This window comes from Cryobacterium sp. Y50, from assembly GCF_002929805.1.
Classification (GTDB): Bacteria; Actinomycetota; Actinomycetes; order Actinomycetales; family Microbacteriaceae; genus Cryobacterium.
Window position 1 is genome coordinate 167806 of record NZ_PJJM01000105.1, and the last position, 84139, is coordinate 251944.

82 protein-coding genes and 2 pseudogenes (1 of these 84 cut by a window edge) are annotated in these 84139 nt (G+C 64.9%); 46 read left to right on the forward strand and 38 right to left on the reverse strand.

Annotated features, from left to right (window positions below):
* Both CXY73_RS20840 and CXY73_RS20845 read left to right on the forward strand, forming a co-directional pair.
* Positions 1-452 carry the final stretch of an aspartate aminotransferase family protein gene (locus CXY73_RS20840; protein ID WP_104178772.1) on the forward strand. The gene continues 904 nt to the left of window position 1, outside the view, so the window shows 452 of its 1356 coding nt (coding positions 905-1356); its start codon lies off the left edge, out of view; its stop codon occupies positions 450-452.
* 136 nt (positions 453-588) lie between these two features.
* Positions 589-2088, forward strand: coding sequence for a CoA-acylating methylmalonate-semialdehyde dehydrogenase (locus tag CXY73_RS20845; protein WP_104178773.1), 1500 nt, complete (start codon positions 589-591; stop codon positions 2086-2088).
* Positions 2089-2102: 14 nt separating this feature from the next.
* On the opposite strand, the gene CXY73_RS20850 is transcribed toward CXY73_RS20845, so the two are convergent.
* Positions 2103-3017 (reverse strand): LysR family transcriptional regulator, encoded by a 915-nt coding sequence (locus tag CXY73_RS20850; RefSeq protein ID WP_104178774.1) that lies wholly within the window; start codon positions 3015-3017, stop codon positions 2103-2105.
* Positions 3018-3080: 63 nt separating this feature from the next.
* Here CXY73_RS20850 and CXY73_RS20855 point away from each other — a divergent pair, with 63 nt between their 5' ends.
* The 3 genes from CXY73_RS20855 to CXY73_RS22160 all read left to right on the forward strand — a co-directional run bounded on the left by CXY73_RS20855 (position 3081) and on the right by CXY73_RS22160 (position 5056).
* Positions 3081-3269 carry a hypothetical protein gene (locus CXY73_RS20855; protein WP_104178775.1) on the forward strand — a complete coding sequence of 63 codons (189 nt, stop codon included), beginning with the start codon at positions 3081-3083 and terminating at the stop codon, positions 3267-3269.
* A 93-nt stretch (positions 3270-3362) separates the two neighbouring features.
* Complete coding sequence (pyrE, locus tag CXY73_RS20860; RefSeq protein WP_104178776.1) at positions 3363-3911, forward strand: orotate phosphoribosyltransferase; 549 nt, start codon at positions 3363-3365, stop codon at positions 3909-3911.
* On the forward strand, positions 3911-5056 hold the full coding sequence (locus CXY73_RS22160; protein WP_158254176.1) for a hypothetical protein: 1146 nt from the start codon (positions 3911-3913) through the stop codon (positions 5054-5056). The genes pyrE and CXY73_RS22160 overlap by 1 nt, the downstream gene beginning before the upstream one ends.
* Positions 5057-5061: 5 nt before the next feature.
* On the opposite strand, the gene CXY73_RS20875 is transcribed toward CXY73_RS22160, so the two are convergent.
* The gene (locus CXY73_RS20875; RefSeq protein ID WP_104135901.1) at positions 5062-5862 is read right to left on the reverse strand and encodes an HAD-IIA family hydrolase; all 801 of its coding nucleotides are present in this window, start codon (positions 5860-5862) and stop codon (positions 5062-5064) included.
* A gap of 178 nt (positions 5863-6040) precedes the next feature.
* Positions 6041-6685: a metal-dependent transcriptional regulator gene (locus CXY73_RS20880; RefSeq protein ID WP_104135900.1), complete on the reverse strand. Its 645-nt coding sequence runs from the start codon at positions 6683-6685 to the stop codon at positions 6041-6043.
* 291 nt (positions 6686-6976) lie between these two features.
* On the opposite strand from CXY73_RS20880, the gene CXY73_RS20885 reads away from it, so the two are divergent.
* Positions 6977-8719 carry a leucine-rich repeat protein gene (locus CXY73_RS20885; RefSeq protein ID WP_158254177.1) on the forward strand — a complete coding sequence of 581 codons (1743 nt, stop codon included), beginning with the start codon at positions 6977-6979 and terminating at the stop codon, positions 8717-8719.
* A gap of 107 nt (positions 8720-8826) precedes the next feature.
* Here CXY73_RS20885 and CXY73_RS20890 read toward each other — a convergent pair whose 3' ends face one another.
* Complete coding sequence (locus CXY73_RS20890; RefSeq protein ID WP_104135898.1) at positions 8827-10098, reverse strand: Nramp family divalent metal transporter; 1272 nt, start codon at positions 10096-10098, stop codon at positions 8827-8829.
* A gap of 75 nt (positions 10099-10173) precedes the next feature.
* Between CXY73_RS20890 and CXY73_RS20895 the strand changes: the two genes are divergently transcribed.
* The 8 genes and pseudogenes from CXY73_RS20895 to CXY73_RS20925 all read left to right on the forward strand — a co-directional run bounded on the left by CXY73_RS20895 (position 10174) and on the right by CXY73_RS20925 (position 16397).
* A complete protein-coding gene (locus CXY73_RS20895) occupies positions 10174-10824 on the forward strand; it encodes a TrmH family RNA methyltransferase (RefSeq protein ID WP_369831268.1) in 651 nt (216 codons plus the stop codon).
* Positions 10825-10866: 42 nt separating this feature from the next.
* Positions 10867-11235 carry a nuclear transport factor 2 family protein gene (locus CXY73_RS20900; protein WP_104135897.1) on the forward strand — a complete coding sequence of 123 codons (369 nt, stop codon included), beginning with the start codon at positions 10867-10869 and terminating at the stop codon, positions 11233-11235.
* Positions 11236-11388: 153 nt separating this feature from the next.
* Positions 11389-11874, forward strand: coding sequence for a DUF3151 domain-containing protein (locus CXY73_RS20905; protein ID WP_104135896.1), 486 nt, complete (start codon positions 11389-11391; stop codon positions 11872-11874).
* A complete protein-coding gene (locus CXY73_RS20910) occupies positions 11875-13161 on the forward strand; it encodes an adenylosuccinate synthase (protein ID WP_104135895.1) in 1287 nt (428 codons plus the stop codon).
* Between the two features lie 50 nt (positions 13162-13211).
* Complete coding sequence (locus tag CXY73_RS21695; RefSeq protein ID WP_146071837.1) at positions 13212-13391, forward strand: hypothetical protein; 180 nt, start codon at positions 13212-13214, stop codon at positions 13389-13391.
* 575 nt (positions 13392-13966) lie between these two features.
* On the forward strand, positions 13967-14872 hold the full coding sequence (locus CXY73_RS20915; RefSeq protein WP_104135933.1) for a DMT family transporter: 906 nt from the start codon (positions 13967-13969) through the stop codon (positions 14870-14872).
* A 28-nt stretch (positions 14873-14900) separates the two neighbouring features.
* A pseudogene (locus tag CXY73_RS20920) lies at positions 14901-15218 on the forward strand (chorismate mutase); the annotation flags it as partial.
* Between the two features lie 255 nt (positions 15219-15473).
* On the forward strand, positions 15474-16397 hold the full coding sequence (locus CXY73_RS20925) for an SDR family NAD(P)-dependent oxidoreductase (protein WP_104135932.1): 924 nt from the start codon (positions 15474-15476) through the stop codon (positions 16395-16397).
* Between the two features lie 31 nt (positions 16398-16428).
* Here the strand turns inward: CXY73_RS20925 and CXY73_RS20930 are convergent, their stop codons facing one another.
* Both CXY73_RS20930 and purL read right to left on the reverse strand, forming a co-directional pair.
* Positions 16429-16650, reverse strand: a complete 222-nt coding sequence (locus CXY73_RS20930; RefSeq protein ID WP_104178781.1) for a hypothetical protein — start codon at positions 16648-16650, stop codon at positions 16429-16431.
* A gap of 188 nt (positions 16651-16838) precedes the next feature.
* A complete protein-coding gene (gene purL / locus CXY73_RS20935; protein WP_104178782.1) occupies positions 16839-19145 on the reverse strand; it encodes a phosphoribosylformylglycinamidine synthase subunit PurL in 2307 nt (768 codons plus the stop codon).
* Between the two features lie 208 nt (positions 19146-19353).
* On the opposite strand from purL, the gene CXY73_RS20940 reads away from it, so the two are divergent.
* Together CXY73_RS20940 and CXY73_RS20945 are read left to right on the forward strand one after the other, a co-directional pair.
* The gene (locus CXY73_RS20940; RefSeq protein WP_104135891.1) at positions 19354-19938 is read left to right on the forward strand and encodes a GNAT family N-acetyltransferase; all 585 of its coding nucleotides are present in this window, start codon (positions 19354-19356) and stop codon (positions 19936-19938) included.
* Between the two features lie 101 nt (positions 19939-20039).
* Positions 20040-20750 (forward strand): GNAT family N-acetyltransferase, encoded by a 711-nt coding sequence (locus tag CXY73_RS20945; protein ID WP_233198509.1) that lies wholly within the window; start codon positions 20040-20042, stop codon positions 20748-20750.
* Between the two features lie 732 nt (positions 20751-21482).
* On the opposite strand, the gene CXY73_RS23695 is transcribed toward CXY73_RS20945, so the two are convergent.
* The 5 genes from CXY73_RS23695 to CXY73_RS23095 form a co-directional block, all read right to left on the reverse strand.
* Positions 21483-21848 (reverse strand): NAD(P)H-dependent oxidoreductase, encoded by a 366-nt coding sequence (locus tag CXY73_RS23695; protein ID WP_199184295.1) that lies wholly within the window; start codon positions 21846-21848, stop codon positions 21483-21485.
* Between the two features lie 9 nt (positions 21849-21857).
* Positions 21858-23153 (reverse strand): MFS transporter, encoded by a 1296-nt coding sequence (locus CXY73_RS20965; protein WP_104178784.1) that lies wholly within the window; start codon positions 23151-23153, stop codon positions 21858-21860.
* Between the two features lie 12 nt (positions 23154-23165).
* Complete coding sequence (locus CXY73_RS20970) at positions 23166-23753, reverse strand: helix-turn-helix domain-containing protein (RefSeq protein ID WP_104178785.1); 588 nt, start codon at positions 23751-23753, stop codon at positions 23166-23168.
* Between the two features lie 84 nt (positions 23754-23837).
* Positions 23838-24230, reverse strand: coding sequence for a GNAT family N-acetyltransferase (locus tag CXY73_RS20975; protein ID WP_369831269.1), 393 nt, complete (start codon positions 24228-24230; stop codon positions 23838-23840).
* A gap of 126 nt (positions 24231-24356) precedes the next feature.
* A complete protein-coding gene (locus tag CXY73_RS23095) occupies positions 24357-24557 on the reverse strand; it encodes a hypothetical protein (RefSeq protein ID WP_233198510.1) in 201 nt (66 codons plus the stop codon).
* Between the two features lie 375 nt (positions 24558-24932).
* Here CXY73_RS23095 and CXY73_RS20985 point away from each other — a divergent pair, with 375 nt between their 5' ends.
* The 4 genes from CXY73_RS20985 (at position 24933) to CXY73_RS21005 (ending at position 28752) form a co-directional block, all read left to right on the forward strand.
* Complete coding sequence (locus tag CXY73_RS20985) at positions 24933-25397, forward strand: cytidine deaminase (protein ID WP_199184294.1); 465 nt, start codon at positions 24933-24935, stop codon at positions 25395-25397.
* 52 nt (positions 25398-25449) lie between these two features.
* The gene (locus CXY73_RS20990) at positions 25450-26307 is read left to right on the forward strand and encodes an alpha/beta fold hydrolase (RefSeq protein ID WP_104178787.1); all 858 of its coding nucleotides are present in this window, start codon (positions 25450-25452) and stop codon (positions 26305-26307) included.
* 90 nt (positions 26308-26397) lie between these two features.
* On the forward strand, positions 26398-26823 hold the full coding sequence (locus CXY73_RS20995; protein WP_233198511.1) for a hypothetical protein: 426 nt from the start codon (positions 26398-26400) through the stop codon (positions 26821-26823).
* A gap of 561 nt (positions 26824-27384) precedes the next feature.
* The gene (locus CXY73_RS21005) at positions 27385-28752 is read left to right on the forward strand and encodes an NAD-dependent succinate-semialdehyde dehydrogenase (RefSeq protein ID WP_104178788.1); all 1368 of its coding nucleotides are present in this window, start codon (positions 27385-27387) and stop codon (positions 28750-28752) included.
* Positions 28753-28877: 125 nt separating this feature from the next.
* On the opposite strand, the gene CXY73_RS21010 is transcribed toward CXY73_RS21005, so the two are convergent.
* The gene (locus CXY73_RS21010; protein ID WP_199185443.1) at positions 28878-30470 is read right to left on the reverse strand and encodes an AMP-binding protein; all 1593 of its coding nucleotides are present in this window, start codon (positions 30468-30470) and stop codon (positions 28878-28880) included.
* A gap of 340 nt (positions 30471-30810) precedes the next feature.
* Between CXY73_RS21010 and CXY73_RS21015 the strand changes: the two genes are divergently transcribed.
* Complete coding sequence (locus CXY73_RS21015) at positions 30811-31569, forward strand: phosphonatase-like hydrolase (RefSeq protein ID WP_104178790.1); 759 nt, start codon at positions 30811-30813, stop codon at positions 31567-31569.
* A 2-nt stretch (positions 31570-31571) separates the two neighbouring features.
* The gene (locus tag CXY73_RS21020; protein WP_233198512.1) at positions 31572-32810 is read left to right on the forward strand and encodes an alcohol dehydrogenase catalytic domain-containing protein; all 1239 of its coding nucleotides are present in this window, start codon (positions 31572-31574) and stop codon (positions 32808-32810) included.
* Between the two features lie 50 nt (positions 32811-32860).
* Here CXY73_RS21020 and CXY73_RS21025 read toward each other — a convergent pair whose 3' ends face one another.
* Positions 32861-33322 (reverse strand): DUF3817 domain-containing protein, encoded by a 462-nt coding sequence (locus tag CXY73_RS21025; RefSeq protein WP_104178792.1) that lies wholly within the window; start codon positions 33320-33322, stop codon positions 32861-32863.
* A 91-nt stretch (positions 33323-33413) separates the two neighbouring features.
* Between CXY73_RS21025 and CXY73_RS21030 the strand changes: the two genes are divergently transcribed.
* Together CXY73_RS21030 and CXY73_RS21035 are read left to right on the forward strand one after the other, a co-directional pair.
* Positions 33414-33821: a hypothetical protein gene (locus CXY73_RS21030; protein ID WP_104135879.1), complete on the forward strand. Its 408-nt coding sequence runs from the start codon at positions 33414-33416 to the stop codon at positions 33819-33821.
* A 253-nt stretch (positions 33822-34074) separates the two neighbouring features.
* Positions 34075-34941 (forward strand): EamA family transporter, encoded by an 867-nt coding sequence (locus CXY73_RS21035; RefSeq protein ID WP_199184292.1) that lies wholly within the window; start codon positions 34075-34077, stop codon positions 34939-34941.
* Between the two features lie 14 nt (positions 34942-34955).
* Here CXY73_RS21035 and purQ read toward each other — a convergent pair whose 3' ends face one another.
* The 5 genes from purQ to kynA form a co-directional block, all read right to left on the reverse strand.
* The gene (purQ, locus tag CXY73_RS21040; protein WP_104135878.1) at positions 34956-35651 is read right to left on the reverse strand and encodes a phosphoribosylformylglycinamidine synthase subunit PurQ; all 696 of its coding nucleotides are present in this window, start codon (positions 35649-35651) and stop codon (positions 34956-34958) included.
* A complete protein-coding gene (locus CXY73_RS21045; RefSeq protein WP_104135877.1) occupies positions 35651-35935 on the reverse strand; it encodes a phosphoribosylformylglycinamidine synthase subunit PurS in 285 nt (94 codons plus the stop codon). The genes purQ and CXY73_RS21045 overlap by 1 nt, the downstream gene beginning before the upstream one ends.
* Before the next feature lie 84 nt (positions 35936-36019).
* Positions 36020-37312 carry a kynureninase gene (locus CXY73_RS21050; RefSeq protein ID WP_104135876.1) on the reverse strand — a complete coding sequence of 431 codons (1293 nt, stop codon included), beginning with the start codon at positions 37310-37312 and terminating at the stop codon, positions 36020-36022.
* Entirely contained in the window at positions 37309-38208 is a 900-nt protein-coding gene (locus tag CXY73_RS21055) for a hypothetical protein (RefSeq protein ID WP_104178793.1), read from the reverse strand. Before CXY73_RS21055 ends, CXY73_RS21050 begins: the two co-directional genes overlap by 4 nt.
* Positions 38205-39059: a tryptophan 2,3-dioxygenase gene (gene kynA, locus CXY73_RS21060; protein ID WP_104178794.1), complete on the reverse strand. Its 855-nt coding sequence runs from the start codon at positions 39057-39059 to the stop codon at positions 38205-38207. The genes CXY73_RS21055 and kynA overlap by 4 nt, the downstream gene beginning before the upstream one ends.
* A gap of 96 nt (positions 39060-39155) precedes the next feature.
* On the opposite strand from kynA, the gene CXY73_RS21065 reads away from it, so the two are divergent.
* Complete coding sequence (locus CXY73_RS21065; protein ID WP_158253080.1) at positions 39156-39872, forward strand: TetR/AcrR family transcriptional regulator; 717 nt, start codon at positions 39156-39158, stop codon at positions 39870-39872.
* A 42-nt stretch (positions 39873-39914) separates the two neighbouring features.
* On the opposite strand, the pseudogene CXY73_RS21070 reads toward CXY73_RS21065, so the two are convergent.
* From CXY73_RS21070 to CXY73_RS21080, 3 genes and pseudogenes are all read right to left on the reverse strand, one after another.
* Positions 39915-40831 (reverse strand): annotated as a pseudogene (locus CXY73_RS21070) (VOC family protein).
* A gap of 154 nt (positions 40832-40985) precedes the next feature.
* Entirely contained in the window at positions 40986-41942 is a 957-nt protein-coding gene (locus CXY73_RS21075; protein ID WP_104135872.1) for a phosphoribosylaminoimidazolesuccinocarboxamide synthase, read from the reverse strand.
* Between the two features lie 14 nt (positions 41943-41956).
* Positions 41957-42658 carry a FadR/GntR family transcriptional regulator gene (locus CXY73_RS21080; RefSeq protein WP_104135871.1) on the reverse strand — a complete coding sequence of 234 codons (702 nt, stop codon included), beginning with the start codon at positions 42656-42658 and terminating at the stop codon, positions 41957-41959.
* Between the two features lie 126 nt (positions 42659-42784).
* Between CXY73_RS21080 and CXY73_RS21085 the strand changes: the two genes are divergently transcribed.
* From CXY73_RS21085 to CXY73_RS21095, 3 genes are read left to right on the forward strand one after another with little or no spacing between them, the layout of a single operon-like run.
* Positions 42785-44152, forward strand: a complete 1368-nt coding sequence (locus CXY73_RS21085) for an SLC13 family permease (protein WP_104135870.1) — start codon at positions 42785-42787, stop codon at positions 44150-44152.
* A 38-nt stretch (positions 44153-44190) separates the two neighbouring features.
* Entirely contained in the window at positions 44191-45399 is a 1209-nt protein-coding gene (locus CXY73_RS21090; protein ID WP_104135869.1) for a CaiB/BaiF CoA-transferase family protein, read from the forward strand.
* Entirely contained in the window at positions 45396-46913 is a 1518-nt protein-coding gene (locus CXY73_RS21095; RefSeq protein WP_104135868.1) for a carboxyl transferase domain-containing protein, read from the forward strand. Before CXY73_RS21090 ends, CXY73_RS21095 begins: the two co-directional genes overlap by 4 nt.
* 112 nt (positions 46914-47025) lie before the next feature.
* On the opposite strand, the gene purD is transcribed toward CXY73_RS21095, so the two are convergent.
* Positions 47026-48291, reverse strand: coding sequence for a phosphoribosylamine--glycine ligase (gene purD, locus CXY73_RS21100; protein ID WP_104135867.1), 1266 nt, complete (start codon positions 48289-48291; stop codon positions 47026-47028).
* Positions 48292-48342: 51 nt separating this feature from the next.
* On the opposite strand from purD, the gene CXY73_RS22165 reads away from it, so the two are divergent.
* The 4 genes from CXY73_RS22165 to CXY73_RS21115 all read left to right on the forward strand — a co-directional run bounded on the left by CXY73_RS22165 (position 48343) and on the right by CXY73_RS21115 (position 53664).
* Entirely contained in the window at positions 48343-48483 is a 141-nt protein-coding gene (locus CXY73_RS22165) for a hypothetical protein (protein ID WP_158253079.1), read from the forward strand.
* Positions 48484-48563: 80 nt separating this feature from the next.
* On the forward strand, positions 48564-48923 hold the full coding sequence (locus tag CXY73_RS21105; protein ID WP_104135866.1) for a sterol carrier family protein: 360 nt from the start codon (positions 48564-48566) through the stop codon (positions 48921-48923).
* 188 nt (positions 48924-49111) lie between these two features.
* Complete coding sequence (locus tag CXY73_RS21110) at positions 49112-51334, forward strand: lamin tail domain-containing protein (RefSeq protein WP_104178795.1); 2223 nt, start codon at positions 49112-49114, stop codon at positions 51332-51334.
* A 23-nt stretch (positions 51335-51357) separates the two neighbouring features.
* A complete protein-coding gene (locus CXY73_RS21115; protein WP_158254178.1) occupies positions 51358-53664 on the forward strand; it encodes a metallophosphoesterase in 2307 nt (768 codons plus the stop codon).
* A gap of 21 nt (positions 53665-53685) precedes the next feature.
* Here the strand turns inward: CXY73_RS21115 and CXY73_RS21120 are convergent, their stop codons facing one another.
* A complete protein-coding gene (locus CXY73_RS21120; protein WP_104135864.1) occupies positions 53686-54603 on the reverse strand; it encodes a ribokinase in 918 nt (305 codons plus the stop codon).
* Positions 54604-54641: 38 nt separating this feature from the next.
* Between CXY73_RS21120 and CXY73_RS21125 the strand changes: the two genes are divergently transcribed.
* The 3 genes from CXY73_RS21125 to purM are packed head-to-tail and all read left to right on the forward strand — an operon-like array spanning position 54642 to position 57805.
* A complete protein-coding gene (locus tag CXY73_RS21125) occupies positions 54642-55085 on the forward strand; it encodes a hypothetical protein (RefSeq protein ID WP_104178797.1) in 444 nt (147 codons plus the stop codon).
* 12 nt (positions 55086-55097) lie between these two features.
* Entirely contained in the window at positions 55098-56687 is a 1590-nt protein-coding gene (purF, locus tag CXY73_RS21130) for an amidophosphoribosyltransferase (RefSeq protein ID WP_104178798.1), read from the forward strand.
* On the forward strand, positions 56684-57805 hold the full coding sequence (gene purM / locus CXY73_RS21135; protein WP_104178799.1) for a phosphoribosylformylglycinamidine cyclo-ligase: 1122 nt from the start codon (positions 56684-56686) through the stop codon (positions 57803-57805). The genes purF and purM overlap by 4 nt, the downstream gene beginning before the upstream one ends.
* Before the next feature lie 280 nt (positions 57806-58085).
* Here the strand turns inward: purM and CXY73_RS21140 are convergent, their stop codons facing one another.
* From CXY73_RS21140 to CXY73_RS21155, 6 genes are all read right to left on the reverse strand, one after another.
* A complete protein-coding gene (locus CXY73_RS21140) occupies positions 58086-58367 on the reverse strand; it encodes a DUF3073 domain-containing protein (RefSeq protein ID WP_104135860.1) in 282 nt (93 codons plus the stop codon).
* A gap of 243 nt (positions 58368-58610) precedes the next feature.
* Complete coding sequence (locus CXY73_RS21145) at positions 58611-60746, reverse strand: APC family permease (RefSeq protein ID WP_233198513.1); 2136 nt, start codon at positions 60744-60746, stop codon at positions 58611-58613.
* A 115-nt stretch (positions 60747-60861) separates the two neighbouring features.
* Positions 60862-61080 (reverse strand): hypothetical protein, encoded by a 219-nt coding sequence (locus tag CXY73_RS23100; protein WP_233198514.1) that lies wholly within the window; start codon positions 61078-61080, stop codon positions 60862-60864.
* A 48-nt stretch (positions 61081-61128) separates the two neighbouring features.
* Positions 61129-61533: a hypothetical protein gene (locus CXY73_RS23105; RefSeq protein ID WP_233198515.1), complete on the reverse strand. Its 405-nt coding sequence runs from the start codon at positions 61531-61533 to the stop codon at positions 61129-61131.
* Between the two features lie 15 nt (positions 61534-61548).
* Positions 61549-61767: a hypothetical protein gene (locus tag CXY73_RS23110; RefSeq protein ID WP_233198516.1), complete on the reverse strand. Its 219-nt coding sequence runs from the start codon at positions 61765-61767 to the stop codon at positions 61549-61551.
* Between the two features lie 57 nt (positions 61768-61824).
* The gene (locus tag CXY73_RS21155; RefSeq protein ID WP_104178800.1) at positions 61825-62619 is read right to left on the reverse strand and encodes a CPBP family intramembrane glutamic endopeptidase; all 795 of its coding nucleotides are present in this window, start codon (positions 62617-62619) and stop codon (positions 61825-61827) included.
* Positions 62620-62731: 112 nt separating this feature from the next.
* Here CXY73_RS21155 and CXY73_RS21160 point away from each other — a divergent pair, with 112 nt between their 5' ends.
* Positions 62732-63892, forward strand: coding sequence for a M20/M25/M40 family metallo-hydrolase (locus CXY73_RS21160; protein ID WP_104178801.1), 1161 nt, complete (start codon positions 62732-62734; stop codon positions 63890-63892).
* Between the two features lie 187 nt (positions 63893-64079).
* Here the strand turns inward: CXY73_RS21160 and CXY73_RS21165 are convergent, their stop codons facing one another.
* The 3 genes from CXY73_RS21165 to hutH all read right to left on the reverse strand — a co-directional run bounded on the left by CXY73_RS21165 (position 64080) and on the right by hutH (position 68096).
* Entirely contained in the window at positions 64080-64685 is a 606-nt protein-coding gene (locus CXY73_RS21165) for a YitT family protein (protein ID WP_104178802.1), read from the reverse strand.
* Between the two features lie 57 nt (positions 64686-64742).
* The gene (locus CXY73_RS21170) at positions 64743-66272 is read right to left on the reverse strand and encodes a M23 family metallopeptidase (protein ID WP_104178803.1); all 1530 of its coding nucleotides are present in this window, start codon (positions 66270-66272) and stop codon (positions 64743-64745) included.
* A 219-nt stretch (positions 66273-66491) separates the two neighbouring features.
* Positions 66492-68096, reverse strand: a complete 1605-nt coding sequence (gene hutH / locus CXY73_RS21175) for a histidine ammonia-lyase (RefSeq protein ID WP_104178804.1) — start codon at positions 68094-68096, stop codon at positions 66492-66494.
* 152 nt (positions 68097-68248) lie between these two features.
* On the opposite strand from hutH, the gene CXY73_RS21180 reads away from it, so the two are divergent.
* Positions 68249-69022, forward strand: coding sequence for an IclR family transcriptional regulator (locus CXY73_RS21180; RefSeq protein ID WP_104178805.1), 774 nt, complete (start codon positions 68249-68251; stop codon positions 69020-69022).
* An 18-nt stretch (positions 69023-69040) separates the two neighbouring features.
* Here the strand turns inward: CXY73_RS21180 and CXY73_RS21185 are convergent, their stop codons facing one another.
* Together CXY73_RS21185 and ykgO are read right to left on the reverse strand one after the other, a co-directional pair.
* Positions 69041-69604, reverse strand: a complete 564-nt coding sequence (locus CXY73_RS21185; protein ID WP_146071838.1) for an alpha/beta hydrolase — start codon at positions 69602-69604, stop codon at positions 69041-69043.
* Between the two features lie 202 nt (positions 69605-69806).
* The gene (ykgO, locus tag CXY73_RS21190; protein WP_104135854.1) at positions 69807-69929 is read right to left on the reverse strand and encodes a type B 50S ribosomal protein L36; all 123 of its coding nucleotides are present in this window, start codon (positions 69927-69929) and stop codon (positions 69807-69809) included.
* A gap of 49 nt (positions 69930-69978) precedes the next feature.
* Between ykgO and CXY73_RS21195 the strand changes: the two genes are divergently transcribed.
* On the forward strand, positions 69979-71055 hold the full coding sequence (locus tag CXY73_RS21195; protein ID WP_158254179.1) for a GTP-binding protein: 1077 nt from the start codon (positions 69979-69981) through the stop codon (positions 71053-71055).
* Position 71056: 1 nt separating this feature from the next.
* Here CXY73_RS21195 and CXY73_RS21200 read toward each other — a convergent pair whose 3' ends face one another.
* The gene (locus CXY73_RS21200; protein ID WP_104178825.1) at positions 71057-71518 is read right to left on the reverse strand and encodes a GNAT family N-acetyltransferase; all 462 of its coding nucleotides are present in this window, start codon (positions 71516-71518) and stop codon (positions 71057-71059) included.
* Positions 71519-71778: 260 nt separating this feature from the next.
* Here CXY73_RS21200 and CXY73_RS21205 point away from each other — a divergent pair, with 260 nt between their 5' ends.
* Entirely contained in the window at positions 71779-73725 is a 1947-nt protein-coding gene (locus CXY73_RS21205; protein ID WP_104178807.1) for a DEAD/DEAH box helicase, read from the forward strand.
* Positions 73726-74237: 512 nt separating this feature from the next.
* Here the strand turns inward: CXY73_RS21205 and CXY73_RS21210 are convergent.
* Positions 74238-74528 (reverse strand): hypothetical protein, encoded by a 291-nt coding sequence (locus CXY73_RS21210; RefSeq protein WP_104178808.1) that lies wholly within the window; start codon positions 74526-74528, stop codon positions 74238-74240.
* A gap of 152 nt (positions 74529-74680) precedes the next feature.
* Here CXY73_RS21210 and CXY73_RS21215 point away from each other — a divergent pair, with 152 nt between their 5' ends.
* The 7 genes from CXY73_RS21215 (at position 74681) to CXY73_RS21245 (ending at position 81966) form a co-directional block, all read left to right on the forward strand.
* Positions 74681-75865: a thiolase family protein gene (locus CXY73_RS21215; protein WP_104135849.1), complete on the forward strand. Its 1185-nt coding sequence runs from the start codon at positions 74681-74683 to the stop codon at positions 75863-75865.
* Between the two features lie 46 nt (positions 75866-75911).
* Positions 75912-76805: a 3-hydroxyacyl-CoA dehydrogenase family protein gene (locus CXY73_RS21220; RefSeq protein WP_104178809.1), complete on the forward strand. Its 894-nt coding sequence runs from the start codon at positions 75912-75914 to the stop codon at positions 76803-76805.
* Between the two features lie 50 nt (positions 76806-76855).
* Complete coding sequence (gene paaZ / locus CXY73_RS21225; RefSeq protein ID WP_104178826.1) at positions 76856-78913, forward strand: phenylacetic acid degradation bifunctional protein PaaZ; 2058 nt, start codon at positions 76856-76858, stop codon at positions 78911-78913.
* A gap of 568 nt (positions 78914-79481) precedes the next feature.
* Entirely contained in the window at positions 79482-79988 is a 507-nt protein-coding gene (locus CXY73_RS22170; protein WP_158254180.1) for a hypothetical protein, read from the forward strand.
* Between the two features lie 58 nt (positions 79989-80046).
* Complete coding sequence (locus tag CXY73_RS21235; protein WP_146071839.1) at positions 80047-80265, forward strand: hypothetical protein; 219 nt, start codon at positions 80047-80049, stop codon at positions 80263-80265.
* 6 nt (positions 80266-80271) lie between these two features.
* Positions 80272-81060: an O-antigen ligase gene (locus tag CXY73_RS21240; protein ID WP_104178812.1), complete on the forward strand. Its 789-nt coding sequence runs from the start codon at positions 80272-80274 to the stop codon at positions 81058-81060.
* Positions 81061-81966, forward strand: a complete 906-nt coding sequence (locus CXY73_RS21245) for a tetratricopeptide repeat protein (protein ID WP_104178813.1) — start codon at positions 81061-81063, stop codon at positions 81964-81966.
* A 31-nt stretch (positions 81967-81997) separates the two neighbouring features.
* On the opposite strand, the gene CXY73_RS21250 is transcribed toward CXY73_RS21245, so the two are convergent.
* Positions 81998-82375 carry an ATP-dependent DNA ligase gene (locus CXY73_RS21250; protein WP_233198517.1) on the reverse strand — a complete coding sequence of 126 codons (378 nt, stop codon included), beginning with the start codon at positions 82373-82375 and terminating at the stop codon, positions 81998-82000.
* Between the two features lie 176 nt (positions 82376-82551).
* Positions 82552-83802: a low temperature requirement protein A gene (locus CXY73_RS21255; RefSeq protein ID WP_158254181.1), complete on the reverse strand. Its 1251-nt coding sequence runs from the start codon at positions 83800-83802 to the stop codon at positions 82552-82554.
* Positions 83803-84139: the final 337 nt, after the last annotated feature.

Below are 84139 nucleotides of genomic sequence, written 5' to 3' on the forward strand. Positions count from 1 at the left end.
TGATCATCTCCGACGCCATCGCGGCGACCTTTGACGAGACGGTCTTTCCCGGCGGACTGACCTATAGCGGGCATCCGCTCGCCATGGCGTCGATCGTAGGTGCGCTCGATGCGATGAAAGCCGAGGGCATCGTCGAGAACGCCGCCCGCATCGGCCACGACGTGCTCGAGCCGGGGCTGCAGGCGCTGCAGGCCCGGCATTCGATCATCGGCGAAGTGCGCGGTGTCGGCGTGTTCTGGGTACTCGAACTCGTCGCCGACCCGCAGACTCGCGAGCCGGTGAGCGGCGCCGTCATGGCTCGGGTCAAGGCCGAGCTGCTCGGGCGCGGCCTGCTGCCGTTTTTGGTGGAGAACCGCATCCACGTCGTGCCGCCGTGCGTCGTCACCGACGCCGAGGTCGCCGAGGCACTCGCCATCTACGACGAGGTACTCAGCCTCGACCTGCTCTCTTAACCCCACTCCGGTAGTCGGGTCCCCCATTGGCCTCGATCACCAAAACGCGCGTTGGTCTAGCCGGTCGAGACCGCCATGCGAAAACCGATGGCGATTTCGAAAAGCCAGCCCAGCGCATCCACTGAAAGGATCACCCATGACCGACACTCCCACCATTCAGCACTACATTGACGGCGCCGCTGCCACCGGAACCTCGACCCGTACCGCTCCCGTTTTCAACCCGGCCACCGGCAAAGTCGCCAAGAACGTGCTGCTTGCGAGCACCGCCGACCTCGACGCGGCCGTCGCCGTTGCCCAGGCGGCCTACCCCGCCTGGCGCGACCTGAGCCAGGCTCGCCGCCAGACCATCATGTTCAACTTTCGCGAACTGCTGAACGCGCGCAAGGGCGACCTAGCCGAGATTCTCACGGCCGAACACGGCAAGGTCACCTCCGATGCGCTCGGTGAGATCGTTCGAGGCCTCGAGGTTGTCGAATTCGCGCTCGGTATGCCGCACCTTTCCAAGGGTGACTACTCCGAGAACGTCTCGACCGGCGTCGACGTGTACACGCTGCGCCAGCCGCTCGGCGTCGTCGGTATCATCAGCCCGTTCAACTTTCCGGCGATGGTGCCGCTGTGGTACTTCCCGATCGCGATCGCGGCCGGCAACACTGTTGTGCTCAAGCCGAGCGAGAAGGACCCGTCCTCGTCGAATTGGCTGGCCGAGTTGTTCACCGAAGCCGGCCTGCCCGCCGGGGTGTTCAACGTCGTGCACGGCGACAAGGAAGCTGTCGATGCGTTACTCGTGCACCCCAACGTGCAGGCGATCTCCTTCGTAGGCTCCACCCCGATCGCTCGCTACATCTACGAGGAGGCCGCCAAGCACGGCAAGCGCGTGCAGTCACTCGGCGGCGCCAAGAATCACATGCTCGTGCTGCCCGATGCCGACCTCGACCTGGCAGCGGATGCCGCCGTCAACGCCGGTTTCGGATCCGCCGGTGAGCGCTGCATGGCCATCAGCGTCATCGTCGCCGTTGAGCCCGTCGCCGACGAGCTCATCGCAAAGATCGCCGAACGGGTCAAGAGCCTCACCGTCGGCGACGGCATGCGCGGCTGCAACATGGGCCCGCTGATCACAAAGGTGCACCGCGACAAGGTTGCCGGGTACATCGACATTGCCCAGGCCGACGGGGCCGACGTCGTCATCGACGGGCGCGACATCACGGTGGACGGCGACCCGGACGGCTTCTGGCTCGGCCCGACATTATTCGACAAGGTCAGTGTCGACTCGGCCGTGTACCTCGACGAGATCTTCGGACCGGTGTTGTCGATCGTGCGCGTGGCAAGCTACCAGGAAGGCCTCGACCTCATCAACGCGAGCCAGTACGGCAACGGCACCGCGATCTTCACCAACGACGGCGGGGCCGCTCGTCGGTTCCAGAACGAGGTGCAGGTCGGCATGGTCGGCATCAACGTGCCGATTCCGGTGCCGGTCGCGTACCACTCCTTCGGTGGTTGGAAGAACTCGCTGTTCGGCGACGCGAAGGCCTACGGTCCCGCCGGTGTCAACTTCTTCACCCGCGAGAAGGCGGTAACGAGTCGGTGGCTAGACCCGAGCCACGGAGGTATCAACCTGGGTTTCCCGCAGAACCACTAGGTTCTCTCGCGAAGCTATTTGGCGGTCTGGGATTGTTGCACCCTCGACGCCTCGCGGCGCAGGGACTCTATTACGGTGCGCACGGCCAGGCGTTCGGCACGGTCTGGGCGCATGAGCGCCACAATTTGACGCTCGGATTCGATGCCGCGCAGGGGTTTCAGCACGAGGCGGCCCGGCTGTCCGCCGCCGGAGGTGTAGCGCGGCACGAGCGCGATACCGAGCCCGGCGATCACGAACGATTCGATCAGCGCGAGGTCGGCGAACCGCTGCGACATCGACAGCCGTGCGCCGGCCTCCTGCTCGATCGCGTGCAGAATGCGCTCGAACGGGTACCCTTCGGTCACGCCGATCCAGGTCTCGCCGATCAGGTCGCTCGGGCGCACCCAGGTGCGATCAGCAAGCGGATGCCCCACCGGCAGTCCCACATCCAGCGGCTCGGTCATCAACGGCACCACTTTCAGGCCGCGGCCCGCCCAGGACAGCTGCCCGCTCATCGAGTGCGCCAGCACGATGTCGTACTCGGCTGTGAACGCGGGAAAGTCGCTCAGCTCGGGGTCCTCGTCGGCGCAATTGAGTACGAGGTCGGGCCTGAGGTGCTTGATCACGCCGGGCAGCAGCATCTGGCCGGCGGTGGGAAAGGTCACGAGGCTCACTTCGCCGGTGGCGAGGTTTCGAAATTCGTCCCAGAGGGCGGTCGCCTTCGCGAGTGACACCGCGACATCCGTTGCGCTCCGGGCGAGGGCGCGGCCGGCGTCGGTGAGTACGAGGCCGCGACCCTGACGCTGGGTGAGTGGCAGACCGGCTTCGCGTTCGAGCACTTTCAGCTGTTGGGAGACGGCTGAGGGGGTGCGGTGGGTGGCCAGGGCGACCGCCGTGACGCTGCCTCGGTCGGCGAGTTCGCGGAGTAGTTCAAGTCGTTGCACGTCCATGTAGTTAGCCTAAACAGTTCGTGCAGTATAAAACGATTGTGCTGCACGGTTACTGGTGGTGTAGTGAAAGAGTCGTTTACGAGCAGTGTCGCCTCCGTGCCGGGCTACTTCTTCTCCTCTGAAAGGCACCTCGTGTTCATCCTCATCGCACTCCTGCTCGTTGCCGTTGTCTCTATCGCCGCCCTCGTTGTCGAGGTTCGCCGTGATGGCTACCGTCAGGTCGAGCGTCGCAACCTGGTGCGCGTCTTCTAGCTCGCACTTCTCTTCCCTTCTCTCCACCCTGCTGGAATCCCCACCGCTGCCTCGACTGCAGTCGGCTGTGAGCCATGCCCTAAGCTGGCGAGCGTGACTGATACGCGGCAGAGACTCATCGACTTCATCTCGGCCGAGGCCGTCTTTCACGGCGACTTCGTTCTCACGAGCGGCAAGAAGGCCACGTATTACGTGGACATGCGCCGGGTGAGCCTCGACCATCGAGTCGCCCCGCTCATCGGGCAGGTCATGCTCGACCTCATTCAGGACGTTCCCGACGTCGTCGCCGTCGGCGGCATGACCATGGGCGCCGACCCGATCGCCGCCGCCGTCATGCACCAGGGCGTGGCCCGCGGCGCGAGCTACGACGCGTTCGTGGTGCGTAAAGAGCCGAAGGACCACGGCCGCGGCCGCCAGGTCGAGGGCCCCGAACTCGCTGGCAAGCGCGTGATCGTGCTCGAAGACACTTCGACGACTGGGGGTTCGCCACTCGCCGCCATCGAAGCCCTGCAGAAGATCGGGGCTGAGATCGCCGGCGTCGCCGTGGTGGTAGACCGCGACACCGGTGCCCGCGAAGTGATCGAAGCCGCCGGCTACCCCTACCTCGCTGCGATCTCCCTTGAGGACCTGGGGCTGAGCTAGTGGCACCAGACGACGACGAGCGCGGAATCGACTGGCTCGCGTCGCAGCTCGGCCAGCCCGTCGGTCAGTCGGGTGTGGAATCCGGTGCGGATTCGACGGTGGCATCCGGTCCTGACGAAGCTGATGCCACCGCTTCTGTTGTTCCTGTCACGCTTGCTTCGGCCAAGCTCGGGCGAAGGGCCCGACGCGTCGCTGAGGCAACGGCCGAGCCGGTTGCCGCTGTCGAGCCGGCACCCGTCACTCCTACAGCCCCGGCGGAGACCGTCACCGTGCCCATCTCTGAAACGGATGCTGTCGCGCAGGGCCCGGCGGCGAGCATCCGCTCTCAGGCCGGTGAGGACGTCGTCGATCAGCCGACCGAACTGCTGGCGGTACCGGGTGCTTTCGATCAGCCGACCGAGTTGCTGCCTACCCCGGGCACGTTCGGTGCCGCGCAGTCTGGGGCCAGCGGCGCTACGGCCGCCACGACCGTCATCGCCGGAGCCGCGACCCCGATCGAGGCGCCGACAGCCACCGAGCCGCCGAGCCGCCACCGCTCCCGGCGTGGCACCGGCGGTGCCCGCCAGGCCGGCCTAGTCTGGACAGCCGTCGGATTGCTTGCGGCCATCGTGCTTGCTGCACTGTTTTATCTGGGCCAACGGCTCGTCGCGAGCCCGGTTCCGATGTCCGCGCCCACCCAATCCGCTTCGCCCACACCAACACCAACACCAACTCCCACGCCGACCCCGACCCCGACGCCGGAGATCACCGCGATGCAGCCGGCTGGCGTGCACGAGTGGAACACCCTGTTCGGCGGGGAATGCCTTGAACCCTACGTCTCGCCGTGGGAAGAAGATTTCACGGTCGTCGATTGCGCGGCCTCGCATGCGGCTCAGCTGGTGTTTCGCGGCGACTTTGGCGGCGACCAGACCACGGTCTTTCCGGGCGAGGCTGCATTGGCTGCGCAGATCAACCTGCTCTGCACGAGCCCCGGAATTCTGGACCTGAACGCGGCCAGTGCCTACCCGAACCTGCAGATGCAGGGCAGCTACCCGATCACCGAAGAACAGTGGACAGACGAGCCGCGCAACTTCTACTGCTTCGCCAGCCGTGCCTCGGCCGAGCCGCTCAGCATGAGCATCATGGGAGCCGGCCCCGGAGTCTGAACGGCCTAGAGTTCGTCGCTCTCGATCAGCTCGGTGGCGAGTAGTTCGTGCACGCCAGCCACGATTTCATCTGGCCGAAATGGGTACCGGTTGATCTCGGCCTCGTCACTGATGCCGGTCATCACGAGAATCGTGTGCAACCCCGCCTCGATACCGGCGACAATGTCAGTGTCCATCCGGTCACCGATCATGCCGGTGTTCTCCGAGTGCGCGCCGATCTTGTTCATCGCCGAGCGAAACATCATCGGGTTGGGCTTGCCGACAACATAGGGTTCCATGCCGGTGGCCTTGGTGATGAGCGCTGCAATTGCCCCGGTCGCCGGCATCGGGCCGTCCTTGCTCGGTCCGGTCGCATCCGGATTCGTCGCGATGAACCGCGCCCCGCCCAGAATCAGCCGAATCGCCTTGGTGATGGCCTCGAACGAATAGTTGCGCGTCTCGCCAACCACGACATAGTCCGGAGAGGTTTCGGTCATGATGAACCCGGCTTCGTGCAGCGCGGTCGTGATGCCGACCTCGCCGATCACAAACGCGGTGCCGCCGGAGACCTGCGACTTAAGAAAGTCCGCCGTCGCGAGCGCCGAGGTCCAGATGCGGTCCTCCGGCACGTTCAGCCCGCTCGAACGCAGCCGGGCGCTCAGGTCACGCGGCGTGAAAATGGAGTTATTGGTGAGCACCAGAAACGGCGTTCCGGAGTCGGTCCACTGCTGCAGCAGCTCGGCTGCACCGGGCAGGGCCTGGTTCTCGTGCACGAGCACACCGTCCATGTCGGTGAGCCAGCATTCGATTTCGTCGCGTCGTGCCATCAGGCCCTCCTTCTCGTCGACTCTCAGCCTAGCCGCGCGAGGTTGTGCCTCGGTTACATCTCAGGCAATGAAGCGGAGGCCGCGGTCTCACCCGAAATCGCCCGCCCGCTACTAACCGTGAACTTTCTGGGTTGCATCTTAGACTTCTGAGCTGGGGTCCACACGGCTGGCCTGCACCTCAGGCGGTGACCCAGATCGACGCGGCAGCAGCGGGCGTGACCAGCCGGCTCTGGCCATCCGCTAACACGATGGTCAGCGGCGCCGCGAGCGTGAACGTGGTACCGGGGCCGATCAGGTCGGCGGCGAGCTCGCGCAGCACGAGTGGGTCGCGGTCGCTGATGCGCAGCACGACTCCGGCGTGCCCGACCGAGGCGTCGGCGAACAGCACGGCGGGCTCCCGTAAGACAGTACCGTCGGCGGCGGGAATGGGGTCACCGTGCGGATCGTGCGTCGGAAATCCGAGCCGGGCGCTGATCGCCTCGAGCAGACGATCCGAGATGGAGTGCTCGAGAATCTCGGCCTCGTCGTGCACCTGATCCCAGTCATAGCCCATCTCGCCGACCAGCCAGGTTTCGATCAGGCGATGCCGGCGCACAACGGCGGTCGCGCGCAGCCGGCCGGCATCCGTTAGCGCGAGCGGACCATAGGGAACGTGGGTGATCAGCCCGCCGGCAGCGAGCTTCTTCACCATTTCGGTAACGGATGACGGCGCCACCCCCAGCCGCACCGCCAGCGCCGACGGGGTGATCAGGTCGCTCTGCCACTCGGTATGGGAGTAGATGGTCTTGAGGTAGTCCTCGGCGGCGCCGGTCGTGTAGGTCATTTCCCTTTCAGAGTAGCAAGTTGGCTGACGGGGCAGCCAATGCCAGGCGAGTCGATACCGTCGGCCAACACTCGAGAGCTACCGAAGCTGCCGGGGGGCACGTTGTTGGGCGGAATTTGGGCGATCTCGGTACTGGGATTTCGGCACTGGTTTTCTGCACAAATTGACCCAGATGGGGGGTAAATGGGCAATTCACACCATACGATCAGAATTCGGCGTCTCGCCGAGAAATTGCTGTGCACGACGGGCTCTGCCGGCGTGACAGGGATGGGTTAGCTAATGGAGGTCGCAGTGCGCAGGTTTTTTTCGGTTTCGCGAGGTAATTCGTCGCGGGTAGTGGCGGCATCCGTTGCAGGAGCGCTGATTCTAGGCTCGGCGCTGGTCGCGGCTCCCGCGCAGGCAGCGATGACCGACCTGACCATAGATGACGTCGTTTACGCATTCGACGATGCAACGATGAGCGCAACAGCGACAATATATGAAGGCTCCGCGACGACGCTCGCGTTTCCCGAGAGTTTCCCGGGTGTGTACGCGCCCTATACCCTCACCGCTATTGGCGAGGAAGCCTTCCAATTTGCCTCGTTGACCTCGGTAACCCTCCCCGAGGGGCTGCGCACCATTGGTGCGGCAGCCTTCCAATATGCCTCGTTGGCCTCGGTAACCCTCCCCGAGGGGCTGCGCACCATTGGTGACAACGCGTTTTCCGGCACAATCTTGGGTGCGTCTGTTGCCATTCCGGCGTCGGTGACCAGTATCGGCAACTCCGCTTTCTCCGGAAATAATATGACCGCGGTCACCTTTCAGGACGCGGGGGCTCTCGCCACTATTGGCAACACTGCCTTCTCGTATAACGAATTCACCTCCATTAACATTCCGGGGTCCGTGACCGAAATTGGCAACGATGCATTCGACCACAACCTATTCCTGACCGAGGTGACCCTGAATGAGGGGCTGGAGACGCTCGGCAACTGGGTCTTTGCCCACGCCAATATCCCGTCAGTCGTCATTCCTTCGACGGTTACGAGCCTGGGGCAGGGTGTCTTCTATAACAACACGTCGCTGGCGTCGGTGACGTTTGCCGGCCGTGCGCCCACGTCTTGGGCAGCTCCCGGAAGCAGCGCGTCGCTGGGCGAATCCAACGCGTTGGTCGTTAGCTACCTGGCGGAGTGGGGCTTCGAAATCGTCGGAGACGGCGGGTTCACCTACCCGACTTGGAAGGGCCACAACACTGCGCTCTACGTGGCCGAAGTGCTTGACCCGACCGTGACGTTTGAGCTGAACGGGCACGGCACCGCCGTGAACGCCCAGTCGGTGAGTGCTGGGGATTCAGCAGTTCGTCCAGATGCTCCGTCGGAATCGGGCTGGTTGTTCAGCGGCTGGTACAGCGATGCAGAAGTTCTCCAGGTTCCGTTCGACTTCAGCGCGCCAATGACCGCCGATGTGACCGCGTATGCGAAATGGACGGCAGTGGCCGATGCCCCGACCGATACCCCGACCGATGCCCCGACCGATACCCCGACCGATAACCCGACCGATAACCCGACCGATAACCCGACCGATAACCCTGTTGCCGCAGCGCTGACCCTTGACCTCGACCTGGCTATCGGCGATGTCGTGGCCGGCTCCACGGTCACAGTCTCGGCAGTGGGGTTGCTGGCAGAGTCCGCCTACACGGTGGTCGTGCGTTCGACCCCGGTCACGATCGCGTTTGGATCCGCCAGCCTCGACGGTACGGTCACCGGCACGGGCGTCATACCCGCCGGGCTGGAAGTCGGCGCGCACACCGTCACGTTCAGCGGAACGGCTGCCGACGGCAGCGCTCTCAGCAGCGTCGTGTACTTCACTGTTGGCGCCGGGGGCATTGTGACCTATCTGTCATCCGTTGAAGCGGATGCTGCCTCCGCGGTTACGGCTGCTGCCGCGGCTTCCCTGGCTTCCACTGGCTTCGCTGGTGCGCCGCTCGGCGTCGCTGCGCTGCTGCTGCTGGTGGCCGGAGCCGCGCTCGTCGTTCGGCGTCGTCGGGTCGCCGCGTAGGGCATCCGCTTGTTGCGGCCGTCACCTCGCCAATTGGGCGGGTGGCGGCCGTTTTATTGCGGTCGGCGAACTCGAGCAGCGGGAGGCGCCGACACGTTGGCCGGCCGTTACGCCCCGGTGAAAACGAGCACGAGCAGCACGACGTTCAGCGCTACCAGCGCGAGGGCGCACACTACGCCGGCGGCCGTCGTGAACCAGCGGTTGGTGAAAGTGCCGAGCAGTCCGCGCTGCGCGGTGAGCCAGACCAGCGGAATCAGCGCGAACGGAATGCCGAACGAGAGCACCACCTGGCTGAGCACGAGCGCCTGGGTGGGATCGAACCCGACCCCCAGAATAAGCAGCGCCGGAATCAGCGTCACGAGTCTTCTGAGCAACAGGGGAATACGCACGTGCAGCAGCCCCTGCATAATCTCTGCCCCGGCATAGGCGCCGACCGACGTCGACGCGAGCCCCGATGCGAGCAGTCCCACCGCGAACAGTGTCGCGACGATCGGTCCGAGCGTGTCTTTCAGCGCCGCGTACGCTCCCTCAAGCGTGTCGGTTCCGTCTACACCCTGCAAAGCGGATGCCGCCAGCAGCAGAATCGCGAGGTTCACGGTGCCTGCAATTGCCATGGCGATCGTGACGTCCCATTTTGTTGCCCAGATCAGGCGGCGGGTCGCCTGAACGCCCTGCCATTCCGGGAATCGGTCGCGAGTGAGCGAGGAGTGCGCGTAGATCGCGTGCGGCATGATCGTGGCGCCGAGAATCGAGGCGGCGAGCAGTACCGAGTTGGAGCCCTCGAATCGGGGCACCATTCCGGCGAGCACCCCACCGCCGTCGGGCGGTGAGATGAAAACACCGGCCGTGAACCCCACGGTGATGATGAGCATGAGCATGATGATGACGCGTTCGAAAATGCGCGGTCCCCGCCGCGAGTGCACCATGAGCACGATCATCGAAATGGTTCCGGTGATCACGCCACCCCAGATCAGCGGCAGGTTGAACAGCAGATTGAGGGCGACGGCGCCGCCGATGATCTCGGCGAGGTCGGTGGCCATGGCGACCAGTTCGGCCTGCACCCAGTACAACCGACGGGCGGTGGGCCGTTTCATGCGCACCCCGAGAATCTCGGGGAGGCTCTGCCCGGTGACGATACCGAGCTTGGCCGAGAGGTATTGAATGAGCCAGGCCATCACGTTGCCGGCCACGACCACCCAGACCAGCAGGTAGCCGTAGCGGGCTCCGGCGGTCATATTGCTCGCGACATTACCCGGGTCGAGGTAGGCGACCCCAGCGACGAGGGCGGGCCCGAGTAGCCACAGCAGGCGGCTGGAGGCGACCGTGGTGGGAGCTTGGGCGAGCACACGATCGGCAGCGGGGGCATCCGTTTTAGTCATGCCGAAACCCTAGTCGGAATTTAGGCAGACCGAAAGTCCGAATCTGGGTGCGCGCTGGCGGGTTACGGTTAATCAGTGATCGAACCAGCCGCCCCCACCTTCGCCGCCGACAGCTCCTCACCCGAACGCTCTACCTACGGGGTCGGTCCATGGTCAGGGGAGTGGCCGAGCGAAGATCGTTACGACGCCGAGCTGCTCGAACACGGCGACACCCGAAACGTGATCGACCGGTATCGCTACTGGAATATGGCCGCGATCGTGGCTGACCTGGATGAGCACCGGCATCCGTTTCACGTGGCCATTGAGAACTGGCAGCACGACATGAACATCGGTTCGATCGTGCGCAGCGCCAACGCGTTCGGTGCCGACACCGTGCACATCATTGGACGCCGCCGATGGAACAAGCGCGGCGCCATGGTCACCGACCGCTACCAGCACGTGCTGCACCACGGTGATGTCGCCGCGTTCGTTCAATGGTGTGCCGCAGAGGCGCTGCCGGTGATCGCGATCGACAACGTGCCCGGAAGCGTCATCATCGAGACCTTCAGCTTTCCAGAGCGCTGCGTGCTGCTGTTCGGCCAGGAGGGCCCCGGCCTGTCCGAGCAGGCCATCGCCGCCGCTGAATCCGTCGTCGAAATCAGCCAGTTCGGGTCGACCCGGTCGATCAACGCTTCCGCGGCTGCGGCCGTCACCATGCATTCCTGGGTGGTTCAGCACCGGTTCTGATTTTTCCTTCATACGGTGACCGTTTGGGGCTAGCGTGACGGTATGACTGCGATCACTGACGATCTACCCGCCCGCTTGCTCCACGAAGAAAACGCGGGATGGGAGGCCATTCTGGGCGGTACGGGCGGAGCCTACTACCAGCGCGAAATGACCGACGACGGGTTGATGATCGTGCCCGGCGCTGTCATCACGCGCGACCAGGTCACCGCCTACTTTGACCAAGCGGCGCCGTGGGAGAGCTACGGCATCCACGAGCCCGCCATCATCCGCCTGGGCGAGCACGCCGGCGTCGTCGTCTACAAGGCAATCGCCCGGCGCGGTGAGGTGGTGGCCGAACTGAATATGTCCACTACGTATCTCTTCGTCAACGGCGGCTGGCGCGTCGCGGCCCGGCAGCAGAGTCCGGCGTAGCCTCCGTTCAGCAGCCTGGCGACGGTGAACGCGCCCGATGTGGGTAGTCGCTACGGTGACCCGGTGTAGCGCCCACTGGTATCGAGCGCGGTTACGAGACATGGGGCGGCAGCGCACCGAAAGCGACCGGCCCGGGTCTTGGTAGGATTCAGTGTGACCGGCGACAATTTGATTTCAGAGCCCGAGACCCTTCTTCCCGCGGAACCGGAGGTGCTCGAGGCTCTTCGCCGAACCGCGAGGAGCGAGATTGCTGCCGTGGTGCAGGTTCATCCGACCTCCCCGTTGGCCTGGGCTGAACTGGCCGATGTCACCCACTCCGAGGGCCGCATGCTCGAGTCGTACGCCTATGCCCGGGTTGGTTATCACCGCGGACTCGACGCTCTGCGCAAGGCCGGCTGGCGCGGCCACGGCCCCATTCCGTGGCGCCACGAACCCAACCGCGGGGTGCTTCGCACCCTGTTCGCGCTGCGGCGCGGTGCCGAAGAGATCGGCGAGACCGACGAGGTCGCCCGTCTCACTGCTTTTCTGACCGATGCCGATGCGAGCGCCATCTCGATCATCGCTACCCTGCACACCGGCAGCCCCGGCTTCGATCCGGCGCCGCCGACCGAAGCCTTTGTTATTCGAGGAGAAGACTAGATGCCCGCGATCGTACTCATCGGAGCCCAGTGGGGCGACGAGGGCAAGGGCAAAGCCACCGACCTGCTCGGCAGTCGGGTCGACTATGTCGTCAAGTTCAACGGCGGGAACAACGCCGGGCACACAGTGGTCATCGGTGATGAGAAGTACGCGCTGCACCTGCTGCCCTCCGGCATCCTGAGCCCCGGCGTCACCCCGGTCATCGCAAACGGCGTCGTCGTCGACGTCGAGGTGCTGTTCGAAGAGCTCGACGCGCTGATCGAGCGCGGTGTCGACGTCTCCCGGCTCAAGGTCAGCCTCAACGCGCACGTCATCACCGCGTATCACCGCACCCTTGACAAGGTCACCGAGCGTTTTCTTGGAAAACGCCAGATCGGCACGACCGGGCGTGGCATCGGACCGGCTTACGCCGACAAGATCAACCGCGTCGGCATTCGCGTGCAGGACCTGTTCGACGAGAATATTCTGCGCCAGAAAGTCGAGGGCGCCCTCGACCAGAAGAACCACATGCTGGTCAAGGTCTACAACCGTCGCGCCATCGAGACTGAGGAGATCGTCACCGAGCTGCTCGGTTATGCCGAACGCCTGCGCCCGATGGTCACCGACACCGCGTTGCTGCTGCACCAGGCGCTGACGGCGGGCAAAACCGTGCTGTTCGAGGGCGGCCAGGCTACCATGCTCGACGTCGACCACGGTACCTACCCCTTCGTGACCTCGTCGAACGCGACGTCGGGCGGCGCGGTCACCGGTTCCGGTATCGCCCCGAATCGCATCGACCGAGTTATCGCCGTGGTCAAGGCGTACACCACCCGGGTCGGCAGCGGACCATTCCCGACCGAGCTGTTCGACGATTCCGGCGAATACCTGCGCGTCAACGGCTTCGAGTTCGGCACTACCACCGGTCGCCCGCGTCGCTGCGGCTGGTATGACGCCCCGATCGCCCGCTACACTGCGCGCATCAACGGTGTCACCGACTTCGTGCTCACCAAGCTCGACGTGCTCACCGGCCTGGCCGAGATTCCGGTCTGCGTGGCCTACTCGGTCGACGGCGTGCGCGTCGACGAGGTGCCCGTCTCGCAGAGCGACTTTCACCACGCCGTGCCGATCTACGAGAACTACCCCGGTTGGACCGAGGACATAACCGGTGTGCGCACGTTCGAGGAGCTGCCGCAGGCCGCGCAGGATTACGTGCTCGCCCTCGAAGCCATGAGCGGATCGCGCATGTCGGCGATCGGCGTCGGCCCGGGCCGTGAAGCCATCGTGGTGCGGCACGACCTGATCGACTAAAGCCGCAGGCTCGTCTACCCGGTTCGGGGTTGACCTGCCACACTGGGCGGGTGACCGCCCTGAGACCCCATTCCCTGACCCTGACCGGTCGTTTTGTGCAGCTGCAACCGCTCGGCAGCGCGGTGCTGCCCAACTTGCACCGCGCCATCGCTCGTCCCGAGGTGTTCGCGGCCGGCTATGGCGGTGGCCCGGCAGCGCTACGCCGTGACCGGCGGTGGTCCGCAGGGTAGCTTCCGCCCGGCAACCGGACGCGCGCCGGACGTGCCGGACGTGCCCGGGAGTCCCCCGCAGCCGACTGGTGCGGTGCCCGGTTTCGACGCCGAGCAGAACGCCGAGGCCGACACCTCGCAGTAGGCGAGCCATTCGTCTTCGTGAGGGGGCCGCTGGGTGGCTAATTCAGGACGAGCGGGTCGAGCGGGCGTAGCTGCCCTGGAACCATGCGGGTTCCAGGGCGGCTGGTGTGCCCGTTTTCCTGAATTAGCCACCGAGGGGGTGCCGGTCGGCCGGCAGCCGCCTGGCGCGTCCAGGTGGCGAGGTCCCGCGGCGCTGGTGGCTAATTCAGGATGAGCGGGTCGGGCGGGCGTGGGCGCCCCCGGAACCATGCGGGTTCCTAGTAGCAAGTGGGCCGGATTTCCTGAATTAGCCACAGAGGGCGCGTGCTGGTCCGGCATCAGCTGCCATTGTTCGGCGCATTTCAGACGTTGCGCTCAGACGGCCGCGCGGCCGGTTGGGCCCGCTATAGGCTCGAACCGTGCCCCCAACGCCTGCCGCCAGCAAGACCCTCATCACCGTGCAATTTCTCGGGATGGGACTGATCTGGGGCTCCAGTTTTCTGTTCATGAAGGTCGCGCTCGACGGCGTCAGTTTCGGGCAGGTCGCTTGGTCCAGGCTCGTACTCGGCGGACTCACCCTCGGCCTGATCGTGCTTGTGAACCGGCCGCGCGTGGGCAATGGGCCGGTGCTGCCGCGCGAGCCCGTGGTCTGGCTGCACTTCTTGGTGATTGCGATCAGCGGATGTGTGATTCCCCACCTGCTGTTCGCCTGGGCCGAACAGTACGTGTCGTCGAGCCTCGCGAGCATCTACAACGCGGTCACCCCGATCATGACGGCGCTGATGGCGACCCTGGTGTTTCGAGTGGAGAAACTCGTGCGGGCGCAGGTCGCCGGAATCGTGGTCGGCATCAGCGGCGTCGTGGTGATCATCGGTCCGTGGCAGTATTCCTCCCTCACCGGCGATCTCTGGGGCCAGCTCGCCTGTCTCGGCGCCGCCATCTGCTACGGCTTCACCTTCAGCTATACCCGCCGCTTTTTGAGCGGTCGGCCAATTGCCGGCAGCACCTTCGCCTTTCTCAACATCGGCATTGCCGGGTTCATCATGCTGCTGCTCACCCCTGTGATCGCGTGGATCCCGGTGGCGCTCACCGTGCCGATCGTGCTGTGCCTGCTCGCGCTGGGCGCGCTCGGCACCGGCGTCGCCTACATCTGGAACATCAACGTGTTGCGTGCCTGGGGCCCGACCAACGCGTCCACGGTGACCTACGTGACGCCGGTCGTCGGCGTGATTCTGGGGGTGCTCGTGCTCTCCGAAACGTTCTCCTGGCACGAACCGAGCGGTGCGTTGCTGGTGCTCGTGGGCATCCTGCTGACGCAGAAACGGTTGCGGCTCGGGTGGTTCGGGGCGCGCGGTAGGGAGGCGGCGGCATCCGTGTGACGCGTGCAGCATGCATTATCGTGAAACCATGGCCGTACACGAGGAGTTACCCGCCGGCGCCGGCGCGGACGCGATTGACCAGCTGCACAGCATCCGCGAAAGTATCGACAATATTGACGCGGCGCTGATCCATCTGCTGGCCGAGCGGTTTAAATTCACCCAGCAAGTCGGCCGCCTGAAGGCTACCCACGGGCTGCCCGCCGCCGACCCGGCCCGCGAGCTGATGCAGATCGACCGCCTGCGCGGCCTCGCCGAAGAGGCCCACCTCGACCCGGCGTTCGCCGAGAAGTTCCTCAATTTCATCATCGCCGAGGTGATCCACCACCACGTAAAAATCGCCGGCGGAGACCCGGTCGTGCTGGGGCGCGCCGCTGGGGCTGCGGCCGGAGTTCCGGCTGGGTCGGTGACTGTGCCCGCTGCGACGCAACCGGTGCCGCACCCGCCGACCGCGCATGCACCGAGCCCGGCGTCGTGATCGTGTGGCGGCCTGATCTCTTCTGTGAGAAGCGGCACCGGCGAAACTCGACCTGGCCAGGCTGGGCGCCGCGCCCTGGGCGCAACGCCGTGGGCGCCGCGCTGTGGGCACAGTGTGGTCAGTAGCGTGAGCTGGGATCCGCGCTCCCTGCCCGACCAGAGCGGCAAGACCTTTGTAGTCACCGGCGCCAACGCGGGCCTTGGCTACTTCACCAGTGAGCAACTCGCTGGGGCTGGCGCACACGTCATTCTGGCCTGCCGCAACCTGATGAAAGCGGATGCCGCGGCGGCGGCCATCCGCGATCGCACGCCCGGGGCATCCGTTTCTGTGCTGCAGCTGGATGTATCAGACCTGCAGTCGGTGCGTGAGGTCAGCGAGACCATGCGGGCTCTGCCGCGTCTTGACGGTCTGATTCTGAACGCCGGAATCGTGCACCCGTCTGCGGACCGGCAGGTCAGCCTCGATGGCAACGAGCTCATCTTCGCGACGAACTTTCTGGGGCATTTTGCCCTCACCGCGGGCACCCTTATGGCGCTGCGCCGCACGCCCGGCAGCCGTGTGGTGTCGCTCGGGTCGCTGATTTCCCGGCTGATGGATTCCCCCCTCGACGATCTGCAGCTCGCCACGACCTACAACGGGTGGAAGGCGTACGCGCAGTCCAAGATTGCCATGCAGGTGTTCGGATTCGAGCTTGACCGGCGGTTACGCGCGAACGGTGCCGGAATGGTGCAATCGCTCGTGGCGCAGCCGGGATATTCCATCTCGGGGCTGACTCCGACCATTCCCGGTGTTAATAGGGTCTCGCCAATCAAGCGGGTGATTGACGGTGCGCAAACCGTGGTCGGCGCGCAGGGAAAGCACCACGGCGCCTGGTCGACCGTGCGAGCCGCTATCGACCCGGATGCCCACGGCGGCGACTACTTCGGCCCGCGCCTGCTGACCCGCGGCCGCCCCGTGCGCCAGCCCGCCACCCGCACCTCCCGCGACCGCGCCGTGGCCGCCAAACTCTGGGAGCGAGCCGAGACGCTCATCGGTGAGCCCTTCCTCTAATATGCCCCGCGAAAGCGGGTGAAGTGTTGCTTCAGCCACCTCGAAGCACCACTTCACCCGCTTCCGCGAGACGGGGCGGAGCGAGGAGCTCAGAGACCGGGCGCCAGTCGGCAGCACGGAGCACCGTTTCCACCTTGCGGATTGCCGTCGGTGCACGGCTGCGCAGGTCTGCCATCGTGGCGAGCGGATGCTGCCGGCACACGAGCGCATCCCCGATTTGGATCAGGTCATCGAGTCCGAGAATAGTAGACAACGGGCACCAAGTGTCGACCGTACACGCGACGCGCAACCCTCACGAAACGCTAATCCTCGACTCGCGAGTTGTGGGGAAAGCCCAGTGGCACGTTTCATATCGCAGAGCATGCCCCCGATTCGTGGTGCGTGCCGGGTTATTCACAGGTCGACTGCGCAACCCATTTCGCGCGCAGTTGGGGAGAGAAGCTACGCGAAGGCGGCGGGGAGAGCAGACTGGTGACGATTACGCATGCCAGACAGGGAGGCTGAGAAGACGTCCTGCACCTCCAGGGCGTGCAGGGTAGCGTCGGTCACGCCGATGCGCAGCACCGGAATGTACCGGCCGGCACACAGACCGAGAAACTTCACGTCGTCTTCGCGCGGCACGCTTACGATGACTCGACCGGCCGACTCAGAGAACAGGGCAGTGGATGCGTCTACCTCGTCCCGATCCAGAATGTCACCCAGCCAGACCCGCGCGCCCACCCCGAATCGCATCACGGCTTCGGCGAGGGCCTGGGCGAGCCCGCCCTCGCTGAGGTCGTGCGCACTGTCGATGAGCGCTTCCTTCGCCGCGGCGTGCAGCAGTCCGGCGAGGGCCTTCTCGCGGCCGAGATCCACAACCGGCGGACGACCACCGAGGTGGTTGTGCACCACACCGGCCCAGGCCGACCCGTCGAGCTCAAGCCGGGTCTCGCCGAGCAGGTAGATGTTGTGTCCGTCGTCCTGCCAGCCGCTCGGGATGCGGCGGGCGACGTCGTCGATCACGCCGAGCACGGCCACGACCGGGGTCGGGTGAATCGGCTGGTCACCGGTCTGGTTGTAGAACGAGACGTTGCCGCCGGTGACCGGGATCTCAAGCTCGAGGCATCCGTCGGCGAGGGCTGTGACGGCCTCACGGAACTGCCACATGACCTCGGGGTTCTCGGGGGAGCCAAAGTTGAGGCAGTCGCTGACGCCGGCTGGAACCGCGCCGGTCGCGGCGACGTTGCGATAGGCCTCGGCCAGGGCGAGCTGCGCGCCGCGGTACGGGTCGAGCTGGCAGTAGCGGCCGTTCGCATCCGTGGCGATCGCGAAGCCGAGGCCGCTCTCCTCGTCGACGCGGATCATGCCACCGTCGTCGGGAAAAGCCAGAGCAGTGTTGCCCTGTACGTAATGGTCGTACTGGTCGGTGATCCAGCTCGGGTCGGCGAGGTTCGGCGAGCCGAGCAGGTCGAGGAACTGCTCGCGCAGGGTCTCGCCGTCGAGCGCGCGCGGCAGCACGGCGGCGGTGTCGGCCTGCAGGGCGTCGATCCAGGTCGGGTAGGCGAGCGGACGCTCGTAGACCGGGCCATCGACGGCGACGGTGCGTGGCAGTACGTTGACGATTTCTTCGCCGTGCCAGTTGATGATCAACCGGCCGGTATCGGTGACCTCGCCGAGCACGCTGGTCTCGACATCCCACTTCTTCGTGACGGCGAGAAAGCCCTCGAGCTTTTCGGGTGTGACGATCGCCATCATGCGCTCCTGGCTCTCGCTCATGAGAATCTCTTCGGCGGTGAGCGTGGGGTCGCGCAGCAGCACCTTCTCGAGTTCGATGAACATGCCGCCGTCGCCGTTGGAGGCGAGCTCCGACGTCGCGCAGCTGATTCCGGCGGCTCCGAGGTCTTGAATGCCCTCGACGAGCTTGCCCGCGAACAGCTCGAGACAGCACTCGATCAGCACCTTCTCGGCGAACGGGTCGCCGACCTGCACCGCTGGTCGCTTGGTGGGCCCGCCGGCACTGAAGGTATCCGAGGCGAGAATGGATGCCCCACCGATGCCGTCGCCACCGGTGCGGGCTCCAAACAACACGACCTGGTTGCCGACGCCGCGGGCGTTGGCAAGGTGCAGGTCTTCGTGCCGCAGCACGCCGACCGACAGAGCGTTGACCAGCGGGTTGCCCTGGTAGACCCGGTCGAACACGGTTTCGCCGCCGATGTTGGGCAGGCCGAGACAATTGCCGTAGAAGCTGATGCCCGAGACCACGCCGTGCACGACGCGGGCGGTGTCGGGGTCGTTAATGTCCCCGAAGCGCAGGGCGTCCATGACAGCGACCGGGCGGGCACCCATCGAGATGATGTCGCGCACGATTCCGCCGACGCCGGTCGCGGCGCCCTGGAACGGTTCGATGTACGAGGGATGGTTATGCGATTCGATTTTGAAGGTGACGGCCCAGCCCTCGCCGACGTCGAGCACACCGGCGTTTTCGCCCATGCCGACCATGAGGTTTTTCTTCATGGCGGGGGTGACCTTCTCGCCGAACTGGCGCAGATACATCTTGGAGCTCTTGTAGGAGCAGTGCTCGCTCCACATGACGGAGTACATGGCCAGCTCGCCCGATGTTGGGCGGCGACCTAGAATTTCGCGAATCTTCGCGTACTCGTCGGCCTTGAGCCCGAGCGCCCCGTAGGGCTGCTCCTTCTCCGGCGTCGCAATGGCGTTGGAAACGGTGTCGGCGACGCCGCGGGAAGAGGTTTTGGAAACAGCGGTCACGTGTGGAATTCTCCCCGAGATAGCGGATGCTTGACCCGGCAAGTCTACCGGTCGCCTCGACCCCGTCCGCAGGCAGCGAACGGGCGATGGTGGGACGGCATTGAAACTCTGCGAATCACCTATGGCGCCGCGTGCGTGTTCGGGTGCCCTGGTCACTGTCCTCTTTGCGGGTTCGGATGATTTGAGTACCGTGTGGGAGCATTCATGAATGTCTGCGACTACTCGTCTCATATCCGTCAACGATGTAGAGCGACTTGCCGACCTTCAGCTAGCTGACCGGCCCTTCTTTGCTCCGTGGGACCCAGTCCGCGCGGATCCCTACTTCACGGTTGCCGGTCAGCAGGCGGAAGTCGAAAAAGCGCTCGCTCGGCAGAGCCGGGGCGAGGCCTTGCCACACGTGATTCTCGACGAGGATGCGCAGGTTGTAGGTCAGATCACGTTCAGTGGCATCACTTACGGCGCCTTTCAGTCGTGCAACATGGGTTACTGGGTCGCCCAAGAGAGCAACGGACGTGGCTATGCCACCGATGCAGTTCGAGCAATGACCGCGTTGGCATTCAAAGAGTTGGGCCTGCACAGGGTTCAGGCTGAGACACTGATCCCGAACGCGCGTTCTCAACGAGTCCTCGAACGCGTGGGCTTCGTGCGTTATGGAACGGCACCCGAATACCTGAAAATAGCGGGTCGGTGGCAAGACCACCTCATGTATCAGCTACTCACCGCACCCAGATCGCAGCGAACGGCGGTCGAGGGAACGATCTGCAACGCGGCCCACTTAGGCTCATCACGATGACAACGAAGACTCGGCTTCTGGCCCTGTACGACGCCCAGCTTCGACTGCAGGTGCCGGAGCACCCGCCGGCAGGACAGGAATTCCACAGCGACGGACGCCTTTTGCGCGTTGCAGGGCAGAACCGCGGCTTCATCGAGACCGCACAGACGCTGCACGTCGGCGGCGTGGCATTGGACCGCCTCATCATGGAAAATCGGGACTTCTTCGCCCGCCGGGGTGAAGCTGTGGAGTGGAAGACCAGGGGTCATGATCACCCGCCGGACATCCCTGAGCACCTCAAGAAAGCTGGCTTCATTCCAGAGGAAGTCGAGACCATCATGGTCGGCGACGCGGAGCTCATGGCCGTCGCTACGGTACTGCCCGAGGGGGTTGTGTTGCGAACGGTTCACGCGAGAAGCGACCTCGAGCGAATCTCACAGATGGAATCGGCAGTCTGGAACGAGGATTTCACCTGGCTTGCGGACGACCTTTTCAAGCAGATAGAAGCTTCGCCGGACAACATTGTCGTTTTCTTCGCTGAAGCCGGCGACCACGTCGTTTCTGCCGCGTGGCTCATCGTCAAGGAGGGTACGGATTTTGCTGGGTTGTGGGGCGGTTCAACCCTTCCTGCGTGGAGAGGAAAAGGAATCTACAAAGCGCTCGTCGCGCGGCGAGCTCAAATCGCACATGATCGAGGTGTGAAGTACCTCCAGGTGGACGCATCCGACGACAGCGAACCCATCCTCAGGCGGCTCGGATTCAGTACTCTCACGACCACGACACCCTACGTGTGGACCCCGCATCGGCACGAAGCTGCCTCTCTGGCGCGCTGAGCCAGATCCCGACCGCCGTCCCCGTCGGAGGCGGGACAATGAGGGCATACGCCTTTACCTCTCGTCCTACGAGCTTGGTGAGAATCCTTGGGAGTTCACGGCCATGGTCCGCGGCAGTGGACACGGCCGGCTCATCATGAACGCTCTAGACGGGGCTGATCCTTGAGGTGTTGCATCGGGAGACAGCCCGTCAGATTTCCTACCTCGCGGGCCCTGGGCTCGCAGGGAGTGAGCTCATTAGTTTGTGTGGCTCCGAAAACGGCACGTATCCCGCTTGCTTGTAAAGGCCGTGCGGATCCAGCGTGGAGAGAAGCATCCGCTGAGCTGACCAGTGTTGTCGTAGACCTCAAAATTCAGAGAGCCGTCGGCTGCACGCTGAACGGTCTCTAGGGAGCGACCAGGGGCCCAGAACTCATCCGTAGACAGCCAGTCGTGGACCTTGAGTAGATCGATCCAGCTCAGGATGGTGTCGACAGAGGTTCGGCCTACGGGCCAGTGTGAGCCAGCGTCGCAAAGCATTCGGCGCCCATGACGCTCCAAGCACACGACTGTGTGTTACTGCCCTCGGCCACCCGGATCAGCTCGTTGAAATCGAAGTCGTGGCGGTAGTGATCGACTGACCAGGCAGCACCAGAGAGGGTTCCTCCAAGGTCGTTGCGAGAGTGGGGAGGGCGCAATGCACGCCGCTACTTGCGGATTCCGGAGCGGAAAGTGAGCGCTCTTGCTAGAGCGCTAAATCTCGGACGGGCGTATCGAGCGGTAAGGCGGCTCGTGTCGCGATGTGTTCGAACGCGTCATGAACCGTTGAGAGTGCGGCCGTGCGATTGCAGACGTCCAGGTGTGCTGGTCCGTGCGTGACGATCGGTTCCAGAACGTCGTCGCCGACGAAGCGGGGCATTCCAAGATGTATGTGGAATAGGTGCGTGGTGAGGCGCCGAATTGGCGGTCTTGACCAAACGAGTCCGGTGATCCTCCGGTAGTGATGAGCAGAACTGCTTTGCGGCCGACCAGGACCGCTTGGTCGAAGAGGCCGTGATCGCCGCCAAAAACAGCTCCCATGACAAAGACTCGGTCGATCCACCCCTTGAGGATGGCCATGAGAGACCGTCATCCTTTTCTGATGGCCCCGACCCCCACGGCCGGGTGCCGTTCCATTTGTCGCCAAGCTCCTCCGGACAATGGACTCAGCGTGACGAGCGTGTAGACGATCGCGACGATGCCGAAGGCGACTGTTAGGCCGATCGTGTCAGCGGCGATGCCGCCGAGCAGGGCGCCGAATGGCACACCCGCCCACGCACCGGCGTTGATCAGGCCGAACACCCGGCCGCGCATGTGTTCGGGAACGCGTTCGAGTTCCACCGCGCCGAGGATCGGGTTGATCGCTCCAGCCGCCAGACCCGAGAGCGCGGTCATTGCGACGAGCACGGGCAGCGGCGCACCGACGGCGAAGGCGGCGCTCGATGGGCCGCCAGCCAAGGCGAAGCAGGCCGAGAGGGTCACGCGCCGGGGCATCCGGTGAGCGACGAAGCCGAAGGCCACGTTGCCCACCAGGGCGCAACCGCCCAGGACCGCGACCAGCAGGCCGAGCGCGGCGGCGCCGCCTAAATGATCGTTCGCGTACAGGGGCATCAGGGTCGATCCGCGTGCGGCGTCGAGCAGGTTTGTGACCAGCACGAGGCCAACGACCAACCGCATCAGCGGGTCGTGGAGGACGAAGCGGAAGCCTTCGGCCAAGTCGGCCCAATAGGAGGTGTGGGATGCGTCAGCACTTTCGTTGCTGAGCCTGGCGGCGGCGGGCGCGGCTGCCACGAACGCCCAGGTCAACAGCGCCGAGACGGCGAATGTTGCCGCGTTGACGAAGAGGGCCACGACCGGTCCCAAAAGCGCGACGAGAAGCCCGGCGATTGTGGCGCCGATCAGCTTGGCTAAACGCTCAGAACCGTCGAGGAGCCCGACACTCTGCTCGATTCGCACGCCCGCCCGCATCGTCAGCCCGGGCAGCATGACGCGTCGGGCGGTCTGGCCCGGGGTGTCGAGAAGTCCGCCCGCGAACACCAGGATGAGAAGCGCCCAAAATGGCAGCCCTACTGTCAGCGCCAGCACCGGCATGGCCAGAACGGTGGCGCCACTCACGAGGTCCGCAACGATCGCCGCTTGTCGGTGACCCACTCGGTCGACGACGACCCCGCCGAGCGCCCCGCCTGCCACGACCGGGGCGGTGGCGAAGAATGCCGCGATTCCCACCTCGACGCCCGACCCGCCGAGTCCGAGAACGTAGAAGGGGATGGCGAAGGCCGTGATCACGTTGCCCGTTTGTGAGATCGCGTGGGCGGCCAGCAACGCCGAGAGGGCGCCGGTTTCGCGACGGTCGCGAGGCCGCGCATCCTTGACATTCCTCCTCATCGGCGGTCTTAGTCAGGGACGGCGATAGGCCTGGTAGACGAGCACCACGTGCTCGGCGCCATCGGCCGTGGCGGAGTTGTGGGCGACGCTCGCGTCGACCCAACGGTCGACGAAGGCTTCGAGCTCGGCCCGCATAGTGCCCAGCTCGTCGACGGTGAGACGAAGACTCCGGTCACCGCTGGCGCCGGCGGCGACCCAATCACGCGGCAGGGTAGGTGTCGCGTCGATGTAATCGGTGAAACGGGCGGCGTAGGCCTGGGCAATGGACTTCTGCAGAACAGAGGACGCCGCCAGCTTGTCGGGGTCGTCGAGCAGATCGGCGGGCTCCCAGCTAGTCAGAAGGGTCATGGCCTTCCACCAACGTTCGCGGTGGTCGGCTCTCTGAGCCTCAGCGGGCTCGATCAGGGCGATAGAAGCAAGCTTTCCGAGGTGGTAACTGATTGTGCCGGGGGCCTCAGCGACGATGTCACCGAGCTGGGTGGCCGTCTGCGGGCCGCGCTCGCGAAGCAGACCGAGCAGACGTAGCCGGGTCGGATGCGCGAGAACCCGCATGGAGGCAGCCGAGCTGAGCGTGGTGCGTGAAGCGTCGCGGGGGGTCATACCGATAAAGCTATAAGAGCAACAGTTATTGCGCAATAGTCGTTGCGCAATAACTGTTGCTTACTTTTCCCCCCGCTCCGGCAGTCAACGTCGTTCGAGGAGTCGACTCCAGGCGACCTCGCGTTGGAGCTGTCCGGTTTCAGAGAAGAAGAGGCGCACCTGATGCGTTGACGCGAGCGCAACCGCGAGCTCGTCGCTATCTGCTGAAACAAATCCGACTTTCTGCCAGAACGGGCCAGAACGTCGACTAAAAAGCCAGGCTCGACCTGCTCCTGCTCCTGCTCCTGCTCCTGCTTCGGCTTCGGCTGCGCGATCAAGAGCAAAGCGTGCCAATGTGAGGCCCACGCCCTGACCACGAAAGGCCGGATCCACGGCCACGCTGCGGTCACTTTCTGTGTCACGGGCGGTCCACAACTGTACAGAGGGCGAATCGAGCCCGCTGAGAGTGAGATCAGCGACGCGGAGGGACTCGGTCACGGCCTTCAGATCTTGGGGAGTCGAAGGGGTCAGTGGGAGTATTTTTCCACGATATCGGTTGCGAAAAGCGGAGCCAGCCCAACTGTCAAGAGGGCCTCATGCGTTCACCAGATAGTCTTTTGTAAGCTACACGCCGGGGTCGACGATGCGCTCCATCCACGTCTTCGGGGTGTTCAAAGCGGTGAACCCGAGATTAAAATACAAGCCGTGTGCATCGTTGGTCGAGAGGGCGATGCGCCTCAGGCCCAGAGGATCGCATTCCTCGAGGATCCCCGCAATGGGCCTTGCCAATGCCGTGACCGCGAACTGCTGGGTCAACGGAGACATGGCAGAGCCAGGCAAGCATGACACCGTCGGTGATGACGCGCGCGTAGGCGACCTGCCTGTTGGACACGGTCTCGTACACCCCGAAGTTGCGTGAGCTTTCAATCGCTGCGTCCTGCCGTGCGCGTGATCGCATGGGCGCCCAATAGGTTTGCGCGCTGATCCAGCGCTGATCCAGCGGTGAACCTAGTCACGATCGATCTCCGAAACGTCGGATGAGGACCGATAGTTTACATTCATCATCCCGTCTAATCGTGTTGACACAGGTTGTGCTGCGACCGGTCATCCGCCCGCCCGCCCGCCGAAGCTAGTGCGCTGGTCCGGTAAACCGATGCGGGTCCGTCGTTGCGATTCGCCTTGATCCGTAGGATTGCCCTCATGTACGCCGCTGCTGAACTTGAAGTTCCGACCGCCGAAGACATTGAGCTCATCGAGCTCGCCCGGCGGGCGATCGACGCGAACACGGATGCTGGCCCTTATGAAGACGGCGCGCACACGATGGGCGCGGCCGTTCGTGACGCGGACGGGCGCATGTTCGCCGGGGTCAATCTGTTTCACTTCACGGGTGGACCGTGCGCCGAACTGGTCGCGCTCGGCGCCGCTCGCGCGAACGGGGGGCGAGGCATCACGACAATCGTGGCCGTTGGCAATCACGGGCGCGGTGTTGTCGGCCCGTGCGGGCGGGACCGGCAGGTTCTATTTGACTACTACCCCGGTATCCGGGTGCTGCTCCCGACCGCCGCGGGAGTGCGCGTCGTCGCCATCGAGACCCTGATGCCGTTTGCCGCCGCGTGGAGCATGGACAGTGGCGTTCAACAATTCGATGAGGAGCGTTTTCGTTGACGTTGGCTGCGAACAAAAAGAGGTGGCTCCAGGGTGCCTGTAGCGTCGAGCCATGCCCCGCTACGAAAGCTCCGACGGTTTCGCGCTTCACTACGATGACATTGCGCGTGCCGATGCCGCATTTCCAATCATCCTCCTAGCCGGAGGCGCGGCCCGCCACCCCAGCTACCTGGGCGACCTGGCCGGACTCAGCGATAAGCACCGGCTGATCGTGCCTCACCTGCGCGGCGTCGGTCTGACCACAGCGCCCAGTTCGGCGGAGCGCGGGTCGTGGTGGGGGCAAGCTGACGACGTGGAGCAGCTCCGTGTTCATCTGTGCCTGGAGCGCGTTGTGCTCGTCGCCCACTCGGCCGGAACAAGGCTGGCCATCGCGTACGCCGCGCAATTTCCGCACCTCGTTGCCGCCTTGGTGCTGATCACCCCGCCGGCAGAATACTTGGTTGAAGAGCCGCCGGACGCTGACACTCTCATCGAGAAACGGCGCGGAGACTCTGCTTTCGACGCGGCACTGTTGGCCTTGCACGCCGGGCCGCAAACATCCGATGACGATGCTTTCAACGCCTGGCAGCAGAACTCAGCAGCCGTTGGTTACGCCAATTGGGATGACGCGGAACAATTGCACGCCAAAATCGGACGCTGGAGCTTTGCCGCCGCGACGGCATTTTTTGACGTCGTTCCACCACACGACATCGCGGCACGGCTAGGCGAGATGACGGCCCCTGTGCTGGTGATTTCTGGGACAGAGGACTGCCTCGTGGGCCTTGCACCAGTGCGGGCGCTGGCACATTTGTTTCCCGCGGGAGCCTCCGCGACGGTCGAAGCGTGCGGACACTATCCGTGGGTTGAGCAGCCAGCAGCATTCCGGCGCATTATCGATACGTTCCTTGATCGGGCGGACAAGTCCACTTAGCAGCTCCAAACTATTGACGTGGCTTCCGTCGCGGAGATCCCGTCTTACGCTTATTTTATTCGTCCCCTAAGCGGCCGCTAAGGTTGCGGAATGGATACAACTCAGCGACGGCAGTATCGGTGGGCGGCCGGGTTGCTCCTTGTTCAGGGTGTGCTTATGGAAGGGGTCGTTTTCATTGGAGTTCTTGTTCTCCTCGTTCTCAAAATCCCGCAGGCATCTATTGCCGAACATGCCTATGTTTTCGCCCTTCCTTATTTGCAAGACAATCTCTATCTCATAATGGCTATGAGCGGGATTTTCGCGGTCCTACGAGTCCTCGGGGCGGTCGGGCTGCTGCGGAACCAGCTGTGGGGACTAGGGCTTTCCCTCGTCAATTGCATCGTGACGCTAATATTGATGGTCTTTTTGTTGCCCGCCGGCCTCTTAGATGGGGTGTTGTCGGGTACCGCGCTTGTGCTGATACTCTTCGCCTGGCTCGGTCATGCTCCAGACGGACAACCACGGCCCATTTTTTAAGTGCAATATCTAGCCAGCGCATTCAATAGCGCGCCGCCATCTGTAGCGGACATAACGATAATGACATCAACAAGCCGCAACTCGATCCTCACCGTGATCCGCCGGAGCGAACGTTGCATCGTCAGTCGAAAATTTTAGGGCTGGATCGACAACAGCTCCGACCTCGACGTCCCACCGCTGGTACTGCGCAGTTTTGGCGACCTCTCCGTTCCGATCGCCCTGTCGCGGGAGTTCGTGGATGCCCACACTGGCCTGGTCGAGCTCGTCATGCCACCCCCAGCGCCGCACACACTTGCCTGGAACAGGAGCCCCAGTTTGTGGGACTCGGCTCTCTTCGATTGGCTGCATCGCGTACAGGTTTCGAGAAGTCTCTGGCGCAGCTCGGAATAAGGTCCAGAGCCAACGCTTGGTCTGCAGCTGCCCGTCATTAGAAGACAGCACGCGCTGAAACTAGCGCCTCAACTCCACTGGCCTCCTTAGCCTTGACAATTTCCGCGAACATGATTGGCTCGTATTACGTGATTTCCTCCGGACCAGTAGCCCCGTGAAAGGAGGTGGCTCGTGAGCCACCACGCCGTTATCAACCCCGCCACAGGCGAGACCATCAAGACGTACCCCCAGATTTCGAGTGATGAACTCGAGCAGGTCATCGCATCGGCGGACGGGGCGCACGTCAACTGGTCACGGAATTCCTCGACAGACGAGCGGGCCGCACTCCTGCGCAGGGTTGGTGATTTACATGAGGAGCGCCGCGACGAGCTTGCGGCCATGATCGTGCGCGAGATGGGTAAGCCTGTCGATCAAGCGCTCGGCGAGGTCGACTATGCCGCCGACATTTACCGTTACTACGCCGACAACGCGCAGGAGTTTCTGAAGGATGAACCAATCACCCTTCTCAGTGGCGAGGGTTCCGCGTTCATGCGCTCCAAATCGCTCGGTGTGCTTATCGGTGTCATGCCGTGGAATTTTCCGTATTACCAGGTTGCACGCTTCGCCGCACCGAACCTCATGACGGGCAACACGATCATCCTCAAGCATGCGTCGCAGTGCCCGGAGTCGGCCGCGGCGATTGAGCAAATCTTTCACGACGCAGGTTTCCCGGCTGGCGCCTATACCAATGTGTACGCGGACAGCGAGCAGGTCGCCACGATCATCGCCGACCCGCGGGTGCAGGGCGTCTCCCTCACCGGTTCGGAGGGCGCCGGCGCGGCCGTTGCCGAGGTGGCCGGTCGCCACCTCAAGAAGGTCGTGCTGGAGCTGGGCGGATCAGACCCGTTCATTCTGCTCAGCACCGACGACATGGCCGCCGCCGTGGATGCCGCCGTTGCCGGTCGCCTCCGCAATGGCGGGCAGGCTTGCGACGCCGCCAAGCGATTTATCGTGATCGATGGACTTTACGATGAGTTCACGGAGAAGTTCACCGCCGCCATCTTGGCAAGCTCTCCCAGCGACCCGACCGTCGAGGGTGCAGACTACGGACCCCTTTCGTCCCTCGGCGCGGCCGAGCATCTCGAGGAGCAGGTCGAGCGCGCAGTCGCGCAGGGAGCGACGCTGGCGCGCACGGGCAAACGGTCTGGCACCTTCTACCCATCGGCCGTGCTCACCGACGTCACACCAGACAACGACACGTACCATGAGGAGTTCTTCGGCCCCGTCGCATTCGTCTACCGGGCAGTCTCAGAAGATGACGCCGTCACCCTCGCAAACGACACTCCCTTCGGTCTGGGCTCTTACCTGTTCACGACCAATCCCGAGCAGGCACTGCGAGTTGCTGACCGCATCGAGGCCGGCATGGTCTACGTCAACCTCGTTGACGCCGGCAGCGCAGAGCTGCCGTTCGGCGGGGTGAAAAGAAGTGGCTTCGGGCGCGAACTCGGACGCTTCGGTGCCAGCGAGTTTGTGAACAAGAAACTCATCCGCATCGGCTGACCCATCGCCGACCTCGGCGGCCGACGCGGTGATTGCGGTTGGCCGCCGATTTTGGGGCGGCAGTGCACCACACCTCAGGCTGACTGGTAGGAGCCCGCCACCGGCGCTCGTCGGGGGCGTGGCGGCTAAACCGCCACTGCACGCTCCTGTGTGCGCAGGTCCTTACGCAGAATCTTGCCGGAGGCCGACTTCGGAATTACCTCGATGAACTCGACTGCGCGCACCTTTTTATGTGGGGCGACCCGCTCGGTCACGTACGCCATGACCTCCTCGGCCGTGACAGCAGACTCAGCCACAGTGACGACGAAGGCTTTCGGTATCTCCTGGCCGTCGGCATCCGCTGCCCCGATCACTGCCGCATCAGCGATCTGCGGGTGGGTGAGCAGCAGCGCCTCGAGTTCGGCGGGCGCGATCTGGTAGCCCTTGTACTTGATCAGCTCCTTGCTGCGGTCGACGATGGTCACCTCGCCGAGGGCGCTCACCGTGGCGATGTCGCCGGTGTGCAGAAACCCGTCGGAGTCGATGGTCTCGCGGGTGGCCTGCTCGTTGTTCAGGTAGCCAAGCATCACGTTGGGGCCGCGCACGAGCAGTTCTCCGGGCTCGCTCACCCCCTCTGAGGGCATCTCGATCTCCTCGCCGGTTGCGGTCGAAATGAGCTTGCAGTCCATGTTCGGCACGGTCACCCCGACCGAGGCTCGCGAGAGGTGCGACGCGTCGATCGGAATCAGGTGGCTCACGGGGCTGACCTCGGTCATGCCGTAGCCCTGCAGAATGCGGCAGTCCAGTCGCGTGGCGACGGCCGCGGCGAGGCTGCCGTCGAGCGGCGCTGCACCCGAGAGCATGGTGTGCACGCTCGACAGGTCGTAGCTTTCGACGAGTGGATGCTTCGCCACGGCGACCGCAATCGGCGGCGCGATGAAAACATAGCTGCAGCGGTGATCTTGAATCATTCGTAGAAATTCGACGAAGTCGAACTTCGCCATCGTTACGAGGGCGGCCCGCTGTTTGAAGGCGAGGTTGAGCAGAACCGTCATTCCATAGATGTGGTAAAACGGCAGCAGTGCGAGCACCTTGTCCTCGGCCACGACGCCGATCAGGTCCCGCGCTTGCTGCACGTTCGCGACCAGGTTGCGGTGGCTGAGCATGACGCCCTTGGGCGCCGCCGTGGTGCCCGACGAGTACGGTAGAACCGCCACGTGCGTGGCTGGGTCGATGCTCAGAGCGGGCGGGGCTGCATCCGCTCGTAAGAGATCAGCCAGCGACAAATGCCCGGGCTCGCCATCGATCACCACGATCGACTCCGTCGCCAGGCCGGCAGCGTGCGCTGCCGAGAGAGCGCCGGGCAGCAAAAGAGAGACGGTCACGAGCCAGGTTGCGCCGGAATCGACTAGCTGGCGCGCAATATCCTCGGGCGTATAGAGCGAGTTGATGGTGGTGACCGTGGCGCCGGCGCGCAGAATGCCATGGAAGACGGGGGTGAACTCCGGTGTGTTGGGGCAGAGCAGGCCGATGACCGTGCCGGGGCCGACGTCTTGGGCCGAGAGAGCGCCAGCCACTCGGCTGATCTGGTCGACCAGGGTGCGATAGCTAAGTGCCGCGCCCGTGACTCCGTCAATCACCGCGGTGCGCTCGAGCTCGGCTTCGGTCAAATCGTCGAACAGAAAATCGAAAATGCTGAGGTCGGGAATCTCGACTGGAGCGTAGGGGCTCGTGAACACGGTGATCTCCTTTGATCGGGTGCGGCGATTTACGATACCGCTCGGGGTTGGCGCGAAACTGTGCATGTCACGAAAGTGTCGGTCGAGGCGTCAGGTGTAGCTGGCGCGTTCACCGGCAGGTGGCGCGGTGACCGAGTGCCACGGAGCCCAATTGCCATGGCGCGTTCACCTGCCGGTTACCCGGGTTGCCTTGGCTGTTGGCGTGGTCTGTCTACCGTTGCAGAACGACCTGGCCGCGCCTGGCGTCGGCCACCACCGGAATCGGGATGACAACCGGCCTCGACGAGCACGTCATTTCTACTGTCAGCGACTCACCGATCACCTCCCTGAAAGGCACTTCATGAGTACTGCACCGCTCTCTTTCGACCTGGACTCAAACCTGGACCTCGATGATTTCGACCCGGACTACGTCGAGGTTGAACTCGTCGTCTTTGACATGGCCGGCACGACCGTGAGCGATGACGGCCTCGTCGAGCGGGCCTTCGTGCTGGCAGCGCAACGCAGCGGCATCGCCGACACCGCCGACGCCTTGGACGAGGCCGTCGCCTTCGTGCGGGAAACTATGGGCCAGTCCAAGCTTGATGTCTTTCGCGAACTCACAGACACCGAAGAGGCGGCCGTAGCAGCCACCAATGTTTTTGAAACCGCCTATGGCGAACTTGTCGAGCGGGTCGGGGTGACGGCGGTCGACGGCGCGGCCGACCTGTTTCAGGAGCTGCGCGACAACGGCCTGAAAGTTGCCCTGGTTACCGGTTTTTCCCGTGCAACCCAGGACATGCTGATTAACGCGCTCGGCTGGAGCGATCTGATCGACGTGAGCCTGTGCCCGGCCGAAGCCGGTCGCGGCCGCCCCTATCCTGACTTGCCGCTCACCGCCCTGTTGCGCACCGGAACGTCCAGCGTCGCCGCGATGGTCGTCGTGGGAGACACTGCCAGCGACATGCTGTCCGGGCTGAGCGCGGGTGCTGGCCTCGTGGTCGGCGTGCGCACGGGCACCCATGACACCGAGATCCTTGAGGTTGCCGGGGCTGACGTGGTCATTGACAGTGTGGCCGACCTTGCCGAGTTGCTCGGCCTGCGTGAGGAAACGATCGAGTAGTCATGTTGCAATCCGACCCGCCCTCAAGGCCACCGTCGACGGACGGGATGCTGTCGACCGCTCCTGGGAATGCACTGCCGCTGAGCGGCTACCGGCTCGGCCGCGAGATCGTGCTGCCGCGCGCTGCCGAGGCGATGGTCTGGTCGGGAGTCGGCCTGCCGCTGGAGTGCGTGGCGGTGCCAGGAGTGCTACTGCGTCCCGGTGACGTGCTGGTCGAGGTCGAGTTGGTGACGGTTTGCAGATCCGACGTGCATGCGGCGTTGGGTCACCGCCCGGCCGCGAAGCCGCTAGTGCTCGGCCACGAGCAGGTCGGCCGCATCGTCGCGACCGGCGACCAGGCATATGCCGCAAATGGAATACCTCTGCGGGTGGGGCAGCGCGTGGTGTGGTCGGTCATCGTGAGCTGTGGAACGTGCCCGCGTTGCCGTCGCGGAGTCCCGCAAAATTGCCGCGAGCTGGCGAAATACGGTCACGAACGGATGCAGCGGGGCTGGGAACTCAGCGGCAGCTTCGCCACCCACGTGCAGGTGCGTGCCGGCACGGCGATTGTGGTGGTGGACGAGCAGGTTCCGGCGTCGGTTCTAGCACCGGCCTCCTGCGCGACCGCGACGGTCGTCGCCGCGCTGGCAGCGGCGTCCGCTCTGGTGCCGCTGGCCGGAGCCACGGTGCTGCTGACCGGTGCGGGGATGCTCGGGCTGACGGCCTGCTCCATGGCGACGGACGCCGGTGCCCTCGTGGTCGTGACCGACCCGGATGCTGCGCGCCGACAGCTTGCACTGGCCTTCGGTGCTGCCGCCGTTGCTGACCCGAGTGCACCCTGCGAGTCGCCGACCGGGGTGGCGAGCGTGCTCGCGGCGCTGCAGGATGCCGGTGCGGCCGAGCCGACGATTGCCCTGGAACTGAGCGGTGCCGGAACGGCGGTACAGACCGTCATTGACCTGATCGGCATCGGCGGAGTTGTCGTGCTGGTCGGGAGCGTTTCGCCGGGCGAGCCGGTGCTGCTCGACCCGGAGTCGATGGTGTGCCGCCTGATCACGCTGCGGGGTGTGCATAACTACACGCCGGCCGATCTGCAGCAGGCGGTGACCTATCTCAGCGGCGGCTGGCATCGGCATCCGTTTTCGGCGCTGGTGGGTACGACGTTCCCTCTCGAGAAAGCGGATGCTGCTCTCGCGCTGGCCGCAACCACCCACCACCCCCGCGTCGGCATCACGCCGCAGCAGCCGGCGATGCTCGGCTGACCTCGCTGCGAAAGCACCCCTCAGTCGACCGGGCGCTGCCCCGAAAGAGGCTAGCTGGCGCCGCCGGTTGGGCCAAGTGTGAGCAGCGTGGCCATGATCGACACCAGGGCGACCGCCATGGCAGTCACGAGCAGCACCGGGCGGGCCAGTGCCCAGCGCAACAGAGCGCTCACCCGGGTCTGGTCACGGGGATCGTCGGTGCGAGTACGGCGCCAATCGCCGTCGAGCAGGCCATTCTTCTCTAGCCCGCGGTCAAGAAAGATCGTGACAAACGGAACAATCGCGGTGACCATGGCGATCGCGGTGAGCTTCGGGCCCCAGTGCTGGTTGGCGCCGACGAACCCGGCCGTCAGCCCGAAGGCGATGAAGACGAGGCCGTGCAGGAACCCGCCGATCTGCACCCCGAGCTCACCGACCTGCAGCACATATTTCATGAGCATTCCGGCGATGAGCAGCGTCCACGTGATGGCTTCGGCAATGGCGACGGAACGAAACAGCAGGCGCGGGGTCATGGTGACTTTCGACTCGGGGCGGGCAGGGGGATGTCCATCGTCGCAGTCGTGTCTGAACAGGCGCCGCAGTCCTGAGCGTTCGCCGCAAAACATGCAGAACTCCTTCCCGAACTCGCAGGTCGGAACGGCCACCGCCTCGAACAACTACTTCCGCCAGATTGGTGCCTCCATCGGCTCTGCCGTGGTCGGCAACCTGTTCGCCGCACGTCTGACCGAGGTGTTGACCGAGCGGATGCCCGCCGGTGCTGCCGGCGCGGTCAACTCGTTCACCCCGGCCATGGTGCGCGACCTTCCCGAGGCCGCCCGCCAGATCATCATCGGCGGCTACAACGACGCACTGACCGGTCTTCCTCTGTCTAGTGCCGCTCATCATGGTCGCGGTCATCCTGCGCTGCTTCGTCACCGAGAAGCCGCTCGCCACCGCAATCGAGCACGACCTACTGACCGAGACCCTCGACACGGATGGTGCAACTCACGCTTGCCCGGAGGCTGCGGCTGAGCCGGTAGCATCCGCTCGACCGGGCGTGCCGGCGAAGTAACCGCAAGTACGTCGATCGTGGCCCCTGGGTCATGAGTGCCCTCACAGCTCTTGAACCAGGGGACATCGCCATGCCCGCGCGAGACACAGGCAGCAAACGGCAGCATGACGGGTGCGCGCCCGGGTGCCGACCGCCGTCGAGCGGTTGCTGCCCGCGCTGCTACCGTGATCGTATGCGCACGCCTTCGCTCCGCCCCGACCTCTCGGACGCGGCGTGATCGGAATCGTGCTCGCCCTCGTCTCGGCCGCGGCCTACGGCATGAGCGACTTTCTTGGCGGCATTGCATCCCGCCGCGTGGCCGCATTGCGGGTCGTACTCCTGTCGTATCCGATCTCGACCGTGATCATCGCCATCGTCGCGGCTTTCGTCGACGGCGAGTTCTCGTGGCCGTCGATGCTGTTCGGCGCGGCGTCCGGCCTGGTGATGGCCTTGGCCATGTGGTGGTTCTACATCGCCCTCGCCGAGGGTCCGATGAGCATAGTGTCGCCACTGACCGCCGTGATCGTTGCCGGCATTCCGGTCATTGTGGGTGTGCTGATCGGGGAGCGGCCTTCGGTCATCTCCTACGCCGGAATTGCGCTGGCGATCGTCGCGGTGATCTTGGTGAGCCGGGAGCCGAAAGGTGTCGCGGACCACACCGTTTCTGGGGCCGATGCTCCGCGGTTCACCCGCCGGGTGGGCTGGTTCACGGTAGGATCCGGCGTCTGCTTCGCCCTGAGTTTTGTCTTCACGCACCAGATCGAGGTCGGCACCGGGCTGTGGCCGCTGGTCGTGGCGCGCACCGTGGCATCCGTTATCGTCATCGCGGTGGCGACCGGAACCCGGCAGTTGGGCAGGCCGCCGCTGACGATTCTCTGCTTCGCCGTACTCGTGGCGATGCTCGATGTCATTGCCACGATCACGCTGCTCTACGCACTTCAGGGTGGCTTGCTGTCGCTGGTGTCGGTGCTCGTGTCGCTCTACCCGGCCGTGACCGTGCTGCTCGCGGTGCTCGTGCTTAAGGAACGGGTCGGTCGCTGGCAGGTCGCCGGCATGGGCCTCGTCCTGGTCGCGGTCGTCGCCATAGCGGCCAACGGCTAGCTGCACGATTGCGCTTACGCGCCGACGAGCGCCCGCGCGATCACCGAGGTAAAGAAAACGAGGCCGTCGACGCCGCTGGCCATCGCCGCGTCCGTGTCGGGTCCGAAGCCAGCCTCGACAGCGTGCTCGGGGTGCGGCATGAGGCCGACGACGTTGCCGCGGGCATTGGTTACTCCGGCAATGTCGTTTAGCGAGCCGTTCGGGTTGTCGAGGTAGCGAGCCACGATGCGGCCTTCACCCTCAAGCGCTTTGAGGGTCTCGGCCGAGGCCATGAATGAGCCCTCGCCGTTCTTGAGCGGAATGACGATTTCGGCGTTGGCTTCGAAACCGTTGGTCCAGTCGCTCGCGTTGTTCTCAATGCGCAGGCCCTGGTCCCGGCAGATGAAGCGGCCCTTGTCGTTCCGAATGAGTCCGCCGTCGAGCAGGTGGGCTTCGGTGAGCATCTGGAATCCATTGCAGATTCCGAGCACCGGCATGCCCTTGTTGGCCGCGTCGATGACCTCGGTCATGATCGGTGAGAGGCTCGCGATGGCCCCGGCCCGCAGGTAATCGCCGTAGCTGAAACCGCCGGGCAGTACCAGCGCGTCGACGCCGTGCAGGTCGTGGTCGCCGTGCCAGAGGGCGACGGCGTCGGCGCCAGCCAGGCGAATCGCGCGCGCGGCGTCACGATCGTCGAGCGAGCCAGGAAAGGTGACGACGCCGATCCGCATCAGGCGACCGCTGTCGAGGGGGCGTCCTGCACGTGGATGCCGACGACATCCTCGATCACGGAATTGGACAGCACGCTGTCGGCGAGCTCGCGCACGGCGGCGAGGGTCGCGGCATCCGTTTCACCGTCGAGGGAAATCTCGAAGCGCTTGCCGACGCGCACACCGGTGACGTTGGCCAGCGCTGACTGGGTCTGGCCGAGGCGACCGAGGGCGCCGGCGACGGCCTTGCCCTGGGGGTCAAGCAACTCAGCCTTGGGCATTACTTCGACGACGATCGTTGGCACAGGGCACTCCGCATACAGTCTGGGGCTATTAGTCGTGGCAAATCACTGCAATTCTACAGGTCGAGCCCGACCGGGCACGCCGGTTTACTGGCTCAGCCCGCTTTGGCCGAGCAGAATGCCGCGCAGCACGTCACGCACGGCGGCCAGGCCGTCGTAGGTTTCGACAAAGCTCGTACTGAGCGGTGCCAACCCGAGCCGCAGCCCGTTTGGGGCACGAAAGTCGGGAATCACATCGTTGTCCCACAGAATCCTGGTCACCTGACGCATGAGCGGATGGTTGATCGTCACGTGGCCGCCGCGATGCGTTTGCTCCCGCGGCGACGCCACAGTGACGCCCATGGGCGTAAGCCACTCGTCGACCAGGGCGATTGCGAACTCGGTCAGCGCCACCGACTTCGCGCGCACCGACTCGATCGTCGCCTCGTCGAGAATGGCGATCACGTCCTGCATCGCGAGCATGCCCAGCACGGCGGGTGTCCCGCTCATGAATCGACGGATACCGGTGGCCGGCCGATACTCCGGCCCCATTTCAAAGATGGCCTGCGCTCCCATCCAGCCCTGAATCGGCTGGGTCAGCACATCCTGCAGGTCACTCTTGACGTAGCCGAAGGCCGGCGCGCCGGGCCCGCCACTCAGGTACTTGTAGGAGCAGCCGACCGCGAGGTCGACGTCGCAGAGGTCGAGCTGTACCGGAACCGAGCCGACCGAATGGCTCAGGTCCCAGAGCACGAGCGCGTCGTGTTCGTGGGCGATGGCGGTGGTCGCCCGCATGTCGGCGAGGTAGCCGGAACGGTAGGCGACATGGCTGAGCAGCACCAGCGAGGTCTGCGGCCCTACGACCTGGCGCACCTGCTCGGTCGTGACGCCACCCTCCGGATCGGAGTCGATCCAGCGCAGCGTGAGGCCACGCTCCCGCGCGATGCCCTCGAGAATATAGCGGTCGGTGGGGAAGTTATCGCTGTCGACCACGATCTCGGTGCGGTTCGGGCGGGAATCTACCGCGGCGCGGGCCAGTTTGTAGAGCAGTACGGTCGTCGAGTCACCGACAAACACCTGTCCGGCGGCCGCGCCGAGGCAGGCCCGGCCGAGGTCGTCGCCGATCTGCAGGGGCAACTCCATCCACTGCTCGTCCCAGCCGCGAATGAGTCGCGTGCCCCAGTCTTGCTGCAGAAAGTTGGCGATGCGTTCGGCGCTCGCCCGCAATGGGCGACCGAGCGAGTTGCCGTCGAGGTAAGAACGGGGGTTGGCGGTCTCCGGGCCGGCGTCGGTGCCGAGAAAACGGCCGCGGTAGTGCGCCAGGCCGTCGATGCGGTCCATTCGGCGCGCGAAGGTGAGCTGGGCGTCCAGGCCGGTTGCTCCGGCAAGGGTGGGCGTCATTCGAGTACCTCGAGTTCTGAGGGGGTGAGGGCGCGGGCGCTGCCGAGCCACTCGGTAAATTCGTCTGGATCGCGTGGGCGCTCGCCCGGAATGAAGGTAACCCGCGTGTCGGCGAGGGCCAGACCGAGCGGTGCCCGCGGGCACAGGGCGGCCAGGACGTCGTCTGTGGTCAGTCCGGCGCCGAGCAGGGCGCTGATCTCCCGACGGTTGATGCCGAGTGGGAGCGGCCCGTTGCCGAGGTCGGTGCCGTAGAGCACCCGACCGCCATTGCAGTGAAACCGGCGCAGATTGTCACTGGCAAGTTCGAAGGCGTCGGTCTGCGTGCCCCAGCCGTGAACGTCGAGGGTGCTGATCCAAGTCATGCTGGTCGCCATCGCGGTCAGAAGGTCGTCGGCGAGGTGTTCCGAGAACGGCGTGTGCGCGAACGCATCGACTCCCGCAGCGAAGGCCCGATCGGCCTGCCCGGCGCCCTCGGCGTGCGCCACGACCGGTAGGCCGAGTTCGTGGGCCCGACCGATTGCTGCGGCCAGCGCCTCGGTGTTCAATACCGGACCGGCCACGGAATTCAGCGTGACCTTCAGAACGGATGCCCCCGCCGCGGCCTGCAGATCGACCGCAGCCGCAGCATCCGCGGCTGTTGCAGCCTCGCTGCACCAATCGGGTTCGGCCCAACCGGACTGGCTCGGGTAGCCGCCCGGCGCCGTGAGGAATTGGTGGGCATATGCGACATCGGGCATGGATCTGCTTGGGGTGGCTGGTGCCCACCCGCCCAGGTCGATCACCCGGGCGATGCCGCCGTCGACCAGCTGGCCCGGATCAATCAGGGCTAGGTGCACGTGAGCGTCGAGAAAGCCCCGATAGATCGCACCCCGCCCGTGCAGAAAATGGCCGGTCACGCGCCGATCTCCGTGCGCACCGCAAACAGCTCCGGAAAGAACGTGAGTTCGAGGGCCTTGTGCAGAAAAGCCGCGCCGCTCGAACCGCCGGTGCCGTGCTTCATTCCGATGATGCGCTGCACGGTCTTCAAGTGGCGAAAGCGCCAGAGTTGAAAGTTGTCTTCGAGGTCCACGAGTTCTTCGCACGCCTCGTAGGCGGCCCAATTCTCGGAAGCGTTCTCGTATATTCCGCGAAAGGTATGCACGAGTTCGGGGTTAAACGTCCAGGCCTCGGTGACGTCGCGGTCGAGGATGGCGGCCGGAATGTCGAAGCCCGCGCGGTGCAGGTAACGCAGAAATTCGTCGTACAGGCTCGGTGCCTCGAGCATGTCGGTTAGCAGTGCGTGTGCCGGGGCATCTGCTTCAAAGACCGTGAGCATGCGGCGGTTCTTGTTGCCGAGGGCGAATTCGACCGCACGGTACTGGTACGACTGAAACCCGCTCGAATTACCGAGAAAGTGCCGAAACTGCGTGTATTCAGTCGGGGTGAGGGTAGCGAGCACCGACCACTGCTCGGTCAGCGTGCGCTGGATGTGTTTGACCCGGGCAATGCCCTTGAGGGCCGGTGCGAGTTGATCCTGGCGTAGCGCTTCGATGGCTGCACGAAGCTCATGCAGCACGAGCTTGAGCCACAGTTCGGTGGTCTGGTGCGCAATGATGAACAACAGCTCATCGTGGTGTTCCGGAACGCTGACCGGATTCTGCGCATGGAGCAGTGTGGGCAGATCAAGGTAGGCCCCATAGCTCATCTTCTCTCGAAAATCGGTGACGATCTCGGGGTCAAACTCGCGGGTGTTGTTTTTAAGGGTCATGGGTTCCGTTCGGCTTGTTCAAATTGTGCGCAGGTTGCGGCGGCGGGCGCAACACCGGGGGCGAACCGCACAGGTCGAAGTTCTAGACTGGATCGCATGACCTCGCCGACCCGAAAGCCCCAGGATGGCGTGCCGGCTCTCTCTGTGGCCGAGAAGAATGCACCGCCCCGTCGCCGCGACGCCCGGCTGAACCGCGACCGTCTCATCATCAGCGCGCGTGCCCTGATCGCCCAGCACGGCGTCGACGCATCGCTCGAAGAGATCGCCCGCCAGGCCGAGGTCGGCGTGGCTACTCTGTATCGCAACTTTACGACCAGGGACGATCTGGTTCGCAATCTCTACGACCTAGCCCTCGCTGAGCTACACGCGGTGCGCGGCGAAATCGAGACCGCGCCCACGCCGTGGGACGCGCTCGTCGTCTATACCGAACGGGTCGCCGAATGGCTCGTCGCCGACCCGTCGCTGCCGCCGATTCTGCGGCGCATGGCCCAGCTTGACCCGTCGGCGCGGCCAGCCGCCGAGTTCGACGGCTTTATCGCTAGCCTGGTCGCGCGTGCGAAGAAGGACGGCACCCTGCGCCGCGACGTCGACGCGGTCGATCTCGCCGTGCTCGTCACCATGGTCGGGTCACTCGGCAGTCTCGGTGACGGCTTTGCCGGTCAATGGCGACGTCAGCTGTCGATCGTGCTCGACGGCCTGCGTGCGGCGGATGCGCCCCGTCGTCCTCGGCTGCCCGGTCGACCGCTCAACCTGAAGGACTATCAGGCGACCGTGCACGGCCTCACGCGGCGGGCGGCTCGCGCGGCCCGCTGAGCGCATGTAGGGGGAAAGTCGCGCCAATCGGTACAGCCGGCCTTAGGGCGTCGAGACCGTTTCAGCGGATGCTGCCTCGTCGGCGGTACTATCAGCCGCGCGCACGCGGATGCGGTTGGCCCAGGGGTCGTCGAAGCTGAGGGTCTGCCCGTCGTTACGGGTCTCGACTTTGTAGTGGGTCATCCGCTCATTAAGGCTATCCACATCGTTGGTGCTCGGCACGATGATGCTGACCTCGCCGAGCCCGAGGGCCAGACGGCGTTTGCCGCTGCCCGAACTCTCCCAGGTATTCATGGCCAGGTGATGGTGGTGTAGCCACCGGCCGAGACGAACAGGGCGGAGGGGCCGAAATTCGCGGTCGCCTCGAAGCCGAGTCGGTTCACGTAGAACGCGCGGGCACTGGCAACGTCGCCGACCGATAGGTGCACATGGCCGACGATGGCGTGGCCTTCGCTCGGCTCCGCCGACATATGCTCCGAAATGAATGCGTTCGGATCGAGGTAGAGCGAGGCCATTTCGACCTGGCCGTGGGTCCAGCTCCACAGGGTGCGGTCGCGGTCCCAGTACAACTCGATGCCGTTACCTTCCGGATCGGTGAAGTAGAAGGCCTGGCTGACCAGGTGATCCGCGCTGCCGGTGAACGTTCCCGGGGATTTTGTGCCGATCGAGTACACGGCGGCGGCGAGGTCGGCCTGCGTGTCGAACAGAATGGCCGTGTGGTAGAGCCCGGCCGAGCGCGGCTCGGCGGCCCTGAGCTCGGGGGCGTGCTGCAGAATGACCAGCGGAACCGGGCCGCGGCCGAGCACAGCGACGGGGCCGTCCTGGCTGATGAGGTCAAGGGTCACGATGTCGCGATAGTACGCGCTCATCGCGTCGAGGTTGCCGACGCGCAGGGTCACCGCGCCCATTCCGGTGTCGGCGGCCAGCAGGTCTTTCGCAGTTAGGGTCACAGCAGGCATCAACGGATGCGCCGCCTCGGCTATTCCGGTATCTGCCCAGTTTGTGCTGCCCCCGGTCGCACGGCGCGCAGCCTGCTGCGGGATCGGCCGGGTGTGCCGCACAGCGTGTCGGGTGCCGCTAGGCACCTCAGTGCCGCCGACGGTGTGCGCCGGGTCAGGCCCGCGAGAGGAGCTCGAGCAACTCGCGGTAGCGGGCCGCGGTCTGCTCGACGATCTCGGTCGGCAGTAGGGGCGGGGCGCCGGCGCCGTCCCAGTGCGCGGCGAGCCAGTTGCGCACAATCTGCTTGTCGAAGCTCGCCATGCGCGTTTCGGGGGTAGTGCCGGTAGCCCAGGCCGAGGCATCCCAATAGCGGCTGGAGTCGCTCGTGAGCACCTCGTCGGCGAGTACGGTCACGCCGGTCTGCCGGTCGGCGCCGAATTCGAATTTGGTGTCGGCGAGAATAACGCCGGCCTGCTCCGCGATCGCGCCGGCGGTAGCGAACAGGGCGAGCGACAGGTCGCGCAGCTCGGCGGCGACGTCCGGCCCGACGAGCTCGACCGTGCGCTCGAATGAGATGTTCTCGTCGTGCTGGCCCATCGGGGCCTTCCACGCCGGAGTATAGATGGGTTCGGGTAGGCGGTCGCCGTTCTGCAGGCCGGCCGGAAGCGCAATGCCACACACCGACTGAGATTCGAGGTATTCTTTCCAGCCGCTGCCGGTGAGGTAGCCGCGCACGACGCACTCGATCGGGTACATGTCGAGGGTGCGGCAGAGCATGGCTCGGCCGGCCACGGCGGCGGGAATCAGCTCGCGCACCGAGCTACCGACGAGTTCATGGTCGGCGACGAGGTGGTTGGGAACGGTGGTCAACCGGTCGAACCACCACAGGCTCAGGCTGGTCAGCAGTTCGCCCTTGCCCGGGATTCCGGGCTCGAGCACGTGGTCGAAGGCGCTCACGCGATCGCTGGCGACCACGAGTACCCGCGCAGCACTAGCCAGGGAGGGGGCGGCATCCGTTGTATCGATATCGTTTGCTTCGACATAGAGGTCGCGTACCTTGCCCGAGTAGGCATGAACCCATCCGGGCAGTTCGCGGGCGATGGATACTGTCGGCTGCGCGGATTCATTCACGCTTGTATTCTCTCCTACTTCAGCAGGGCAACGTCGGAGACGAGCTCGATGTGCGAGAGCATCGCCGCGCTCGCGGCCGCGACGTCCTGCGCCCGGATCGCCGCAGTGATCGCGCGGTGTGAGACCAGAGACTGCTCGGGCCGGCCGGGCTGGGCCAGGGATTCCAGTCGCGTTTCGAGAATCATCTCGGCGATGAAGGTCATGAGCTGGGCGAGCACGGGGGAGTGCGCGGCCGCCGTGACGGCCTGGTGAAAGAGTTCGTCACCGTGCGCGCCGCGGTCGCCGACGGCGATTTCGTCGGCCATCACCTGCAGCGCGTTCTCGATCGCGACCAGGTCGGCATCGGTTCGACGTAGCGTAGCGAGTTCGGCCAGCTTCACCTCGAGGGTGCTGCGGGCCTCAACGATTTCCGGCAGTCGATTCCGGTGGTCGCGGAGTCCCTTGATAACCGTCGCGATGCTCGGCCGGTAGACGAGTACGGCGCCGGTGCCGTGCTGAACATCGATGACTCCGAGCACCTCGAGGGCGACGAGTGCTTGCGCCAAAGTGGCGCGCGAGACGCCAAGACGTTCCGCGAGATCGCGCTCCGCGGGCAGTAGGTCGCCGGGGCCCAAGTGAGCAGACTCGATATAAGAGAGTAGCTGCGCCACAAGTTGTTCATACAGCCGGGGTTTCGACACTCGCGACAAAGGCTGCGTTTCAAATTCCTGGGCCACGCGTATGCCTCCCACATCGAAGTCTGACCCTTAGGGTACACGGGTCTTGACAAACTCACCTACTATCCAGGAGGCTAGTCCAGTGAGCCAATGGTCCACATTCGCCTTAATTATGGAGGAACAAAGATGTCCGCTCCCATCATTTCGATCATCATCCTGGCGGTGATGTTTTTGACCGCCACACTACTTCCCGTCAACATGGGGGCGCTGGCCTTCGTAGGTGCGTTCCTGCTCGGCGCAGTGTTCCTCGGCATGGAGACCACCGATATTCTCGCCAACTTTCCGGGCGGGCTGTTCCTCACGCTCGTGGGGGTCACGTATCTGTTCGCGATTGCCCAAGGCAACGGCACAATCGACCTGCTGGTACGCGGCTCCGTGCGGCTTGTCGGCGGACGTGTGGCCCTTATCCCGTGGGTGATGTTCGTGATTACGGCCGTGATTACGGCCGTGGGTGCACTCTCCCCGGCCGCCGTTGCGATTGTGGCGCCTATTGCGCTGGGGTTCGCCCGCAAGTACAGGATCAGCCCGCTCCTGATGGGCATGATGGTGATCCACGGCGCGCAGGGCGGCGGCTTCTCGCCGATCGCCGTCTACGGCGTGATCGTGAACAGCCTCATCTCGACCACTGGGCTCGACGCGAGCCCTACGGCGGTATTCCTCTCGAGCCTCATCTTCAACTTCCTCATCGCCGTCGTGCTGTTCATCGTGCTGGGCGGGCAAAAGTTGATGTCGAGCAGGGTCGGACACTTTGTCGAGCAGGCCGCGGAGGCTCGTATGTCGGTGAGTGTGGGTACACGCGCTGGCGGCGACGTGGACTTCAAGGGCTTCGGCTCCGGCATCTACGGTCCCCGTGACCCGGCCGGCGCCGGCGTGCAGGCCACGGCAACACGCGGGGAGCGCATCCCGCAGCTTGTGACCATCGCGGGCCTGATCGCCCTCGCCGTGATTGCCCTCGGTTTCAAGGTGGACGTGGGCTTCGTAGCCATCACGATCGCCGTCATCCTCGCGCTCGTCTCGCCCGCCGCCCAGAAGGGCGCGGTCAACAAGATCAGTTGGTCGACCGTGCTGCTGATTTGCGGCATGCTCACGTTCGTTGGAGTGCTCGAGGAGGCTGGAACGATCGAATATATTTCGGGTGCCGTCGCCAACCTCGGCATGCCCCTGCTCGCTGCTCTTCTAATCTGTTACATTGGTGCCGTTGTCTCGGCCTTTGCGTCGTCAACCGCCATTCTGGCAGCGCTCATCCCGCTCGCGGTGCCGTTCCTCGCCACCGGGGAGATCAGCGCGATCGGCGTGATCTGCGCGCTCGCCGTGGCCTCGACCATCGTGGACGTGTCGCCCTTTTCCACCAACGGCGCCCTCGTGCTCGCTAATGCCCCGGACGGCGTGGACAAGGACCGCTTCTACAAGCAGATCCTTGGTTACAGCGGAATTGTAGTGGTGGCTGGGCCCGCCATCGCCTGGGCCGTGCTCGTGCTGCCCGGCTGGCTTTAGGTCGTCATTGCATACCGGAGATCGAGAGAGGAACGAACATGAGCACCGACACCGAAACCGCAGGCCCGCTCGCGGGCTACCTCGTTGTGGACCTGAGCCGCGCACTCGCCGGACCGCATGCGAGCATGATGCTCGCCGACCTCGGCGCGCGCGTCATCAAGGTGGAGAATCCAGGATTGGGAGACGACACCCGCGGCTGGGGACCGCCCTTCGTGGGTCCCTCTGACGATTTGCAATCCACGTATTTCCTCTCTTGCAACCGCAACAAAGAATCGATCGCCCTCGACCTTAAAAGCGACGACGGGCGCGAGGTGCTGCGCGAGCTGCTACTGCGTGCCGACGTGGTGGTCGAGAACTTTCGCCCCGGTGTTCTGGAGCGCCTCGGATTCTCACCCCAGGCGATGCACAAGCTTAATCCGTCGCTCGTCATCCTCTCGATAACCGGTTTCGGCCACGACGGCCCCGAGTCGAGCCGCAGCGGCTACGACCAAATTCTGCAGGGCGAAGCCGGTCTAATGTCGCTCACCGGCTCCGGCCCGGGGGACCCTCAACGGGTGGGGGTGCCGATTGCTGATCTACTCTCGGGCATGTACGGCGCATTCGGGCTGCTCGCAGCCCTGCTGCAGCGCGAGCGTACGGGAGAGGGGCAGATCGTTCGCACCTCGCTCCTTGCCGCGCTTGTAGGAGTGCACGCCTTCCAGGGCACCCGGGCCACGGTGGCGGGCGAGGTGCCCGAGGCCCAGGGTAACCATCATCCGTCGATTGCACCGTACGGTCTATTTGAGTGCCGTAACGGCAGCGTACAGATTAGCGTCGGAAGTGAGAAGCTTTGGAACACCTTCGCGGCCGAGTTCGGCCTCGATCCCGTCCGAGCTGAGTGGGCTACCAACGCGCGCCGAGTACGAAACCGGAACGGTCTATTAGCTTCGATAACGGATGCCTTCGCTCATTTCGACGCCGTGCCGTTGCTGCAGAAGCTTGCCGACGCCGGAATTCCGGCCGGGAAGGTGCGCTCATTGGACGAGGTTTATAAATGGCCTCAGGTGTTGTCGCAGGGCCTGTTGATCGACGTGGAACATGATGTGCTTGGTCAGATCAGCCTTCCGGGGCCGCCGCTGCGGTTTTTCAGCACCGCCGACACCGCCGAAACGACCAACACCACGCATTCCGCTCCGCCCCTGCTCGACCAGCACGGCACCGACATCCGCACCTGGCTCAACCGCTCATTGGAAGGAACCGCACCATGACAACCGAATCTGTACTGGCAACTCGCCACCTCACCGCTTCGGAGCTCGTTGACGTCGTGCTCGACACGGGGTCCTTCACGAGCTGGGACCAGCCCGTGGTTGATCCCGACCCGGACGAGGCTTACCGGCTTGATTTGAAGAAGGCTCGACAGAAGAGTGGCACCGACGAATCCGTACTGACCGGCGAGGGCCTGATCCGCGGTCATCGAGTGGCGATCGTGGTGAGCGAGTTCGCGTTCTTGGCCGGATCGATCGGGCTCTCCGCTGCGGACCGCATTGTTGACGCGATCGAACGCGCCACCTGTGAGGGGTTGCCGGTACTGGCCGGGCCAGCGTCGGGCGGTACCCGCATGCAGGAGGGGACGCTGGCCTTTCTCTCCATGGTGAAAATCACCGCCGCAGTACGGGCGCACCGAGACGCGGGGCATCCGTATCTTGTCTATCTGCGGCACCCCACCACGGGCGGGGTCATGGGCTCTTGGGGCTCGCTCGGGCACGTCACGGTGGCGGAGCCGGGCGCGCTGCTCGGGTTCCTGGGCCCGCGCGTCTACGAAGCGCTCTACGGAAAGAAGTTTCCGGAGAACGTGCAGGTTGCCGAAAACTTGTTTAACCATGGCTTGATCGACGCCGTCGTCCCGCCCGAGGAACTGCCGGAAATCATCGACCGCGCGCTCACCATCCTGATCGGCAAAGCAACAGTGCCGGTGGCGGCTCCGGAGACCGTGCGGGTGCGGCCCTCTCCCGTTGGCGCGTGGGCCTCTATCCAGATCTCGCGCAACCCGCGCCGGCCTGACCTACGCCAGCTACTCGCCCACGGCGCTTATGACGTGCTCCCGCTCAACGGCACGGGCGAGGGCGAGAACGATCCAGGGCTCATCCTCGCCTTGGCGCGGTTCGGGCGGCAGAGCTGCATCGTTCTGGGCCACGTCCGGCCGCGGCCCTCGCAAGACACGAAGATGGGCCCGGCGTCCCTGCGCGAGGCCCGCCGGGGTATGCGCCTTGCCGAAGAACTCGGCTTGCCGCTGCTCACCGTGATCGACACCGCCGGGGCAGCCTTGTCGAAGGAGGCCGAGGAGGGCGGTATGGCTGGCGAAATCGCTCGGTCCCTGCACGAGCTCATCGGCCTTCGATCGGCCACAGTCTCGGTGCTACTCGGCCAGGGGGCCGGCGGCGGGGCGCTCGCGCTCCTGCCAGCCGACCGTACGATCGCAGCGCAGCACTCGTGGCTGTCACCGTTGCCGCCTGAGGGCGCGAGCGCTATCGTGCACCGAACGACGGGGTTCGCGCCGGCAATGTCCGAGGCGCAGGGCGTGAACGTTGCGTCGCTCTTTGCCAACGGGATTGTCGACCACATCGTCGACGAGCGCCCGGATGCAGCCGAGGAGGGACGGGCATTCTGCCAGCGGATGGCGGCGGCCATCGAATTTGAGCTCTTCACGCTTTCAAGCGTGCCGGTAGCCGAGCTGCTGCCGCGCCGGGTATCGAAGTTTCGTGCGATGGGGCGACGCGCTTAAGCCCGCTGGAGGGCGATGACATCGACGGCGAATTTCTTGTCGAGCCGTGAGTTTGGGGCTCATTCTCGCGGCTCGGTGGACCACATCGCGCGGATGCCGCGAGTCGGGCGGCTCAGGCCACCCGAGCCGCGATATCCGTGCGAAAGTGGGCGCCGGCCAGGGACACGTGGCCGAGTGCCTCGTAGGCCCGGGCCCGGGCCTGGGCGAAGGAGTCACCGACGGCGACGACGCTGAGCACCCGGCCTCCGGTAGACAGGAGCGTGCCGTCGCCCCGCTGGGTCGCGGCGTGCGCGATTGTGACCCCGTCCACGGCCAGGGCGGCGTCGAGTCCGGTGATTTCGCGTCCGACGAGCGGGGTTTCCGGATAATTTTCGCTTGCGAGCACGACGGTGACGGCCACGTCGGCCGAAAAGATCGGCCGGGGCAGCGACCCGAGGACGCCGGTCGCCGCGGCGAACAGCAGCCCGGAAAGCGGGGTGACCAGGCGCGGAAGTACGACCTGAGTCTCTGGATCTCCGAAACGCGCGTTGAATTCGATGACGCGAATGCCGGCATCCGTCAAAATAAGGCCGCAGTAAAGCAGTCCGACGAACGGGGTGCCCTCGGCGGAGAGCTGGCGCACGGTGGGCAGCGCGACGGTTTCGATGATCTCGTCGACGAACGCGTTCTCGCTGCCGAACTGAGCGTCGAGCCAGGGCAGCGGGGAGTACGCGCCCATGCCGCCGGTGTTGGGGCCGGCATCGTTGTCCAGGGCGCGCTTGTAGTCCTGGGCGGGGGAGAGCGGCAACACGTTCTCGCCGTCGCTAAGCAGAAACAGTGAAATCTCCTGGCCATCGAGAAATTCTTCGATCAACACGCTGCCGTGTTCGAGCCAGAAGGTTGCGTGGATGATCGCGGCGGCGCGATCCGCTGTGACCAGCACGCCCTTGCCCGCGGCGAGGCCGTCGGCCTTGACTACATAAGGGGCACCGAACTCATCGAGGGCGGTTTCGGCCTCCGCGAGGGTGCCTGCGCGCAGGGCGCGGCCGGTGGGAACGCCGGCCTCATCCATGATGCGTTTGGCGAAGGTTTTGCTGCCTTCGAGGGCGGCGGCGGCTTTATCGGGTCCGAACACGGCGATTCCGCGGGCGCGCAGCGCGTCGCCGACACCGGCCACGAGCGGGGCCTCAGGACCGATCACTACGAGCTCGATGCTGTGCAGCACCGCATAGTCGGTCACGGTGACGGGGTTGTTCGGATCGAGGGCGACGACCGGAACCTCGGCCGCGATTCCGGCATTGCCGGGGGCGCACTCGACGCTGGGCCGTGGCTTCTCACGGAACAGCGCGGTGATGATGGCGTGCTCGCGGGCACCGGAACCAAGGACCAGAATTTTCACCGTTTCAGGCTACCTGATGCCTCGGGCCCGCCACGGCATTACGGTGTGGGCATGCCCCTGATCCCTTCCCAGACCCTTGTCACCGTCACCGTTCCTGGCTACAGGTTGGAGGCCGCCGTCGAAGCGTTGCACCGCGCGCTGGTTCCGTACGCGGACGCGCACATAATCGCGCTCACCCAGAGCACCAATTAGATATTCGCCATGTTCGGCCGTATATCCGTTCTTGCCGTTGTGGAGTACATGCCCGCCATCTGATCCGGCAGAATGGAGCCATGGCACGAGCGCGCATCGACGACGGAGCCGGCCGTGCGGCCGTGCGGACGGCGCTCACTGACAGTGCCAGCGCGAGCCGGTCCAGCCGTGCGCAAGCGGTTCGCTACACCCTGCAACTTCTCGCAGAACAGGCCGAAGGCAACACCCTCGAGGTGCGCGTGCCGCCGTTCGGCGCCGTGCAGTGCGTCGCCGGGCCGCGGCATACCCGCGGCACCCCGCCCAACGTCATTGAAACGGATGCCGCCACCTGGCTGGCGCTTGCGACCGGGGCCCTTTCGTGGGTTGACGGCCTCGCGAGTGGGGCCATCCACGCCTCCGGGGCCCGCGCCAACCTGACCGGCCACGTTCCGGTGCTCTAACCCTCCCGCGAGAGCGAAAAAAGTGCCCGTTTGACCCATCTATACGGGCATTTTTTGCGCTCACGAGTGAATGGCGACACCCCGAAGTGGGGTGAGCACTGCCCCGTCCGTTAACCGGGAATTCACAGACAATCTCCTTAACGCTCCTAGTTTGGGTGAGTCCGCCCCTGAACCAAAGGCCTCGCTCCGTGCGCATTCTGTCTCGTCCCTTCCGTCCGTCGTTGACCGCTCTTGGTCTGGTGCTTCTGATCGGCGGAGGAGCGGGTGCACTCACCCCGGGGCTGTCGGCCTCTGCGGCGACGGACGCGGCGATTCCGCCGCTCCTGGTCACCGAAATTACCCCGGACAACCTGGGCTACGACAACTTAGAGTTTTTCGAGGTGACCAACACCACGACCATGGACATCGACGTCGATGCAGCCGGCATCGGCCTGACTTACATCTACGTGGACTCGGATGACCGCTCTAAGGACGTACCGTTCGACGTGCCGGCCGGTACCGTCCTTCCCGGTGAGGGAACCACCGTGTTCTGGCTGGACTACCGCACCAACACAGTCGACACCCAGGCGTTCACGGAAGCTGATTTCCGTGCGCATTTCGCCAGCGCAACAGATTCAGTTGACGCGTATCCGGTGGTGCGGGTCACCGGTCAGCCGGGGATGGCCAACGGCGGCGATCGTGGTATCCGAATCGTCGACGGCACAGGGGCCTCGATCAGCTGGGCGCTTTATCCGACCGGGTCGGTCTCCGTCGATACGAGCGCACACTTCGGTGCCCCCGCAACGAGCGAGTCGCTGTCGCAGGAGCTGGTGCAGTCGCGCGGCGTACCTACACCCGGCAACCCTGCCCCGGAACCAGCGCCGACGCCTACTCCGACGCCGACTCCGACCGCCACGGTGACGCCATCGGCACCCTCGAACGCTGCCACCGCCCCGCTGCAGATCACCGAGATCACGCCAGACAGCACCAACGTCGGGTCGGCCGACGGCTTCGAATTTATCGAGTTGTACAACGCCACTGCCGGCCCCGTTAACTTTGCGGACTACACGCTCAACTACCTGTATCCGCTCGCTGACCTCACCAACAGCTCAACGGTGCGCTGGCCGAGTACCCCAACGGACGTTATCATCGCCTCCGGCGGCGCCCTCGTGTTCTGGATCAAGAACGGCCAGAACGACGCTCTCACGGCAACCGAATTCAACGCCGAATTCGGGTCGAGTCTGACGCTCGGCACCGACCTGGTCGAAGTCTTCTCGGGCGGCATGGCCAATGGTTCGGCGCGCGGCATAGAGATTCTGACCAATACCGGTTTCAGCGTCAACACCGCCTATTACAACCTCGACAGCGTCGATGATGTCGATCCGAACTTCGGTATCCAGTACGGCAACGACGGCAGCAATCCGGGACGGCAGCTGAACCTCGCCAAAGTCGCTGCAAACCCGGGCACGGTATTCGCGGCGCAGGTTGCCGGCGACCTCAAAATCGTTGCCGACGACAACACACCCCCCGTGATCACCGACCACACCCTCGGTGAAATCGATCCCGCTCAGAACTTCGCTCTCTCGGCCACCGTCACCGACGACGTGCAGGCTCGCACGGTTGAGGTCCATCTCAAGAGCAATATCGACACCGAATTCGTGGCGACAAACCTGTCCACCGACGGCGCCGACGGCTACCGGTACGACCTGCAACGGGTCGACCTCACCGGCAAGCGCTGGTACGAGTACTACTTCACGGCCGACGACGGCAGCACCGAGGCAAACACCCCGGTCGTACGGGTCGACCTCACCGGCATCGACAACTCTCCGGTGCGACTCAACCTCACCGACGGCCAGTTCGTCGCCGACAGCACCACGCTCTCCGCCGCAGGCGACGGTAGCGCTGACGGCATGACCCTGAGCATCGACGGGCAGACCGTACAGACGAATCCCGACTTGGAGTTCGCCCCCCAGTTCGTGTTCGAGGTCACCGCAGTGAACACCTTCTTTCAAAATGGTGTGCGGATAGGGACCGACGTGCTAAGCATCTTCGACGACGGCATCCCAACGGGTTGGGAAACCATCGCGACACCGGTACCCCTCACTTACGTGAAGCAGGGCGAGAACCTCGTCGTCGGCGTCTGGGCAGGCTCCAAGGTCGCCCCCGAGATCAACCCGAATGAGAACAACGACGACTTTCAGATTCGCAACCCCCGCCTCGTGCTGCCTGACGGCCGCAGCCTGCACCCCGTCGGCTACACCGACCCCACCTTGGCGCTCAACATGGGTGACAGTGCCGGCAAGCTCGACTTCTACGATGCGAGCTTCACCATTCCGAGCGACGCATACATGGCCGTCGCCCATTTATGGGACACCACCACGGTCGAAGACGGCACCCACACGGTGCAGGCGAGCAGCGGGGTCGCACGGTGAGGGTCGACAATACGGCTCCGGTCGTGACGACATCCGCTGTTGCCGGAGCGCTCTATCAGGGTGAGTTCATGATCGACGGTGCGGCGACGGATGCCGGCGCTGGCTTCGCCACGCTCGTCGCGACCCTCGATGGCCGGGCCATCGAGCTGCCATACGCCACCTCATCGATCCAACTCGCCGACGGTGAACACACCCTGCTGCTCACGGCCCGAGACAATGTCGGCAACGTTGGCGAGCTGCAGACCGTGTTCTCCACACCGGTCGAGGAGCCCGGCAACGAACTGATCACGCCGCTCGACGGTGCCGTCGTCGAGGAGGGGCCGATTGACCTCAGTGCACGGGCGACCGACCCGACCGGTGACCAGCTCGCCGTTACCTTCCGGCGAGGATTCGCGGTATCCGCTGCCGACAGCAGTGTGCGCGGATATTCGGGCACGACGGCCATTGCGAACGGCACCGATCGGAACGCCAAGACCCTGTTGACCGGCGACCAGGTGACCGCGATAGCGCGTCTGGACGGAACAGCAGCGCCGATCACCTCGGACTCGCAGTTTCCCTACCAATTGTTTGAGGTCGATGTGCCAGCGGATGCCGGCGCAGACTTCACCGCGCGAGTGCGCTGGGATGGCACGGCCAACGCCGACGCCAAGGTGCTGCTCTACGTGCAGAACCTGACGACCGGTGTCTGGGAGGAATTCGACCGGCACGTGACCATCGGCGAGGGCGCGACCTCGTTCACCCTCGACGCCATGGTGCCGGCAGTGGACCACGTGCAGAACCAGGTCATTACAGTGCTGATTCAGCATTCTGAAGGCTTCGCCGGAGCCGATCTCTCCGATCGGTCGAGCACGTTGCCGGTCAATAATGTCAACGACACCGCGCGGACAGATTACGACTTCACGCTCGCCGTGGAATCCGACACACAGTACTACAACGACACGTTCTACCAACGTCAGCTCGACATTCACGACTACCTGCTCGAGCAACGATCAGCGATCAACTTGCAGTACCTGTTTCACACCGGTGACATCGTTGACAACTTCGAAGATGAACACCAGTGGACCAACGCCAACGCGGCCTACACGATGCTCGACGAGGCCCAGCTGCCCTACGGTGTGCTCGCGGGCAACCACGATGTCGGACAGAAAGACGCGGACTACGCGGCGTACAAGGCCAATTTCGGGGCCGAACGGTATAACGGCAACCCCTGGTACGGCGATAGCTTTGAAGATAACCGCGGCCACTACGACCTCATCACGGCCGGCGGAATCGACTTCATCATGCTCTACCTCGGCTGGGCGCCGAGCGCCGAGGGCATGGCCTGGCTGAACGAGGTGCTCGCCCAGTACCCCGAGCGCACGGCCATTCTCAACCTGCACGAATACATGCTCACCACCGGCGGTCTCGGAGCGGTGCCGCAGCAGATCTACGACGAGGTTGTTGCGCCGAATGCCAACGTGGCGAGGGTCTTCTCCGGCCACTATCACGACGCTTTCACGCGCATCGATCAGTTCGACGACAACAGCGACGGAACCCCCGACCGCTCGGTCTACCAGATGCTGTTTGACTACCAGGGCCTGCCAGAGGGGGGTCAGTCCTTCCTGCGGCTGCTGCATTTCAACAACGCGGCCGAGCAGATCAGCGTGCGCACCTACTCGCCGTACCTCGACGTGTACAACTCCGACGATCCAACACTCGACCTGGAACACCAGGAATTTACCGTTCCCTATGCGGCCTTTGGCATGACGTCGATGCAGAAATCCCTCGCAACGGATGCCTTCACCGTCGATATCCTGACGAATTCCGAAATCGCCGGCTTCGATGCTGTGACGAGCGGCACGACGGTGACCGCCAGCTGGAACCCCGGCGTGGGAACGCACGGCTGGTTTGCCTATTCCGCAGACTCGTACGGCGCCGACGCCTACTCAGAGGTGCGCACCCTGACGGTCGCAGTGCCCGTTGTGGTTCCGGAGAGGACGGTGCCCGGCGCGACACCGGGTACGGAGTCTGCCCCGGCGGCCACCGGGTACAGCCCGTCCCAGGTCGTGGTTCCGGCAGTGCTCACCGCTGACTCGCAGGTGCTCGCTGACACGGCGAGCGTGGCGCTCGCGGCAGAGATCGAGGCAGCAGAAACGGATGCCTCGGCCGCCGCCCCGCGCGCAGTGTCCGGCACCGGCACCGACAACGACAACGACAAGCTTGGTGTCGTTGGAGCGGTCGATGACTTCACGCCGTTCAACATCTGGACCATCGCGCTGATCCTGCTCGGTGCTGTAGCCGCAGCGACGATCGGCCTCGTGACCATTCGCATTCTCCGAACCCGCCGCTAGCCTCTCGTGAGAGCGTACTTGTCAGACGAGGATCGACTCGACCTCGTCGCGGGTGGGCATCGAGGTCGTGGCCCCGGCGCGGGTGACCGCGATCGAGGACGCCACCGTCGCGTAGCGCACTGCCTCGATCATCTGGTCGGGGGTCACCGCGATGCCGCGCACGAAATCAACCGCCAGACGCGCCACGAGCGCCCCGACAAAGGTATCGCCGGCCGCGGTCGTGTCGACGGCCGTCACCGGCCGGGCCGGTGCGAGGCCGAGGACCTCGCCGTCGAAGGCGACGACCGAACCTTCCGAACCCAGCGTCACGATCGCCCAGCTCTGGTCAGCGCTGAGCACCTCGGCGGCCCGTACCGGGTCGCTTTCTCCGGTCAGTTCGGCGGCCTCAATCTGGTTCGGAACCACGAGGTCGACCGAGGCGAGAAACCCCTCGGGCAGCGGCACGACCGGCGCCGGGGTCAGCACGGTGAACACTCCGGCGGCGTGGGCCGCGGCGATCCCTTCGACCAGTACAGAGATCGGCAGCTCGCACTGCATCACCAGAAACGCCGATTCCGCAATCGCCGCCCGCTGCGCCTCGCTCAGCGTCGTGACCGCAGCGTTCGCGCCCGACACCACCACGATCGAGTTCTCGCCACTGTCTACGACGGAGATGTGGGCGGTGCCGGTGGGGGCATCCGCTGTGGCGAGCCCATCAGAACAGATGCCCTCGACCAGCATTAGCGCGCGCAGCTCGCTCCCGTAGGCATCCGCTCCCACAGCTCCCAGAAAGTTCACGGCCGCGCCCAACCTGGCAGCAGCGACGGCCTGGTTGAGTCCTTTGCCGCCGGGAACCGTGCTGAAACCGGCCCCGAAAATCGTCTCGCCGGGTCGGGGTAGGCGTGCCTGCCGCACGACGAGGTCCATGTTGGCGCTTCCGAGTACTGCAATCGAGTTCATAGAGTCAGTCTCGCATCCGCTCATGGGACAATAGGGGCGTGAGTTCTTCTGAGCAGCCCCAGAACCCGTCGCCCGAGAACGAGAACGAGAACGAGATCGTGCTCGCCGAGGCGACCGTGACGCTACATCGTGCCCCGCGGTACCGCAATTTCATGCTCCTCGGCGCCATTGTCGGGGTATTTCTCGCCCTCATTCTCACGGTCGCTTTTCCTGAAAACGAGGATTACGACCGCGTGCAGATTTTCGGGTTTCTCCTGCTCGGCGGGGTGGCCGTTGGCACGACGCTCGGCGCAGTCGTGGCCCTCGTGATTGACCGCATCATCGGCCGCTCGAAGATGTCGGTGGTCGCGGATAGACTGGGCGCGAACGAACTCAGTACCAACGAAGACGGTACCAACGAAGACGGTACCAACGAAATGCGTGCCACTGAGCCTGGCTCCGGTACGTCCAACGACGATTTCCAAGCGTTCAACGAGAAGTAAAGAGGCTGCGGCTTGCCCGGTGGCGACGGACTGTTAAATCACGATCTTCTTCCTAACGAGAAGGGCCCACAAGATGCTTGTGGTGTCTTCGGCGTCTGGGCTCCCGGCGAAGAGGTGGCCAAACTCAGCTACTTCGGCCTCTACGCCCTGCAACACCGCGGCCAGGAATCGGCTGGAATCGCCACGAGCGACGGCAGTAAGATCCTCATCTACAAAGACATGGGATTGGTCTCGCAGGTCTTCAACGAAGCTTCGCTGAGTACCCTGCTCGGGCACATTGCCGTCGGGCACACCCGCTATTCCACCACCGGGTCCTCGAGCTGGCAGAACGCGCAGCCGACCCTGGGCCGTACCTCTAGCGGAACGGTGGCCCTCGGCCACAACGGCAATCTGACCAACACAGCCGAGTTGCTAGAACTCGTACGTGAACGCTACCCCGAGGTCGACGGCGAGCTGGCCCGCGGCAATACCACCGACACCGCCGTGATCACCGCCCTGCTCACCGGCGACCTCGATCACACCCTCGAGGCCACCGCCCTCGAGGTGCTGCCGCGCCTTCGCGGCGCGTATTGCCTCGTCTTCATGGACGAAACCACCCTCTACGCTGCTCGCGACCCCCAGGGTGTTCGTCCGCTCGTGCTGGGCCGCCTCGAGCGCGGCTGGGTCGTCGCCTCCGAGACCGCAGCCCTCGACATCGTCGGTGCGAGCTTCGTGCGCGAGGTCGAGCCCGGCGAGCTCATCACGATCGATGAAAACGGCCTGCGAACCCAGCGTTTCGCCAAAGCCGACCCTAAGGGCTGCGTCTTCGAGTACGTCTACCTTGCCCGCCCCGACACCACGATCGCCGGTCGCGGCGTGCACGAAGCCCGGGTCGAGATGGGGCGCCGGCTCGCCGCCGAGCACTCGGTCGAGGCCGACCTCGTCATTCCGACCCCTGAGTCCGGCACCCCGGCGGCCATCGGTTACGCGCAGGCATCGGGCATTCCGTTCGGCCAGGGTCTGGTCAAGAACTCCTATGTCGGGCGCACCTTCATCGCGCCGTCGCAGACCATCCGGCAGCGTGGCATCCGCTTGAAATTGAATCCGCTCAAGAACGTGATCAAGGGCAAGCGGCTTATCGTGGTCGACGACTCGATCGTGCGCGGAAACACGCAGCGCGCCCTCGTGAGCATGCTGCGCGAGGCGGGTGCCGCCGAGGTGCACGTGCGCATCTCGAGTCCGCCGATCACCTGGCCGTGCTTCTATGGCATCGACTTCGCCAGCCGCGCCGAACTGGTCGCGACCGGCCTGGAGATCGACGAGGTGCGCCAGTCAATCGGTGCCGACTCGCTCGGGTACCTCTCCGAGGACGGCATGATCGAGGCCACCGAGCAGCCGCGTGAGCGTCTTTGCACCGCCTGTTTCACCGGCGTGTACCCGATCGCGCTGCCCGAATCGCAACACCTCGGCAAGAATCTGCTTGAGCGGCCAACTGCATCAAACGGATGCGACCCGGGTCCGGATGCCGATCTGGAAGCCGTGCTGGCGCCCGCCGTACGGCAAGAAGAAGCCCTCGCCCGCCTGGGCCAGGTACCGTTCGGTGACCCGGGAAGACCAGAATGAGCACCTCCAGTACGAGCTCCAACGCAACGTATGCAGCCGCCGGAGTCGATACTCGGGCCGGTGACCTCGCGGTCGAGCTCATGAAGTCGACCGTCTCCAAGACGCACGGCCCCGAGGTCTGGGGCGGGGTCGGCGGTTTCGCCGGACTGTTCGACGTGTCGTTCCTCACCAAGTTTCGGCAGCCGCTGCTGGCCACCTCAACGGATGGCGTCGGCACCAAGGTCGCCATCGCGCAGGCGATCGACAAGCATGACACCATCGGCCAAGACCTCGTTGGCATGGTCGTCGACGATATCGTCGTCGTCGGCGCTCGCCCGCTGTTCATGACCGACTACATTGCCTGCGGCAAAGTCGTGCCCGAGCGCATCGCCTCGATCGTCGCCGGAATCGCCCGCGCCTGCTCCGAAACCGGAACGGCCCTCGTCGGCGGCGAAACGGCCGAACATCCCGGGTTGCTCGGCCCCGACGACTATGACGTGGCTGGCGCGGCCACCGGCGTGGTCGAAGCCGACCAGGTGCTGGGCGCCGACAAGGTCGTCTCCGGTGACGTGGTCATCGCGATGGCATCGAGCGGCCTGCACTCCAACGGCTACTCGCTCGTGCGGCATATTCTGGCGCAGCGCGGCATCGGCTACACCGACACCTCTGCCGAACTCGGCGGCGTGGTCGGCGAGGTTCTGCTCGAACCGACCCGCCTGTACACGGGCCCGCTGCTCGATGTGCTCGGCGACCCAGAGTTGACCGGCACCATCCACTCACTCAGCCACGTCACCGGCGGCGGCATCGCGGCCAACCTCGCCCGCGTGCTGCCCGTCGGCTCCTGGGTCGAGGTCGACCGGTCCACCTGGTCGCCCGCCCCCGTGTTCCGGGTGCTCGGCGACATGGCCGGGTCCACGCTGGAAAGCGCGGAAGGGACCTGGAACCTCGGCGTCGGCATGTTTGCGGTCGTGGATGCGGCATCCGCTTCATCGGTTATCGCGCGGCTTGCACTCAGTAAAATTCCGGCCTGGGTCACCGGCCGCGTTTCACGCGCGGCGCACGACCTGACCGGGTTCGAACAGGGCGCCAAGGGCGTCAACGGCGGCGCAGTGCGTCTCGTCGGGGCCTACGCCAACTAGGGTTCTTGCCTCACGGGTACTCGCTCGGTCGCTTGTTGCCCGGGTTGCCCCGGGTTACCCCGGATGGCTCGCGCGGCGACAGTTGCGCGGTCGGTTGCTGCACGCGTGTCCGTGCGCGCAGAGATCGGCGCGGCCGAGTGCTGCACGCGCTACCTCGTAGTGCTCACGCGCATGGCGTGCTGGGCGCGCGAGCCACAAGCGCCCGCGCGACCCGCATGCGCCCCAACGCCCCAAGAAGCGCGCGGCACACCAGCATCGCGAACCCAGGCCGCCGACGGCCCTAGGCGCGCTTCTTCTCGTCTTCGGTAGCGTAGTGGTCGACGTAACGGTCGTCGTCATCCGGATCGTCGTCGTCAGCGGAATCAACGGTGTCGCCATCGGCGGCCTTCTTGGCCTTGTCCGCCTCATACTCCGGCCACTTGGCGAGGTCTTCGTCAAGCCGAGGATCGGACGGATGCCCGGTCAACTCGCGTTCGAGCGCGTTGTAGTTGGTATCCGGGCTGAAGTACTTCAGCTCCCGAGCTACCTTGGTGTGCTTTGCTTTTTGACGGCCGCGCCCCATGCGTGACCCCCTTACGATGCCAGGCCGAGCGAGTCGCGAGACACTCGGGATTTGCCGAACGGAATGTGTAAAAACTAGAGTTTAGTTTAGCATGACAGGCCTTGCCGCCCACTGACGCCGTTCAACGATCAAACAGGCCGGTCAGTAGGCAAGAACGGAAATCGCAAATGCTTCTGCGGCCTGGCCGACTCTGAAACAAACGGATGCCGACGGCCGGCAGGGTGCGAGCGCCGAACTCAACGGCTACTTGCGCTTCCGGCGGCGAGAAGCCGTCGGCCGCGACTGCGCCGGGACCACGACCGGGCTCGACTTCGTCGCCGTGTCGCTCGCCCCGGTCGGCGGCGCGAGCGGACGGCGGGACACTGGGTGTGAGCGCACCGGCTCGCCGCGGCGGTCCTGCCCGGGAATGGGGCGCGAGCGGCGACCGTAGATGAGCTCGGATGAGTCGAGCAGCCACGGCACAAGGGCGATCGTGACGCCGTGCACCATCATGAGTTTCTGGCGCAACCGTCGGGCCTTGTGGTTGTGCAGCAGGCCTTCCCACCAATGGCCAACAATATAGATCGGCGTGTACACGGTGATGACCTCGGAACCGTGATCGTCGCGACGACCGCGAATGTAGCTGATCAGCGGCCAGCTGATGTCCCGATACGGTGAGGCGATGATGCGCAGCGGAACCTGAATGTTCTGTTTTACCCAGGCGCGTTTGAGCTCCTTGGTCTCGGCGGTGTCGATCGACACGTGCACCGCTTCGAGGCTCACGTGTCTGGCGGCGATCGCGTAGTCGAGTGCCTTAAGCACCGGTTTCTGCATCTTGCCGACCAGCACGATGGCATGATCGCCCTGCGAACCAAACGTCGTGACCGGGTCGACCTCGATCTCCTTCGCCACGTCGCGGTAGTACCGGTTGACGCCCATCATCAGGATGAACAAAATGGGCATCATGACAAAGACGAGCCAGGCGCCGTGGGTGAACTTGGTGATCGTGACGACGACGAGCACGACACCGGTGAGCAGAGCACCGAAACCATTGATCGACAGGCTGAGGTAGATCGACCCGCGGTTGGGCGGATTCTTCTTAAGCAGCTTCATCCAATGCCGCACCATTCCGGTCTGCCCGAGGGTGAACGACACGAAAACGCCGATGATGTAGAGCTGAATCAGCACGGTGAGGTTGGCCTGATAGACAACCATGATCGCGCAGGCCGCCAGGCCGAGCAGTACGACACCGTTGGAGTAGATCAGGCGGTCACCGCGGGTACTGAGCGACTTCGGTGCGTACGAATCGCGGGCGAGCACCGATCCGAGCAGCGGGAAACCGTTGAAAGCGGTGTTGGCAGCCAGTAGCAACACCGCAGCCGTTGCCGCCTGCAGCACAAAGAACATGACGGAGAAATCGCCAAAGGTTGCGGCCGCAACCTGCGCGATCAGGCTCCGCTGGGGCGCCGTGGCGCACTCGGCCCAACCGATAAGGTCGCAGGCTCGTTCCGCGTAGTGCACCTGGGAGATGAGCGCCAGCGCGGTCAGACCGATGAACAGCACGATCGCAATGCCGCCCATGAGCGTCAGGGTGCGCTGGGCGTTCTTGACCTTGGGGTGCTTGAACGCGGGCACCCCGTTGGCGATCGCTTCCACGCCGGTAAGGGCGGAGCATCCGCTCGCGAAGGAACGCAGCAGCAGCAAAATGAACGCGGCCTGCGCGAGGCTCTCGCCCTGCACGTCGTAGCCGGCTGATTCGGCGACGGGGGCGTTGCCCATCAGCGCCCGACCGAGGCCGACGACGATCATGAGCAGAACGCTGCCGATGAACAGGTAGGTCGGAATGGCGAAAGCCTTGCTCGACTCCCGCACGCCGCGCAGGTTGGTGGCGGCGAGCAAAATAATGAAAACGACGGCGAGTTCTACACGCAACGGTGCCAGGAAGGGCAGGGCCGAGATAATATTGTCCACGCCGCTCGCCACCGAAACGACCACGGTCATCACGTAGTCGACCAACAGAGCGGATGCGACGACCAGACCGGCCTTCTCGCCCAGGTTCTTGTGGGCGACTTCGTAATCGCCACCGCCCGAGGGGTAGGCCTTGATCAGCTGGCGATACGACGCTACGACTACGACGAGCAGCACGACGACGACCGCGGCCACCCAGGGGGCGAAGCTCAAAAACGCGAGCCCGCCCAGGGTCAAAATCATGAGCAGTTCTTGCGGCGCGTACGCCACACTCGACAGGGGGTCACTGGCAAAAATGGGGAGGGCGAGGTGCTTGGGAAGCAGCTGGCCGTCCAAATGCTCGGTGGGGAGCGGATCGCCGATGATCCACCGCTTGGGTGAACGGCTTTCCGGTACTGGGGCGTTCGCCTCGGGTGTCACGAGGGATGACATTACACCTTACTCGGCCACTGTCAAATCCGGACGCTTGTGAAGCTCTCGCGTGCGAGCAGCTCGGCGAGCAGGCTCAGCAGTTAGAGGCTCAGGCTTCCGTGGGCGAACATGGCGGTCATGTCGGGTCCTGCGGGCTGTCGGGAGCGGCGGACGCTGCGGCATCCGCTTGACGGGACGCTGCCTGAGTCGATGCTGCACCGCGCGGCGCGGTGCAGCCGTTCTCTCGCCGCACGACCGAGATGTCGCCAGACACCGAATTGCTGCGCAGGTCGAGCCAGCTGCCGTCGAGGGTACCGGTGGAGCCTTCGTGGCCCTTGCCGAACGCGGTGCGCACGGTCTGGTTGTCGAGCTGCAGCGTTCCGGAGAGGGTGTTGAGGTGGTATCACGCCGCGACGTGCGGCGCGAGCCGCACCGTGAGGTTGCCGCTGACCGAGTTCGTCACGATCTGGTCTGACGTGCCGACCAGGTCGAGAAACACGTTGCTCGAGACCTCGTCGAGCGTGAATCGGCGGATGCTGCCGCTCGCCGTGATATTGCGCGATACGGTGTGCACGGCCAACGCTCCGACGTGGTCCCGCACCGAGATTTCGCCGTTGACCGCGTTGAGTTCGAGGTCACCCTCGCCGTTGTCGATGACGAGGTCGCCGGAGACGGTGCTGAGTTTGGCGTCGTTGCGCAGTCCGGACACGAGGGCATCTGCCGAGACGACACCGAAGCGCAGAGCGGCGTCGCGAGGGACTAACACGCTCACCTCGGCCCGGGCGGTACCGCGGAATGCGGCGAACACCTCAAGAAAGTTGTCTCAGCGCAACTGGGGGTGGTCGATTTCGAGGCGGTCGCCGTCTATCGAGATCTTCAGATCTTTGCTGGTGACGCCGTGCACTTCAATGCGGGTACCGGGTTCATCGTGGCCGATGATGTCGACCGTGCCGCCGATCAGACTGACCTTGAGCTTGCGCACCAACTCGACATCGATGAGTTTGGTCTGCCCAGGGGTGACCAGCCATTTCTCCAGTGTCACTGGGTTGTCCTTTCAGGAAAATAAACTCGCGCTATATCGCGTTCCTGAAAGTTGCAATCAGTATAGAAAAATATCCAGCCACTGGCGATTGTGAGCGTGCACCAGCACGGCGAACACCACGACGTCGAACAATAGGTGCACGCAGACTACGTAGGTGAGCGACCGGGTGCGGGCAAAGGTGTAGCCCTGCAGCAGCGCGAACGGCACGGTCAGCAGCGGCCCCCAGGCCTGATACCCGAGCTCCCAGAGGAACGACGAAAAGATCACGGCCTGCAAAATATTGGCCTGCCAGTCGGCAAAGTGCCGCCTCAGCAGGGTAAAGGCGACGCAGATGAAGAACAACTCGTCCCAGATTCCCACGAAGCCCACCCCCACGAGCAGCCGGGCAATCTCATCGGGAGCAATCACCGCTGGCCAGTTCTGGTAAGCGCCGCTTCCGATGAAGTAGCTGGGCAGAATCAGGTACCCGAGCAGCACGACCAGTGGCAGGTAGGCGCGTTCGAGCCGGGTCCAGCGGTGCCCCGTGCGAATCGGAAACCGGATTGCGTGGTCCTTGAAGCAATACCGTGAGAGTAAATACGGCACGAGCACCGCCAGGCTGAGCACCGTGCCCATCAGGACGATATTCGGGTAGCTGATGTTCGCCTCAATCGAGATCGTGCTGATGATCCCCAGACCGACAGCGATCAGCAGCAGATCGCGAAACAGCACCCGATTTATCAGCAACGCGAGCACCAAGGCCGCGGCCAGCACGCCATAGCCGGGCAGCGGCATCCTCAGCGCGAACAGCAGCACAGCGGATGCGCTCACCAGCGCCGCCGGAATCAGCCCCCACCGCGATGTAGTACCCATGCTGCACCCTACACAGAGCACCTCTCAGTTTCGCGAGAGCGGATAAACTGCTGATTTGGTACCCCGGCGGCAGCGATTTTCCCGCTCTCGCGGGAGGGCCTAGATTCGAGGGATGAAGCGTTTTCCCAGCGACCCGGTCGCGATTCTGCAGCACCTCGTGCGCATCGATTCGGTCAACCCTGACCTGGTCCCCGATGCGGCGGGTGAAGTCGCGATCGCGATCTGGTGCAGTGAATGGCTCCTCGCCCAGGATTTTCAGGTGACCCTGCTCGAGGAGGTTCTCGGGCGGCCCTCGGTCGTTGGTATCAAACGCGGAACCGGCGGGGGACGCTCGCTCATGCTCAATGCGCACCTCGACACGGTCGGCGTCGCCACCTACGCGGGCGACCCGTTCAGCGGCGACCAACGCGCCGGCCGGGTGTACGGGCGTGGGGCCGTCGATACCAAGAGTGGGCTCGCGGCCATTCTCGTGGCGGCAGCGCGGGCATCCGCTGTCGGGCTGGCCGGGGATGTGATCGTGACGCTGGTCGCCGACGAAGAATTTGGCAGCATCGGAACGGAAGAGGTGCTGCGCAGCGTTCGCGCTGATGCCGCCCTCGTGATCGAACCCAGCGGCCTTGAACTGACCACAGCGCACCGCGGATTCGCCTGGTTCGAGCTCGAACTGACCGGCCTGGCCGCGCACGGCTCCCAGCCCGAGCTCGGCGTCGACGCCATCTGGCATGCCGGCCTCGCGCTGCGTGCTCTCGACGAGTTGCGGCAGCAGCTGAACTCGGCCCCGGCGCATGCCACACTCGGCCACGGTGCCGTGCGGGTGTCGCGGATTTCTGGTGGTGACGATGCGGCTACGGTCGCGGCCCGCTGCGTTCTCACCGTGGAACGACGGATGCTGCCCGGTCAGTCCCCAGAGAGCGTCGAGTCTGAATTGCGGGCACTGTTCACCGAGCTGGTGCGCGCGGAGCCGCAGTTTCGGTTTGAGCTGACCCGACTGGTGGCGCGGGCGGCTTTCAAGGCCGAGCCGCACTGGCCGATCCTGCGCGCGCTCAGTGGCAACGCCGAGCGGGTGCTCGGCCACCCGGCGAAAACGCGCGGTGAACCGTTCTGGACCGATGCCGGACTTATTCTCGATGCCGGTATTCCCTGCGTCGTGTTCGGTGCTGACGGTCAAGGGTTGCACGCCGACACGGAATGGGCCGACGTGCCATCGGTGCTCGCGCTCGCCGAGATTCTCGAGGGCACGATCACCGAATTCTGTGGGCCTACAGTCGGCTGATCCGCGGGGAACCATCCCGGCGCAGGGAGGCCATCGTCTTGTTGGTGCCCGCGTCGAATATAGAGCGGACCCGCGCCGCGAATTGCGGAGCATCCGCTTGAATATCTCGCCATGTTGCGATGTGTTGAACGCTACCCCTTGGCACCGATACGACGGCTTGACCTTGACCTTGACCTTGCGTCGAGTTCTATCGTGGTACGACCGCCGAGGGGACGTCGGGGCGGCGGATTGTGAAGAAGGGGATCGTGCGCTGGCAGAGGGGGCCGATTAAGACGGCGAACAGCACGGTGCCGATTCCTACATTGCCGCCGAGCGCCCAGCCGATGCCGAGCACGATCACCTCGATGCCGGTACGCACGATCCAGATTTTCCAGCCGGTGCGCTGGTGCAGCCCGGTCATCAGACCGTCGCGCGGGCCTGGGCCGAAGTGCGCCCCGATGTAGAGGCCGGTGGCGATCGCGATCATCAGTAGGCCCGCTGCGAAGAACAACACGCGCGCCCAGAGGTCGAGGTCTGCCGGAAGAAGCCACAGGCCCACATCGGCTGACGGGCCAATGAGCAGTGCGTTGAGCAGTGTGCCGGCGCCGGGTTTTTGGCGGATGGGGATCCAGAGCAGGAGTACGACACCGCTCAGTAAAACCGTGATCAGCCCGAAACCGAGGTGCGTGTAGTTATCAATGCCTTGGGCGAGAACATCCCACGGAGCTACGCCGATGGCGGCGCGCACGATCAACGCGATGCCAATTCCGTAGAGGAACAGGCCAATCAGCAGTTGAATCAGACGACGGGTCACGAGAGGTCAGTCTAAATGCTGCTCAGCGCCCACGTCGGCCACCGGTTCCTGCGGAGCTCAGCCGCCGAGGATGATTCCGCGGTTCAGGAAGAACGGTTGGGGGTCGATCCTTACGCCGTCGACCCGAACCTCGACGTGGGTGTGACAGCCGGTGGACAGGCCGGTGCTGCCGGCGCGTCCGATCTGTTGTCCGGCGCCGACCCGGTCGCCGACATTGACCAGGGTCTCATCGTCAGCCAGGTGGGCGTAGCCGGTCTGTACACCTTGGCCGTGATCGATCAGGATCCAGTTGCCGTAACTGCCGACCGCTCCGGCGGCGCGAACGACGCCGGAGGTGGCAGCAAAGACCGGTGCCAGGCAACCCGCTCCAATGTCGGTGCCGTAGTGGAACGCGCCCACTCCGGGGAGTGGGCGAACCGGCCGCGGCCCGTAGACATCCGTTGTGGGGCCGCTCGCCGGATTCGCCCAGCCCTGATCGCTTAGCTGGCCGTCGTCGGTTGGTGTGGTCGGAAGCAGGTCTAGTGCGGACAGGCCGGCGGCGGCACTCGTGGTCTGCGCTGCGGCGTCGATCAGGGCCAGGCCGGCAGCTTCGAAGTCACTTTTGGCAGCGTCGAGCGCGGTCTGGCTCGCGTGAAGCGACAGGTTGCTCGCGGCAGCACGGGTCTCGGCCTCTTGTTCGTTCAGTCGCTGCGCTCGGGCCTCATCGGCCTCGGCGCGGGCCTGAATCGTCTCGATATTGTCGGTGACATGGTTTATCTGGTCGAGTGTGCTGAGCTGGTCGAGCACGTTGCCGAGGGAATTGCCGCCTAGGAAGACCTCGGTCACGACGGCGCCGGATTGCTGCTGCGCCAATTTGCGCGCGAGCACGGCAAAGCTTTGCTTGGAGTCGGCGGCTTGCTTCGTGGCCTCCACGGCGAGCCGGTGCACCAGGGTGGAGCGACTACGTGCGAGCGTCTGACTCGCTTGCGTCGACTCGAGCGCGCGCTGGGCAGTGGTCAGCACAGCCTCCGCTGACTGTGACTGGGTGAGTGCTCGTGCCAGCGCGGCGGCTCGTTGCATCGAGTCTTGTTGAGCTGATGCGCGCTGCGCGGCCGCCAGCACGGCGGCCGTCTGATTCTCGGCAAGGGTGGCTGCGGCTGCTGCCTGGGCTGCCGCCTGCGCCTCAATGCCGGTATCACTGGGAGTCGGCGCTACCTGGGGTAGATCGGGCATATCGACAACTGGCGGGATCGGTCCGCCTGTCGGCTCGGGAATTGTTTCGTCGTTCGGTCCGACCGTGGGTTTTGGGGTTGGTTCGGCGGTGGATCCCGCGGTCGGCTCAGCCGTAGGTTCTGACGTCGGCATCGGCGTCGGCGTCGGTTCGGGGGTCGCTTCGGCCGTGGGCTCGGGAGTGGGCACCGCGGTCGGTTCTGCCGTTGGCTCGGGTGTCAGGCCGCTGGTTGGTTCGGCGGTTGGTTCAGCGCCCGGTTCCGGGTTCGCACTCACGCTCGGCGTGGACATGCCGGTCGAACTCGCTGGCAGTTCATCGGCGCTCGCCGCGATCGGGGCTCCAAAGAGGAACAGCGTGGTCACGACGATGATTGCCAACGGGCCGCCTGGCCCCCGATGTGTCACGGCTCGGTGCAGGGCTCGCCCGAGAGACGCAACGGGACCGTGACTTGGGGCGAGCGACATCGGCAACCTGATCCATTCGAGTATGGACTAACGCAGCTCGGGCGGGCTGGCGTGGCGCAAGTATGGCACGACAGCCCGACGCTGACAACGGGTTAAACGGGCAGTCCAAGGTGCTTATAAGGTCGAATTGAATCAGGCCAACCGGGGTGCCCCGCACTCCGCGGCCGCGCGCACTGCCCCCGAAGCGACGAGCTCCACGACTCCCTCAATTTCGGGGGAGAGAAAGCGGTCGTGGCCGGGGCCGGAGGCCACGGTGCGTACGAGGTCCCGCACCGCTCCGGTCGCGGCGCCCGGCTCGAACGGTGCCCGCAGATCGAGCGAGCGCGAGGCCGTCATGATCTCGATCGCGAGCACCCGGCCGAGCCCATCGAGCGAACGGCGCAGCTTGCGGGCCGCATGCCAGCCCATCGAGACGTGGTCCTCCTGCATCGCTGAGGAGGGAATCGAATCAACGGATGCGGGCACCGCCAGCCGCTTGAGCTCCGACACGATCCCGGCTGCTGTGTATTGGGCGATCATGAGCCCGGAATCCACGCCCACCTCGTGCGCCAGGAATGGCGGCAGGCCCTTGCTGCGACTCGCATCCAGGTGACGGTCGGTGCGTCGCTCACTCATGCTCGCGACATCCGCCGTGGCAATGGCGAGAAAATCGAGAACATAGCCGAGCGGGGCGCCGTGAAAGTTGCCGTTCGACATGACTCGACCGTCGACCGTGACAACCGGGTTGTCGATGGCGCTGGCCAGCTCGCGGCTTGCCACGAGGGCGGCGTGGGCGACGGTGTCACGTGCGGCGCCGTGCACCTGCGGGGCGCAACGCAGCGAGTAGGCGTCCTGCACCGACGTATCCTCGGGACCGGCGTGGCTCGCGACGAGCGGGGAGTCCCGCAGTAGGCGGCGCAGATTGGCGGCACTCTCGGCCTGACCGAGCTGAGGCCGCAGCTGCTGCAGATCCGCCGCGAAGGCGGCATCCGTTCCGAGCAGAGCCTCGACGCTCATCGCCGCCGCGATGTCGGCGGTCACGAGCAGGCGGGCCAGGTCGTCGAGGGCAAGCACGAGCATGCCGAGCATGCCGTCGGTGCCATTGATCAGGGCGAGGCCCTCCTTTTCGGCGAGCACGACCGGCGTGATGTCGGCCTCGGCGAGAGCGTCGCCGCCGCCGATCAAGGTGCCGCTGGCATTGCGCGTCTGGCCCTCGCCCATCACGACAAGCGCGCAGTGAGCAAGCGGCGCGAGGTCGCCGGAGCAGCCGAGTGAACCGTATTCGTGCACGACCGGCGTAATTTGCGCGTTGAGCACGGACGCGTAGGTCTTGGCGGTCGCCGGGCGCACGCCGGTTCGCCCGGTCATCAGCGTCGAAAGTCGCAGCAGCATGAGGGCGCGGACGACCTCGCGTTCCACTTCAGGGCCGCTGCCGGCGGCGTGCGAGCGCACCAAGCTTGCCTGCAGCTGCGCACGCCGGTCGGAGGTGATGAACGTCGTTGCGAGGGCTCCGAAACCGGTCGAGATCCCGTAATGCGGTTCGATGTCAGCCGCGAGGGCATCGATAATGGTGCGGGTCGCTGCCACCTGCTGCAAGCTGGCAGGATCGAGGCTGACGCGCGCATTGTGCCGCGCAACGGCGATTACGTCGGCGAAAGAGAGGGCGCCGGTTCCGACGACAACGGTGGCTGTGTTAACGGATGCCCCGCTCTGGTTGCGCGCAGATGCGGAAGTTTGAGGAGTGGTCGCGAGGGTCATGGTTCGATTCGACACCTCCAAGGCGCCCGGCGATAGAGCGCTATGCTGCTTCGTGTCCGGGATACCGGACATGGGCATCCGCTCTGAACGAACGCGGCAGTATTTTTCGACTCGAGGCGGCAGCTGTTCACCGAGGACATAAGAGGAGGGCTATGGCAGCCGCATCGAAGGTTCCGGCCGCTCAAAGTACACTGCGCGTGCTGACCCACCTCGCCGCACAGCGCGGACCGACACCGGCGGTCGCCATGGCCAGCGCTCTCGGCCTGCCGCGCTCGACCGTCTACCAGCTGCTCGATGTACTTGTGGCTCAGGGATTCGTCGTGCACCTGCCCGAGGAACACCGCTACGGACTCGGCATCGCCGCCTTCGAGCTAAGTTCGGGGTTCAGCCGCCAGGAACCACTCTCGCGGCTCGGTCGCCCGTTGATCGCCCAGCTCGTCGACCGGCTCGGGGAGAGCGCGCACCTCGTGGTGTTGCACGGCCGCGACGTGATCTACCTCGTCGAAGAGCGCGCCGCGCATCGCCCCTCGCTCGTTTCCGACGTCGGGGTGCGGCTGCCAGCGCACCTCACGGCGAGCGGTCGCGCCCTGCTGGCGGCGCTTCCCGCGGCCCAGTTGCGCGCGCTCTACCCCAGCCAGGCCGCGCTCGAGCAGCGCGACGGTCGGGGCCCGCGCACCCGGCTTGAGCTGCGGGCGGTGCTCGATCGAGTGCGAACGGATTCTTACGCCACCGAGAATGGCGAAATCACGCATAGCATCGCCTCGGTCGCGCTCGCTGTGCGCGATCATGCAGGGTGGCCCGCCGCCGCGATTGCGGTGACCTTTGCGCACGACCGTTTTCCGGACGACTACTGGCCGGCGCTCGCTGCAACCGTGGCAGCGACGGCCGCCGAGCTGTCCCGCCGCATCAGCGGCCGCCCGCGCTAACGCCCGAGCCGCGACCGCCTACCGGCCCAGTTCCGCGTGCAGAAATGCCGCGACCCGGGCGCGCATGCCCTCATCGAGGATGCCGATGGAGTGCAGGAATCCGGGCACGACCACGAGTTCAGCGCGAATGCCCGCGCGGTCCAGTTGCGCGGCGAAGTCCCTCGACTGGCTTACGGGAATGAATTCGTCCGAGGACGTGCCGATGAACACCGGAGGGTCGCTGCGGTCGAGTCGGCTCGACGCCGATGCGTCGATGGACTGCGCGCAGCGGTTGATGTTGTCGCAGCCGAGATACTCGCAGGTGATGCGCGTGAGTCCGTCCCCGGCGTTGACGAGCCCGGAGGCGCGCAGATCGACCGGGCCAGACAGCTCGGCGACGGCCGCCACGCGTGAGCCCGTGGTGAGCGCCCCCGTACCGCTCGTGCCGAGCAGGGCGACTAGATTGCCGCCGGCCGAGCCGCCGAACGCGCCGATGCGATTGGGGTCGATGCCGTACTTTTCCGCATTGCCCGGGTCGCGCATCCACTCGACGGCGAGCGCGGCCGTGCTGCGGGACAGATGCAGGCGTCGTACAGGTACCACTGTATTTCCCCCGGGTTGTTGCTGGCCGATATGAGACTAGGCGCATCCGCTTCGCCCGCCGAATCGCCGCCACGGTGCCCGCCCGCACGCGGTCTCCGGAGCCTCGCGGCACTCGATAAGGATGCGGGCACTCGTCCGTAGGGGTGCCCCCATCGACAACAAGTGCCACGAGCCCGGTTCCGCTTGCAGGTACTGCGACGGGCTAGCCCTGGCGGGCCTTCGCGCGGGGGTCGAGCTTGTTGATCACAAAGGTTCGACCGCGGCGCCGCACGATTTGCGATCCCGGAACCTTCTTGAGCGCCTTGAGGGAATTGCGTACCTTCATCTATTTCTCCATTGCTTATTGAGAACAAATGTCAATTAGACTAACAGGCATGCAGACAGAAACGTATCTTCGGGTGAATGTTGTGAGCGGCCTGGTCGGCGCCGGTAAATCCTCGGTGGCCCTGACGCTCGGGCGGCAGCCATTCGCCCTGACCACCTCCGTGTCCGATGCCCTGCGCACGGTGCTCACCGAGGTTGCCGACGCGGTGCCGGCCGGCCGGGGGGAGGCGTGCGCCATTGATGTCTTCGTCGAAGCGCCAACCGCGGTGGGCCCGCTGGAAATTGCCAGTTCCCTCGTTGAGACCGGCGACTCGCCGGAGCGGCTGGCGAATGGGCATGCGGTGCGGCTCGGTGACCTCATTACCGTGCTCGATGCCGAGCGATTCTGGGCCGACCTGCGCAGCGAAGCCCTCGCGCCGGTCCCGGAAGAACACTACGTCAACTTCTCCGATACCCACGACGATCCCGACCGCACCGTCGGCGACGTATTGATCGAGCAGGTCGAGTGGGCCAGCATCGTCGTGATCAATAAGACCGACCTCGTGCACGCCCGCGACGCTGCCGATATTCGGGACTTCGTGCGCCTGCTCAACCCGGCCAGTCACGTCGTGTTTGCCGAACACGGCCGCGGCAGTGCCGAGGGTTGGCCGGTGTCACGCCGGGACATGTTCGCCTGGCTGCAACGCAGTCCCGGCTGGGTACGCCAGCTCAACGGTGACGCCCTGCTCTCACGCAGTCCGCAGGGGCTGATCTGTGTCGTCTACCGTGACGTGCGCCCGTTCCATCCGCTGCGCCTGGCCGAATTCTTTCGTGACCGCGCCGAGGAGTCGGGTGAGATCCTGCGTTCCCGTGGCCTGTTTCGCCTCGCCACTCGGCCGTCGACGGTCGGCTCGTGGAGCAGTGCCGGCCCCACGATCACCTTCGAACCGACCGGCATGCAGAGCCATGACCCGGATTCACCGCTAGGCCAGGAGATCGCCTTCTTCGGACGTGACCTCAACGCCCGTCTACTCAGCGCCAACCTCGATGCCTGCCTGCTCACCGACGCTGAATTTCTCGCCGGACCCATGTTCTGGAACACCCTGGCCGACCCGTTCCCCGCCTGGGTGCTCGAAAGCGCCGCCTGAATTACAGGCTCTTGGCGAAGCAGATGCTGAACTCTTCGCCGACATACTGACCGAACAACTCGATCTGTTCGTAGCCGCGGCCACGGTACAGCGCCATCGCCGCGTGTTGCAGTGGGCCGGTTTCCAGCGCGAGAGAGCGGATGCCGCGGCCAGCGGCATCCGCTTCGATGCGGTCGAGCAGGCGGCTGGCTAGGCCGCGCCCCCGAGCCTCGTCGTAAACGAACAGTCGCTTTAGCTCGGCCGTCGGACCGGAGCCAAGTGGAACCAGGGCGGCCATGCCGCACGCTGCGCCGTCTTCGTTCCGGGCCACGTAGACGGCGACGCCGGGACGCTCGAGTTCGTCGGTACTGAGCAGAAAGCTGTTCTCCTCGGGGTAGAGGGAGTGCGCGAAGACGGTGCCGGCGGCCAACAGCGCCTCAACGTCGGCCTGACGTGGCGGCTCGATACTGATCGAAATGGTCATGTTCTCAGAATAGAGCGAGGCAATGTGCACTTATCCGCGTGACTTTTCAGGATGCATCGGGTAGCGTTGATAGGTCGGCTCTTGACACCGCGCTGTGCGCGGATGGGTTTGTAAGTCAAGTTGGGCCGGTTTCCCAGTAATCCGCTGGTGAAAAATCACTGTATGTGAACGGCCCCGACCACAGATTGCTCGGGTTCTCAGTTACGTCGCGTGTGCGATGTTGTTCTGCCATGTACTGAACACAACCCAGAGATATTTTTATGCCTCAAGGCAATTCGCACAACTCCACCGTCGGTCGTGGCGGTAAGAACTTCGATCCCAAGTACGCCTCCAAGGGCGGATCGGGCCACGGCGGTTCCAACAACGCCGGCAGCAAGAGCCCCGGACACCGCGGATACCGCGCTGACGAGGGTGCCCCCAAGAAGCAGCGCTGGAACGCAGACGAGCGTGCCGCGCGCTCGAACGAGCGTCCCTCGAGCGAGCGTCCGGCCTACGGCTCGCGTTCCGTTCGCCCGGAAAACGGCGGCCGCACCAACTCTGAGCGCAACGAGCGCCCGGCCTACAATAACGACCGTCCGCGCACGGACCGTCCGGCCTACAATAACGACCGTCCGCGCACGGACCGTCCGGCCTACAACAACGATCGTCCGTCCTATGGTGACCGCAACAGTGCTCCTCGTGCCGAGCGTCCGTCGTATGGTGACCGTGCTCCGCGCACGGACCGTCCGGCCTACAATAACGACCGCCCGGCTCGTACCGAGCGTCCTTCGTATGGTGACCGTGCTCCGCGCACGGACCGTCCGGCCTACAATAACGACCGCCCGGCTCGTACCGAACGTCCCTCCTACGGAGACCGCGCCCCGCGCCGCTCCAACGATGACCGCCCGCCCCGTCGCGATTTCGGAAACGACCGTCCCAGCGACGGCGACAGCAAGTTCTACCCGAAGCGCAGCGAAGACGGTGTCAAGCCCACCTTCGCCGGCGGCGAAGACGTCGTCCTCGAGCGTCTCGAGGCCATTGCAACGACCGCGTCCGACGTTGTCGGCGTAACCTTCGGCGACCTCGGCCTCGGCGAGAACATCGTTCGCGAGCTCGCCAACCTCGGCGCTCCGGCCCCGTTCCCGATCCAGGCCGCGACCATTCCCGACGTTCTCGCCGGTCGCGATGTGCTCGGCCGGGGCAAGACCGGATCCGGCAAGACCATCGCCTTCGCCGCTCCGCTGGTCGAGAAGCTGATGGAGAACAACGGCGCCAAGGACCGCAAGCACGCCCGTAAGCCGCGCGCGCTCATCCTGGCCCCGACCCGAGAGCTCGCGCTGCAGATTGACCGCACCGTGCAGCCCATTGCCCGCAGCGTCGGCCTTTTCACCACCCAGATCTACGGCGGCGTTCCCCAGTACCGTCAGGTCAGCGCCCTCCAGCGCGGCGTCGACATCATCGTCGGTACGGCTGGACGTATCGAAGACCTCATCGACCAGGGTCGCCTTGACCTGAGCGAAGTTGTCATCACCGTGCTCGACGAGGCCGACTACATGTGCGACCTCGGATTTCTCGAGCCCGTGCAGCGCATCCTGCGCCAGACCAAGACCGGCGGCCAGAAGCTGCTTTTCTCGGCCACCCTGGACAAGGGCGTTGCCTCGCTGGTCAAGGAATTTTTGACCAACCCGGCCGTGCACGAGGTCGCCGGCGAAGACCAGGCGTCCTCCACGATCGACCACCGCGTGCTCGTCATCGAGCACCGTGACAAGAGCCGCATCATCGAAGAGCTCGTCAACCGTGAGGGCAAGACGCTCATCTTCAGCCGCACCCGGGCCTATGCTGAGCAGCTCGCCGACCAGCTCGAAGATGCCGGAGTCAAGGCCACCAGTCTGCACGGTGACCTCAACCAGGCCCGTCGTACCCGCAACCTGCAGATGCTCACGAGTGGCCGAGTCAACGTGCTCGTCGCAACGGATGTTGCTGCTCGCGGAATCCACGTCGACGACATCGACCTGGTCATCCAGGCCGACGCCCCCGATGAGTACAAGACGTACCTGCACCGTGCGGGCCGCACCGGCCGCGCGGGCAAGACCGGAACCGTCGTCACGCTTATTCCCAAGCAGCGCAAGCGCCGCATGGACGAGCTGCTCGACCGTGCCGAGATCGACGCGAGCTACACCTCCGCCACCCCTGGTGACGCGGCAGTGCGCGAACTCGCCAACATCTAGCATCCGCTCGACGCAATAAAAAGGGGTACCCGCCGGTCGGCGGGTACCCCTTTTTTTTATTACTCGCTCAGCGCCGGCAGCCGGCGGGCCTCGTCGAGCGCTTGCTCGGTCGACTCCGGCACGGTGGTCTGCGAGGTATCGATGATCGGGCAGTCACGCCACTGCGCCATCGTGCGATACCGCTCGATGTAATGCCGGTGAGTGACGAGTGACTCGGCTGACTCGGCTGGCTCGTCCCGCTTCGCCCCCGCTTCGCCCCCGCTTCGCCCCCGCTTCGCCCCCGCTTCGCCCCCGCTTCGCCCCCGCTTCGCTGGCGGTCTTTGTCGAGCGCATCCGCGGCATCCGCTGCCTGCGCGCGCACCCGCCAGCGGTCCGGGCTGATTGGCCATGGGGGATGGTCCTCTGTGAACTGGTACCGGTGCATCGGAAATCCGATATGGCACCGCTTCACTCGGGATTCCAGATTGCAGACCTCGACCCGACGCTCGGGCGCGCACCGATGATGGTCGTGGTCATGGGAGTCTCCAACGGTGGGCGCAGAATGGTGAAACGGGCATTGGGTACACGCCGGTGGCCACGGTGGATTCGGCCAGCGCGCAGTCGGAGTCGCCGTTGCTCGCAAGCAGCTGACGCTGCTGCACGATGTCAAAGCTCAGGTTGCGCAGCATTAGATAGGTGCTGCTTTTCGCCGGAACCCGCATTTCGTCGCAGAGGCACAGGTCGTAGTCGGCGAAGTTGATGCTCTCTATGCGGTCGACCTTGACCTCGCGATACTGCTCTCGATTATGACTCCCTGCCGACACCCGTCCATAGCTTCTGAGCCTTCCAACGGGGCCGTCGTGTCCCGTTTGGGGTTGCCTCGCAGGCAGGCATCTGCCACAATTACTTTCCGAACGGTCGGTAAGTTACCGATCGTTCCCACAGCCACACGCAGACACCGTCGTCAGGAGAGAATATGGCCGAGGCCTACCTCGTTGGAGGAGCACGCACCCCCGTAGGCCGCTACGGCGGAGCGTTGGCCACGGTTCGCCCCGACGACCTCGCTGCGCTCGTCGTGGGCGAGGCCGTGCGCCGCGCCGGTATCGACCCTGGCCTGATCGAGGAGATCATCTTCGGTGCCGCCACCCAGGCCGGCGAAGACAATCGCAACGTCGCCCGCATGGCGGGTCTGCTCGCCGGTCTGCCCGACCACGTTCCGGGCATCACCGTCAACCGGCTCTGCGCCTCCGGAATGTCCGCCATCACGATGGCGGCCCAGGCAATCCGCGCCGGCGACGCCGACCTGATGATCGCCGGCGGTGTCGAATCGATGACCCGCGCACCCTGGGTGCAGGCCAAGCCCGAGCGCCCCTGGGCCAAGCCCGGCGCCCAGTTCGACACCTCCATCGGCTGGCGTTTCGTGAACCCCAAACTCGCCGCCCGCGACAAGGCCACCTTCTCCATGTCGGAGACGGCCGAGGAGGTCGCCCGGCTCGACGGCATCACCCGCGTAGAAGCGGATGCCTTCGCTCTTCGCAGCCATCAGCGCGCCGCTGCCGCCATCGATGCTGGCCACTTTGTTGATGAAATTGTCGGTGTTCGCACCAAAAAGGGTGAGGTGCTCGTCGATGAGGGCCTGCGCCGGGACACAACCCTCGAGGGCCTCGCCGCCCTGCGCCCCATCGTTGCCGGCGGCTCCGTCGTCACGGCCGGCAACGCGAGCTCGCTCAACGACGGCTCCTCGGCCATTCTGGTGGCGAGCGGTGAGGCCGTGAAAAAGTATGGCCTGACGCCGCGCGCCCGCGTCGTGGTCGGTGCGAGCGTCGGCCTGGCCCCCGAGATCATGGGCCTCGGCCCGGTCGTCGCCACCCAGCGTGCCCTCGAGCGCAGCGGCCTCGACATCGCTGACCTCGGGGCGATCGAGCTCAACGAAGCCTTCGCCACCCAGTCCATCGCCTGCATCCGTCGCCTCGGCCTCGACGAGGAGATCGTCAACCGGGATGGCGGGGCGATCGCGCTCGGGCATCCGCTTGGATCGAGCGGATCGCGCCTGGTCGTGACCCTGCTGGCACGCATGGAACGTGAAAATGTCCAACACGGTCTCGCCACGATGTGCATCGGCGTCGGCCAGGGCTCGGCCCTCATTCTGGAGCGGGTCTAATGTCGAAAGCCACGGCCGTCGTAATCGTCACTGTGGAGGATAGCTGATGTCTGTTTCTGAACTGGAACTCGGTGATCGCGGCGAATCCGGCGTGCCCGACCGGGTCGGCGTGCTCGGGGGCGGGCGGATGGGCGCCGGCATTGCCCACGCCTTCCTGCTGGCCGGTGCTCACGTGGCACTGGTTGAACGCAACGACACCGAAGCGGATGCCGCGCGTGAGCGAGTGCTGCGCGCCGTCGACGCCAGCATCACCCGCGGTGCCACCGGCGAAACCCGCCCCGAACTCGAGGCCCGCCTCGCCGTCGGCGCCGATTTCGGCCTGTTCAGCGACCGGGAACTCGTGGTGGAGGCCGTTCCCGAGGTGCGCGCGCTCAAGGTCGATGCCCTGCAAAAGGTCGAAGCAGAGCTTCCCGATGGTGCCGCGCTCGCCAGCAACACCTCATCGATCTCGATCGACGACCTCGCCTACGAGCTGAAGCGTCCGGCCCGCTTTCTCGGCCTGCACTTCTTCAACCCGGTTCCCGCCTCGAACCTGGTCGAACTGGTCACCGGCAGCGCGACCTCGGCTGAATTGGTAGCGGATGCCCAAAGCTGGGTCTCCGCCCTCGGCAAGACTCCGATCACCGTCAGCGATGCACCAGGATTCGCCTCCTCCCGGCTCGGAGTGGCCCTCGGGCTCGAGGCCATCCGCATGCTCGAAGAGGGAGTCGCGAGCGCCTCGGATATCGACGCCGCCATGATGCTTGGCTATAAGCATCCGGTCGGACCGTTGAAACTGACTGACCTGGTCGGGCTCGACGTGCGGCTCGGCATCGCCGAATACCTGCACGAACAGCTCGGCGCCCGTTTCGAGCCGCCGGCGTTGCTACGCAAACTCGTGGCCGAGGGCAAGCTCGGCCGCAAGTCCGGCCAGGGCTTCTACCGCTGGGACGAAGCCTGATGCCCGCCCGCACCGACACCGCGCCCCGCACTGACCATCAAGGAGAACGCATGACGACCATACTGCCCAGCTACGTTCAGGGCGCCTGGTGGACCCCGACCGACGCCCCGACCGGTACCGAGGTCTGTGACGCCTCGACCGGCGAGGTCGTCACCCGCGTTAGCACCCACGGCCTCGACCTGGCCGCTGCCCTCGAGCATGCGCGCACTGTCGGCCAGAAGTCTCTCGGCGAACTCACCTTTCACCAGCGAGCCGTGCTGCTCAAGCAGATGGCGCTGCTGCTGACCGAACACAAGCAGGAGCTCTACGCCCTGTCCAGCCGTACCGGCGCCACCAAGGTCGACTCCTGGGTCGACATCGACGGTGGCATCGGCGTGCTGTTCAGCTACTCCTCCAAGGGCCGCCGTGAACTGCCCAACGCGCGCGTCTACGTCGACGGACCGGTCGAGTTGCTCTCCAAAGACGGCTCCTTCATCGCCCGCCACATCTACTCACGCCTGCCCGGCGTCGCCGTGCAGATCAACGCCTTCAACTTTCCGGTCTGGGGAGCCCTCGAGAAGTTCGCGCCGGCGTTCCTGGCCGGCGTGCCCACACTCGTGAAGCCTGCGACCCCCTCCGGCTACCTCGCCGAGGCGTTCGTGCGCATCCTCACCGACTCCGGCCTGCTGCCGGAGGGTTCGCTGCAGCTCGTCTCCGGCAGCGTGCCGACCCTGTTCGATGACTTGCGCCTCGGTGACCTCGTCGCCTTCACTGGATCCGCGTCGACCGCCGAAAAGCTGCGGGCGAGCGACTCAGTGCAGACCGGGGGAGTGCGCTTCACCAACGAGACCGACTCGATCAATGCATCCGTTCTCGGAACGGATGCCGCCACCGGAACTCCCGAATTCGACGCCTTCGTCAAGCAGGTCGTCACCGAGATGACCGTCAAGGCTGGCCAGAAGTGCACCGCCATCCGTCGCGTTATCGTGCCGCGTGCGGCCATGGATGACGTCGTCGCGGCCGTGCAGGCGCGCATCAGCGAGCGCATCGTGCTCGGCGATCCGCGCGCCCAGGGCGTCACCATGGGCCCGCTCGCCGGGGCCGCCCAGCGCCTCGAAGTGCTCAAACAAGTGGCTCGCCTGCAGGCCGCCGGCGGCAAGCTCGTCGTCGGCACAACGGATGCCCCCGCCGTTCTGCACGCGGACGGCACTACCGCGCCCGCTCCCGATGGCGCTTTCGTCGAGCCGCTGCTGCTGCGCTTTGACGACGCCTCCGTTGTCGCCGTGCACGAGGTCGAAGCCTTCGGTCCGGTCTCGAGCGTGCTCGGCTATGACACCCTCGACGAGGCCATCGCCCTCGTACGCCGGGGTGGCGGATCGCTCGTGACCAGCATCGCAACGCACGATCCCGAGGTTGCCGTCGCTCTCATGACCGGAATCTCCGCCTTCAACGGCCGGGTCCTCCTGCTCGACCGCGACGACGCCCGCACCTCGACCGGGCACGGTTCGCCGGTCCCCCAGCTCGTGCACGGCGGCCCCGGCCGGGCTGGAGGTGGCGAAGAGCTCGGCGGCATCCGTGCGGTGCTGCATCATATGCAGCGCACCGCCATCCAGGGGTCGCCCGAGATGCTCACGGCCATCACCGGAATCTGGCACCAGGGCGCGATTGCGCGAGCCGGCTCGACGCATCCGTTCAGAAAGAGCCTGGCCGAGCTCGTGATCGGCGATCAGATCGTGTCGGACTCGCGCACGGTGACCCTCGAGGACATCGAAACCTTCGCCCAATTCACCGGCGACACCTTCTACGCCCACATGGACGAAGCGGCCGCTGCGGCCAACCCGTTTTTCCCGGGCCGGGTGGCCCACGGCTACCTGCTCGTCTCCTGGGCCGCAGGCCTGTTCGTCGATCCGGCGCCCGGACCAGTACTCGCGAACTCCGGCCTCGAAAACCTGCGCTTTGTCACACCGGTCTCGCCCGGCGACAGCATTCGCGTCGCCCTCACCGCGAAGCAGATCACCCCGCGCGAGACCGACGAGTACGGCGAGGTGCGCTGGGACGCCGTGCTGACCAACCAGAACGACGAACTGGTCGCGTCCTACGACGTGCTCACCCTCGTAGCCAAGCACTAAGTCGCGACAGATTTGAAAGCGGGCACGCATTTCATGTGCGATCACGAATAATCTGCTGGGTTCCAGCTCCTCGAACTGGGGTGATCGGGGAGGGTTGAATTCGACTGTCGTCGAACGTTGCGCCACATAAGCTGCACCTGGGGGCTTCGCTCCGCGCGTTCGGGCATGCAGGTATGCATGCCCGAACGCTGGCACCAGACCAAAGGTCATCATGGGGAACTTCTTCACCCGTATCCGAGAGCGCAGCTTCGCGGTCGCTCTCGCGGTCGCGGCCGTTTGAACCTTCGAGGCGTTGTCGGCCGCCCCGGCCACCGCGATCGTCGAAGACGATCCGTGGACCGCCTCCATCAGCGGAGTCGTCGTTGGAGCAGATGGTGTTTCAGCTCCGCTCGCGATTGGATCGTCAGTTTGGCTTTATTCCTTGACTCAGGACGGAAGCTTCGAGTCATACCCCATTGTCGCCCCGATAGACGCGAGCGGGGCGTTTACCAAGGCGCAGCTCCCTGCTGGCACGTACAAATTGGGTGTCGACAACGTTGAAGCCGATTCACTCTGGGGTTCTCTCCCCATGAATAAATCTGACGGAGCCGACGCCCGTACCGACGCCGAGCACCGCCCCGACACCGACCACACTCCACTCGCAGAGACCGCAGCGGCAACAACCGCCTCGGTGGTCGGAGCCAAGAGCGACCGCGTCACCACGCCGGCGGTAACCCTCGTCGTCGGAGCCAGCATTCCCGTCACCGGCGAAGGCTTCGCGCCTTTTGAGGTCGTCGATATCTGGATGCACTCGACCCCCGTGCTGCTCGGAACCCTCACCGCCGACGTCCAGGGTCGCATCAGCGGCAGCTTTGCCATGCCAGCAGGGCTTGCAACCGGCACCCACCACGTAGTCCTCGTTGACGAAGCGGGTGTCTCGTACACCTCCGCCGCACTGGTCGTCACTACGACAGCGGTCTTAGCCTCGACCGGCGCTGACATCTCCTCGGGCTGGCTCGCACTGGCCCTCATGGTGCTCGGTGGCCTGGCGTTGACCGTCACTTCGCGTCGTCGTACCGCCTCGGCGCTGAAATAGCACCACGTACCTGCACTAACCAGCGGCCTTCGACGACATGCACGTCGAGGGCCGCTTCGTGATGTCGAGAACGGCCTCCGCCACGCGGATGCCGCAGCGCGTAGCACCCCGACCAGCCCCGATTCCGCCAGGGCGGCGCCGTGCGGCAACGGTAGGGCTGTGGCTGCTCGTCGCCTCCTCGATCTTCTTTTTGCCCGACGCTTTCGTGCGCTGGTTTTTACCGAAAGATGCACTCGCGGCCATTGCCGTCGTTCTGGCCTCCGTGGCGGTTGCGTGAGGACGGTTGCCGCGCTGGTTTGTAGCTGCGGCATCCGCTGCCCTCGCCGTTGCACTGCTCAGCGTTCTGATTTCGGCGGCTCCCGGTGTGCAGCTCTGGGGTCGCTGGCCGCGCTATGAGGGTCTCGTCACGCTTCCGGTCTATTTCGGTGCGGTGTGGGTCGGCGCACGATTGCTCGGCCCCGCAGCTCCAGCCGCTAGCCTGCGCACGCTGGTGCGGGCCATCGCCACGGCGGCCGTCGCCCTCGGTTTGGTCTCGCTGCTCGAAGCGGTCGGAGCCCGACCCATCGCAACCGACCTGGCTCGACCGGGGTCCCTCACCGGAAACGCCACTGACCAGGGCGTGCTCGGTGCCATTTTCTGCGCGATGCTCATACTCCCCGTGCTGCGGGCATGGGCCGAGCCGAGAAAAGCGTTCGCAGAGCGAGCCTGGCTGAGCACTGCTTTGCTGTTCGCGGCGGCGACCGTCATCGTGAGCGCATCTCGGGCGGGGTTGCTCGCGGCCGTAACGGTGCTCGGCATCCTGATGGTTCTCGAAATCGTGCCGTCAACGAGCCGGCGGAGACTGCACCTCGTCGGACTCACCGCCCTCGCGGGAATGGTTCTTATCGGCGGCGCGCTGACCGTGCCCTTCACCCGTAGTCGCCTGCTCGGTGCGAGCCCGCTCTCGACCCAATCTCTCGAAGGCCGATTCATTTTCTGGAGTGACGCCGCCGATGTACTGGCGGAGCGTCCGCTCGGGGTCGGCGTGAGTGGGTTCCTCAACGCCAATTCCCGCAACTCCACAAGTAATTGAGTGCTGGACTCCCCGCACAACTGGGTCATCCAGGTACTTCTGGCGGGGGGAATACCGCTCCTCGTTGTCGTTGTCGGCCTTCTCGTCACTGCCGCAGTGGTCGGCCTGAGCTCGTGGCGACGATTGGGCGTTCCCGAACCGCTATCGGCCGCTGCACGGCGCTCGACCGGCGGTCTGGTCTCAGCGGATGTCGCCCGCAGCGACGTTCTCGCCGGTGCGTTTGCAGCGCTCGGCGGATTCGGCGTCGCTTTGCTGACACACTTCACCGCGCCTTCAACGACCATCGTGGCCGCTCTTCTGCTGGGAGCCCTCGTGACCAGGGCGCCGGTTGGTGGGCTCCGGGTTCGACTGCGGTCCGGTTCGCCACGGTTGGCCGCCACGGCTGCACGAACGGTTCTTCTTGGCGTCTGGTCAATCTGGCTAGTCATTCTGGTTAGCGCGGAGATGCCTCTGGCTTTGGACGTCTCGCATGCGGCGCGCGGTGACATTCAGGCCGCCGAAAGTGCTTTTGACGCGGCGTATGCCATCCGCCCGTGGGACGCGGACCTCGCGGGCATCGCCGCCCAGTCGTTCGCCGCTGCGGCAGATGCTCGTGTCCCTGGAGCCGCGACCTTGGCCGTCTACTGGGCTGAGCGCTCGCGAGCAGCACTTCCCCACACCACGACGACCGAACGTGCGCTCGCGGTCGGACAGTTTGCCGACGGCAATGCGACTGGTGCCGTAAAAACCCTCGACGCGCTCGTAAAACTTGCCCCGACTGACCCCACCATCGCCGTCCAAAACGCGATCGCGCTCTATACGAACGGCGACACAGACGGTGCACTGCGTGAGGTCAAGCGCGCCCTCGCCCTCGATCCGACGAACGAGGTGGCACTGCACTTCGAGGAGATTCTGCTGCATGAGTGAGCGCTTGGGCGCGCACCTTCAAACCGTGGGATTATGCCAGAACCGTATCGGTGTGGGCGGTCGTTCGCGCGTCAATTGTCGTCTTCGGCCGCGCTGCGAAAGTGGTGGCGGGCAAGGAGGCATCTTCGCTCACGATGACGAGTCCTTGGGCGCTGTTGGCAGAACGGCTGAGGTCTTCGATCCACTGGCGGTTCAGCGTGGCCGCCCGACCGCCTGCGAACTTGAAGTAGAGCGGAATAGCGGGATTAAGCCAGATCGAACTACGGCCAGACCCGACCTCGGCGGAATCCCGCCAGGACAGCAGAAAACACTCGCCGCGGCGAAGCTTCTGAATGATCACGAGTTGCAGGTGCGCGAGGGTGCGGTCATCGATCTCCACGACGACGCGGTCATATGTAAGAGAGCCCATGAGCGCCTTCCAATCGAGTTCAGCAACGCTGTTTGTTTTATATTTCGTCTGCGCCACGACAGTACTAGAGTCCAGCGACCCGACTTGCCCCCCTCTTCGGGTTCGGAACCCGGGCTCGGACTGCGGGCTCAGGTTACAAGCTGGGCTTGCGGCCTTAAGGTGGGCCCGGCCTCCGCTCAGCCGGCATCGTCGTCTGTGGTGCCGGCGCGAACGCGCGCGATCGTCTCCCAGGCCGCCACGGCAACGAGAATGACCGAGGTTGCAGCGCCAAGTCCGAGCGGAGTCACGAGCGCGGCGGCCGTACCTGCTACGGCGAGCACGGCGATTCCGACGATGTGCGACACGAGTAGGGTGCGCGCGACGATCCAGCGAAACAGCAGCAGTCCGACGAGGTAGAACAGGGGCCCACCGACCAGGGTGACGGCCACCGGAAGCGTCATGGCGTCCTCCGGATGCTCGAGCACCGATTTATCCGCGACCGAAGTCAGTACGATTCCGGCAATGATGATTGCGTGCACGTAGGTATAGGCGAGTCGAGCGATGCGGCCCGGCTCGTTCGACGCGGCGATCGCCTTGATCCCGGCGCGCTCCCCGTGATCGAAATAGAGCCACCACATGGCCACGCCGTTCACAAAGGCGAGAAACAGTCCGGCAATCCCCGAAGTGGATGCCTCCTGGTCGACAAATGCAAACCCGGTCACCAGAAAGGACTCGCCGATCGCGATGATCACGAATAGGGCGCTGCGCTCGGCAAGATGCGGGCCGGAGACATCCCAGTCGTCGACACCGGGTGCTTTCAACCCGGGAACGCGAAACCCAAGGCTCGCGGAGCCGTACTCGATGGCAAGGGCGATGAGCCAGGCCGGGAGGCGAAAGGCCAGCGGCAGCAGCGCCCCGACGATCCAAAAAACGCCGGCTACCGACAGCCAGAGCAGAATGCGCAAAAACGTCGCGTGCAGGGCCGGATCGTGCCGGGCGAGGGCCAGCACCATGAACACCGAGCGTCCGAGTTGCAAGGCCACGTACGCAATGGCGAAGATCAGCCCCTGATCGCCGAAGGAATCGTAGATCGAGGTACTGATCACGAGGCCCACGAGGGAGAGACCGATGACGACACCGCGCACTGGAAGCCGGGCCGGATCGAGCCAGTTGGTCACCCAGGTCGTGTACACCCACAGCCACCACAGAGCGAGCACGAGAATGATCGACTCCAGTGCACCGACCCATGACTGGTTGGCATACAGATAGCGTGAAAGTTGAGTCAGCGCGAACACGAAGATGAGGTCGAAAAACAACTCGATGTAGGTAACGCGCTCGCTGCGCTCGGTATCCTCCGGCCGCAGCAGGCTTCGACGAAACCCGAGCCGCAGAATCCAGGCGCGATGTTCAAGCGGATGCTGCTGCGTCGTCTTCGATGATCGGCTCACGTCCCCAGTCTCCCGCAAGCCCCCGACATCCGCAGTCTTAATTCCGCCCTATGCATCGGCCCTCCTTTCAGCGTTCCCGTATGCCGGGCCCCGTTCCTCACTTCTGCACCGGGCCCGGTGCCTGGGCCCAGTCTAGAAATTGGGCGCACGTTCATAAAGCGGGCCCCGTGGGCGCGGTGGCCCGGCGAACGCGGGTCCGTGTGCGGAGCATCCCATTTCGTTGATCGAGCTTGTCGAGATGGCCATCGGACCGGCGTGGGGTGGTTTGCGGTCCTGGTTTTGTGGTTGGTTGGGGGGTGGTTTTGGTTTGGCGACACGCCCGGGTGGGGGGCGTTTT

What these genes read in the sequence shown, in the direction of transcription:
- purQ (WP_104135878.1), bottom strand. Translation starts at nt 35,651, where the DNA reads ATGCGGATCGGCGTCGTCACCTTTCCTGGCTCGCTCGACGATCGTGAC.
- CXY73_RS23695 (WP_199184295.1), bottom strand. Translation starts at nt 21,848, where the DNA reads ATGGCCATCCTCAAGGGGTGGATCGACCGAGTCTTTGTCATGGGAGCT.
- purM (WP_104178799.1), top strand. Translation starts at nt 56,684, where the DNA reads ATGAGCACCTCCAGTACGAGCTCCAACGCAACGTATGCAGCCGCCGGA.
- CXY73_RS22170 (WP_158254180.1), top strand. Translation starts at nt 79,482, where the DNA reads ATGAATAAATCTGACGGAGCCGACGCCCGTACCGACGCCGAGCACCGC.
- CXY73_RS20915 (WP_104135933.1), top strand. Translation starts at nt 13,967, where the DNA reads ATGGGACTGATCTGGGGCTCCAGTTTTCTGTTCATGAAGGTCGCGCTC.
- CXY73_RS20875 (WP_104135901.1), bottom strand. Translation starts at nt 5,862, where the DNA reads ATGGCACGACGCGACGAAATCGAATGCTGGCTCACCGACATGGACGGT.
- CXY73_RS20940 (WP_104135891.1), top strand. Translation starts at nt 19,354, where the DNA reads ATGTCTGCGACTACTCGTCTCATATCCGTCAACGATGTAGAGCGACTT.
- CXY73_RS21050 (WP_104135876.1), bottom strand. Translation starts at nt 37,312, where the DNA reads ATGACGCCCACCCTTGCCGGAGCAACCGGCCTGGACGCCCAGCTCACC.
- CXY73_RS21145 (WP_233198513.1), bottom strand. Translation starts at nt 60,746, where the DNA reads ATGTCATCCCTCGTGACACCCGAGGCGAACGCCCCAGTACCGGAAAGC.
- CXY73_RS20965 (WP_104178784.1), bottom strand. Translation starts at nt 23,153, where the DNA reads ATGAGGAGGAATGTCAAGGATGCGCGGCCTCGCGACCGTCGCGAAACC.
- CXY73_RS20985 (WP_199184294.1), top strand. Translation starts at nt 24,933, where the DNA reads ATGTACGCCGCTGCTGAACTTGAAGTTCCGACCGCCGAAGACATTGAG.
- CXY73_RS21250 (WP_233198517.1), bottom strand. Translation starts at nt 82,375, where the DNA reads ATGGGCTCTCTTACATATGACCGCGTCGTCGTGGAGATCGATGACCGC.
- CXY73_RS21215 (WP_104135849.1), top strand. Translation starts at nt 74,681, where the DNA reads ATGGCCGAGGCCTACCTCGTTGGAGGAGCACGCACCCCCGTAGGCCGC.
- kynA (WP_104178794.1), bottom strand. Translation starts at nt 39,059, where the DNA reads ATGACCCTTAAAAACAACACCCGCGAGTTTGACCCCGAGATCGTCACC.
- CXY73_RS21025 (WP_104178792.1), bottom strand. Translation starts at nt 33,322, where the DNA reads ATGACCCCGCGCCTGCTGTTTCGTTCCGTCGCCATTGCCGAAGCCATC.
- CXY73_RS20995 (WP_233198511.1), top strand. Translation starts at nt 26,398, where the DNA reads ATGGATACAACTCAGCGACGGCAGTATCGGTGGGCGGCCGGGTTGCTC.
- CXY73_RS21180 (WP_104178805.1), top strand. Translation starts at nt 68,249, where the DNA reads ATGGCAGCCGCATCGAAGGTTCCGGCCGCTCAAAGTACACTGCGCGTG.
- CXY73_RS21030 (WP_104135879.1), top strand. Translation starts at nt 33,414, where the DNA reads ATGCAGAACTCCTTCCCGAACTCGCAGGTCGGAACGGCCACCGCCTCG.
- CXY73_RS21085 (WP_104135870.1), top strand. Translation starts at nt 42,785, where the DNA reads ATGTCCGCTCCCATCATTTCGATCATCATCCTGGCGGTGATGTTTTTG.
- CXY73_RS21095 (WP_104135868.1), top strand. Translation starts at nt 45,396, where the DNA reads ATGACAACCGAATCTGTACTGGCAACTCGCCACCTCACCGCTTCGGAG.
- CXY73_RS21120 (WP_104135864.1), bottom strand. Translation starts at nt 54,603, where the DNA reads ATGAACTCGATTGCAGTACTCGGAAGCGCCAACATGGACCTCGTCGTG.
- CXY73_RS21155 (WP_104178800.1), bottom strand. Translation starts at nt 62,619, where the DNA reads ATGGGTACTACATCGCGGTGGGGGCTGATTCCGGCGGCGCTGGTGAGC.
- CXY73_RS21220 (WP_104178809.1), top strand. Translation starts at nt 75,912, where the DNA reads ATGTCTGTTTCTGAACTGGAACTCGGTGATCGCGGCGAATCCGGCGTG.
- CXY73_RS21205 (WP_104178807.1), top strand. Translation starts at nt 71,779, where the DNA reads ATGCCTCAAGGCAATTCGCACAACTCCACCGTCGGTCGTGGCGGTAAG.
- CXY73_RS21090 (WP_104135869.1), top strand. Translation starts at nt 44,191, where the DNA reads ATGAGCACCGACACCGAAACCGCAGGCCCGCTCGCGGGCTACCTCGTT.
- CXY73_RS20990 (WP_104178787.1), top strand. Translation starts at nt 25,450, where the DNA reads ATGCCCCGCTACGAAAGCTCCGACGGTTTCGCGCTTCACTACGATGAC.
- ykgO (WP_104135854.1), bottom strand. Translation starts at nt 69,929, where the DNA reads ATGAAGGTACGCAATTCCCTCAAGGCGCTCAAGAAGGTTCCGGGATCG.
- CXY73_RS23095 (WP_233198510.1), bottom strand. Translation starts at nt 24,557, where the DNA reads ATGTCTCCGTTGACCCAGCAGTTCGCGGTCACGGCATTGGCAAGGCCC.
- CXY73_RS20900 (WP_104135897.1), top strand. Translation starts at nt 10,867, where the DNA reads ATGACTGCGATCACTGACGATCTACCCGCCCGCTTGCTCCACGAAGAA.
- CXY73_RS21140 (WP_104135860.1), bottom strand. Translation starts at nt 58,367, where the DNA reads ATGGGGCGCGGCCGTCAAAAAGCAAAGCACACCAAGGTAGCTCGGGAG.
- CXY73_RS20890 (WP_104135898.1), bottom strand. Translation starts at nt 10,098, where the DNA reads ATGACTAAAACGGATGCCCCCGCTGCCGATCGTGTGCTCGCCCAAGCT.
- CXY73_RS20910 (WP_104135895.1), top strand. Translation starts at nt 11,875, where the DNA reads ATGCCCGCGATCGTACTCATCGGAGCCCAGTGGGGCGACGAGGGCAAG.
- CXY73_RS21015 (WP_104178790.1), top strand. Translation starts at nt 30,811, where the DNA reads ATGAGTACTGCACCGCTCTCTTTCGACCTGGACTCAAACCTGGACCTC.
- hutH (WP_104178804.1), bottom strand. Translation starts at nt 68,096, where the DNA reads ATGACCCTCGCGACCACTCCTCAAACTTCCGCATCTGCGCGCAACCAG.
- CXY73_RS20970 (WP_104178785.1), bottom strand. Translation starts at nt 23,753, where the DNA reads ATGACCCCCCGCGACGCTTCACGCACCACGCTCAGCTCGGCTGCCTCC.
- CXY73_RS21195 (WP_158254179.1), top strand. Translation starts at nt 69,979, where the DNA reads ATGCAGACAGAAACGTATCTTCGGGTGAATGTTGTGAGCGGCCTGGTC.
- CXY73_RS21105 (WP_104135866.1), top strand. Translation starts at nt 48,564, where the DNA reads ATGGCACGAGCGCGCATCGACGACGGAGCCGGCCGTGCGGCCGTGCGG.
- CXY73_RS21160 (WP_104178801.1), top strand. Translation starts at nt 62,732, where the DNA reads ATGAAGCGTTTTCCCAGCGACCCGGTCGCGATTCTGCAGCACCTCGTG.
- CXY73_RS22165 (WP_158253079.1), top strand. Translation starts at nt 48,343, where the DNA reads ATGCCCCTGATCCCTTCCCAGACCCTTGTCACCGTCACCGTTCCTGGC.
- CXY73_RS20850 (WP_104178774.1), bottom strand. Translation starts at nt 3,017, where the DNA reads ATGGACGTGCAACGACTTGAACTACTCCGCGAACTCGCCGACCGAGGC.
- CXY73_RS20845 (WP_104178773.1), top strand. Translation starts at nt 589, where the DNA reads ATGACCGACACTCCCACCATTCAGCACTACATTGACGGCGCCGCTGCC.
- CXY73_RS21200 (WP_104178825.1), bottom strand. Translation starts at nt 71,518, where the DNA reads ATGACCATTTCGATCAGTATCGAGCCGCCACGTCAGGCCGACGTTGAG.
- paaZ (WP_104178826.1), top strand. Translation starts at nt 76,856, where the DNA reads ATGACGACCATACTGCCCAGCTACGTTCAGGGCGCCTGGTGGACCCCG.
- CXY73_RS21020 (WP_233198512.1), top strand. Translation starts at nt 31,572, where the DNA reads ATGTTGCAATCCGACCCGCCCTCAAGGCCACCGTCGACGGACGGGATG.
- CXY73_RS20880 (WP_104135900.1), bottom strand. Translation starts at nt 6,685, where the DNA reads ATGACCTACACGACCGGCGCCGCCGAGGACTACCTCAAGACCATCTAC.
- CXY73_RS21065 (WP_158253080.1), top strand. Translation starts at nt 39,156, where the DNA reads ATGACCTCGCCGACCCGAAAGCCCCAGGATGGCGTGCCGGCTCTCTCT.